Genomic DNA, 115,343 nt, shown 5'->3' with positions numbered 1-115,343 from the left:
GACGACCGTGCCGATGATGCGGTCGATGCGCGTCCGGTTGGCGTGCGCGCGGGCGGGAGCGACCTCAGCGGCCGACATCGCCGTCGTCCGGATCGATGCCGGGCAGGATCCCGTCCTCCACGGCGCGGCGCAGGAGGTCGACCTTGGTGGGCGCCGGCCGGCTGATCTCGACGTACTTGTCGCGGATCCGGTCGAGGTACTCCTTGGCCGTCGACACCGAGATCTGCAGCCGGTCGGCGACGAGCTTCAACGGCAGACCGGAGGCGTACAGGTGCAGGACATCGCGTTCGCGGCGACCCAGCACGGCCCGGGCGAAGTCGTCGTCGGCGTCGATCGCCGACGCCCACTCGAGGTTGTTCAGCACCTCGCCCCGGGCGACCGTCCGGATCGCGGCGACGACCGTCGACATCGGGGAAGACTTCGGGATCACGCCGGCGGCACCGGCGGCGAGCGCCTCCCGCACCGCGACGACCCGGTCGGCGATGCTGTGCACGAGGACGGCGGATCCGCGGACCTGGCCCCACTTCACGTTGGCGGTGATGCTCGATCCGTCGTTCAGCGAGAGGTCCAGGACCAGGACCTCGATCTCGGCTCCGCCGACCACCTGCTCGAGCGCTCGGACCGTCTCTGCGGCGGCGACCACGTGCATCCCCGCGGCATCGATCGCGGCGGCGACCCCGAGGCGCACCGACTCGTGGTCGTCGACGATGGCCACGCGCACGCGCGGATCCTCGGCGGGCTCAGCGTTCATCCGTCCACTCCATCGGGGATCATCGTAGCGAGGGCGGGGTCAGCCGGAGCGGCGCGAGAGGCGGGCGACGGCCTCGACGTGCGAGGTGTTCGGGAAGAGGTCGAAGCCGTCCAGCCGCTCCAGCTCGTACCCGCCGGCGGTGAGCGCTCCGACGTCGCGCGCGAGGGCGACCGGGTCGCAGGCGACGTAGACCAGCTGCGCCGGCGCGAGCTCGACCAGCGCATCGGTGACCGCGCGGCCCGCACCGGAGCGCGGCGGATCGAGGACGACGGTCGCCGAGCGCCAGCGCTCCGCTCGCGGGCGTCCGCCTGGGCGATCGCGTCGCGGAGGTAGCGGTCGACCCGCGCGGTGACGGCGCGGGCGCCGACCTGGTCGGACAGGTTCTCGAGCGCGTGCTCGGTGGCCCGGGAGTCGCTCTCGACGCTCGTCACGCGGACGCCGGCGCCGAGACGGTCGGCGAGCGCGGCCGCGAGCAGGCCGACTCCGCCGTAGGGGTCGTGGTTCGCGGCCCGCGGATCGCTCAGCTCGACGTCGAGGGCCGACTGCACGGCGTCGAACAGCGCCGTGGCGGCGCCGCGGTGCACCTGCCAGAAGCCGGCGCGGTCGACGCGGAAGGTGCGGTCGGCGACGAACTCGGTGACGACGGTCCGATCGCGGCGCGCACGCTTGTCGGAGGGGTCGTGCACGAGGACGGCCGCGCCGTCGGAACCCGCCGCATCGACGAGGTCGACCACGGAGCCGGGTGCGAGCCGATCGGCGAGGGCGCGGCCGCGGAGGAAGCCGCGGTCGCGAGCGGCAGGCTCTCCACCGTGACGACGTGGTGGCTGCGCGAGGCGTAGGGGCCGACCCTGCCCTCGTCGTCCACGTGCAGGCGGTTCCTCGTGCGCCAGCCCAGACCCCGCGTGCCGTCGTCACCGGCGATCGTCGACACCTCGACGCTCACCTCGCGGCGGGCGAAGCGGGAGAAGGCGTCCTCGAGGACCGCCCGCTTGAGGGTGCGCTGGTGCTCCAGCGCCGCGTGCCCGAACTCGGCTCCGCCGACGCGCTCCTCCGGTCCGGCGCTCGATGGCGGCCTCGGCCAGAGCGTGGGGCACCCGGTGCGGCGAGGCCTCGAGCACCTCGAGGGCGTCGGCGCGCCAGAAGCTGTCGTGACGGACCTCGCTGATGCGGGCGCGCACCCGCTCCCCGGGGGAGCACGTCGGGGACGAAGACGACGCGGCCCTCGTGGCGGGCGACGAACACGCCGCCGTGGGCCACGTTGCTAATCTCGAGCTCGACCTGCGTCCCGAGTGCGCCGTCGTCCTCGGAGGGACGGGAGGGTGTGCAGGACGCGGACTTCGACATCCATCGAGCATCCCACAGCGGGGGCCCGGCCGCAGGGAGCACGCATGCGCCTCTACCTCGCCTCCACCTCCCCCGCGCGCCTGGCGCTGCTGCCGGGCCTCGGGCATCGAGCCGGTGGTCGTGCCCTCGGAGGTCGACGAGCCCGCGGCCGTCGCCCGCGCCGAGGAGGAGGCGGGTGCGCCGCTCGACGCCGACGGGACCGTCGCCCTGCTCGCACGGGCGAAGGCCCGTGCCGTCCTCGGACCGCGGATCGACGGGCTGGTGCTGGGCGGCGACTCCGCCTTCGTGCTCGACGGCGTGGTGCACGGCAAGCCGCACGAGCCGGAGCGGGCGCGGGAGCGCTGGCGGGCCCAGCGCGGCAGGGAGGGGCGCCTCCACTCGGGTCACTGGCTGATCGACCACCGCGGCGGGCGGGTCCGCGCCGAGACCGGGGCGGTCACCTCCGCGGCCGTCCACTTCGCCGCCGACATCGAGGACGACGAGATCGACGCCTACATCGCCACGGGAGAGCCGCTCGAGGTGGCCGGAGCGTTCACCATCGACGGACGCGGAGCCGGGTTCATCTCCCGGATCGAGGGCGACCCCTCGACCGTCGTCGGCATGTCCGTGCCGACCCTCCGCTCGCTGGTGCGCGAGCTCGGCGTGCCCTGGACGGCGCTCTGGAACCGCTGAGTCCGCGGGGGTTGTGAGGAACCGACGAAGCCCCCGCTCTTCTTTGTGGTGAGCCGCCACAGGCATCGCCGAGCGGGCCCCTAGGGTGGGGAACCATGTCGCGTATTACGAAGGTGCTCATCGCCAACCGAGGCGAGATCGCCGTCCGAGTCATCCGAGCCGCCCGCGACAGCGGTATCGCGTCGGTCGCCGTCTACGCCGACCAGGACCGCGACGCGGTGCACAGCCGCCTCGCCGACGAGTCGTACGCCCTCGGCGGCACCACCAGCGCCGAGACCTACCTCGTCATCGAGAAGCTCCTCTCGGTCGCCCGCCGCTCCGGCGCCGACGCGGTCCACCCCGGCTACGGCTTCCTCGCAGAGAACGCCGACTTCGCCCGCGCGGTCATCGACGCCGGGCTCGTCTGGATCGGCCCGAGCCCCGACGCCATCGAGCGCCTCGGCGACAAGGTCTCGGCGCGCCACGTGGCCGAGAAGGTCGGCGCGCCGCTGGCCCCCGGAACCCTGAACCCCGTCTCGGGCGCGGCCGAGGTGCTCGAGTTCGTCGATCAGCACGGTCTGCCCGTCGCCATCAAGGCGGCGTTCGGAGGCGGCGGTCGCGGCCTCAAGGTCGCCCGCGAGCGCGACGAGGTCGAGGAGATGTTCGCCTCCGCCACCCGCCGAGGCGGTCGCCGCCTTCGGCCGCGGCGAGTGCTTCGTCGAGAAGTACCTCGACCAGCCCCGGCACGTCGAGACGCAGTGCCTGGCGGACGCCCACGGCAACGTCGTCGTCGTCTCCACCCGCGACTGCTCGCTGCAGCGTCGTCACCAGAAGCTCGTCGAGGAGGCGCCCGCGCCGTTCCTCGCGGACGAGCAGAACGCCGAGCTCTACCGCGCGTCCAAGGCGATCCTCCGCGAGGTCGGCTACCAGGGCGCCGGCACCTGCGAGTTCCTCGTGGGCAAGGACGGCACCGTCTCGTTCCTCGAGGTCAACACCCGGCTCCAGGTCGAGCACCCGGTCTCGGAGGAGATCACGGGCATCGACCTCGTCCGCGAGCAGTTCCGCCTCGCCGAGGGCGGTGTCCTCGACTACGACGACCCGGCTCCCCGCGGCCACTCCTTCGAGTTCCGCATCAACGGCGAGGACGCGGGACGCGGCTTCCTGCCCGCCCCCGGCCCCGTGCACGTCTTCAAGGCGCCGGGCGGACCCGGCGTGCGCGTCGACTCCGGCGTCGTCCTCGGGCGACGTGATCTCGGGCTCGTTCGACTCGCTGCTCGCCAAGCTGATCGTGACCGGCAGCACCCGCGCGGAGGCGCTGGAGCGCTCGCGCCGCGCCCTCGAGGAGTTCGAGGTCACCGGTCTGCCGACCGTCCTCCCCTTCCACCGCGCGATCGTGCGCGACCCCGCCTTCGCGCCGGAGGGCGACGCCCCGTTCTCGATCTGCACGCGCTGGATCGAGACCGAGTTCGACAACACGATCGAGCCGTGGAGCGGTGAGCCGGGAGCGGCCCCGGAGGCCGCAGCACGTCAGAGCGTGGTCGTGGAGGTCGACGGGCGCCGCGTCGAGGTGTCGCTGCCGGGCGACCTGATGCGCTCCTCCGGCCCGGTGCGCTCGGCCTCGGCCGCGAGCGCCCCCAAGCGCCGCGGCTCGGGCTCGGTCAGCACCGTGACGGGCGACTCGGTCACCTCGCCGATGCAGGCGACGATCGTGAAGGTGGCCGTCGCCGAGGGCGACAGCGTCGTGGCGGGCGACCTCGTCGTGGTGCTCGAGGCGATGAAGATGGAGCAGCCGCTCACCGCCCACAAGGACGGCGTCGTGACGGGCCTGGCCGCCGAGGCGGGCACGACGGTCTCCGCGGGCCACGTCCTGCTCTCGATCGTCTGACGCGCATCCGCCGCGCGCGGGGCGGGTGACCGCTCCCCGCGCGTCCGTCGTCGGTGGATCTCGATACGCCCGCTCCGCGGGCTACTCGATCAGCGAGGGGAAGGCGCCGTCCCCGGTCAGCGACGGCGGCGGCCCGGGGTGAGAGCCTCGGGCGAAGCCCGGGCGTGAATGCGGTCCGTCCGCGGGAGTCCTGCTCATCGAGCATCGAATCGGTCGGATGCAGAACCTCAGCCGACAGCGCCCGTCAGCCACGATGGCGTCCGGGCCCCCCTCCTGACTGTCGTTCTGCACAGCTAGCCTGACTTCTCGAAAGACCGGACGCCGCGATCCGCGCTCTCGACCTTCGATCCGGGATCAGCAGAGGCGAGCCTCCGTAGTGCTGACCCCGCACGAGCGCGAGTGTGAGAATCGCGTGTCAGCGATTCGAAGCAGCGCGACGCGACCCGCTCTGCAGAACGCCCCACCCGCTCAGCCGACCGCGCTGAGCCGCACGAGGGGCGGCTCAGAAAAGGCAGCAGATCGCGTGCCAGCGATTCGAGACAGCGCGACGCGACCCGCTCTGCGAAACGCACCACCTACGCAGCCGGACCGCGCCGAGCCGCGCAGGGAGCGGCTCGGAAAGAGGACCGCACATCGTGAGCTAGCGCTCATCGTGAGCGAGCTCGCGATGAGCGCTAGCTCACGATGTGCATGGCACGCGCCGCATCCGAGATCGAGCCGGTGAGGCTCGGGTACACGGTGAAGGCGCGGGCGACCTGGTCGACGGTCAGCCGGTGCTCGACGGCGAGCGCGAGGGGGAAGATCAGCTCGCTCGCCTTCGGGGCGACGATGACGCCTCCGATGACGGTGCCGGAGCCGGTGCGGGCGAAGAGCTTCACGAAGCCGTCGCGGATGCCCATCATCTTCGCTCGCGGGTTCGCGGCGAGCGGGAGCTTGTAGATCTCGCCCTGCGCGATGCCCTCCTCGATCTCGCGCTGCAGCTCCAGCCGACCGTCGCGATCTCGGGCTGGGTGAAGATGTTCGCGGCGACGTTGCGCACCTCGGTGGGGTTCACGGCGTCGCCCATGGCGTGGAACACGCCCGTGCGTCCCTGCATGGCCGCGACGGAGGCGAGCGGGAGGAAGGTCGTGCAGTCGCCTGCCGCGTAGATCGACGGGACGCTGGTGCGCGCGACGCGGTTCACGCGGATGTGGCCGGACTCCGTCGGCTGGACGCCCGCCTCCTCGAGGCCGATGCCGGCCGTGTTCGGCACGGAGCCGACGGCCATCCAGGCAGTGCGAGCCCTCCACGACGCGGCCGTCGGAGAGCACGGCGCGGACGCCCTTCTCGGTCCGCTCGACTCGGTCGGCGCGGGACTTGGAGAGCACGGTCATGCCGTTGCGCTTGAAGACGTTCTCGATGACGGCGGCCGCGTCGGCGTCCTCCCCCGGCAGCACCTGGTCGCGGGACGAGATCAGGGTGACCTTCGCGCCCAGGGCGCGGTACGCGGAGGCGAACTCGGCGCCGGTCACCCCGGAGCCGACGACGATCAGGTGCTCGGGAACGGTCTTGAGGTTGTAGAGCTGCGTCCAGCTCACTGATCCGCTCGCCGTCGGGGGCAGCGGTGGGCAGGACGCGCGGGCTCGCCCCGACCGAGACGACGATGGTGTCGGCCTCGATGCGGTCGAAGTCCATGCCCTCCTCGCCGGGCGCGGTCGAGACGATGAGGGCGTTCGAGCCGTCCAGTCGGCCGTCGCCCGAGACGATGCGCACGCCGTGGTGCACGAGGTTCGCGCGCATGTCCTCGGACTGCTGGCGCGCGAGACCGAGCAGGCGCTTGTTGACGGTGGCGAGGTTCACCGCCACCTCGGGGCGGACCGGCTTGTTCGTCTGCTCGGAGCGGGTGAAGAACTGCACGCCGAGATCGGCGGCCTCGCCGATCGCGTTGGTCGCCTCGGCGGTCGCGATCAGCGACTTCGACGGGACGACGTCGGTGATGACGGCCGAGCCGCCCACTCCGACGCGCTCGACGAGCGTGACCTCTGCGCCCAGCTGCGCGCCGGCGATGGCGGCTTCGTAGCCTCCGGGTCCCCCTCCGAGTACGGCGATCCTCTGCGTGCGCTCGAACTCGTAAGCCATGGCTCCCATTGTCCTCCGTCGCTGGGAGTTCACCCAATCGGCGTGGCGCCCGGCCCGGCGCCTTCCGCGCTCGGACCTTCCCGCGGGCCGTGGATAGGGTGGGGGAATGGCCGACCAGACCCCGAATCCGCTCGATTCCGCCGACGCCGATCCTTTCGCGATCGCCCGCGACGCCGCCGCTCAGATCGCCGAGGCGACGGGCGTCGAGAAGCGCGACATAGCCCTCACCCTCGGCAGCGGATGGGGCAAGGCCGCCGATCTCATCGGCGAGACGACCGCCACCGTCGACGCGACCGAGATCGTCGGCTTCTCGAAGCCGGCGGTGCACGGCCACGGCGGCACGCTCCGCTCCGTCCTGCTGCCCACCGGCAAGCGCGCGCTCATCATCGGCGCCCGCACGCACTACTACGAGGGCTACGGCGTGCGCCGGGTCGCCCACAGCGTGCGGACCGCGGCCGCGACCGGCGCCTCGGTGATGATCCTCACCAACGGCGCGGGCGGCATCAAGGAGCACTGGACGCCGGGGACCCCGGTGCTCATCAGCGACCACATCAACCTCACCGCCGATTCGCCCCTGGAGGGCGCGACCTTCGTCGACCTCACCGACCTCTACTCCTCCCGGCTGCGCGCTCTCGCCCGGGGGACGCGCGCCGAGCTCGACGAAGGCGTCTACGTCCAGTTCCGCGGTCCGCACTACGAGACGCCCGCCGAGGTGCAGATGGCACGGATCATGGGCGGCCACATCGTCGGCATGTCGACGGCTCTCGAGGCCATCGCCGCACGCGAGGCGGGCATGGAGGTGCTCGGCATGTCGCTGATCACCAGCCTCGCCGCCGGCATCCAGAAGACGGCTCTGAGCCACGAGGAGGTCCTCGAGGCCGGTCGGAACGCCGAGGACGATCTCGCCGGGCTGCTCGCGGGCATCACGGAGACCCTGTGAGCGCCGGGATCCGCTCCCTCGCCGAGGACTGGCTCGCCCAGGACCCCGACGCCGAGACCCGCGAGGAGCTCGTGCGCCTGCTGGTCGCCGACGAGGCCGGCGACGCCGAGGCGTCGGCCGAGCTCGAGGACCGCTTCGGCTCGCGCCTCGCGTTCGGCACCGCGGGCCTGCGGGGTGCGATCGCCGCCGGCTCCAACCGGATGAACCGCGTGCTGGTCTCGCAGGCCGCCGTCGGCCTCGCCGAGTACCTCCTGGAGCGCGGCACCGTGCGCCCCGTCGTCGTCATCGGCTACGACGGGGCGGAAGAACTCCGGATCTTCGCCGAGGACTCCGCTGCACTGATGGCCGGAGCGGGCGTCGACGCGGTGCTCCTGCCGCGCCTGCTGCCCACGCCGGTGCTCGCCTTCGCTGTGCGCCACCTGCGGGCGGACGCCGGCGTGATGGTCACCGCGAGCCACAACCCGCCTCGAGGACAACGGCTACAAGGTGTACCTCGGGGGCGCGGACGACGGCTCGCAGATCGTGCCGCCGGTCGACGGCGAGATCGCCGAGAGGATCCTCGACGTGGCGCGGACCCGGCGTGTGACGGACCTGCCGCGCGGCGAGTACCGGACGGCCGACGAGAGCGTCGTGACCGCCTACATCGACGCCACGGCCGGCGTCGGGCGCCAGGAGCACGCCCTGCGCGTCGTCTACACGGCGATGCACGGGGTCGGCTGGGAGACCGCGCACCGCGTGCTGTCCGCGGCCGACTTCGACGAGCCGCTGGTCGTCGTGGAGCAGATCGATCCCGACCCCGCGTTCCCCACGGTCGCGTTCCCGAACCCGGAGGAGGACGGGGCTCTGGATCTCGCCTTCGCCACTGCCCGCACCGGACGAGCCGATCTGATCGTGGCGAACGACCCCGACGCCGACCGGTTCGCCGCCGCGATCCCGGACGAGAGCGCTCCGGAGGGCTTCCGCCGCCTGACCGGCAACGAGGTCGGCTCGCTGCTCGGCTGGCGGGCAGCGGAGCGCGCCCGCGCCGAGGGCCGGGTGGGAGGGGCGCTCGCCTGCTCGATCGTCTCCTCCCCGCGCTGGGCGCGGTGGCGGCCGACTACGGGCTCGCGTTCGTCGAGACCCTGACCGGCTTCAAGTGGATCTCGCGCGTGCCGGACCTCGTGTTCGGCTACGAGGAGGCGCTCGGCTATCTCGGTGAATCCGGCGACCGTCCGGGACAAGGACGGCATCTCGGCGGCGCTCGCGTTCCTCGATCTGGCCAGCTCCCTCGCCACCGAAGGGCGGACGATCGCCGACGAGCTCGAGTCGTTCGCCGAGCGCTTCGGGCTCTTCGGCTCGGAGCAGATTTCGCTGCGGGTCACCGACCTGTCCGAGATCGGTCGGATCATGGCGGCGGTGCGCGCGACTCCGCCGACCTCGATCGGCGGGCTCCCGGTGCAGCGGGTCGAGGACCTGCTGGAGGTCGAGGACGGTGCGCCGCCGACGGACGCGCTGCGCTTCACCCTCGACGGCGCGCGCCTCATCGCCCGCCCGAGCGGCACCGAGCCCAAGGTCAAGCTGTACCTCGACGCGTGGTCCTCGGACCCCGACCCCTCGGTGCGCCGCTCCGAGGTCTCCAGCCGCCTGTCCGCCCTCCGCACCGGCGCCGAGTCCCTCCTCCACTGACCCTGCCGCGCCTCCCGCGAGCTGCCACTTCGGTACGCTCCTCGGCGCGCCCCGCACCGAAGTGGCATCTCGCAGCGCACGAACGTCGGCGCCGCCCTCGAGCAACTCGAGCGCTTCCCGACCCGACAGGGGCGCCGGAGCACCACTAGACGTCTGGATGACCGGATCGCCGCCCCGCCGGAGCGCGCGATCCGGAATCGCGTGCCAGCGATTCAGGACAGCGCGACGCGACCCGCTCCACGGAACGCACCACCTCGCGAAGCCGACCGCGCTGAGCCGCACAAGGGGCGGCTCAGGAACAAGCACGAGCCCGACCGCGCTGAGCCGCACAGGGGGCGGCTCAGGGAATCAGCACGGCGGATCAGCCGAGAGCGCGCTCGATCTTCGCCGTGATCTCGGCCTGGTCGAGGTAGTTGTCGATCACGACGACCTCGGCGAAGGTCCGTCCGATGCGGTCGACGAGCTCGCCGGAGGTCAGGATGACCTGCGCGTCGGCAGCGAGGGCGTCGACCGAGGCGATGTCGGAGGCGACGACCTCGGCCTCGAGGTCGAGCGCTTCGAGGGCGCGCTCGGCGCCCAGCTTGAGGATGGCGGAGGTGCCGATTCCGGCGCCGCAGAGGGTGACGATCTTCATGAGCTTCTTCCGTGGTGCGGGGTGTCGTCCGTGAGGACGGCGTTGACGCCGCCGACCGTGCGCGCGGCGGCGAGTGCGCCGATCGCGTCGGGGCGGCTGAGGACGTCGGCGAGGCCGGCGACGAACCCGACGTGGCCGTGCGCCTGAGTGGCGGCGATGCCGATGACGACGGAGACCGGGTCGTTGGTGCTGTGCCCGAAGGCGACGGGCTCGGCGAGCGTGACGACGGAGAGTCCGTCGCTGTGCACGTCGTTGCCGGGGCGGGCGTGCGCGAGCGCGAGTCCCGGGGCGATGACGATGTAGGGGCCGAGGACGTCGATCTGCTCGACCATGCGGCGCGAGTAGGCCGGATCGACGGCGCCGCTGCGCTCGAGCGCGCGACCGGCCTCGAGGACCGCCTCCCGCCAGCTGGCGGCGGGGTGCCGGAGTGCGATCGCGTCGTCGGCGAGGGCGTCGAGGGGCACGGTCAGGCCGCTTCGAAGCCGGCGGTGATCGTCTCGATCAGCTCGCGGCGCTCGTCCAGCGGGAGGAAGCTCGCCTCCGCGGCGTTGATCTGGAACACCTCGAAGTCGTCGAGGTCGTAGCCGAAGGCGTCCGACAGCAGGGCGAGCTCACGGCTGAGGGTCGTCCCGCTCATCAGGCGGTTGTCGGTGTTGACGGTCACCCGGAAGCCCAGCTGGTAGAGCAGGTCGAACGGGTGGTCGACGAGCTCGGTGCCCCAGGCCGCGACGGCGCCGGTCTGGAGGTTCGAGGACGGGCTGAGCTCGAGGGCGATCCTGCGGTCCTTCACCCACTCGGACAGCTCGCCGAGGGTCACGTAGCTCGCGTCGTCGTCCTGGCGCTCGATCGCGATGTCCTCGGCGAGCCGCACTCCGTGGCCGAGGCGGAGGGCCCGGCCGTCGAGGAGGGCGGAGCGGATGCCGTCGAGACCATCGGCCTCGCCCGCATGGACCGTCGTCGGGAAGTGCGCGGCCGCGAGGAGCTCGAAGGCCGGGCGGTGGCGGGAGGCGGGGAAGCCCGCCTCGGCGCCGGCGATGTCGAAGCCAAGGGCTCCGCGCTCGCGGTGCCGGAGGGCGAGCTCGGCGATCTCGAGCGAGCGGTCGGTGTGGCGCATCGCCGTGATCAGCTGGCCCACCCGCAGGCGCGAGCCCCGGGCAGCGGCCTCCTGGACGCCCTGCTGCAGTCCCTCCTGCACGGCCTCGACCGCCGCGTCGAGTGTGAGCCCCGAACGCAGGTGCTGCTCGGGCGCCCAGCGGACCTCGCCGTGCACGACCCCGTCGGCGGCGAGATCGAGCACGAACTCGCGCGCGACGCGCTCGAGGGCGGGCGCGGTCTGCATCACCGAGACCGTCGTCTCGAACGTCGCGATGTAGTCGGTCAGCGATCCGGAGTCGGCGGTGGTCGTGATCCAGCGGCGCAGCGCTTCGGGCTCGTCGGCCGGCACGGCGACGCCGGCGGACGCGGCGAGCTCGAGGATCGTCTCGGGGCGGAGCCCCCGTCGAGGTGATCGTGCAGCGAGACCTTCGGCAGCTCGTCGATGAGGATGCCCTCGCCCGGGAGGAGGTACTCCTCGATGGTGTCGGTCACGGTGCTCCTCGGTGTCGGGCGACGGTTCGCGGACCACCCTACTGCCGAGTGCCGACGCCGTGACGGGAGCACCCGCACCCCGTGGAGACGGCACGGATCCGCGGCTGGGGGAGGAGCCGCGTAGGGTGCGGGTACGAGCGGACGACGGATCATCCTGGACTGCGACCCCGGCCACGACGACGCGCTGGCGATCCTCCTCGCCCACGGCAGCCCCGCGATCGAGCTGGTCGCGATCACCACGGTGGCGGGCAACCAGACGCTGGAGAAGGTGACCGCCAACGCTCGCGCGGTCGCCGCGATCGCCGGACTGACGGGCGTCCCGATCGCCGCCGGGATGCACCGCCCCCTCGTGCGCGACGCCGAGCCCGCGCCGGACATCCACGGCGAGAGCGGCATGGACGGTCCGGCTCTCCCGGAGCGGCGCCCGGCCCTCGATCCCCGCCACGCCGTCGACCTGATCATCGAGGAGGTCCTCGCAGCACCCCCTGGCTCGATCACACTGGTGCCGACCGGACCGCTCACCAACATCGCGATGGCGGTCCGGCGCGAGCCGCGACTCGCGGAGCTCGTCCGCGAGGTCGTCCTCATGGGCGGAGGGGTGCAGGGCGGCAACTGGACGGCGACCGCGGAGTTCAACATCCTCGCCGACCCGGAGGCGGCCCACATCGTCTTCGGCGCCGGCTGGGACGTCACCATGGTCGGCCTCGACGTCACGCACCGGGCACTCGCGACGGAGGACGTCGTCGCCCGGTTCCGCGGCGTCGACTCCGAGGTCGGCCGCTTCTGCGTCGGGCTCCTCGACTTCTTCGCGGCGAGCTACCGCGACGCGCAGGGCTTCGACGCGCCCCCGGTGCACGATCCGGTCGCGGTGGCGTACGTCATCGACCCGTCGGTCCTGGAGGTGCGCCGTGCCCGCTCACGGTGGAGCTGCGCGGCGAGCACACCGTCGGCATGACGGTCGCCGATCTGCGCACCACCGCTCCGGTCGGCTGCCGGACCTCCGTGGCGACGGCGATCGACTCCGACCGCTTCTGGGATCTGGTGATCGGGACGGTCGCCCGCCTCTGACGCCTCAGGCGATGCGCTCCGCCACGAGCGGTCCGCCGTCGAGGACGGCCTCGCCCTCGTCGCCGATGCGGTAGGCGCCCTCGAGCGCGGCGAGAGCACGCTCGAACCGCGCGGGCTCATCGGCCGAGAGGGTGAGCAGCGGGTCGCCCCTGCGCACCCCGTCGCCCGGCTTGGCGTGCAGGTCGATGCCCGCGGCGTGCTGCACGGCGTCCTGCTGGCGCGCCCGACCCGCTCCCAGGCGCCAGGCAGCGATGCCGAACGGCAGCGCCCGCTGCTCCACCAGCACTCCGTCGCGCTCCGCAAGGACGACGTGCGTCTCGCGGGCGACGGGGAGGGCCGCCGTCGGATCGCCGCCCTGGGCGCGGATCACCGCGTTCCAGGTGTCCATCGCCGCGCCGCCGTCGAGCGCCCGCTCGACATCGGCGTCCGGGAGGCCCGCCAGCGCGAGCATCTCGCGGGCGAGGGCGAGCGTGAGCTCCCGTACATCGGCGGGGCCGCCGCCGGCGAGGACCTCGACCGACTCCCGGACCTCGTTGGCGTTGCCGATGGCGAGCCCGAGCGGCACGTTCATGTTCGTGAGCAGGGCCGTGGTGCGCACCCCGCGTCGTTCCCGAGGTCGACCATGGCGCGCGCCAGCTCGCGCGAGCGCTCGATGTCGACCATGAAGGCGCCGGAGCCGAACTTGACGTCGAGCACCAGCGCATCGGTCCCCTCCGCGATCTTCTTCGACATGATCGAGGAGGCGATCAGCGGGATCGCCTCCACCGTCCCCGTGATGTCGCGCAGGGCGTAGAGCTTCTCGTCGGCCGGCGCGAGTCCCGGAGCCGGCGGCGCAGACCACTCCGCCGACAGTGCGCAGCTGCTCGAACATCTCGTCGTTGCCCAGCTCGGCGCGCCAGCCGGGGATCGACTCCAGCTTGTCGAGGGTCCCGCCGGTGTGGCCGAGTCCCCGACCGGACAGCTGCGGCACCGCGACGCCGAACGACGCGACGAGCGGCATCAGAGGCAGCGTGATCTTGTCGCCGACTCCCCCGGTCGAGTGCTTGTCGACCGTCCTCTTGCCGAGCCCGTCGAAGTGCATCCGCTCGCCGCTCGCGATCATCGCCAGCGTCAGGTCGCGGATCTCGTCACGCCCCATCCCGTTCAGCAGGACGGCCATCGCGAAGGCGGCCATCTGCTCGTCGGCGACGTAGCCGCGGGTGTACGCGTCGATCAGCCAGTCGATCTGCGCGGTCGACAGGGAGCCCCTGTCGCGCTTGGTGCGGATGATGTCGACGGCGTCGAAGGCCTCGACGGGAGTGGAGCCGGTCATGGCGGTGCTCGATTCGTGTGCGGGGCGGGCGGGGGCGGGGGCGGCGGCGCCGCTACTCCCCGCGTAGGCCTGGAGGGTGCGGGGCCGAACGCGTCGGGGATGACCTCGTCGATGCTCCGCAGTCCCGAGACGGTCCGAGGACCATCCCCTCCGCGGAGTGCTCGAACAGGAGCTGACGGCAGCGGCCGCAGGGCATGAGCGTCGCACCGTTGCCGTCGACGCACGTGAAGGCGACGAGCTTGCCGCCGCCGGTCATGTGCAGGGACGAGACCAGCGCGCACTCGGCGCAGAGGCCGATGCCGTACGAGGCGTTCTCGACGTTGCAGCCGGAGACGATCCGGCCGTCGTCGACGAGGGCCGCCGCTCCGACCGGGAAGTTCGAGTACGGGGCGTAGGCGCGGCCCATGGCGTCGTTCGCGGCGGCGCGCAGCGCCTCCCAGTCGATGTCGGTCACGGGACCCTCTCAGGACTTCAGGTACGGCTTGCCGGCGGCCGCCGGTCCGCGGGACTGGCCGACGAGACCCGCCACGGCGAAGATCGTGACCAGGTACGGGAGCATCAGCATGAACTCGCTCGGGACGGGCGAGCCGATCACGCCGAGCACGTTCTGCAGGTTCGTCGCGAAGCCGAACAGGAGGGACGCGAGCGTCGCCTTGATCGGGTCCCACCGGCCGAAGATCACCGCGGCCAGGGCGATGAAGCCCGCACCCGCCGTCATCTCCTTGCCGAAGGCCCCGACGGCGTCGAGCGTGTAGTACGCGCCGCCGATGCCGGCGATGCTCTCCGCGAGGGACACGTTCCAGAAGCGGGTGCGCGCCACGTCGATGCCGACCGTGTCGGCCGCCTGCGGGTGCTCGCCGACCGCGCGCAGGCGCAGTCCCCACTCGTCTTGAAGAGCCCCCGACCAGACGGCGGCGATGGCGACGTACATCAGGTAGACGATCACGGACTGCTTGAAGAGCACCGCGCCGATCACCGGGATCTGGCTGAGCACCGGGATCGGCAGGGTCTCGAATTGCACCGGCGAGTTGAAGGTCTCGGCGTCGGAGGTGAGGACCTGCGAGTAGAGGAAGCTCGTCAGACCCGTCACGAGGACGTTCAGGACCACTCCCACGATGACCTGGTCGACGACGTACTTGATCGCGAAGGCCGCGAGCACGAACGAGACGAGCACGCTCGCCAGCATCGCCGCGACCAGGCCCAGGATCGGCTGACGCGTGATCGACGCGACGACCGCGGCCGTGAACGCGCCCGCGAGGAGCTGCCCCTCGATCGCGACGTTGACGACGCCGACGCGCTCCGAGATGACGCCGCCGAGGGATCCGAAGATCAGCGGAGTGGCGAGGCCGACGGTGCCGAGCAGCAGTCCCGAGGCGGGCAGGGTCGCTCCGGCCGAGGCCCAGACGAGGAAGCCGAGCAGGAAGACGAGCGCGAACACCGTCGAGAACCACAGCGGGATGCGCCGCGCCGCACGGGCCGTCATCGCGGCGAGCACGGTGAGCGCGACAGTGGCGACGGCCACGACGACGCCGGTCGGCCGGGTCGGGGAAGGGGAGGTCGGGCAGGGCGAAGAAGTCGCCGCCCGCTGCGAGGCGGAACGAGGCTCGTGCCGTCGCGCCCCGCGACGACGAAGAGGACGATCGCGAGGAGGGAGAAGACCCCGAACGCGATCGGCGCCTTCCAGCTGCGCACGGGCACGCGCGAGGCGTCGACGTGGGCTGTGGTGGCGAGGCCGGTCATGCGGGCGACCTCCGAGGCTCGGCGCGTGCGGCGTCTCGGGGCGGCCCCGGGAGTGGGCAGGCGGAAGATCGCGCGCACCAGCGGCGGCGCGGCGATGAAGAGGACGATCAGCGACTGGACTGACGAGGACCACGTCGATCGGGACCCCCTGCGCCGCCTGCATCGAGTAGCCGCCGGCCTTGAAGGCGCCGAACAGGATGCCGGCGAAGAAGACGCCCCACGGCCGCGGAGCGCCCGAGGAGCGCCACCGTGATCGCGTCGAACCCGATGCCGGCGTCGATCCCGAGGTGAACCCGGTGGTGACCGTGCCCATCACCTGGGCACTGCCCGCGAGGCCGAGCAGGCCGCCGGAGAAGAGCATCGCGTACACGTAGCTGTTCTTGACGTCGATGCCCGCCACCCGAGCCGCGTGCGGGTTCTCGCCCACCGCCCGGAACTTGAAGCCGATGCTCGAGCGGTTGAGCAGCCACCACACGAAGACGGTCGCGAGGATCGCGAACACGAACCCGAGGGTCAGGGAGTAGCTCGGCCCGAGCAGCGGCGGGAACACCGCCGTCTCCTTCATCGCAGGGGTCTTGGGGCTGTTCGGAGCCCGGAGCCCTGAGGGCGCCCGGGGTGCGCAGCAGGTACGAGATCAGGTAGAACGCGACGTAGTTGAGCATGATCGTGAGGATCACCTCGTGGGCGCCGGTGCGGGCCTTCAGCAGGCCCACGAGTCCGCCCCAGAGAGCGCCTCCGAGGATGCCCGCTGCGAGCGCGACGACGAGGTGCACGCCCCACGGCAGGTCGAACGAGAAGCCGACCCAGCCCGCGCACGCCGCGGCGATCAGCATCTGCCCGCGGCCTGCCGATGTTGAAGAGGCCGACGCGGAAGGCGAGGGCGACCCCGAGGCCGCCCGCGATGAGCGGAGTCGCGAAGGCGAGCGTGTCGGTCAGCGGCTTGATGCCGTTGGCGAAGCCCTCGCGCCGGAAGTTGTAGACGGAACCCTGGAAGAGGGAGGAGTACGCCCCGGCGACCGACTGCCAGATCGCCTGCAGGGTGTCGACCGGACGGGCGAAGAAGTAGCCGGACGCCTCCTGGACGTCGGGGTCCGTCGCCGCGATCAGCACGCCGCCCGCGATCAGCGAGAGCAGCACGGCGAGCACCGACATGAGAGCGGTGCCCGAGAGGATCTCGCGGAGCACGCGGGACGCGCCGCTCTCGACAGCGCCGGGGCGCGCCTCCTGACCCGGCTTCTGGCCGGGCTCGAGGCCGGTGGACTTCTCGGTCTCCGCGTCGGGGTCGACCGCGGGCAGTTGCGCGTCGCTCACGCCGCCGCCTTCTCGGCGGGCGACTGCCCGGCCATCATGAGTCCCAGCACGTCGCGGGGGTGTCGGCGGGCACGATCCCGATGATGCCGCCCTTGTACATGACCGCGATGCGGTCGGCCAGCGCGGCCACTTCATCGAGCTCGGTGGAGACGACGATCACGGGCACCCCGGTGTCTCGGGTCTCGACGATGCGCTTGTGGACGAACTCGATCGAGCCGACGTCGATTCCGCGAGTGGGCTGCGCGGCGATGAACAGCCGCAGTTCGCGGCTGAGCTCGCGGGCGAGGACGACCTTCTGCTGGTTGCCGCCCGAGAGCCGGCCGACGTGGGTTCCGATCCCCTGTGCCCGGACGTCGAACTCGCGCACCCGCTCCTCCGCGAACCGGTCGAGCTCCTTGAGCCGGAGGTTCAGGCCCTTCACGAAGGGGCCCCCGTCGCTGCGGTCGAGCATCAGGTTCTCGGCGATCGTGAACTCGGCCACCAGGCCGTCCTCGGTCCGGTCCTCGGGCACGAAGCCGACACCGGAGTCGAGGACGCGGCGCACGGAGAGTCCGTCGAGCCGCTTGCCGTCGAGGGTCACGGCGCCCTCGACCCGCTCCTGCAGCCCCATGATCGCCTCGGTGAGCTCGGTCTGGCCGTTGCCCTGCACGCCGGCGATCGCCAGGATCTCGCCGCGGCGGACCTCGAACGAGACGTCGTCGACGACGGCCTGCCCGTTCGCGTCGCGGACCGTGAGGCCGCTGACGACCAGCGCCTCGTCGCCGGCGCGGGCCGGCTCCTTCTGCACGGTCAGCTCGACGGCGCGGCCCACCATCAGCGAGGCCAGCTCGGCGTTGCTCGCGGTGGGCGAGGCCTCGCCGACGACCTTGCCGAGGCGGATGACCGTGATGCGGTCGCCGACCTCGCGCACCTCGCGCAGCTTGTGGGTGATGAAGACGATGGCGGTACCGGCGGCGCGCAGCTGGCGCATGATCGCGATCAGCTCGTCGGTCTCCTGCGGGGTGAGCACCGCGGTCGGCTCGTCGAACACGAGGACCCGGGCATCGCGCGAGAGCGCCTTGATGATCTCGACGCGCTGCTGGACGCCGACGGGCAGATCCTCGACGATCGCATCGGGATCGACGTCGAAGCCGAAGCGGTCCGAGATCTCGCGGACCCGCGTGCGGGCCGCGGCCAGATCGAGGCGGCCGCCGGACTTCGTCTGCTCGTGCCCGAGCATCACGTTCTCGGCGACGGAGAAGACCGGCACCAGCATGAAGTGCTGGTGCACCATGCCGATGCCCGCCTTCTGGCGTCGCCCGGCCCCGAGAAGTGCTGGACGACGTCGTCGAGCAGGATCTCGCCCTCCTCGGCCTGATAGAGGCCGTAGAGCACGTTCATCAGCGTCGACTTGCCGGCGCCGTTCTCGCCCAGGAGGCAGTGGATCTCACCGGGTTCGACGGTGAGATCGATGTGGTCGTTGGCCACGAGGGCGCCGAAGCGCTTCGTGATGCCCACGCAGTTCGAGGCTTCATGGAACCAATCTAACTTTCAGCGAGGCTCCCGACGTCGGCGGGGCTCGAGGACGATCAGCGACAGGGAGGACGCGTGCCGCGCCGGCGGTGCCCGCGGGGGATCACCCAGCGGCAGAGAAAGGGCCGGCCGGCTCCGGGAGGACTCCCGGGGCCGGCCGGCCTCTTCCCGTCGACTAGGAGGCGGCGGGCGCCGACGGCGACTCGACGGTGATCGACCCGTCGATGATGCCCTCGGTGATCGCGTCCAGCTCGCCCTGCAGGTCCGGCGAGACCTTCGACTCGAAGTCGTGGAACGGGGCGATGCCCACTCCGTCGTTCTCCAGCGTGCCGACGTACGGCGTGGCGTCGAACTCGCCGGCGCCGGCCGAGGCGGTCACGTCGGACGTGCCCTCCTTGATGCCCTTGAGGATCGACGTCAGGTAGAGGTCGCCGCCGTCCCGGGTACGTCTCGTACAGGTCGGCGTCGACACCGACCATCGCGATCTCCTTGCCGGAGTCGCGGATGGCCTCGATCGCGGACTGGAAGATCGGACCGCCGACGGGGAGGATGACGTCCGCGTTCTGGTCGATCAGCGACTGAGCGGCCGACCTGGCCTCGACGCCCGGCGCGAAGCCGCCGGTGAAGGAGCCGTTCTGCGACGCGACATCCCAGCCGACGACCTTGACGTCGGCGCCCTTGCCTGCTCGTTGTAGTACGCGACGCCGTCGGCGTAGCCGTCCATGAAGATCGTGACGGTCGGGTACGGCTGTCCGCCGTACGTGCCGACGACACCGGTCTTCGAGTACGACGCGGCAGCGTAGCCCGCGAGGAACGCGGACTGCGACGTGTCGAACGTGATCGGCTTGACGTTCTCGAGATCGATCGAGGCGTCGTCGATGATCGCGAAGTCGATGTCGGTGTTCGCCTCGGCCGCGGCCTTGGTCGCATCCGCGAGAGCGAAGCCGACGGTGATGATCAGGTTGCAGCCCTGGTCGACGAGGCTCGTCAGGTTCCGGGGCGTAGTCCGTCTCGGACTCCGAGGTCACGTCGATGGGATCGACGCCCAGCTCGTCCGCGGCCTCGACGAGACCCGTGTAGCCGAGCTCGTTGAAGGACTTGTCGTCGAAGCCCTCCGGCATCGGAGACCATGCAGGGCAGGAAGTCGCTGCCCGCGGCGGCGCCCGAGTCGCCCTCCTCGGGAGCGGAGGCGCAGCCGGCGAGAAGCGCGGTGACGCCCAGTGCGGCCAGACCGCCGAACGCGGCCTTACGCGTGGTGATAGTCAAGAGATTCGTCCTCCAGGATTCGGCCCGAGCGTCGTGCGCAGCAGGGCGTCGATCCGCTCACGTTACCCAATGTGACGATTCACTCACGGCTCCCGGGGACAGCGTTCGGAAGTCGTTACACAGTGTTGATTTTGTGGAGGAGGCGCTGAGCGCCTCGCTCCACCGCGGACGGCTCTCAGAGGTGGCGCGTTTCCGAGAGCAAGGTGCTTCGGGCTGGCGGACATCGCTGGCACGCGATCTACGCTCACGGCCCTCCACCGTGCGCTCGAGGCTCCGAGCTGCTCGGCCCCGCGCGCTGCGCGCGGACGGGTGCGGACAGAGGGAGGGTCGCGCTGCCGAGGCCCGGGGTGGGAACGACGAAGCGCGGCGCTCCGGAGGGAGGCCGCGCTTCGGGGGCTAGAGGACGTCGGTGCGGCCCGAGGAGGCGGAGGGCGTCGACGACGCCCGCCGGCCTTCTGGGCGTTCTCGGTGGTGGTGACGAGGAGGGCGTCGGGGGTGTCCACGACGACGATGTCCTTCACTCCGATCAGGGCGATCGTGCGGTTGCCGCCGCTGACGACGATGCCGGTCGCGGAGTCCGCCAGGACGCGGGCGTCCTCGCCGAGGATCGCGAGGTCCGAGCGCAGACCGCTCGCGTGCAGCTTGGCGATGGAGGCGAAGTCCCCGACGTCGTCCCAGGAAGTGCCCGGGGATCACGGCGAGCTTGCCCGCCGCGGCGGCCGGCTCGGCGACGGAGTAGTCGATGGCGATCTTCTCCAGACCCGGCCAGATGCGGTCGACGACGGCGCCGCGCTCCGGGGTGTCCCACGCCTCGGCGAGCTCGAGCAGCCCGGCGAGCAGCTTCGGCTTGGAGCGGCCCAGCTCCTCGAGGAGCCGATCGGCGCGCGCGATGAACATGCCCGCGTTCGAAGGTACTGCCCGCTGCCGACGTAGCGGCGGGCCGTCTCGGCATCGGGCTTCTCGACGACGAGTCGACGGCGAGCGTGTGCGCGGCGCCGTCGATCCCGAGGTGAGCACCCGTCTTGATGTAGCCGAAGCCCACCGCCGGCTCGGTCGGCGTGATGCCGATCGTCGCGATGTAACCGGCGTCGGCGGTGGACCGCCTCCGCGACGGCGTCGTGGAAGAGGTGCTGCCCGCTGATGGCGTGATCGGCGGCGAACGAGCCGATGATCACTCCGGGCTCGCGGCGCTCGAGGATCGCGGCGGCCAGGCCGATCGCCGCGGAGGAGTCGCGCGGCTCGCTCTCGAGGACGACGTTGAGGTCCTCGAGGCGCTCCAGCTGGCGCTCGACGGCGGCGCGTGCGCGCCTGTGACCACCATGATCCGGTCGGCGCCCGAGATCGGCGCGAGCCGGTCCCAGGTGTCGCGCAGCAGGGTCTGGCCGGAGCCGGTCAGGTCGTGCAGGAACTTCGGGGCGTCCGCCCGGGAGAGCGGCCGCCAGCCTCGGGCCGATCCCGCCTGCGGGGATCACGCTGTAGAAGCGGTCGAGCGGGGCGCGGCCATCGGTCTCAGGTGATGTCATGTCCGCAGGATACAAGGGCGCCCGGCCGCGACCGTCCGTTCACCGGGCGGCGCTCCCCTTCGCGGGAGCCGTAGCGTCCGGGTTGTGAGAGTCGCGGTCGTCACCGAGAGCTTCCTGCCGTCGTTGAACGGCGTGACCACGAGGCGTCCCTGCGGGTGCTCGGACGAGTTCGCGGCCGCGGGATCGAGGCCCTGGTCGTCTGCCCGCCGCGGGCGCGCCGCCGCTGCGCCGGTCACCGGGTGGTGGAGCATCCCGCCATCGCCTACCGCGAGTTCCCCGTCGGGATCCCGACGCTCGCCCTGACCCGCGAGCTGGCCGACTTCGCGCCGGACGTCGTCCACGTCGCCTCGCCGTTCCTCCTGGGGGCGCGGGCCATCGCCTCCGCCGGCCGACTCGGAGTGCCGAGCGTGGCCGTCTACCAGACCGACGTCGCCCGCTTCGCGGCGCGCTACGGAGTCCGCGGAGCGCGGGCGCTCGCTTGGAAGGTGATCCGCCAGATCCACGCCGGGGCCGATCTCACTGCTCGCACCGTCGAGCAGCGCCCTCGACGACCTGGCCGCGGCGGGCATCGAGCGGACGGCGCTCTGGGGACGGGGAGTGCAGAGCGATCGCTTCCACCCGCGGATGCGCTCCTCCTCCTATGCGCACGACGTGCGCGCCGGGCTCGGCGCCGGGGACTCCCTCGTCGGCTACATCGGCCGGCTCTCTCCGAGAAGAGGGTGGAGCGACTGGCCGCCCTCACCTCGCTCCCGAGGACCGATCTGGTCGTCGGCGGGTACGGTCCCTCCTCCGCCCGGGTCGCCTCGGCTCTGGGATCGCGCGCGCATGCTCGGCCGCCTCGACGAGGAGCGGCTGCCGGCGGTCTACGCCGCCCTCGACGTGTTCGTGCACACCGGCACCGAGGAGACCTTCGGCCAGACGGTGCAGGAGGCGCAGGCGTCCGGCACCGCGGTGGTCGCCCCGCACGCGGGCGGGCCGACGGACCTGATCGAGCACGGGGTGGACGGTCTGCTCTACGCGCCCGAGAGCGACTCCGATCTGCGCCGTCAGGTCGAGCGCCTCACCCGCGACCCCGCGCTGCGCGCCAGGCTCGGCGAAGCGGGTCGCCGTCGCGTGCTGCACCGCACCTGGGCGCGCTCACCGACGAGCTGCTCGCGCACTACGCCGCCGTCGGAGTGCCGGCGGTTGTGGAGCACCGCAGCTAAGGCTCGCGCTTAGCCGCGCTTGATCCGATCGCCGTTTAGAATCCGGAGGGCGATATTCTCGTCGCTCCCCCGCCCCGTCCACGTCCACGAGACGCGGAGCAGGTCAGGCCGTCGGAGTGCACAACCAGGGAGGGTTGTCCGTGTCAGTTCAAGCTGCTCCAGACCCTCGCACCCCGGAAGCAGGGGAAGATCCGGCGTCCGGCCGGAACCCTCTACCGCGGTCGCGAAGGCATGTGGTCGTGGGTGCTCCACCGGATCACCGGTGTCGCCATCTTCTTCTTCCTCCTCGTCCACGTCCTCGACTCGGCTCTCATCGCGGTGAGCCCCGAGGCGTGCCGACGCGGTCATCGGGACCTACAAGAACCCGGTCATGGGCCTCGGCGAGACGGGTCTGGTGGGCGCGATCGCCTTCCACGCCCTCAACGGCCTGCGCATCATCCTGGTCGACTTCTGGAGCTGGGCGACCCGCAACCAGCGCCTGCTGTTCTGGGTCGTCATCGGCCTGTGGGTCGTGCTGATGCTCGGCTTCGCCCCGCGCCACCTCACTGTTCGTCTTCAGCGAGGGAGGAGGGAATGAGCACCGTCGCCGCCCCCTGCACGCCGCACACCCCGACCCGCTCCTCCGGGACGAACTGGGAGAAGTGGGGCTGGATCTACATGCGCGCCTCCGGCGTCGTGCTGATCGTCCTGATCTTCGGCCACCTGATCTACAACCTCCTCCTGGGCGACGGCATCAAGGCCATCGACTTCGGCTTCGTCGGCGGCAAGCTGGCGAACCCGTTCTGGCAGTGGTGGGACGTCCTGATGCTGTGGCTCGCCCTCATCCACGGCGGCAACGGCATGCGCACGCTGGTCAACGACTACGCGACCTCCCCGCTGCTCGCCCGCGCGTTCAAGGGCGGCATCCTCGTGGCCGTCGTCTCCCTGATCGTCCTCGGAACCTGGGTCGTCTTCGCGTTCGATCCGTGCCCGCCGAACACGGCGGCCGAGCTGCTGCCGTCCTTCTGCGGCGCGTGACGCACCGCTGACACCCAGGGAGGAGGCGCTGCGGATCACCGCGGCGCCTCCTCCCGGGTCCGGCACCCCCTCCCGTCCTCCTCACCCGCACAACGGAGCACCCACCCGGTGAGCACAGCAGGCCACGTACACACCGGCGGCGACCAGAGCGCCTTCACGCAGACCGTCGGACCCGACGGCGTCCACTACCACCAGTTCGACGTGGTCATCGTCGGCGCCGGTGGCGCGGGGATGCGGGCGGCCATCGAGGCCGGACCCAAGGCGAAGACCGCCGTGATCTCGAAGCTCTACCCGACGCGCTCCCACACCGGGGCGGCGCAGGGCGGCATGGCCGCCGCGCTCGCGAACGTCGAGGAGGACAGCTGGGAGTGGCACACCTTCGACACGGTCAAGGGCGGCGACTACCTCGTCGACCAGGACGCGGCCGAGATCCTCGCGAAGGAGGCCATCGACGCGGTCATCGACCTCGAGAACATGGGCCTGCCCTTCAACCGCACCGAGGACGGCAAGATCGACCAGCGCCGCTTCGGCCGGTCACACCCGCGACCACGGCAAGGCGCCCGTGCGCCGGGCCTGCTATGCGGCCGACCGCACCGGCCACATGATCCTGCAGACGCTGTTCCAGAACTGCGTCCGCCTGGGCATCAACTTCTACAACGAGTTCTACGTCCTCGACCTCGTGATGACGAAGGTCGACGGCGTCGGCAAGCCGTCCGGAGTCGTGGCCTACGAGCTCGCGACCGGCGAGCTGCACGTGTTCCAGGCGAAGGCGATCATCTTCGCGACTGGCGGCTTCGGCAAGATCTACAAGACCACCTCGAACGCGCACACGCTCACCGGCGACGGAGTCGGCATCATCTGGCGCAAGGGCCTGCCCCTCGAGGACATGGAGTTCTTCCAGTTCCACCCGACCGGCCTCGCCGGTCTCGGCATCCTCCTCACCGAGGGAGCGCGAGGAGAGGGCGCGATCCTGCGCAACGCCTCGGGTGAGCGCTTCATGGAGCGCTACGCCCCGACCATCAAGGACCTCGCACCCCGCGACATCGTCGCCCGCTGCATGGTCCAGGAGGTCGCGGAGGGCCGGGGCGCCGGACCGCACAAGGACTACGTGCTACTGGACTGCACGCACCTGGGCGCGGAGGTCCTCGAGACCAAGCTCCCGGACATCACCGAGTTCGCCCGCACCTACCTTGGTGTCGACCCGGTCGTCGAGCCGGTTCCGGTCATGCCGACCGCGCACTACGCGATGGGCGGCATCCCCACGAACGTGAAGGCCGAGGTCCTCTCGGACAACACCACGGTCGTCCCGGCCTCTACGCCGCCGGCGAGTGCGCCTGCGTGTCGGTCCACGGGTCGAACCGCCTCGGCACCAACTCCCTCCTCGACATCAACGTCGTTCGGCAAGCGCAGCGGACAACAACGCCGCCGACTACGCCAAGACCGTCGACTTCACTCCCCTGCCCGCCGACCCGGCCGGAGCGATCCGCGACATGCTCGCCTCGCTCCGCGACGCCACCGGCACCGAGCGGATCGCCTCGATCCGCAAGGAGCTGCAGGACGAGATGGACAAGAACGCCCAGGTGTTCCGCACCGACGAGTCGCTCCGAGCAGGTCACCGGCACCATCCAGCGCCTGCGCGACCGGTTCCGCAACATCTCGGTCCAGGACAAGGGCAAGCGCTTCAACACCGATCTCCTGGAGGCCGTCGAGCTCGGCTTCCTCCTGGACCTCGCCGAGGTCGTCGTCTTCTCGGCGCGCAACCGCAAGGAGAGCCGGGGCGGTCACATGCGCGACGACTTCCCCAAGCGCGACGACGACAACTACATGCAGCACACGATGGCGTACCTCTCCGGTGACGCCCACTCCTCCGATGCCGGTGACCACATCCGGCTCGACTGGAAGCCCGTCGTGATCACCCGGTACCAGCCGATGGAGAGGAAGTACTAGCCATGTCGACCGCTACCCTCGAGCAGCCCCCCGCGGCCCCCGCCGCCCCGGAGGCGTTCACCGTCACGTTCATCATCCGCCGCTTCGACCCCGAGGTGGACGCCGAGCCGCGCTGGCAGGACTTCGACGTCGAGATGTACTCGACCGACCGCGTCCTGATGCGCTGCACCGCATCAAGTGGGACCAGGACGGGTCGCTGACCTTCCGCCGCTCCTGCGCGCACGGCATCTGCGGCTCGGACGCGATGCGCATCAACGGGCGCAACCGCCTGGCCTGCAAGACGCTGATCAAGGATCTCGACATTTCGCAGCCGATCTACATCGAGGCGATCAAGGGCCTGCCCCTCGAGAAGGACCTCGTCGTCGACATGGAGCCGTTCTTCGCGTCGTTCCGCGAGGTGCAGCCGTTCCTGATCGCCAACACCCCCGGCGCCCAAGGGCAAGGAGCGCGTGCAGTCGGTCGCCGACCGCGCCCGCTTCGACGACACCACCAAGTGCATCCTCTGCGCCGCGTGCACCTCGTCCTGCCCCGTGTTCTGGACCGACGGCCAGTACTTCGGCCCGGCTGCGATCGTGAACGCGCACCGCTTCATCTTCGACTCGCGCGACGACGCGGGTGGAGCGCGCCTCGACATCCTCAACGACAAGGAGGCGTGTGGCGCTGCCGCACGACCTTCAACTGCACCGAGGCGTGCCCGCGCGGCATCCAGATCACCCAGGCGATCGCCGAGGTCAAGCAGGCGGTCATCCGCGGCCGCGCCTGATCGCACCCTCGAACGGCCCCTCGGATCCCTGATCCGGCGGGCCGTTCGTCGTTCCCGGGCTCCCTCCCGCTCGGGTGACAGCCGACACGGACGGCGGCCCTACCCTGGAGGCATGACGGAGGCGGCAGACACCCCGCGCGGCATCCCGGCGCTGATCGAGCGGGTCCTGCGCGGCCCCTGCGGGTCCTCCTGCACTACTCCGAGACCGGCGGGCCGCTCTTCGCCTCGGGGCTGGCGTTCCAGGCGCTGTTCGCCGTCTTCGGCGCGCTGTTCGTGTTCTTCGCCGTCTTCGGATTCTGGGTCCGTGGGGACACCGTCCTGCGCGACTCCTCATCGGCATCGTGCAGCGCTCGATCCCCGGGCTGATCGGCGGCAAAGGCTCCCTCGTCTCCGTCGACACGCTGCTGGACCAGTCGATCCTCGGCTGGACCGGAGTCACCGCCGCCGCGGTCCTGCTCTGGACGGCGCTGAACTTCCTCGGCAGCTCGCGCCAGGCGGTCCGCATCCTCTTCGCCCTCCCCGGTCCGACGACGCTGTTCGTCCTCCTGAAGCTCAAGGACGCCGGCCTCGCGCTCGTCTTCGGAGCGGTGCTGCTCGTCTCCGCTGCCCTCTCGGTGTTCTCGACCACGTTCGTCGACGTCGCCCTCGACTTCCTCGGCGTCGGCAGCGACTCGGAGCTCGGGCGCATCACCGGTGGTGCGGTCGGACTCCTGATCATGCTCGCGCTCGACACCGCGACGCTCGCGGGGTCGTTCCGGATCCTGTCGGGCATCCCCATCCCCTGGAAGAACCTCTGGGTCGGCGCACTGATGGGCGGCATCGCTCTCGGCGCGCTGAAGGTCCTCGGGACCCAGCTGCTCGGAGGCGCGTCGCGGAACCCGCTGCTCGCCTCCTTCGCGGTGCTCATCGGTCTGCTGATCTGGTTCAACCTCGTCTGCCAGGTGATCCTGATCGTCGCCTCGTGGATCTCGATCGGCATGAGCGACGCCGGCATCTCGGCGCGGAAGCTCACGCCCGAGGAGCGCGAGAAGGAGCAGGAGGAGCAGCCGCGCCGCGCGCCGCACGCTCGCCGAGGTGGAGCGGCAGCGCCTCACGGCCGCCCTCGCCGACGCCTCCCTGCTCAAGCGGCGTCGGATCGAGAAGAGCCTGGCGCGCCTCGACGAGGAGCTCGCCGACCTCTCGGCCTGATCCGGCCCCTCGACCGGGGACGGGGGCAGGTCCTCCTCGTCGCCGCGTGCCGGCCCACGCAGGATGCCGCGTGTTGCGCCACGCTTGTCGGACATGTCCGTTTCTGTTGACACCACAGACAAACGGGTCTAAAAAGATATAAACGCAGATCCGCCCCGCGGAACGCGAGCACCACTGGATAGAGACGACGGAGTCGACATGCACGCACCGGAGCGCCACCAGGCGATCCTCGACCGTGCCCGCACCGAGGGTCGCGTCGAGGTCCGCGATCTCGCCCTCTCCCTCGCGGTCACCCCCGAGACCATCCGCCGCGACCTCACGAGCCCCGAGCGCCGTGGACTGCTGCGCCGGGCGCACGGCGGCGCGATCCCGGTCGAGCGGCTGGGTATCGAGCCCGAGGTCGCGGCCCGTGAAGGCCACCTCGCGGGTGAGAAGGACCGCATCGCCACGGCCGCCCTCGCCGAGGTGCCCGACGGCGGATCCCTCGCCATCGACGCCGGGACCACCACCGTCCGGCTCGCGGAGCTGCTCCCCCTGGACCGCCGGCTGACGGTCGTCACCCACTCCCTCCCCGTCGCGATGGCGCTCGTCGGCCGGCCCAACATCGACCTGCACCTGCTCGGCGGCCACCTGCGCGGAGTGACGCAGGCGGCCGTCGGACCGTGGGTCGCCCAGGCGATCGCCTCGGTCTCGGTCGACGTCGCCTTCATCGGCACGAACGGCATCAGCCGCGAGCGGGGCCTGACCACGCCGGACCTCGACGAGGCGGTCGTCAAGTCGGCCCTCATCGCCTCGGCCCGCCGCGTCGTCGTCCTGGCCGACCACTCCAAGTTCGGCCGCCAGGACTTCGGCCACGTCAGCGCCGCTGTCCGCGGTCGACACCGTCATCACGGACAGCGGGATCGACGACGAGCTCGCCGACGACGTCGAGTCCGCAGGCCCCGAGGTGGTCCGCGCATGATCGTCACCGTCACCGCCAATCCGAGCATCGACGTCACCCTCTCGACCTGCGGCTTCGCCGTCGGCGAGGTCAACCGGGCGCACGGCGTTCGGCGCGACCCGGCCGGCAAGGGCGTCAACGTCGCCCGCGCCCTGGCCCGCAACGGAGTCGAGGCCACCGCCGTCTACCTCGCCGACGCCTCGACCGGACTCGATCTCTCGTCGATGCTCGAGGCGGCGGGGGTCCGCTCGGCCAGCTCCCCATCGCGCAGCCGATCCGCACCAACATCACCGTCGTCGACGACGCGACCGGGCGCACCACCAAGATCAACGAGCCCGGCCCGGCGATCAGCCCCGAGGAGGCGAAGGCCCTCTCGGAGCTCATCTGCGACCACGTCGTCGCCGCGCCGCGCTGGCTCGTCGCGTGCGGGAGCGTCCCTCCGGGACTCGGCGCGGACTTCTACGCGTCGCTCGGTCGACTCGCCCTGCACTTCGGCGTCCCGCTCGCCGTCGACACCTCCGGAGCGCCCCTCACCGCGATCATCGCGGCCGGGACCGCGACACTGGTGAAGCCCAGACCTCGAGGAGCTCGAGGAGCTCCTCGGCCGCTCCCTGCCGACGGTCGGAGACGTCGTCGACGGAGCACGCGAACTCCTCCGCCTCCCGGACGGCGCGAGCGCTCGCGAGCCTCGGAGAGCACGGCGCCCTCCTCGTCACGGCCGACGCGTCGCGGTGGGCGGGCACCCGCCGTCGTGCCTCTCAGCACCGTCGGGGCAGGGGACAGCACCCTCGCGGGCTACCTCTCGGCCACCGACGCCACGGAGGCGGAGCGCCTCGCGACAGCAGTCGCGTGGGGCACTGCCGCCGTCCGGCTCCCGGGCAGCGAAGCCCCGGGGCCCGACTCCCTCCGGCTCGACGACGTCATCGTCGTCGAGTCCCCCGACCCCCACCTCCCGATTGGAGAACTGAGCGCATGACTGCACTCACCGAGGCCTCGACCGTCATCGTCGACCTGACCGCCGCCACCAAGGACGAGGCCACCGCGCAGCTCGCGAAGACGCTGGCCGACGCCGGCCGCGTCACCGACCTCGACGGGTTCCTCGCCGACGTCCGCGACCGCGAGGCCCAGATGGCCACCGGCATGCCCGGCGGCATCGGGATCCCCCACGCCCGCTCCTCGCACGTCGTCGCCCCCAGCGTCGCCGTCGGCATCGCGAAGCAGGGCGTCGACTTCGGCGCCCCCGACGGACCGGCCGACCTGATCTTCCTGATCGCCGCGCCCGATGGAGCCGACCAGGCCCACCTCAAGATCCTCGCCCAGCTCGCCCGCAAGCTGATCCACGAGTCCTTCACCGGGTCCTCCGCGCCGCGTCCAGCGGCCAGGAGGTCGCCGACATCATCGCCCGAGAGGTCGTCGTCTCATGAGGATCGTCGCCGTCACCAGCTGCATCGCCGGCATCGCGCACACCTACATGGCCGCGGAGGCCCTGGAGCAGGCCGCGAAGAAGAAGGGGTACGAGATCCAGGTCGAGACCCAGGGAGCCGCGGGCTCCGACCCGATGATCGGACCAGACGATCGCCGACGCCGACGTCGTCATCCTCGCCGCCGACCTCGAAGTCCGCGGCAAGGAGCGCTTCGCCGGGAAGCCGACCCTCGAGGTCGGCACCTCGGAGGCGCTCGCGAAGGCCGCCGAGGTCATCGACCGCGCCGTCGCCACCGCGCAGGCCGCACCGCCCGCCGCTGCTGCGACCTCCTCCGACGCCCCCCGCTTCGTGGCCGTCACGAGCTGCATCGCAGGCATCGCGCACACCTACATGGCCGCCGAGGCGCTTCCGAGCAGGCCGCGAAGAAGCGCGGGTACCCGATCCACGTCGAGACGCAGGGAGCCGCCGGCTCCGAGGAGATGACCGCGGGCGACATCGCCGACGCGGACGTCGTCATCCTCGCCGCCGACCTCGAGGTCCGCGGCAAGGACCGCTTCGCCGGCAAGCCGATCCTCCAGGTCGGAGTCGCCGAGGCGCTCGCCAAGCCGGACGAGGTGCTCGATCGGGCGCTGGCCCTGCGCAGCGCGAGGCCCGCCGACGCGCCTGCCCGCGCGCAGGCCGCCGCCGCTCCCGCCGCCGCCCCCAAGAAGGTCGGCGTCGGCACGCGCATCCGCCAGAACCTGATGACCGGCGTCTCGTACATGATCCCGTTCGTCGCGGCCGGCGGTCTGCTGATCGCCCTGTCGTTCCTGTTCGGCGGGTACCAGATCGTCAGCTTCACTCCGCAGCAGATCATCGACAACGGCTTCAACCCGGTGAACATCACCGACTGGGCCGGAGTCATGTTCCTGATCGGAGGAGCGACCTTCGCGTTCCTCGTGCCGGTGCTGTCGGGCTTCATCGCCTTCGGCATCGCCGACCGCCCGGGCATCGCCCCCGGATTCCTCGGCGGCGCTGTCGCGGTGACCGTCGGAGCCGGCTTCCTCGGCGGACTCGCCTCGGGCTTCATCGCCGGCTACGCGGCGCTCTACATCTCGCGGATCAAGCTGCCCGCGGCCTTCAAGTCGCTGATGCCCGTCGTGATCATCCTCTGGATCGCGACCTTCATCACCGGCTTCCTGATGTTCGTCGTCCTCGGGGCGCCGCTCCGCGCCCTGAGCGAGGGACTCTCGTCCTGGCTCTCCGGCCTCACCGGCGGCAACCTCATCGTGCTCGGGATCATCCTGGGCCTGATGATGGCGTTCGACATGGGCGGCCCGGTCAACAAGGTGGCCTACGCCTTCGCGACCACCGGACTCGCCTCGGTCCCCGCCGACGGCGACCCGAACTCGGTGCAGTTCAAGGTGATGGCGATCGTGATGGCCGCCGGCATGACGCCGCCGCTGGGTCTCGCCCTGGCCACGACGCTCCGCAAGCGCCTCTTCACCGACGCCGAGCGCCAGAACGGCAAGGCCGCCTACCTGCTCGGCGCGTCGTTCATCTCGGAGGGGGCCATCCCGTTCGCCGCGGTCGACCCGCTGCGCGTGATCCCGTCCGCGATGATCGGCTCGGCCGTCACCGGCGCGCTCGTCGCCCTGTTCGGCTCGACGCTGCGCGCCCCGCACGGCGGAGTCTGGGTCACCGGCCTCGTCGGGCAGCCGATCCTCTACCTGGTCGCGATCCTCGTCGGAATGGTCGTCACCGCGATCGCCGTCATCATCGCCAAGAGCATCAAGCGCGCCCCCGTGGTCGCCGAGGTGCCCGAGCCCGTCACGGCTCGCCCCGTCGCCGCGGTCCGAACCGCCGCGACCCCCGAACGACCGTCCTGAGCGGTCCCACTGACGGCCCCCGCCTGCGCCGCCTTCTTCTTCTCCGAGGGAAGGTGGTGCAGGACGGGGCTGTTCCTTTTTCCGCGGCGGTCCCCGCCCGCCGCGGCGCGGTCGGTTTTCTGAGGGGTGCGTTCTCGAGAGCGGGGCGCGGACGGCTACGACGAATCGCTGGCACGCGATTCGCCGGTTCGCTCTCGACGATGGGCGGCGGTCCCGCCCGCCGCGGCGCGGGTGGCTTCGCGACGGGCGCGTTCCCAGAAGCGGGTTGCGAGCGGCTACGACGAATCGCTGGCACGCGATTCGCCGGTTCGGCTGTGCTCATCTCCGCGGCGGTCCCCGCCCGCCGCGGCGCGGGTGGCTTCGCGACGGGGATGCGTTTCCGAGAGCGGGTCGCGGACGGCTACGACGAATCGCTGGCACGCGATTCGCCGGTTCGCCTCGAACACGAGCGGCGGCGGTAGCGCCACGCGCAACCTCAGCTCCGACAGGGGTGACTCGGCTGTCAGGGTTTCACCCACGTCACAGCTGAGGTTGTGATGCCGAGGCCGGCGCGGAAGCGAGGACACCCGGTGCGCCGCGGAGGGCCCAGCCATCGGGGGTCGGGGGCAGAATTTGAGCTGAGACGCGTGCTCAGTCGCCATCGCGGATGAGCGGCGGTCCTCGCTGACGTTCTGCGCAGCGGGAAGAGACGCGGTTGCCGGGAGGGGCGTGTCGGCGGCCGAGAATAGACTGCTGCGGTGACCAAGAAGCTCCTCCGCATCGCCTCCGTCAACGTCAACGGAGTGCGCGCCGCGTTCCGCAAGGGCATGGGCGACTGGCTCGCCGCGCGCGACGTCGACATCCTCGCCCTCCAGGAGGTGCGCGCGTCCACCGACGACCTCACCGGGCTGCTCGGCGACGAGTGGGACGTGCTGCACGACGAGGCGACCGCCAAGGGCCGCGCCGGAGTGGCGCTCGCATCCCGCGATCGCGCGACGATCCACCGGGTAGCGCTCGGAGCGGACGACTTCGACCTCGCCGGGCGCTGGCTCGAGGCCGACTACGAGGTCGGCGACCGCACGGTCACCGTCGTCTCGACCTACGTGCACTCGGGTGGAGTCGGCACCCCGAAGCAGGACGAGAAGGTGAAGTTCCTCGACGCGATGACCGAGCGGCTCCCCCAGCTGGAGGCACACAACCCGCTCGCCGTCGTGATGGGCGACCTGAACGTCGGCCACCGGACCCTCGACATCAAGAACTGGAAGGGCAACGTCAAGAAGGCCGGCTTCCTCCCCGAGGAGCGCGCCTACTTCGACCGCTTCCTCGGCGCCGAGGGCGAAGAGGGCTACAACGCCGGAGCCGGCCTCGGCTGGATCGACCTGGGCCGCCGCTTCGCCGGCGAGGTGCCCGGCCCCTACACCTGGTGGTCGCAGCGCGGCCAGGCCTTCGACACCGACACGGGGTGGCGCATCGACTACCAGCTCGCCACCCCCGAGCTCGCCGCGCTCGCGCGCAGCTACGAGATCGATCGCGCCGACAGCTGGGACACCCGCTGGTCCGACCACGCCCCCGTCGTCGTCGACTACGAGCTCTGACCCCTCCACCACTCCCCTGCGCGATCACCGCGCCACCGTCTGCAACCGAGGCCTCACCATGACTCCCACCGCTCCGGGCGCCAAGCCCGTCATCTTCTCGGGCATGCAGCCCTCCTCCGGATCGCTGCACCTCGGCAACTACATCGGCGCGCTCACGCAGTGGGTCGCTATGCAGGAGGACTTCGACGCGTACTTCTGCGTCGTCGACCTCCACGCGATCACCGTGCCGCAGGACCCGGCCGAGCTGCGCGAGCGCACCCGCGCGACGGCGGCCCAGTACATCGCGGCCGGCATCGATCCCGAGCGCTCGACCCTGTTCATCCAGCTCGCACGTGCCCGCGCACGCGGAGCTGGCGTGGATCCTCAACACGGTGACCGGCTTCGGCGAGGCGAGCCGCATGACGCAGTTCAAGGACAAGTCGGCGAAGCAGGGCGCGGAGGCGGCCTCGGTCGGCCTCTTCACCTACCCGATCCTGATGGCCGCCGACATCCTGCTCTACCAGACCGACGCCGTGCCGGTCGGCGAGGACCAGCGCCAGCACCTCGAGCTCACCCGCGACCTCGCTGGGCGCGCTTCAACACGCGCTTCGGCGAGACGTTCGCGGTCCCGGAGCCGCACATCGCCCGTGAGACCGCGAAGATCTACGACCTGCAGAACCCCGGCGCCAAGATGTCCAAGTCGGCGGAGTCGGACGCTGGTCTGCTGAGTGTCCTCGACGAGCCGAAGGGCGACCGCGAAGAAGATCATGCGCGCCGTCACCGACACGGAATCGGAGGTCCGGTTCGACCGTGCCGCCAAGCCCGGGGTCTCGAACCTGCTCACCATCTACTCCGTCCTGGCCGACCGGACCGTCGAGTCGCTGGAGCAGGAGTACGCGGGTCGCGGCTACGGCGACCTGAAGAAGGGCCTCGTCGAGGTCGTCGCCGCGACGTTCGGCCCCATCCGCGCGCGGACGGCCGAGCTGCTGGCGGATCCGGCCGAGCTCGACCGTGTGCTGTCCCGCGCCGCCGACCGCGCCTCCGAGACCGCCGAGAAGACCCTCGCGACCGTGTACGACCGCATCGGCTTCCTCCGCCGCACCCGCTGACCCGTGCTGGACGCTCGCGCTCTTCGACCTCGACGACACCCTCTTCCGGCACGCCCGGGCGGTGCAGGAGGGCATCGTCGCGCACGCCGCGGCGCTCGGGAGCGCGTACGCGGGTGAGCCGGCCGATCTCCAGCGGCGCTGGTACGAGCTCGAGGAGGAGCACTACCACCGCTACCTGGCGGGCGAGCTCGACTACGAGGGTCAGCGGCGCGCCCGCGCGATCGCCTTCGCGGCGGACGCGGGCATCGAGCTGACGCCCGAGGAGGCGAGCGAGTGGTTCGCCTCCTACCTCGAGCAGTACGTCGCGGCCTGGACGCTGCACGAGGACGCGCTGCGGGTACTCGACCGGCTCGAGGCGGCGGGCGTGCGGATCGGAGTGATCACGAACGGCGACCTCGACTTCCAGACGCGCAAGATGGACGCGATCGCCCTCTCGGAGCGCGTCGAGCACCTGATCGCGTCGGGCGAGGTCGGAGTGACGAAGCCGGATCCGCGGATCTTCCACGTCGCCTGCGAGCGCTTCGAGTGGCTCCGTCCGGACGCGCTGTACGTCGGTGACCGCCTCGGGACCGACGCGATAGGCGCCGCCCGGGGCGGGCCTCCGCGGTGTCTGGCTCGACCGGGTGGGCGGACCGGAGCACGGACGCGAGCTCCCGGAGGACGCCCGGGAACTGGGTGTGCGGCGGATCGGGTCCCTCGACGAGCCGCCGGAGCTGCTCGGGCTCTGAGCGGGACGGCTTGCGGGGCGATCTCGGCGAGGCGGGGTCTCGACATGCCGCTGCGCGGCTACTCGACCAGCGAGGGCGGGCGCCGTCGGGGGAACGAGAAGCGCCTCGGCACGACCCGAAGGCCGCGCCGAGGCGCTTCACCGATCCGGAGATCACGGCGTTCCTGTTCGCCGCGCTCCGCGAGGCGAACCGGCGGAACTGCGTGCGAGCGTTCCGTCGTAGCCGGACGCGAGACGCTCTCCGCATCGCGACCGTCTGCGAGAGCCGACAGCGCCGCAGCGGGCGAGGACCGCTGCGGAAGGGGTTACGACACGTCTTCGTCGACCCAGTCGAAGGTCTTCGTGACGGCCTTCTTCCAGAGGCGGTACTGGCGGGCGGCCTCGTCCTGGTCCATCGAGGGGGTCCAGCGCGAGTCCTCCTGCCAGTTCTGACGCAGGTCGTCGAGGTTCTCCCAGAAGCCGACCGCAAGGCCCGCGGCGTACGCGGCTCCGAGCGCGGTGGTCTCGGCGACGACCGGTCGGACGACCGGGACGCCGAGGATGTCGGCCTGGAACTGCATCAGCAGGTTGTTGGCGATCATGCCGCCGTCGACCTTGAGCTCCTGCAGGGGCACACCGGAGTCGGCGTTGACGGCGTCCAGGACCTCGCGGGTCTGGAACGCGGGTCGCCTCGAGCGCTGCGCGGGCGATGTGGCCCTTGTTCACGTAGCGGGTGAGCCCGACGAGCGCGCCGCGCGCATCCGATCGCCAGTACGGCGCGAAGAGACCCGAGAACGCCGGCACGAAGTACGCGCCGCCGTTGTCCTCGACGGTCGCGGCGAGCGCCTCGACCTCGGGAGCCGAGCCGATGAGGCCCAGGTTGTCGCGCAGCCACTGGATGAGCGAGCCGGAGACCGCGATCGAGCCCTCGAGCGCGTAGTGCACCTCGCCGTCGCCCAGCTTGTAGCCGATGGTGGTGAGGAGGCCGTTCTTGGAGTGGACGATCTCGGTGCCGGTGTTGAAGATCAGGAAGTTGCCGGTGCCGTAGGTGTTCTTCGCCTCGCCCGGGTCGAACGCCGCCTGGCCGAAGGTGGCGGCCTGCTGGTCGCCCAGGATGCCCGCGATCGGGACCTCGCGCAGCAGCGACGAGGACTCGACGTGGCCGTACACCTCGGAGGAGGAGCAGACCTCGGGGAGCATCGACTTCGGGACGCCGAACGCCTCGAGGATGTCGTCTCGCCACTTCGAGGGTCTCGAGGTCGAGGAAGAGCGTGCGCGACGCGTTGGTGACGTCGGTCTTGTGGACGCCGCCGTCGATGCCGCCGGTCAGGTTCCACAGGACCCAGGTGTCGGTCGTGCCGAAGATCAGGTCGCCCGCCTCGGCCTTCTCGCGCGCACCCTCGACGTTCTCGAGGATCCACACGATCTTGGTGCCCGAGAAGTAGGTCGCGAGCGGGAGGCCCACGATCGACTTGAAGCGGTCCGCACCCTCGTCGCCGGCGAGGCGGTCGACGATCGACTGCGTGCGGGTGTCCTGCCAGACGATCGCGTTGTAGACCGGCTTGCCGGTCGTCCTGTCCCAGACCACCGCGGTCTCGCGCTGGTTGGTGATGCCGACGGAGGCGATGTCGTGGCGGGTCAGGTCGGCACGCGAGAGCGCCTGGCCGATGACCTCGCGGACGTTGTTCCAGATCTCGATCGGGTCGCGCTCGACCCAGCCCGCGCGCGGGAAGATCTGCTCGTGCTCCTTCTGGCCGGTGGAGACGATCGATCCCTTCTTGTCGAAGATGATCGCGCGGGACGACGTCGTCCCCTGGTCGATAGCAATGACGTAGTCAGCCATCAAGTGATTACTCCTTCGTAACGGGGATGAGTGGAGCGCGGATCAGAGGATGGGGAGCAGGACCAGCGAGGACCAGCCGGCGAGCAGTCCGCCGACGATCGGGCCGGCGATCGGCACCCAGGAGTAGGACCAGTCGCTCGAGCCCTTGCCCTTGATCGGCAGGAGGGCGTGCGCGATGCGGGGGCCGAGGTCACGGGCGGGGTTGATCGCGTAGCCGGTCGGGCCACCGAGGGAGGCGCCGATCGCGATCACGAGGATCGCGACGGGCAGCGCACCGAGCGCGGCGAGTCCGCCGTCGCCCTGGCGTCCGCCGCCGAAGCCGATGACGACGAAGACGAGGACGAAGGTGCCGATGACCTCGGTGACGAAGTTCCAGCCGTAGGAGCGGATGGCCGGGCCGGTCGAGAAGACGCCGAGCTTGTTGCCGGGTCGGGCTCCTCGTCGAAGTGCTGCTTGTAGGCGAGCCAGCAGAAGACGGCGCCGAGGATCGCACCGAGCAGCTGCGCCGCGATGTAGGTCAGGATCGACACGATGTCGACCGGCACGCCGGAGCCGAACTCCTCAGCGCCGCTCGCGACCAGGCCGAGCGTGACGGCCGGGTTGAGGTGCGCGCCCGAGTTGTACGAGACGATCACACCGGAGAAGACCGCGAAGCCCCATCCGATGTTCACCATCAGGAATCCGCCGTTGAAACCCTTGTTCTTCACCAGCGCCACGTTGGCGACGACGCCGCAGCCCAGGAGGACGAGCAGCGCCGTCCCCACCAGTTCCGCTAGGAACACCACTCCGAGATTGTCCACGATGACCTTTTCCTCCGATTCGAGCGGACGCACGCAGGCGTCCGGCGCGGGCATCGATGCCCGACGTGTGTGAAGTTATCCGCGCCCCGACACCCCGACAAGGAGCGACGCGTGCACGTTCGTGCGTATCGGCGACGGAAGTCCCGGGGCGAGGACGATCGCGCCGGGACTTCCGTCTTCTTCCGCCTGTCTCCGCTTACGACGCGGGGACGGCGGTCGGCGTCTGGACGGGAGGTGCCTCCGACGTCCACGCCGTTGTACTGCTTGAGGTGCGAGATGGTCGCGTCGACCTCGTCGGCGCGCGTCGCCTCGTCCCAGCCCAGGACCGACCCGGTGTGCTCGGCCAGCTCTTCGAGGAGCTCGCGGCTGAGTCCGCCGGTGAAGGCGTGGTTCGTGCGGCGCATGACCAGGTCGATCAGGTGCACCACGCTCTCGTGGCGGGCCAGGTAGCGGATCTCACCGGTGGTGAAGTCCTTGTCGAAGTCGAGGGCCTCGTCGTGTCCGTCGGCGAGGGCCTCGATGACCTCCTGCGCGCGGGTGCCGTAGCGCTCGAGCAGCTGGCCCGTGCGGGCGGAGGACAGGCCGGAGCGGTGCTGGCTGATCCACTGCGCGCGGGACGCGTCGGTGCGGGGGTAGCCCTTGCCGCCTCCGATGGCCGTCTTCACGGTCGAGACGCGGCGCGTCACTCCGATCTTCGCGAAGACCTCGTTCGAGAGGTGCTCGGAGAGGGCGCGGAAGGTCGTCCACTTGCCGCCGACCAGGCTCAGGACGGGGTCTTCCCGTCGGGCAGCGTCGAGGGCTCGATGCGGTAGTCGCGGGAGACGAAGCCGGGGGTCTCGTCGTCGTGACGGGGCAGGGGGCGGATGCCGGAGAACTTGAAGACGATCTGGTCGCGGTTCACCGGGATGGAGGGGAACACGTGGCTGACGAGCTCGAAGAAGTAGTCGATCTCCTCCTCCGTGCACGGCCGGCTCGTTGGGGTCGGCCTCGATGTCGGTCGTGCCGACCATGACCCGGCCCTTGAGCGGGTAGATGAGGACGATGCGACCGTCGCTGTGCTCGAAGAACATCTCGCGTCCCTCGCAGGCCTCGACCAGCTCGGGGTTGTCGAGCACGATGTGCGAGCCCTTGGTGCCGCCCATGAACTTCGTCGTGGTGCCCAGCGCCGTGTTCGTGAAGTCGGTCCAGGGTCCGGAGACGTTGACGACGACGTCGGCCTGGAAGGCGAACTCCTCGCCGGTCTCGCGGTCGCGCAGGAGCACGCCGCCCTCGGAGGTCTCCGACGGCCTCGACGTAGTTCGCCGCGCGCGCCTTCGTTCCGCCGACGAGTCCGTCGCGCAGGACGTCGAGCGCCAGGCGCTCGGGCTCGTGCACCGACGCGTCGAAGTAGGTGGCGGTGTACTTGATCTTCGGGTCGAGCTTGGGCAGTTCGTTCAGCGAGCGCTTGCGGCCGTGGAACTGGTGGCGCGGCACGACTCCGCCGTCGCGGGAGAAGAAGTCGTACAGGGTGAGGCCGACCTTGATCAGCAGAGCGCCCCGCTCCTGCGGCTTGCCCGACTTGTGCGTCAGGAACCGCATCGGCGCCGCGAGGATGCCCGAGAACGTCGAGTAGATCGGGATCGTGGTCTGCAGCGGCTTCACGTAATGGGAGCGATCTTCAGCAGGCCGTTGCGCTCGTGCACCCCCTCGTTGACGAGGCGGAACTCGCCGTTCTCGAGGTAGCGGATGCCGCCGTGGATCAGTGGGCTCGAGGCGCTGGACGCTCCCGAGACGTAATCGCCGCGCTCGACCAGCGCGACGTCGACGCCGTTCAGCGCGAGCTCGCGGAAGGTTCCGATGCCGTTGATGCCACCGCCGATGACGAGGACGGTCGCTCGGGGGTGTCCCGCAGGGCGGCGATCGCTCTCGCGGATCGCGGGGGTTCCGGGAGTTCCGACAGACTGTGCCACTTCGTACTCGCCTTCGTGTCGTGTGTGTATTCGTCGAGGCCTTCGCGGCAGTATCGGCACCTGGGGGGCGACGATTGATTTCGCGGAGGAATACAGCCATCCTTGACCCGGGAACACATCCGGTCAATACGGGTGGAAATACGTGCAAGGAGCATCTGTGACCCCTGTCCGACCGGTCGTCGAACTCGACGAGACGACGCACGCGACCCATCCCGACAAGACCCGCGACGCGCTCCGCGCGGCTCAGCTCTACTACATGCAGGACCTGACGATGGACGCCATCGCGCACGAGCTGCACACGTCGCGCTCCTCCGTGTCGCGGCTCCTGTCGCACGCCCGCGCGACGGGCCTCGTGGACATCCAGATCCGCTCCCCGCTCGATCGCGCGAGCGCGCTCGGCGGAGGTGCGCGCGCACTTCGACATCACGGCGCACATCGTCCCGGTTCCGGATCACACCAGCGAGATCGACCGGCTGGAGCGCGTCGCCCTCTCGGCTGCGCGGATCCTCGGCCAGTTCATCGACTCCAACATGATCGTCGGCATCGCGTGGGGCTCGACGATGAGCGCGATCAGCCGGCACCTCATCGCCAAGGAGACGCACAACACCCAGATCGTGCAGCTGAACGGCGCGGGCAACACCGAGACCACGGGCATCAACTACTCCAGCGAGATCCTCCGCCGCTTCGGCGACGCCTATGCGGCGAAGGTGCAGCAGTTCCCGGTGCAGGCGTTCTTCGACGATCCGCTCACCAAGCAGGCGGTGTGGCGCGAGCGCTCGACCAAGCGCGTGCTCGAGCTGCAGCAGCGGATGGACGTGGCCCTGTTCGGCCTCGGCTCGCCGTTCGCGGCGGTGCCGTCGAAGGTCTACATCGGCGGCTACCTGGAGCCGGACGACTTCACCTCGCTGAGCGAGTCCGGGGTCGTCGGCGACGTGGCGACGGTGTTCTACCGGGCCGACGGGACCTGGGACGACATCCCCATGAACGAACGTGCAAGCGGCCCGGACCTCTCCACGGTGCGGCGGGCGGCGCGGCGGATCTGCGTGGTCTCGGGGGCGTCGAAGCTGCCGGGGCTCCGCGGGGCGCTGAACGCCGGGCTCATCACGGACGTCATCCTCGACGAGGGCACCGCTCGGGCGCTGATCTCGGACTGACGCCCTCGCGGGATGCCGGTCCGGTCACGCCACGCGGGGCGTACCGGAGTGGCGTCTCGCGGAAGGGACGTCAGGACTCGCGGGCGTGCGCGTCGAGGAACTCGTAGACCTCGGCGTCGTCGATGCCGGGGAAGGTCCCGGAGGGCAGGGGCGCGAGCACGTGCGCGTGCAGACGGGCGCTGGGCCAGGCGTTGCCGTCCCAGCGCGCCGCGAGCTCGGCGGGGGCGCGGCGGCAGCACGACTCGTCCGGGCAGCGGGACAGCTCGCGGCGGTCGGTGTCGCGTCCACGGAAGAAGCGCGCCTCGGCGAAGGGGACCCCGACCGTGATCGAGAACTCCTCCGTGGCGGTCGTGCCGGTCTGCGACGCCGACCAGAAGGTGCCGGCAGGAGTGTCGACGTACTGGTAGTACTCCGTCGTGCGGTTCGTGCGGCTGAAGGCCGAGCGCGCCGACCAGTAGCGGCAGACCACCTGGCCCTCGACGGCTCCCGTCACGTCCGTCGGCAGCGGGAGGTCGTCGTTCTCGTAGGCCTTCTGGATCGATCCGTCGCCCAGCACCCGCAGGAAGTGCATCCGGATGTCGAGGTGCGAGGTGAGGAGGTTCGTGAAGCGCAGCGCGGCGGCCTCGTGAGTGACGCCGAAGCCGTCCCGGAAGTCCTCGACCGAGATGTCGCGGCCGCGCTTCGCCTCCTGCAGGAACGCGACCGCCGGCTCCCGCGGCATGAGGCACGCGGCGGCGAAGTAGTTGATCTCCGAGGCGCTGACGGAGGAAGTCGGCGTACGTCACGGGGCGCTCGTGCCCGAGCAGGCGGTGCGCCATGGCCTGCAGGGCGAGCGCCCGCAGGCCGTGGCCCCCGGGGATCGACGCGGAGGGAGGTAGATCCGCCCGTTGGCCAGGTCGATCACCGAGCGGGCGGAGTGGGGGAGGTCGCCCACGTGGATGATCTCGAAGCCGAGGTGCCTCGCCATCCGCGAGACCGAGTTGTGCGTGAGGGCACCGCCGCGGTGCCCGACCGTCCGGAGCATCTCCCCCGCCACGCTCTCGATCTCGGGCAGGTACGCAGTTGCTCTCGCGCAGCTGGAGTCGCTGCGCGGTGTTCGCGCGCCGCGCCTCCTCGGGGGTGGCGCTGGCCTCGTTCCTGCGCCGCGCGAGTTCGCGGTACACACCGAGGAACGCCTCCAGGACCGGTGTCGCGAGGCCCTTGTTGGCCTTGAACTCCGGCAGGCCGAGAGAGCGGTAGAGCGAGCCCTTCTGCACCCGGGCCAGCTCGATCTCGAGTGCGGCGCGCTCGCTCGGCGGCTCGTCCGAGAGCAGCGCCGCGAGCTCGACTCCGAGCGCTGAGGCCAGCGCCTGCATCAGCGAGAGGCGCGGTTCGCGGCGCCCCGTCTCGATGAGCGACAGCTGGCTCCCGGAGACGCCGACCCGCTCGGCGAGCTGTCCGAGGGTGAGCCCGCGGCGGGTCCGGAAGTGCCGGATCCGCTGCCCGAGCAAGGCGGCGTCGGTGCCGGGCGGGGTGGCGCTGGATGCGGTCACGACGAGCTCCTGCGATCGGTTGTGACAAATGCGGGAAAAGAGCCTTCTTGACAGTCCGGAGACCGTCAAGAGACCCCGATCCTCCTCCATTCTGGCTGCAGGCGCCACACGGACGCCCCTCGACGCACTGATCGAGGCCGACTCCCCACCCGTCGACGACGACATCCCAGAAAGCGGAGCGACCAGTGAGCATCTTCACCAACACCGTGCGGCTCGAGCCGGGCACCCTGACCGCCCCCACCCCGACTCCCGCGGTCGCTGTCCCGCCCGCGCCGCTCGCGCTGCGACGCTGGGTCCGAGAGACGGCGGCGATCCTCCAGCCCGACGCGATCGAGTGGAGCGACGGCTCCCCCGCCGAGTGGTACCGCCTCACCGCGCGCATGGTCGAGGAGGGCAAGCTCCTCCCCTCAACCCGGAGTGGCGCCTCGGCTCGTTCCTCGCCCGCACCGATCCCGACGACGTCGCCCGAGTGGAGGACCGCACCTTCATCTGCACCACGGACGAGGCCGACGCCGGCCCCACCAACAACTGGCGCGAGGCGTCGGCGATGAAGGCGGAGATCGCCCCGTACTTCGAGGGCGCGATGCGCGGGCGCACGATGTATGTCGTGCCGTTCTCGATGGGCCCCATCGGCGGCCCGCTCCGCAGCTCGGCGTGCAGCTCACCGACTCCGCCTACGCCGTGCTCAACATGCGGATCATGGCGCGCGTGGGCGCCGCTCCGCTGGCCGCCTTCACCGAGGAGACCGCGTTCGTGCGGGGCGTGCACTCGGTCGGCTTCCCGCTGCGCGACGCCGACGGCGTCACCCGCGACGACGTCTCCTGGCCGTGCAACGAGACGAAGTACATCACCCAGTTCCCCGAGACCCGCGAGATCTGGTCGTTCGGCTCCGGCTACGCAGCGGCAACGCCCTGCTCGCCAAGAAGTGCTTCGCCCTGCGGATCGCCTCGGCGATGGGCCGCGAGGAGGGCTGGCTCGCCGAGCACATGCTCCTCATCCGCGTCGTCTCGCCGGAGGGGCGGCGGTACCACGTGGCCGCGGCGTTCCCGAGTGCGTGCGGCAAGACGAACCTCGCGATGATGCAGCCGGCCCTGCCGGGCTGGCGCGTCGAGACCCTCGGGGACGACATCACCTGGATGAAGAAGGGCGAGGACGGGCGGCTCTGGGCGATGAACCCGGAGACGGGCTTCTTCGGCGTGGCGCCCGGCACGGGGCGGACCTCGAACCCCAACGCCGTGCACACGCTGTGGGGCAACACGATCTTCACCAACGTGGCGCTGCGCGAGGACGGCGACGTGGTGGGAGGGCCTGACGGACGACGTCCCCGAGCGCCTCACCGACTGGCGCGGGAAGCCGTGGACGCCGGCGTCGGGCACGCCTGCCGCGCATCCGAACGCCCGCTTCACGGCGCCCGCGCTGCAGTGCCCCTCGCTCTCGGACGACTGGGACGCCTTCGAGGGCGTGCCGCTGGACGCCATCGTCTTCGGCGGGCGTCGGGCGACCAACGTGCCGCTCGTGACGCAGGCGACCTCGTGGCAGCACGGAGTGTTCCTGGGCGCGACGATCGCCTCCGAGAAGACCGCCGCAGCGGAGGGCACGGTCGGCGAGCTCCGCCGCGACCCGTTCGCGATGCTCCCCTTCTGCGGCTACAACATGGCCGACTACTTCGCGCACTGGCTCGCGATCGGGGAGGACCTCGGCGAGAAGGCTCCCGCGGTCTTCCAGGTGAACTGGTTCCGCAAGGGCGCCGACGGCTCCTTCCTCTGGCCCGGCTTCGGCGAGAACGCCCGGGTGATCCAGTGGCTGGTGCGCCGACTCGAGGGCACGGCCGACGCGCGCCGCAGCCCGCTCGGGGATCTCCCCGTGGCGATCGACACCCACGGGTTGAACCTCTCGGACGCCGTGAAGGCCGAGCTGTTCTCCGTGCCCGTGGACGCGTGGCTGGACGAGTGCGCGCTGACCGAGGAGTTCTTCGCCCGCTTCGGCGAGCGCCTCCCGGCCGAGCTCACCGCCGAGCTCGCGGCGCTCCGCTTCCGGCTCCTCGCCCAGGAGCTCGCGGTGCCGCACGCGGCCTGACCCGACTCGCAGGCCCCGCGCCTGCGCTCCCTGTGGCCCGCGGGAGGATCATCCCCCTTTCCTCGCACCTCCCGCGGGTCCACTCCCTCGCCTCCCGCACCCGGAACACTGGACGACATGACCGACCGCATCACCCTCCGCTTCCTCGCGGCTCCCCAGGACGCCACCGCCGACGGCCGCAGCGCCCAGGCGGGGCGCGTGCTCGAGTGGATCGACAAGGCGGGCTACGCCTGCGCCGTCGGCTGGAGCGGCGGCTACTGCGTCACGGCCTACGTCGGCAACGTGCACTTCACCCGGCCCATCGTCGTCGGCAACCTGATCGAGGCGAGCGCCCAGGTGATCCACACCGGGCGCAGCAGCATGCACGTGCTCGTCCGGGTCGGCTTGGCGGATCCGCGCACGGGGGTCTACGAGGCCGCCACCCACCGCCTCCTGATCTTCGTGGCGGTCGACGCGGAGAAGCGGCCGCGCGCGGTGCCGGAGTGGCTGCCTCGCTCGCTCGAGGACTCGGCGCTCGCCGAGGGCGCCGCCGCCCGCATCGCCGGGCGCCGGGCGCTGCACGAGGTGATGCGCGAGCAGCGGTACACCGACGAGGGCACCGGGCCGCGCATCGTCTTCCGCTTCCTCGCGGCTCCGGGCGACGTCAACTGGGGCGGCAACGCGCACGGCGGCATCGTGATGCGCTGGATCGACGAGGCGGCCGACACGGTCGCCCAGCGCTGGAGCGGACGCGACGCGGTCGCGGTCTACTCCGGAGGGATCCACTTCTACCGCCCCGTCCGCATCGGTCACCTGGTCGAGGTGGAGGCGCGCCTGATCCACACCGGCGGCCGGAGCATGCACCTCGCGATCCACGTGCGCTCGGGGGACCCGCGCACCGGCGAACTCGGAGCTGACGACCCAGTGCATGAGCGTCTTCGTGGTGCCCGGCGCCGACGGCACCGCAGAGCCGGTGCCCGCGCTCGAGCCGCGGAGCGACGAGGACCGCCGGCTCGACGCGCACGCGCTCGAGCTGATCCGCCTGCGAGCGGCCCTGCCGCCGCTGCCGCTGGATCTCGCGGTGCTCGCTCCGGTGGAGTGAGGACCGCCGCCGCTAGGGTCGGAGGATGCTCCCGATCCTCGTCGTCAACGGACCGAACCTGAACCTGCTCGGCACGCGCGAGCCCGAGGTGTACGGCTCGGACACGCTGGCCGACGTCGAGTCGCTGGCGACCGACCGCGCGCGGAGCCTCGGCCCCGAGGTCGAGTTCTTCCAGAGCAGCTCGGAGGGCGCGATCATCGACCGCCTGCACGCGGCGCGCGGCACCTGCTCCGGAGTCATTCTGAACGCGGGCGCCTACACCCACACGTCGATCGCGATCCGCGACGCCGTGCTGGCGACGGAGCTCCCGATGGTCGAGGTGCACATCAGCAACGTGCACCGGCGCGAGGAGTTCCGCCACCGCTCGTACCTCTCGGACGTCGCGGTCGCGGTGATCGTCGGGGCGGGCATCGCGGGCTACGGCTACGCGATCGACGTGCTGCACCGCACGAGCGCATCGTAGCCTCGGGGGCATGACGCACCAGGACCCCGCCCGCTCCTTCGGAACCGCCGTCGACGCCTACGAGCGGGGGCGACCGGGGTACCCGGACGACGCGGTGGACTGGGTCCTGTCGCACGCGCCGGATCGCGCGCCGGCCGCTCACGTGCCGCAACGCGCGCGGGCCGCGGGAGCGGACGCCTCCGATCGATTGCGGGTCCTGGATCTGGGCGCCGGGACCGGAAGCTCACCGCCTCCCTCGTCGCCCGCGGGCTCGACGTCACCGCGGTGGAGCCGGACGAGGCGATGCGGGGGCGGCTCGTCGAGCTGCTGCCCTCGGTGCGGGCCCTGCCGGGCACTGCGGAGGAGATCCGGCTTCCGGACTCGTCCGTCGAGCTCGTGACGATGGCGCAGGCCTGGCACTGGGTCGATCCGGAGCGGGCGAGCGCCGAGGTGGCGCGGGTGCTCGTCCCGGGCGGGGTCGTCGCCCTCGTGTGGAACATCCGCGACGAGAGCGTGCCGTGGGTGCGGCGCCTCGGGGAGGTCGCGGGCTCCTCCCCCGCTGAGCGCTTCGAGACGCTGCGGCCGCCGCTGGGCGCCGCGCTCGAGCGCCGGGCCTTCGCGGCCTTCGACTGGATGCACGAGATGACGCGGGAGGCGCTGCAGGACGCCCTCGCGTCGCGGAGCTATGTCATCGCCCTGCCGGAGCCGGAGCGGGCCGCGGTGCTCGCAGCGGTCTCGGGAGTCGTGGACGGCCTGCCGGGCGAGCGCATCGGGATGCCCTACGCGACCCGGGTGACGATCGCGGGGCGCGCGGGCTGACAGACCCCTTGGCTCGGGGATCTCGATACCGCCCTGCGGGGCTACTCGATCAGCAGGAGGACGCGAGACCCGCCCGGACTACGCGACCTCGTTCGGGTCGCCGCCGACGCGGCCCGCGCGCTCCAGCGCGGTGATCGCGTCGCGCTCGTCGTCGCCCAGCTCGAAGCCGAAGACGTCGAGGTTCTCGGCGATGCGCGCCTTGGTGGACGACTTCGGGAACACGATGTGCCCGCGGTCGAGGTGCCAGCGCAGCACGACCTGCGCCGGCGTCACTCCGTGCGCCTCGGCGGCCCCGGTGATCACCGGCAGCTCGAGGAGGGGGTACTTGCCCTGACCGAGCGGCCCCCACGCCTCGGTCGCGATGCCGTGCTGAGCACCGAACGCGGTCACGGTCGGCTGCTGGTGGTAGGGGTGCAGCTCGATCTGGTTGACGGCCGGAACCACGTCGGTCGCGTCGAGCAGGCGCTCGAGGTGCGGCACGAGGAAGTTCGAGACGCCGATGGAGCGGGTGCGGCCGGCCGCCCGCAGCTCCTGCATCGCCTCCCAGCTCTCGACGTAGCGGTCCTGGGCGGGGCTGGGCCAGTGGATGAGGTAGAGGTCGACGGAGTCGAGCCCGAGCTTCTCGAGGCTCGCGTCGAGAGCGCCGGGTGCGGTGCCGCGGCCCTGGTCGCCGTTCCAGAGCTTGGTCGTCACGTAGAGGTCGTCGCGGGCCAGGCCGGAGGGAGGCGATCGCCCGGCCGACGCCCTCCTCGTTGCCGTAGATCGCCGCGGTGTCGATGTGCCGGTAGCCGATCTCGAGCGCTTCGGAGACGATGCGCTCGGTCTCGTCGGGGTCGACCTTGAACACGCCGAAGCCGAGCTGCGGGATCGAGGTGCCGTCGTTGAGCGTGAGGGTGGGGATGCTGGTCATCCGTCCACTGTGGCGGCGACGACCGACATCCGGCACCCGCTTGCGCTCCGCCCCGATCCCGCCACCGGCCGGGCAGGCGCCGTCGGGCGACTACCTCGAAAGGCGCCCGCGCGGGTGCGCCGACCGCACGAGGAGCAGTACGTGAGCATCATCGCCGCCGCAGACGGATCCGCCCTGGGCAATCCCGGCCCCGCGGGCTGGGCCTGGTACGTCGACGACGAGCGCTGGGCCGCCGGCGGCTGGTCCCACGGCACCAACAACATCGGCGAGCTGACCGCGGTGCTCGAGCTCCTGCGCGCCACCGCCCACGAGGAGGAGCCGCTGCACATCCTCTGCGACAGCCAGTACGCCATCAAGGCCTGCACCGAGTGGCTGCCGGGCTGGAAGCGGAAGGGCTGGCGCAAGGCCGACGGCAAGCCGGTGATGAACGTCGAGATCATCAAGGCGCTCGACGAGGCCCTGCAGGGGCGCGCGGTGACCTTCGAGTGGGTGAAGGGGCACGCGAACCACCGGATGAACGAGGCGGCCGACGTCCGCGCCCGCGCCGCCGCGACCGCCTACCAGCGCCGGCAGCCGGTCGACGCCGGACCGGGCTGGCCCGACGCCGCGGCGTCGACTCCCCGGATCCCGCCGTCGAGGACGCCCCCGCGACGCTCTTCTGACGCGTCGGGATCGGCAGCAGCGCGTCACGGCAGGACGAGCATCCCCGTCGAGACGAGATCGCGCACTCCCGGCAGCACCGAGGCGCTCACCGCCTCCTCCTCCACGTGCAGGAGCGACGCCACGGCCGCGATGATGGCGGCGAGCGAGAGCTCACCGTCGCACGCGCCGACGACCGCGGCGAGCGCCGTGTCGACGTCCTCCGTGCGCGAGAAGCCGCCGCCCTGGCGCAGCCGCAGCACGGTCGGGTCGTCGTTGCCCGGCCAGTAGTGCCGCTCCTCCGTCACGTCGCGCGCCACGACGAGCGACAGGCCCGCGAGGGTGCGGTCGTCGAGGTCGGCGAGCCGCTCGGCGGCGTCCAGGCAGTGCGCCAGGTGACCGCCGAGCCCCGCCGTCGAGAGTGCTCCGTCGATCCGCTCGAGGCGCTCGAAGGGGGGCCTGGGGCGCGCGGGCAGTCGGAGGGTCACGTAGCCGAACCCGACAGCCGTCACTCCGCGGCGCTCGAAGTCCTCGAGCCATGCGTCGACCAGGGTGTCGAACTCCGCTCCGCGGGTCGTGCCGCCGTCGCGGATCCAGGTCTCGGCGTAGACGGCCGGATCCTGCTGCTCGCGCTCGACGATCCACACGTCCAGCGGCGACCGGGCGCCGTCGATCCAGGCGTCCAGCCCCGCGCGCCCTGGCTCCAGCGCCTGCTCGAGCGCACCGCGGGTGTCGGCCAGCCAGCCGCGGACCCGGTCGAAGGCGTCGGCCGACTCGCGGTACTCCCAGTTGCCGAGCAGCTGCGCGACGCCGCCGGGGGTCAGGTGCTCCGCTGCGCCGACCACCACTCGGCGCACGATCTCGTCGCCCTCGAGTCCGCCGTCGCGGTACTCGTAGGAGGGCACCCCGGGCGAGCGCGGGGTGATGACGAACGGCGGATTGGTGACGATGTGGTCGAACCGCTCCCCCGCCACCGGCTCGTAGAGGCTGCCGTGCCGGAACTCGATCGAGTCGATCCCGTTGAGCTCGGCGTTCAGGGCGGCGATCGCGAGGGCCCGGTGCGAGATGTCGGTCGCCACGACGCGGTCGGCGTGCCGGGAGGCGTGCAGGGCCTGGATCCCGCAGCCGGTGCCGAGGTCGAGGACGCTGCCGACCGGGCGCTGGATCATCAGCCCGGTCAGGGTCAGGCTCGCTCCGCCGACGCCGAGGACGTGGTCCTCGGACAGTGCGCGGCCCAGGGCCAGCTCGCCGAGGTCGGAGGCGATCCACCAGGAGGCGGCACCGCGCGAGTCGACGAGGTCGTAGGGCCGCAGATCCAGCGCGGCGACGACGACCGCTCCGGCCTCGGCGCGCACGAGCTCCAGCTCGACCGCGCCGTCGAGCCCGAGGGCGGGGAGCGCCTCCTCCGCCTCCGCAGCCGTGACGGGATCGGCCAGGAGGAACAGCCGCGCGAGCACGGCGCGGGCCCGCTCCTCAACGGATCCCGCCGCGGAGCGGGCGAGCGCACGCCGTGCCGGCACGCGGTCGCCGCGGTGCAGGGCCACGGCGGCCGCCTCCCCACAGCTCGCGGACGGCGTCCACGCCGTACCGGGCGCGGAGGAGGTCGTCGCGGAGTCGCGCGATCAGCGCGCGGTCGATCTGGTCGGGAGCCTGCACCGCTCCATCCTCGTGCACGGCTCGAATCCTCGGCGCACCCGTGGCTACGATCGGAGCATGCCTCTCACCGGAGAATACGAACCGAGCACGTCCGCCTGGGCCCGCGAGCAGGCGGAGCTCTACGAGTCGACCGGGGTGCCGAGGGCAACCTCCTGCGCGGCAAGCCCATCATCGTCCTCACCACCGTCGGCTCGCGCAGCGGCAAGCTGCGCAAGACCGCGCTCATGCGGGTCGAGCACGACGGCGAGTACGTGGTCGTCGCCTCCAAGGGCGGCGCCCTCGAGCACCCCGTCTGGTACGGCAACATGCTCAAGGAGCCGCACGTCGAGCTCCAGGACGGCCCGGTCAAGAAGGACTACACGGCGCGCGTCCTCGAGGGCGACGAGCGCGCGGTGTGGTGGGAGCGCTCCGTCGAGGCCTGGCCCGACTACGCCGAGTACCAGACGAAGACTGAGCGCGAGATCCTCGTGCTGCTCACGCCCTGGAGCTGACCTGAGGATCGTCCGAGCGCGCCTCGGCGCCCCGACCCCGTCACTCCGGATCGACGCGCGACGCGATCAGGTCGAGCACCTTCGGGTGCGACAGCAGCGCGAAGTGCCCGATGACCGAGACCGCGATGTTCTCGCGCGCGCCCACGAGTCGGCTGCCGCCGGGGATGTACTGGTCGCGCATGCCGTAGATCGACGTGATGCGCGAGTCGGCGTCGCGCTCGGCGAGCAGGGTCCGGATGACCGGGCGGTGCGGATGGAACTCGCGCAGTGCGCGAGCAGGCGCGATCCTCGCGAGCGGCGAGCCGGTGAAGGGCGTCGACACCGCGATCATCCGGTCGATGCGCCGCTCGTGGAGGTCGTCGACGACCATCATGTGCTTGCCGATCAGCCCGCCCTTGCTGTGCGCGACGACGATCACGTCGCGCAGGTCGTGCTCGCGCAGGTACTCCTGCCCGAGAGACCGCCGACGCGACGATGGGCCGGGTGTTGTGCCCGAGCGCCGGCAGCACGTGGATCGGATGGCCGGCTCCGTTCAGGCGGTCGGCGACCGGTCGGAGGAACTGCCACGTCTCGTAGACGCCCGGGATGAGCAGCACCGGTGCACGGTCGCCGTCGGCGTAGTGCGAGACGTCCCAGCCGTCGCGCAGATGAGCGAAGCGCGATCCGTAGGCGTAGCGGTAGTCGCGGAGGTAGGCCCGCCGGAGTGACACGGAGCGGCGCGCCTTCCCGGATCTACGCGCCGGCATAGGCCTCTTCGAGCGCCCGGATGTCGAGCCGGTCCATCGTGAGCATCGCCCGCATGGCGCGGGTCGCGCCCTCGGGATCCGGCCCGCCGAGCAGATCGGCGAGCACCGACGGCACCACCTGCCACCACAGCCCCCAGCGGTCGCGCACCCAGCCGCAGCGTCCCTCGGCGCCGCCCTCGGACGCGAGCGCGTCCCAGAGCCGGTCGAGCTCCTCCTGCGTCTGCACGGTGAGCACGATCGACACGGCCTCGGTGAACGGGAACCGCGGACCGGCGTTGATCGCCTGGAACAGCTGCCCGTCGAGCTCGAACGAGACCGAGAGCAGGGTTCCCGGAGCCGGCGAGCCCTCGGGCAGCACCCGGCTGTCGAGGATGCGCGAATTCGGCACGAGCGCCGTGTAGAACTCCGCCGCCTCGCCCGCGGCGTCGTCGAACCACAGGAACGTGCTGACCGCGCCCATGCGCGCCTCCTCGTGCTCGTGCCGGGGACCTCGGGTCAGAGCGGGTTCACCTCGAACGCGGTCGCCAGCTTGTCGATCTTCTTCGCGCGCCCCAGTCGGGGCAGGTCGCTGCCGTCGCGGATCACGCGACCGCGCGCCTCGAACTCGTCGAGGAAGTCGCGCGCCCACGCCACGTCGGACGGAGTGGGGCTGATGACCTCGTTGATGACGGCGAGCTGCTCCCGATCGAGGCAGAGCTTGCCGGTGAGGCCGAGCGAGACGGTGAGCGCGGACTGCTCCCGGAGGACCGGGTGGCTGTTCGACACGGTCGGGCCGTCGATCGGGCCGGGCAGGTCGCCGATGCGGCTGGCCACGACGAGGCGCGAGCGCGGGTACGCCATGGCCAGGTCGTCGGAACTCGTGCCGGTGTCGCGGCGGTAGTCGCCGCTGCCGAACGCGAGCCGGAAGCAGCCGCGGGCGCGGGCGATCGAGACCGCCTCCTCGATCCCGAGGGCGGACTCGACGAGCGCGAGCACGGGGGTCGAGCCGCCGAGGCGGTCGAAAGTCTCGGTGACGTGCTCCGCCGCCTCCGTCTTGGCCAGCATGACGCCCGCGAGCCCCGGGAGGCCCTTCAGCGCGTCGACGTCGTCCGACCAGAACGGGGTGGAGTGGTCGTTGATGCGGACCCAGGCCTTCTTGTCGCCCTTCAGCCACTCGACGACGTCCGCGCGGGCGTCCGGCTTGGCCTTCGGGTCGACCGCGTCCTCGATGTCGAGGACGATCTGGTCGGCCCGCGACGGTGCGCGGCGTCGAAGGTCTCGGTCCGGGTCGCGTTGACGAGGAGCCACGAGCGGGCGATCTCGGCCGGGACGTCGCGACCCTTGCGGATCAGGGGGGCGGCGGGGTGGTGGGCAACGGCACGTGGTGTCCTCTCGGCGGCGCGGTCCTCGCTCCGCGGACACCGCCGCCGGGCGACGGTGCCGCGTCCAGGGTAGCGGCATCGCCGGCGGGCCTCGCGCTCAGGAGCGCTCCGCGAGCCCCTTCGCGAAGGCCGCCTGGCCCACGTGCTGGGCGTCGTCGTCGACGACCGAGACCAGGCGGACGCCGAGGGTCACCGGCGGGTCCCACTGGCGGTCGACGACCTCGGCGAGGTCCTCGTCCGACAGCGTGTCGAGGTAGGCGAGCGTCGCCTCGTGCACGGCGTCGTGGTACTCGGCGAGCAGGTGCGCCGGCACGGCGGCGAGCGCCGCCACCTCGGACGGCTCCTGGCCGTAGCCGCTCGCGCCGGGCTCGAACGGCAGCGCCGAGCGACCGTGGAAGTCGTCGGCGGTCCACACCTGCTCGTGACCGGCGAGTGGAGCGAGGTGGTCGTCCTGCACCCGGGTCGGGTGCCAGATCAGCCAGGCGGGCGAGTTCGCCTGTGCATCGGCGCGGAAGCCGAGCTGCTCGGGGGTCGAGTCGTCGAGCACCGCGTGCACGTTCTCGTGCACCCGGGCGAAGGCGTCGCGGAGGAGATCGATGGCTGCGCTCATCCGTCCAGTCTGCGCGCGCTCCGGCGCCCGCGTCACCCCCGCGGCGAGCCTCGGAGCAACCGCGGAGGCTGATGCCCGATAGTTGCTCCGTGACCCCGGATCCCCGTACCTGGCGACGAAGCCGTGGCTGTCCTCCTATGCGGGAGGGCGTCCCCACCGAGATCGACCCGCCCACCCAGACCCTCGTCGACCTCCTCGAGGACTCGGTGGCCCGCTACCGGCGGCACCGCTCTCGAGTTCTTCGGCGCGGGCACGACCTACGTCGAGCTCGGCGAGAGGGTGTCCCGCGTCGCGGAGGGGCTGCGCCGGCTCGGCGTCCGCCCGGGCGACCGCGTCGCGCTGGTGCTGCCGAACTGCCCCGAGCACGTGATCGCGTTCTACGCAGCGCTGCGGTTGGGTGCGATCGTCGTCGAGCACAACCCGCTCTACACGCCGAGGGAGCTGCGCCGGCAGTTCGAGGACCACGGCGCCCGGGTCGCGGTGGTCTGGGACAAGGTCGCCGACGTCGTGGCGACGATGCCCCCCGACCTCGGCATCGAGCGCGTGGTCTCGGTCGATCTGACGGAGTCGTTCCCGCTCGCCAAGCGCCTCGCGCTGCGCCTGCCGCTGCCGAAGGTCCGCGCCGCCCGCGCGAAGCTGACGGGTCGGCCGCGCACCCGCTCGGTCATCCCCTTCTCGCGCCTCGTCGGCAACCGCCGCCTCTCGCGCGCGCACCCCCGACCCGCGCTCGGCGACACCGCGCTGCTGCAGTACACGAGCGGTACGACCGGCACCCCGAAGGGGGCGATCCTCTCGCACGCGAACCTGCGCGCGAACGCGATGCAGGGTCAGGCCTGGGTGCCCGGGCTCCGCGAGGGCGATGAGACCTTCTACGCGGTCCTCCCCCTCTTCCACGCCTACGGGCTCACACTGTGCCTGACCTTCGCGATCAGCATCGGAGCGAAGGTCGTGCTGTTCCCGACGTTCGACGTGGGTCTCGTGGAAGGCCGCGGCCAAGTCGTCGCCGCCCACGTTCCTCCCCGCCGTGCCGCCCGTGTACGACGCGCTCGCGCGCGCCTCCGAGCGCGGCGAGCTCGATCTGCGCGGCATCCGCTTCGCCATCTCGGGAGCGATGGGACTGCCCGTCGCGACCGTCGACCGCTGGGAGCGCGCGAGCCGCGGTCTCCTCGTCGAGGGCTACGGCATGACCGAGAGCTCGCCTGTCGCGGTGGGGAACCCGGTCGGACCGACACGCCGCCCCGGCACCGTCGGCGTGCCGTTCCCGAGCACCGAGATCCGCCTCGTCGACCCCGACGACCCCTCCGTCGACCGCGGGCCGGGCGAATCGGGCGAGCTGCTCCTGCGCGGACCGCAGGTGTTCCAGGGCTACTGGAAGCGCCCCGACGAGACCGGCGCGACGCTGCTGGCCGACGGGTGGCTCCGCACGGGCGACATCGCCACCGTCTCGGCCGACGGCTTCGTCACGATCGTCGACCGGGCGAAGGAGCTGATCATCACGGGCGGCTTCAACGTCTCGCCGTCGGAGGTCGAGGGCGTGCTCGAGTCCCACCCCGACGTGTCGCGGGCCGCCGTGGTGGGGCTGCCCCGCCCGGACGGCGGCGAGAGCGTCGCCGCAGCGGTCGTCCTGCGCGCCGGTGCGGCCGTCGACCCCGAGGCGCTGCGCGACTTCTGCCGTCTGCACCTCACCCCCTACAAGGTGCCCAAGCGCGTGGTGCCCGTCGACGAGCTGCCCACCTCGCTCATCGGCAAGGTGCTGCGCCGCGAGGTGCGCGACAGGCTTCTGGGCTGAAGGGAGGAGGACGACGTGGCCAGGATCGTGCAGTACCGCCGGATCGGCGGACCCGAGGTGCTCGAGGTGGTCGACGCCCCCGAACCCGAGGCGCGCCTGCGGGCGGTCTCGTGGTCGCGGTCCGCGCCGCGGGCGTCAATCCGATCGAGTGGAAGGTCCGGTCGGGTGTGCGGCCGAGCCCGCCGCTGACGGAGCCGCGACGGCTCGGCTCGGACGGCGCGGGCGTCGTGACCGCGATCGGCTCGGGAGTCGAGGGCTGGAGCGTCGGCGACGAGGTGATCGTGCAGGGCGCGACAGGCACCTACGCCTCGGCGGTCGTCGTGCGCCCGGAGAGCCTCGACGCCAAGCCCGCCGATGTGTCCTTCGAGCACGCGGCGGCACTCGGCATCCCGATCGGCACGGCCTACCAGGCCGTCGCCTCGCTCGGGGTCGAGGAGGGGTCGACCTTCCTCGTGCACGCGGGCGCCGGAGCCGTCGGGCAGGCCGCGATCCAGTTCGCCCGTGATCGCGGCGCCCGGGTGATCGCCACGGCGAAGCCCCGCGAACCACCAGCTCCTCCGCGAGCTCGGGGCGGAGCCCGTCGCGTACGGACCGGGGCTGCTGGCACGACTGCGCGAGGCCGCTCCGGACGGTGTCGACCGCGTGCTCGACGCCGCGGGCACCGACGAGGCGATCGAGGCCTCCCTCGCCCTCGTCACCGACCCGCAGCACGTCGGCACCGTCGTCGTGGGCGCTCGCGCCGCCTCGCTCGGCATCCGGGCCTGGTCGGGCGGCAACCCCGTGCCGATGACCCCGGAGGAGCTGCACCTGCGCCGCGAGGCGGTACGCCGCTCGCCGCGCGGCTGCTCGCGGAGGGCCGCTTCCGCGTCGAGCTCGGGCCCCGCTTCGCGCTCGAGGACGTCGTCGAAGCCCATCGCGCGAGCGAGGACGGCCACGTCCGGGGCAAGATCCTCCTGGTGCCCTGACCGGCGCCTCCGCCCGCTCTCACCGTCGAGAAGGAGTCCCGCCATGACCGCAGAGGACCTCGTCCCCGTGATCCTCGGGGGTGCGCGCACCCTTTCGCCCGCTTCGGCGGCAGCTTCGCCACCCTGTCCGCGACCGAGCTCGGTGCACACGCGGTCCGCGCGGCCCTCGTGCGCTCCGGAGTGGGGGCGGCCGACGTCGACGCGGTGATCCTCGGCCAGGTGATCCAGGCCGGTGCCGGGCAGGGTCCCGCGCGCCAGACCGCGATCCTCGCGGGGCTGGGCTGGGACGTGCCGGCGGTGACGATCAACAAGCTCTGCCTCTCGGGGCTCACGGCGGTGATCGACGCGGCACGGCTCATCCGGACCGGCGAGGCGTCGGTCGTCGTGGCCGGCGGTCAGGAGTCGATGACTCGGACCCCGCACCTGCTCCTCGGCGCACGCGACGGCGTCGGAGTCGGCGCGAGGCCGCTCGAGGACGCCCTGCTGCACGACGGCCTGCTCGATCCCTTCGACCAGCGCATCATGGGCAGGGTGACCGACGACGGCAACGCGGAGCGCGGGATCCGGCGCGAGCGCCAGGACGCCTACGCGGCGCTCTCGCACCGGCGCGCGGCCGCCGCTCGGGAGTCGGGGATCCTCGCCGAGGAGATCGTGCCCGTGGCCGTTCCCCAGCGCCGCGGAGCCGACGTGCTCGTGTCCGAGGACGACGGCATCCGGCCGGACACGACCGTCGAGGTCCTCGCGGGCCTGACGCCCGCCTTCACTCCGGAGGGGACCATCACGGCCGGCAGCTCCTCTCCCTCACCGACGGTGCCGCGGCACTCGTCGTGGCGAGCCGCGGATGGGCTCGCGCCCGCGGGCTCTCCTGGATCGCCGAGATCGCCGAGCACGGGCAGGTCGCCGGGCCCGACAACTCGCTGCACTCGCAGCCGTCGGCCGCGGTCCTCCGTGCGCTCGCCCGCCGGGGGTCGGCCATCGCCGATCTCGATCTGATCGAGATCAACGAGGCCTTCGCCTCGGTGGTCCTGCAGTCGGCCGACGACCTGGGTCTGGCCCCCGAGTCGGTCAACCTCGACGGCGGAGCGATCGCGCTCGGCCATCCGGTCGGCGCGTCGGGGTGCGCGTCTGGCCCTGCACCTCGCGCTCGCCCTGCGGCGGCGCGGGGGCGGCCTCGAGTCGCCGCCCTCTGCGGCGGCGGCGGGCAGGGCGAGGCACTGCTCCTGCAGGTCTGACGCCCTCCACGAGATGCCACTCCGGCACGCCCGGCGCGGCGTGTCGCGTACCGGAGTGGCCTCTCGCGACCGGTCGCGACCGCGCCCGCCTCGGCGTCCCGTCAGACCCTCCGGCTACGCTCGCGGCATGAGCATCCTCAGCCCCGACGGCCTCGAGTTCGTGACCGAGCGGCACCTGGCCACCCTCTCCACTCCGGGCCGCGGCGGACGTCTGCACGTCGTCGCCGTGGGCTTCACCTACGAGGACGGCGTCGTGCGCGTCATCACCTCGCGCGAGAGCCAGAAGGTGCTCAACGTGCGCCGCGGCACCGCGACCGTCGGCCAGGTCGACGGCGTCCGCTGGTTGAGCCTGGGCGGTCCCGCCTCGATCGAGGAGGAACCCGAGGCCGTCGCGCACGCCGTCGATCTCTACTCGCGCCGCTACCGCGTGCCCCGCGACAACCCGCTCCGGGTGGCGATCCGCATCGACGTCGACTTCGCCCTCGGCTCGGCGGGTCTGCGCGCGGAGTAGCCGGCGTGCGCGCGACCGACGCCCTGCGCGCCGACGGCTCCGTCTCGTCGCTGCGCACCCACCGCTACGTGCGGGTGTCGCTGTGCGCTGCGGTGCTGCTGCTCGCCGCAGGAGTCGGCCGGCACCTGGTCGCGGTCGGCCCGCTCCGCTCGATCAGCGCCGCCTATTACACGCCCGGGCGCTCGGTCCTGGTTGGTGCGCTGTTCGCGGTGTCCGTCGCGCTGGTCGTGCTCGCCGGGAGGAGTCTGCGCCGCTACCTCCTGCTGCTCGGCGGGATGACGGCGCCGCTCATCGCGCTCGTCCCCGTGCCGCTGCGCTCGGACGAGCTCGCGATGCTGACGGGCACCGGCTGCCCCGCCGGCGTCGCGCGCTGCCTTCCGGCGAGCGCGACTGAGGAGCTCGCGGTCGGGATGCTCGCCTACCTCCTCGTCGCTGCGGCGGTCCTCGTCGCCTCCGTCGCACTGCTGGCCCTCGATCGCCGGCTGGACAGGATCGCTCTGGTGCGGATCGCCGTCGCGGCGGTGCTGCTCGTCGCCCTCGCCGCCGCGTCCGCGACTCCGGCCTTCGCGGTGACCGGCCACTACGCGGCCGCCGCCGTCTTCTTCTTCCTGATGGCCGCGGTCGCGGGCGTGCACGCGCACGCGGTGCGATCGGAGGGGGTGCGCGGCCCCGGCTCGCCGCGCGGCTACTCGATCGCGTACGCCGTGCTGGCGGTGCTGCTCGCCGCGACCGACCTCGCGCTGGTCGCGCTGGTGCTGACCGGCCGCGGGGAGGCGCTGCTCGGGGAGCAGTGGCTGCTGCTGGTCGAGGCGCTGGCGCTCGCCCTCTTCACCGTCTTCTGGGTGCTGCAGACCGTCGAGAACTGGGCGGATCCGGACCCGTCGCTGCGCTGACGCCCGGCCGGCGCCGGCTGCGCCCCTTCCGGCGGCGACAGGGGCCGCCCGGGGACGGGCCTCGCCCGGCCGGCAGGGGCCACTCGGCGTTCACTCGCGATCGAGCGCCTTTCCGAATCGCCCCGAAGAGGGCCCGGAGCCTCCCCCGAGACCCTCTCCGCGCCGACCCGGAGCGGAGCGCAGGAGACCGTTCCCCGGTTGACCCCGGCAAGCGGACCCGACCCCATGAGCCCCGAGGACACGCTCCCTGAGCAGGCCCGGCCCCCACGAACCCAGAAGGCTCACCCGCGAGCGGGACCTTCATGAACACAGAAGGCCCGCCTCTCGAGCGGGCCTGACCCTGGAAAACACAGAAGGCCCGCTCTCTCGAGCGGGCCTTCTTGATCGTGCGGTGGATCCGAGGGGATTCGAACCCCTGACCTCTTCATTGCGAACGAAGCGCGCTACCAACTGCGCCACGGACCCGTGCCTTCCGAGCCGTCTCCGGCCCGAACAACTCGTCCACACTAGCACGCCGGGGGGCGGGCTCCGAATCGACGAGTGGAGGCGTCAGAGCCCCGCGGCGGCGCTGCAGCGCCTGGTCGAGGTCGATCGCGTCGACGCCCTCGACGACGCCCATCGAGGCGAAGCGCGAGGACGGACGGGGAGCCTCGGGGACCGGCACGGGAGCCGTGGCGCGGGGGTGCGGATCGGCGCGACCTCGGGGGCCGACGCGGCCGCGCGCTGCGCGAGCTCCGCCTCCGCCGCCGCAGCGCGCAGGCGCTCGACGGCGTCGATGGAGGCCATGGCGCTGGCGGCCACGGTTCCGCGCGAGAGGTAGAGCGGCTTCGGGAGCGGCTTCGGCGTCCAGCTCACGGCCTCCGCGGCGGGGGCCTCCGCCTCCGCGGGCGCGTCCTCGGCCAGCTCGGCCTCGAAGACCTCGGCCGGGCGGCGCGACGCCGCGACGGTCGTCGCGGACATCGACGCGGGAGCGGCCGCGCGGCGCCGACCCGGGCGAGCACCAGCAGCGTGCCGAGTCCGGCCGCGACCAGCAACCCGCCGACGGTCGGCACCACGCCGTTGCCGCCGAACGGCAGCATCACGAGCCCGACCAGGGCCGCGACGAGGCCGACCAGCACCGCGAAGGCGGCGGTCTGCCGCCAGCGCAGGACGCCGGGCTCCGTGCGAGTGCTCTGCTTCGTGGTCGCGGCCGCCCGTCGCAGCGCTTCGCGCGCCGCCTTCTCCGCCTGTGCCAGCTCCATCGCCTGTGCCTTCTCTTCGGCTCGTCGTCGTGTCTCGGTCGCCCGGAGGGTGCGCTGCTGGAGCGCGACCTCGCGGGCCGTCGCCTCCGCACGCACGTGCTCGGGTACTTCCGCGGTCTCGGCGAGGATCCGCAGCGTCTGCTGCAGCCTCACCGCGTTGCGCTCGGTCGCGTTGTACGACCGGCGGCGCATCCACGTGGGGATGAGGTAGGCGACCCACAGAACGGCGGCGAGCGCCCAGACGACGCCCCCACCCAGCCAGTCGCTACTCATGCGACCCACGCTAGAGTCGGAGGTGCTCCCGTCCGTCATTACGGGTAGGTGTGTCCGCGCGGATCGCCGATGAGGTCGGCTCCCCGTCCGGGGGATGCCCGCCCCGTCCGGCGGCCCCGAGAGCCCGGAACGGTGCGATGCGCGCTGGTCGGCCTCGCTGGGTGTGCCGACGTCGTGCGGCACCTGGCCGTCGAGATAGCGGCGCAGGACACCGCGCGGCACCTCCTCCGCCACCAGGGCGAAGCAGAAGTGGTCGCGCCAGTCGCCGTTGATGTGGATGAACCGGCGGCGCAGTCCCTCGTAGCGGTAGCCGAGCTTCTCGACCACCCGCAGGCTCGGCCGGTTCTCGGGACGGATGCAGATCTCCATACGGTGCAGCCCCAGATCGAGGAAGGCGTGATCGGTGGCGAGTGCGACGGCGATCGGAGTGATGCTGCGGCCGGCGAACCGCTCGGCCACCCAGTAGCCGATCGACGCCGACGAGAGCGAGCCGTAGCCGATGTTCGAGATGTTCAGCTGCCCGGCGAGTTCGCCGTCCCACTCGATGAGGAACGGCACCCCTCCCCGGCCCGCGCGTTCTGCTGCAGGGAGCGGATGCTCGCGCGGACGTCGAAGGCGGCACCGCCGCGGGGGTCCGACGCCTCCCACTGCCGCAGCCACGCCCGATTGGCGATCAGCTCGCGCTCGAGCGGGCGGGCGTCGCGCACCCGGATGGGGCGGATGGTGACTCGACCCTCGGAGAGCGTCGGGATCGGCAGCGGCATGTCCCGACTGTACTGCGCGCACGAGGTCGCCGAAGGGGTGGACCGGGCGGCCGGCATCGGAGACGGATGCGCCGTGGCGCTCGGTCCCCTCACGCACGAGATCCCCCGCGGCGGCGGGGATCTCGACGATCGGGAGGACCCCGGGGAGGCTCCGGGTCAGAGGGTCTCGACGAAGTCCTTGAGCCAGGGCTTGAGGTCCTTACCGAGGTCGTCGCGGTCGGAGGCGAGCTGCACGATCGCCTTGATGTAGTCGAGCTTGTCGCCGGTGTCGTAGCGGCGGCCGCGGAAGACGACGCCGTAGACGCCGCCGAACTCGGCCGGGTCCTGAGCCATGCGCTCGAGCGCGTCGGTCAGCTGGATCTCGCCGCCCTTGCCGGGCTGCGTCTCCTCGAGCACGCCGAACACGTCGGGCTTGAGGACGTAGCGGCCGATGATGGCGAGGTTCGACGGAGCGTCCTCCTTCGACGGCTTCTCGACGAGGCCCGTGATCCGGACGACGTCGTCCTCGTCGGTGGTCTCGACCGCGGCGCAGCCGTAGAGGTGGATCTGGTCGGGGTCGACCTCGAGCAGGGCGACCACGGTGGTGTCGCGCTTCTCGGCGACGTCGATCATGCGCGTGAGGAGCGGGTCGCGCGCATCGATGAGGTCGTCGCCGAGCAGGACCGCGAAGGGCTCGTCGCCCACGTGGCGCTGCGCGCGGGACACCGCGTGACCCAGGCCCTTGGGCTCTCCCTGGCGGACGAAGTGCACGTCGGCGAGGTCGCTGGCGTACTTGACGTGCGCGAGCTTCGCGTCGTCGGCCTTCTTGCTCAGGTTGAGCTCGAGCTCGGGCACGGAGTCGAAGTGGTTGGCGAGGGCGTTCTTGTTGCGCCCGATGATGACGAGGACGTCCTGCAGACCCGCGTCCGCCGCCTCCTCGACCACGTACTGGATGGCCGGCTTGTCGACGACCGGGAGCATCTCCTTCGGGATCGCCTTGGTCGCCGGCAGGAAGCGGGTGCCGAGCCCTGCGGCGGGGATGACGGCTTTGCGGATTCGAGTGCCCATGGGGCGTCACTATATCGGCGGCGGTGGTCGGGGATGTTTCCGAGGAGGGTGCCGGAGCGGCCCCTCTTGTGGGACGGGTGGCAGTGAGCGCGCCTCAGCCGAGCGAGGGCCGCGCCGATCCCGCACGCGGGCCCCGATCTAGACTGAGCGCATGCCAGCCGACATCACTCACGAGAAGCGGGCGCTGCGCGCCGAGCTGCGCGAGCGCCGACGCACGCAGACGACCACGGCCCGCGAGCAGGCCACGGCCCGCATCACCGAGCACCTCGTCGACCTGGTCACCCGCTACGGGGCCAGGTCGATCGCGTGCTACCTGTCGGCACCCGACGAGCCGAGCACCCGCCCGTTCCTCGGCTGGGCCGAGAGCCACGGCATCCGCGTGCTCTTCCCCATCTCGCGGCAGGACGGCCTGCTCGACTGGGCGGTCGGCGACGGCCACACCGAGACGCAGGGCCTGTTCGGCATGCCCGAGCCCGTCGGAGCTCTGCTGGGGCCCATCGCGATCAACGACGTCGACCTCATCATCGTTCCCGCTGCCACCGTCGACCGGACCGGCATGCGGATGGGCTGGGGCCGCGGCTACTTCGACAAGACCCTCGGCTCGATGGAGAAGTGCCCGCCCGTCTACGCGGTCGTCTTCGACAGCGAGCTCGTCGACCACGTGCCGAGCGAGGTGCACGACCAGCCGGTCGACGGCGTCGTGACCCCCTCCGGCGTCCTCGACGTGCAGCGCTGAGCCCTCCTCTCCCTCTCCCACTCCCCTCTTCTCAGGAGCACCCGTGCCCACCTACTCCTACCGCTGCACGCAGTGCGGCAACGCCTTCGACATCCAGCAGAAGTTCACCGACGACACCCTCACGGAGTGCCTGAGCTGCCAGGGCGCGCTGCGCAAGGTCTTCAGCGCGGTCGGAGTCACGTTCAACGGCTCCGGGTTCTACCGGACCGACTCGCGCGCGTCCGGCTCCAAGAGCTCGTCGTCGGGGTCGGGCTCGGGCGACTCGTCGTCGGGGAGCTCGTCGGCGGCGCCCGCCTCGACCGGCGGTTCCGGCGGCTCTTCCTCGAGCGGCGGATCGTCGTCGGGCGGATCGTCCTCCGGCGGATCCTCGTCGTCCTCGTCAGGATCCTCTTCCTCTTCCTCCTCTTCCTCCTCCTCCGGGTCCTCGTCCTCCGGGAGCTGACCCGGTCCACCGCCCGCCGGCAGAAACGGAACAGACCATGATCAACGGCTTCAAGGAGTTCATCCTCCGCGGCAACGTCATCGACCTGGCTGTCGCCGTGGTCATCGGCGCGGCCTTCACGACGATCGTCAACGCGATCGTCACCGGGATCTTCAACCCGCTCATCGGGGGGATCTTCGATGCGTCGTCGCTGGAGAACCTCGGCTGGACCCTGCGCGCGGCGCAGAACGGCGAGCCCGCGACGGTCCTTGCCTGGGGAGCCGTCCTCTCGGCCCTCATCCAGTTCGTGATCGTCGCGTTCGTGCTCTACTTCGCGTTCGTGCTGCCGATCAACCACCTCAAGAACGCGGCGTTCAAGAAGAAGATGGACGACGCTCCCGCCGCCGAGGACAAGGCGCCGACCGAGCTCGAGCTGCTCGCCGACATCCGCGACCTGCTGGCCAACGGCGGCACCGCCACGACGGCCAACTCGGGCAAGCACGTCGACTGATCCGTCCTGTTCTTCCTCGCCGAGGCGAGGAAGAACCGCGGTCGGCTCTCCGAGGTGGGCGCGTTCCCGAGAGCGTTGTGCGAACGGCGCGTGCGAAACGCTGGCACGCGTTTCGCACGACGCCTGCACCCTCGGGAGGTCGCCCCTCTGATCGTCCATCCGTCATCCGAGCTCGTCGAGCGCGGATGACGGGTCCTGTGGACAGGGATCTCGATACGTCCGCTGCGCGGGCTACTCGATCAGCAGGAAGGCTCGCCGCAGGAGAGAGTCGCGCACACCCTGCTGGGCGAGGAGGCGTCGCAGGCGTCGGCTCGAGACCCGCCGGGTGCGGAGTCGGGGATCTCGATCCGCCCCCTGCGCGACCTGCAGAGGGGGCCGCCGACGCACGACCGCCGCGCTCCACCAGCAGGACGTTGCGCCGATCCGTCAGTAGTGGGGTGGGACGTCCTGGCGGAGACGGGAGTCGTTCGGCCCGGTGTCCGGGCGGGGCGACGGAGTCTCCGGGTCCGCGACGGGCGGGTCGTGGGGCGACGGGTCGGTGCCGGGCTTCGCCGGCAGGGACGCCCGACGGCCGCCGCGCGAGCGCCGGAGCGGCCGATCCGCTCCGGCGGGCGCGGCGGTCGGCAGGTCGTCGCTCACTCGTCGGGCGACTGGATCTCGATCGGCTGGGTCTCGCTGGAGACGGGGGCCTGCGCCGCCCTCGCCACGACCACCGGGGCCGCCGCCTCGGACGGAGCGCTGGGCGCCTCGTCAGCCGGAGCGCCGATGAGTCCGGCGACCCGCGCGGCCACGGCCTCGGGGTCGGCGAACAGCTCGAAGTTGTGCACGCGGAGGTAGTGCCAGCCGAGACGCCGCAGCAGCTCCGGGCGCAGTCGCAGCGACACCCGGAGGCTCTGCGTGCTGACGTCGCGATCCGTCTCGACGACGACGGCACGGGTGCCGTGCGCCGCGACGAGGGCGAGCTTGCCCTTGTGCCCGATGTTGACCCGGAGCCCGCGGCGCTCGAGACGCGCGGCCAGGTCGACCAGCATCGGCTCGGAGTAGTCGTCGCGGTCGCTGGGCTGGACGCGGTCCTCGGCCTCCTGCAGCACCTGCGCGAGTGCGACCATGCCGTGGCGCATGCGCGACTCGTCGATGTCGCCCGGTCGGAAGCACGACACGATGTCCATCGACCGGCGGGCGCGGGTCATCCCGACCGCGAGCAGCCGCTCGCCGCCGGCCTCGGCCAGCGCACCGAAGTTCGACAGCAGGCGCCCGTGGGGCGTGCGGCCGTAGCCGATCGAGAAGATCACCCGGTCGCGGCTCTGCGCGACGGACTGCTCGAGGTGTGACGACCGCGAACGGCTCCGGGCGGTCGCCCAGGATGAAGTCGTTGAGGTCGGCGCGCTTGGCGAACGCGGTGAGCACGGCCTGCTGCACGCGCACGGCGTGACGGGGGCTCGCGGTGATGACCATGAGCGACTCGCGCGGGCGGATGACCGCGTGCTCGAGCACGAGCTCGACGACCTTCGCGACCTCGGCGTCGACGGACTCGACCGCTCCGGAGTCGTTCTCGGGCATGCCGTGGCCGCTCGCGATGTAGTGGAAGCGGAGCGAGTCGTGGCCGAGGAACGAGCCCGCCCACGGGAGCGAGTCGATCCGGCCGCCGTAGAAGCGGCGGTTGACGAGCTCGGCGAGGTCCTCGCCGCCCGCGCGGTAGCTGCGCGTGAGCGTGACGGTGTTGAGCAGCTCGCCCAGGCGCGCCAGGGCGGACTGCGCGTGCAGGGCCTCGACGTCGGTCCGCGTGGCGGAGCTGCCGAACTCGACGCTCTCGTCGACCCGCAGGCCGAACGGGGTGGGCGTCTGCGTGACCGGGTCGCCGAACGCGACGACCTGCTTGGCGCGGCGGATCGCTCCGACGTTCTCGGCGAGCGTCGTGGCGCCGGCGTCGACCAGGAAGACGGCGTCGAACGTGGTCTCGGTGCCGATCCGGTGCACCTCGTAGGGCGAGGCGAGCCACGCCGGAGCGAGGACGCGCGACAGGTGCGGGGCGGCCTTCTGCAGCTCCTGCGGCGTGGTCGCCGCCTCGGTGCGCAGCAGGGCCCGCAGCGCGTCGCGCTCCTGCGGCCAGTCCACGAGCCCGATCTTCCAGGTCTCGGAGAGCTTCCAGGCCAGGAGCTCCGCACTCGAGGCGGCGTGCGCCTCGTCGACCAGCTTGAAGTCGGCCTCGAGCCGGTCGAGCACGCTCGTGTTGCCGCCGAGCAGCGCGCGCTCGTCGGTCAGCATGATCTCGAGCGCCGAGCGCCACCAGGCGAGGTCGAGCTCGATGGCGACCACCTCGGCCGGCACGTGGCGGCGCGAGAGGTCGGTGAGCAGCGGGTCCAGGCCCCACTCGCGCAGCGGTCGAGAGCAGCGTCGTGCGCTCCTGCAGGTTCGCGAGCACCTCGCTGTCCTCGGCGAGCCCGGAGACCATCGAGGTCAGCTCGGCCAGCGGGAGCGAGGCGAGCTGCGTGGTCGAGCCCAGGCGGCCCAGCGGCTCGTCGAGGCGGCCGAGGTCGTCGGCGACCTGCTGGTACGCGACCTGCACGTCGGCGACGCCGACCGGCACCTCCGGCACCGTGCCGGCCACCGCGTAGCGCTGCCACAGCGTCCGCTGCTGCTGCACGCGGCGCAGCGACGCGTTGAGGTCGGTGACGTGCGCGCCGGGGCGCATGTACTCGCGGGCGAGCTTCTTCAGGCGGCGGCGGTTGGTCGAGGACATCTCGGCGGCGTCGCGGCGCGGCGACGTCGCGACGATGAGGTCCTGGATCGAGCGGTCGAAGACGGCGGGCTGGAACTTGTCGAGCGTCTCGCGGACGTCCTGGAGCAGGCGCAGGTAGATGCCGAGCTCGGCGACCGACTCGAACGGGCGCATCCGGGTCTGGCCGATGACGTCCTGCGCGCGGTCGAGCAGGCGCGGGAGGTCGCGCAGGTGCAGGCGCTTGGCCAGCTCGTGCGCCGCCTCGGCCTCGCTGGTCGACTGGAAGTGCGCGCCGTACCAGGGCGAGTCGCCCGGGCCGTAGCGGAACTCGCCCAGGCGGGCCGACTCGATCAGCATCTGCGTCGCCTGCGGCCGGCTGTGCGCCAGAGCGGTGACGGCGCGGCGGTCGAGCCTCGCGGTCGTCGACGAGGGCGTGCGCAGCTGCGAGAGGCGCGCGAGCTCCTCGAGGGCCTGCAGGGCCGAGACCCCGAAGCTGTCGTCGCGGCGTGAGAGGGCCCCGCGGTAGTCGAGGAGCACCTTGCGCAGGCGCAGCAGGGCGTCGTCGATCTCGCTGACGGAGGGCCGCGCGGCCTTCTCGTTGCGGCCGATCGACTGGATCAGGTCGCGGCGCAGGGTCCGCGGGCCGACGGCGATGCCGCCGAGTCCCGCCGAGACGAGGCGCTGGTGGATGCTGTCGAGGCTCGAGCGGCGCGCGCCGACCACGAGGACGCGCTTGTGCTGGGCGGCGAGCGCCCCGATCGCGTTCACGATGGTCTGCGTCCCGCCGGTGCCCGGCAGGGTCTTCACGACGAGGGAGTTGCCCGCCGCGATGTTCGCGATGACCTGCTCCTGCTCGGCGTCGGCGTCGAGCAGGAGGTTGTCGGTCGCCGGCGGACGCTCGTCCTGCGGGATGATCGACGCCACCTTCTGCGACTGCTGGAGCGAGCGCTTCGCGGCCGGGTTGCCCGCCACCGCGTCGAGCACGGGGTGCTCGAGCATGCGCGCGTCGCGGAGCATGTCGCCCGCCACGTCGGCGAAGCTCGACACCACGAGCCGCGGGTGCACGGCGAACCACGGCAGGTGGGAGGTCAGGCCGCGGAGCTGGTCGATGACCGGCTGCGGCTTGAAGACACCGCTCTGCACCGCGAGCTCGACGAACTGCTCGGGGTCGATGGTGATCCCGAACTGCTGCTTCAGGGCGCGCGCGAGCTGCGGGTTGAAGTACGGCTGGCCCTTGAGCTTGAGCTCGAAGTCGCGGCCGTAGCGGCGGATGGCGAGCGGGCGCAGCAGGACGGGAGCGGTGAACTCCGTCTCGCCGGCGCGCCACTGCGCCAGCCCGATCGCGAGGTGGACACCCTCGATGCCGCGGACCGAGCGCAGCTCGATCCCCTTGTCGGTGATCGCCGCGGCCGCGTTCTTGGCGGTGCGCAGGGCGAGCTCGTCGCGGATGAGCGAGGAGAGCAGGGTGGTCTTGCCCGAGATGAAGGGGGAAGGCCGCCGGGATGGGTGGTCGACAGCTCGATCCGCGTACGGGGCGAGTCGACGAAGTGCAGGAGCGGCGAAGGGCCGCCCACCTTCGCGAGCTCGTCACGCCACGACTGCCACACCGGATCCGCGACGTTGCCGCTGCGGTAGCCCGCCTCCCCGCTGGTCACCTGTCCGGGCGAAGCGGTGGCGGAGGGGAGCCGGAGAGCGGACGCCTCCCGGGGGTCACCGGATTCGGGTGAGGTCGCCACCGGTCCGGCTCCTGGGAAATCGTCGACACGTTGCACACGGACACCCTAAACCGGGTACATGCGAAAGCCCGTAGCGACGCGGACGACGCTCTGACGGGGCGACCGTGACGTCGCGGGGTCCGGATCAGGAGGTCCAGGAGCCCAGCGGCGGGGCGGTCTCGACTCGGCGCTCGTCGTCGGTGACGCGGATGCGGCTGCCGATGCGGTCGTGCCCGCCGGCGCAGGCGACCGCGGTCATCACGAGTGCCGCGTGATCGCGGGTGAGGTATCCCAGTGCGGCGCGGAGATCGATCGGCAGCCCGGTGGCCAGCGAGAGCGCGACGCGCGCGACGGCCTCCTCGGACAGGTCGAGCCGGTGCACGTGGCGCTGGAGCGCGCCGAAGTCGATGGACGGGTGCTCGCCGGCTCGCGTGCGCAGCACCCAGGGGGCGCGCGGAGCCGGCGCAGCCCGCTCGCGCGAGCAGCTCCTCCGCGAGGCGCACGGACGGACCGGCGGGCAGGCGGCTCACGCCGACGCCTCCGGGGTGCGACGGCGGATCGCGCGCGCCACGACGGGGACGATCGAGACGAGCAGGCAGAGGGCGCCCGCGACCGCCGGAGCGAGCCAGCCGAGCACGCTGACCTCTCCGACGTCGGGGCCGAGGTACTGCCACTCCGCGATGGCGTGGACGAAGAGGGAGAAGAAGCCGAGGGCGACTCCCGTGAGGCCGGCGACGAGGTCGGCGGGGCGCACGATGCCGCGACGAGGCAGGGCCGCGTCGGGATCGTCCGGAGCGGCGTCGCTCGTGATCGTGCTGACGAGTCCGGTGAGGGTGGGGTCGGGCATGGGATCGATCAGACCAGGGATGCGGGCACCGCGTCATCGTCCCGAAGCATGATGTCGCGATCCGTGGGACTGGTCCTCAGCGCTCGGACGGACGCGATCCGAGCGAGGACTGGAAGCGGAGGAGGTAGCCGTCGGGATCGGTGACCAGGACCTGCCTGACCCCCGATTCGCGCACGCCCGTGCGGTACCAGCACGTCTCGGGCTCCCCGAAGAGCACGACGCCTGCTCGGCGCAGCGCCTCGGCGACCGCGTCGGCGTCGTCGACGCGGATCTGCAGGTTCGCGCCGCGGCCGAGCGGCCGCTCGAGCGGCGCGGTGATCCAGTCGCGGCCGAGGCCGACGGTGTCGAGCATCACGTGCGCGCCGCCGCGCACGAGGTACGCGAAGCCCTCCTCCGGACGGGAGTAGCGGAGGACGAAGCCGCAGGGACCGCACCAGAACGCGAGGCTGCGCTCGAGATCCTCGACGAGCAGCTCGGGCACCAGGTCGGGGTCTTCCGCACTCACGCTCTCATCGTGGCATGGGCGCGCGGAGCAGTTCACGACCGCTGGGTAGGGTGCCGGGATGGACGCTCACGACCGCGACTCCCGGGATCCCGCGCCCGAGGAGCAGGACCTGTGGCCGCTGCGGCAGGCGCCGCCCGCGTTCCCCCTCTCGGCGATGCTGCTCGTCCCGGTCGGCATGGCGGTCCTCGGCGGCATCGGGGTGCTCGCGCTCGTGCAGCTCGACTTCCTGCCGATCCGGATCCTGATCGTCGCGGGACTTCCCTACGCGGTCGTGGCGCTCCTGGTCGCGACGGTCCTCCGGCTCCGCGTGCTCCGCCGCCCGATCGACGAGCAGGCCGACGACCTGTACGCCTCGGGGAGGAGTCCCGCACAGCGCATCAGCTTCGCGGTGGCCGTGTGGCTGCTCGTCCTCTGGGTCGTGATCGCCGCGTGCTGGATCACGGCCGCCGGCTCGCCGATCGTACTGCTCGGCGGCCCGCTGGCCGCCGGAGCGCTGATCTCGATCGCGGCGAACGCGCGGCTGCTCTACTCTCCCCGGGTCGCCCTCGCCGAGGTCGAGGCGGTGCGCGCACATGCTCCCGGCCGTGGGCCGATCCTCGCGAACTGGGTGCTGGCTCCGCTGTCGTGGTTCGCCTTCGCGATCCCCGCGGCGGTGCTCTCGGGAGACCGCCTGCTCGGATTCTGACCACCAGGCCGGGCACGCGCGACGCTCGCGGGCGTCGTCGACGTGCCGCTGCTCGAGAGTCGGAGGACGCGGCTGCGGTAGTCGAGGCCGGGAGCGGTCAGCTCGCCTGCTCGGGCGCCTTCGTGCGTCCCGGGAGCAGCAGCAGACCCGAGACGCCGACCACGATCAGCAGGATCGCGACGACCGTCACGAAGGAGGCCAGCGCGAGCACGGGCATGATGATCGTCAGGATGCCGGCGATGACGGAGGCGATACCCGCTGCGATCGGCAGCCAGGCCGGCCCCGAGACGGTTCGACCGCTCGTGATGCTCGAGACGCCGTCGAGGATCCAGCCCAGGCCGATCACCAGTCCGAGGACGGTGAGCGACTCGAACGGGTTCGAGAGGCAGAGGATGCCGGCGACCAGGATGAGCGCGCCGAGCAGACCCGCCAGCCAGCGCACCCGCGCCTCGAGACGGGACGCGGTGAAGGCGAGCAGCAGGCGGAACACACCCGCCGCGATCAGGTGGATGCCGAAGACGATCGCGACGGTCAGGAGCGTCGGGCCCGGGATCAGCACGGCGATCACCCCGAGGGCGATCGCTATCAGCGAGACGCCGATGATCCAGCTCCGCTCGACGGCGGTGCGGGACAGGGCGGGAGCGGCGTTCTCGGACATGGCGTTCCTTCGCGTCGGGGGCTGACCCTCGAACGCTAGGGCACCCGGGGCGCGGCGCACACGGCCTTGCGCCCGCGCCCCGGGACTGTCAGAGGCGGATCCGGCGCAGCAGCTGCGCGTTCGCCGCGACGACCACGGTGCTAGAACTCATCAGCAGAGCACCGACCTCCATCGGCAGGACGAACCCGAGCGGAGCGAGCACGCCCGCCGCGAGCGGGACGGCGACCACGTTGTAGCCGGCGCCCCACGCGAGGTTCTGGCGCATCTTCGCGGCCGAGGCCTTCGAGAGGGCGAGGACGCGCGCCACCGCCCGCGGGTCGTCGGAGGCGAGCACCAGCCCGGCCGAGGCGATCGCCACATCGGTGCCGGCGCCGATCGCGATGCCGACGTCGGCTCCGGCGAGCGCCGGGGCGTCGTTCACTCCGTCGCCGACCATCGCGACGCGACGGCCCTCGGCCCTGAGCCGCGCGACGACGTCGCTCTTGCCTCCGGGGAGGACTCCGGCGATCACCTCGTCGATCCCGAGCTCCCGGGCGACGCGGCGGGCGACCGGCTCGGCGTCGCCGGTGACCAGCGCCACCCGGACGCCCTCGCGCTGCAGTGCGGCGATCGCCTCCGCCGACTCCGGGCGCACGGCGTCCTCGAGCACGAGGGCGCCGAGGATCGCGTCGTCGCGGAGCACGTGCAGGACGGTCGCGCCGCGCTCGGACGCCTCGGCGCTCTCGGGGAGCGGCTCGAGGCCGAGCTCGGCGAGCAGCGCCGGGCCGCCCACGGCCACGCGGTCGCCGCGGACGATCGCCGCGACCTCCGATGCCGCCCCGGGTCTCGAAGGCCTCGGCGCGCAGCTCCGACTCCCCGCAGCCCGGACGATCGCGACGGCGAGCGGGTGCTCGCTCTCGCGCTCGACGGCGGCGGCCAGGGCGAGCGTCTCGGATCTCGCCGAGGACCTCGACCACCTCGGGACGGCCGAGCGTCAGCGTGCCGGTCTTGTCGAAGAGCACGGTGTCGACGGAGCGCATCGCCTCGAGAGCGGCGCGATCGGTGACGAGGATGCCGGCGCGGGCCGCCTTCTCGGTCGCGATCGACACCACGAGCGGGATCGCGAGGCCGAGGGCGTGCGGGCAGGCGATGACGAGCACGCTGATGACGCGGACGAGGGCCGTGTCGGGCCGGCCGAGCGCCAGCCAGACGATCGCGGTGACGACCGCGGCGCCGAGCGCGAACCAGAACAGCAGCCCCGCGAACCGGTCGGCGAGGATCTGCGCGCGCGACGAGGACGACTGCGCCTCGGCGACCAGCCGGCGGATGCCCGCCAGCGCCGTGTCGTCGCCGACGGCGTCCACGCGGACCCGGAGCCGGGCGTCCGTGGCGACGCTGCCGGCGACGAGCCGGTCGCCCACCGTGCGCACGACGGTCCGCGACTCCCCCGTCAGGACCGACTCGTCGACCTCGGCGGCGCCCTCGACGATCTCGCCGTCCGCCGGGACGCGCGATCCGGGGCGCACCAGCACCACATCGCCCACCGTCAGCTCGTCCGGACGGACGCGCTCGACGCCTCGCGCCGTCTCGCGCTCGGCCGCATCGGGCAGCAGCGCTGCGAGCGAGTCGAGGGCGCTGGACGCCTGGGCGAGCGAGCGCATCTCGATCCAGTGCCCGAGGAGCATGATCACGACGAGCAGCGCGAGCTCCCACCAGAAGTCGAGCTCGTGCGGCAGCAGGCCGGTGCTCGCGCCGAGCGCAGGACAGGAAGGCGACCGAGATCGCGAGGGCGATCAGCAACATCATGCCGGGGGCGCGCGAGCGGATCTCGTCGACCGCCCCCGACAGGAACGGGCGTCCGCCGACCACGAAGAGCACGGTGCCGAGGAGCGGCGGGACCCAGGCGACCCAGGCGACGTCCGGGAGTCCGTAGCCGACGAGGTCGGCGAACATCGGGCTCAGGAGGACCGTCGGCACCGCGAGGACCAGCATCGACCAGAACAGCCGACGGAACATCGCGACGTGCGCGGAGTGGTGGCCGGCGTGACCGCCTCCGTGGCCGTGGTGACCGGAGTGGTCGTGCGCGGCGTGATCGTGCGCGGCGTGGCCGTGCGCCGCATGGTCGTCGTGCCCGTGCGCGGCGTGATCGTCGCCGCGCGTCCCGCGGCCGTGCCCTGTCCGTCCGGACGTGGTGTCGTGCGTCATGCGCATCTCCTTCCAATACCCCCGGGGGGTATCAACAGAAGATGTCGCCGACTATTCCCGCCCGCCCCGCGGACAGCCGCCGGGACGGACGGTGCCGCCCCCGATCAGTGCCGTCGACCCGTGCCCCGCGCGGCGCGGTGCCGGCGGATGCTCCGCACGATCAGGAGCAGCACGATCACTCCGACGGCTCCGTAGATGATCGCGTCGAGCACGCCCGCGTACCGGTCGACGAGCTCGTACTGCGTGCCGAGCGCGGCGCCGAGGCCGATCAGCAGGCCGTTCCAGACGCCGGAGCCCAGGATCGTGAGTCCCGAGAACAGCAGGAGGTTCATCCGCTCGGCGCCGGCCGGGAGCGAGATGAGGCTCCGGACGCCGGGGATCAGGCGGCCGAACAGCACAGCCCACGTGCCGTGACGGCGGAACCAGCCGACCGCCTTCTCGAAGTCCTCGCGATCGACGAGCGGCAGCTTCGACAGCAGGCGGATGGAGCGCTCGGTGCCGATGCGGTAGCCGAGCCAGTAGAGGACGAGACCGCCGAGGTACGCGCCCAGAGTCGCGGTGATCACGACGAGCACCAGGTTCATCCGGCCCTGCTGGGCGAGGAAGCCCGCCAGCGGCAGAACGAGCTCGCTGGGGATCGGCGGGAACACCGTCTCGATCAGCGTCAGCAGGCCCACCCCCGCTTCGCCGAGCGCGGCGATCACCCGCGCAGCGACGCCGACCAGTCCGGAGAGCTGGTCGATGCTGTCGGAGGAGGAGGCGGAGGCCACGGAGGCAGGGGCGAGGGCGAGGGTCGCGATCGTCATGACTGAGAAGCTACTCAGTGCCGGAGCCGTTCACCTGGGAATCCGACGGCGCGGCCGGACGCCCGCTCAGGGAGCGCCGGTCAGCACGACGGCGTCGGAGTCCTGCAGGCGCACCTCGACCGACGCGATGTCCGCGAGCGGGACGCCCGTCGCGAGCGTCGGGTGCATCGAGCTCCCAGGGGTGCTCGTCCAGGACCCGATCGGCTCGGCGCTCCCGGAGCGGTCGATCACGTACATGACGTAGCCGACGGAGCGGGCGGTCGGCGAGGACCCCTCGGCGCTCTCTCCCCAGCTGCAGTCCATGTCGATCCGGGTGCCCCAGTCCTCGGCGACGAACTGGACGGTCGCCTCGACCGGGACGCCGGGCTCGCTCGCGAGCGACACGGTGTAGCCGGTGGTCTCGACCGGGGGCAGCGCGTCGCCGACGATCACGGGCAGGGCGATCGCCGCGGCGGCCGACACCCCGGCGGCCGCCAGCACGAGGCCGGCGATCCGCAGCCGGGTGCGGCGGCGGACGGAGTCGGTGGCCGCCGCCAGGCGCGACAGGAGCGCGGGCGGCGCCGGGGCCGGGGCCTGCTCCGGGGACTCGAGCAGGCGCAGCGCCTCCTCGGCGCCGAGGTGCGAGAGGAGCCCCGGCAGCGGCACGAACTCGCCGAGCGCCTCCCGGCAGCCCGGGCAGCCGCGCAGGTGCAGCTCGTAGGCGCGGCGGTCGGCGCTCGACAGCGACCCGAGGAGGTAGGCGGCGTCCCAGTCGCGGAAGGCGTCGCCCTCGGCCCGGTCGTCGTGCGGTGCGGTGCTCACAGCTCCGTCACTCCCCTCTCCTGCAGAGCGAGCTTCCAGAGCTCGCATGCCGTAGTGCATCCGCGACTTCACGGTGCCGGGCGCGATGCCCAGCAGGTCGGCGATCTCGGCCACGGACCGACCGCCGTAGTAGGCGTGCACGATCACGGCTCGGTGGTCGTGGCTGATGCCGCTCAGCGCGTCCGAGAGCAGCCAGGCGTCGAGCACCTGGTCGGTGCGGTCGGCGGAGGGGCGCTCCGGCACCTCGTCGGTGCCGATCTCGCGGGCGTACCGGGCGCTGCGGCGGTCGTCGATGACGAGGTTGCGGGCCACGGTGTAAAGCCAGGAGCGGGCGGCGCCCTCGCCCTGGGCGAGGATCTCGGGGTGCTTCCACGCGCGCAGCAGCGCCTCCTGCACCACGTCCTCCGCCATCTGGCGGTCTCCCGTGAGCCGGAGGACGAACCTCCACAGCGCCGCCGAGTGCTCGTCGTGCAGCGCACGCAGCAGCTCGGCCTGTTCCTCGGACATGCACCACCTCTGCTCACTCCAACGTAAGCACCCCCGGTCCGGTTCACCACCGGCGCGGGTTCGCATCGCCGCCCGCACTCTGGTACTCCGGGTACGGTGACCTTCCCCGACGCCGCCGACGCGGCCCGCGTGCGCGTGTTCCTGCGCGAGAACCGCGAGCAGATCCTCGCCGACGTCCGCCACCTCGTGATGATCGAGAGCCCGAGCGACTCGCTCGAGGCGCTCGGCGAACTGCACGCCTACCTCGTGCACTGGGTCGGCGAGCGCCTCGGGCACGCCGCCGAGATCGAGCACCGGCGCGAGCAGGACGCCCCGGGCGCCTCGAGCTGGACCTTCGCGGGCAGCGCGCCCGGGCGGGGCCCCGCGGCTCGCGCCCCTTCGTGGCCCTGCTCGGCCACTACGACACCGTCTGGCCGCTGGGCACGACGCGCTCCTGGCCGTTCTCGCTCGACGGCGACCGGCTGAGCGGGCCGGGCACCTACGACATGAAGGTCGGGCTGGTGCAGATGGTGTGGGTCGTCGCGGCGCTGCGCCACGCGCGGCTCGCGCACCCGGCCGTCCGCCTCGTGATGAACGGCGACGAGGAGGTCGGCAGCCTCACCTCCCGCTCGTTCCTCGAGCACCAGGGCCGGGGGGCGGAGGCGGCGCTCGTCTTCGAGGGCGCGATCGGCGACGCGGTCAAGACGGCCCGCAAGGGCATCGGCAACTTCGTCGTCGACGTCGTCGGCGTCGAGGCGCACGCGGGGGTGGAGCCCGAGAAGGGGGCGAGCGCGATCCACGAGCTCGGCGTGCTGATCCCCCGGATCCTCGGCATCGCCCGGCCCGAGGCGGGGACCACCGTGAACATCGGCCTGGTCGGCGGCGGCAGCCGGGTCAACGTGACCACCGCTCGCGTGCGGCTGGAGCTCGAGGCGCGCATCCGGAACTCCGCGGAGGCGGCCCGGGTCGAGGCCGAGATGAACGCGCTGCAGGCCTCGGACGAGCGGATCCGGATCGAGGTCCGCGGGTCGTGGCAGCGCCCGGTCTTCGAGCGGACCCCGGCGGTCGGCGCCCTCTACCGGCGTGCGGAGCGCGTCGCCCGCACCATGGACCTGCCGCTCACCGAGACCGCCGTGGGCGGCGCGAGCGACGGCAACCTGATCGCGGCCCTCGGCATCCCGGTGCTCGACGGCCTCGGCGCTCCCGGAGCGGGAGCGCACGCACGCGGGGAGTCGGTGAGCGTCGAGGGGATCCTCGACCGCACCACCCTCGCCGCACTGCTCGTGGCGAGCTTCGCCGCGGAAGGGGACTGACCGTGCTGCACGAATCACTGACCGGTGGGGATCGTCATCGACGCACCCGCCGAGGAGGTCTACTCGTTCATCGTCGACCCGTCGAACCTGCCGCTCTGGGCCGCCGGGCTCGCCGAGTCGCGCGTGGAGGAGGTGGACGGGCACTGGTTCGCCGACTCCCCGATGGGACGGGTCGAGGTGGTCCTCGCTCCGAGGAACCCCTTCCTCGTCGCCGACCACCGGGTGATCACGGCCGAGGGGCGTGTCTTCGACAACCCCTCCGGGTGCTCGCGAACGGCGACGGCGCCGAGGTGGCCTTCACCGTCCGCCGGCAGGAGGGGATGACGCTGGATCAGTGGGACGACGACTGCGGACGCGTCGCCGCCGACCTCGAGACCCTGCGCGGGCCTGCTGGAGCGCCCGGAGGACTGAGCGGCCGCCAGATTCGTTGCAGCCCGGCGAGCGCCGGTCGCCCGCGCGAGAACGAGGGACGCCATGACCTCTCCCGACCAGACCCCCGTCCGCCCCGTCGGCGGCATCGAGCTCAACGGGCTCGACACGATCCAGGAGTCGGAGCGGCACGGCCGCCCGCGCGACCTGTTCTGGCCGTGGTTCGCGGCGAACGTCTCGGTGCTGGGACTGAGCTACGGCTCGTTCCTGCTCGGCTTCGGCCTCTCCTTCGCGCAGGCGACGGCGGTGGCGGTCATCGGCATCGTCGTGTCGTTCCTCTTCTGCGGCTTCGTCGCCGTGGCGGGCAAGCGCGGATCGGCGCCGACGATGGTGCTGAGCCGAGCGGCCTTCGGCGTGAACGGCAACCGCCTCGTCTCGGTCATCTCCTGGCTGCTCACCGTGGGCTGGGAGACGGTTCTCGCCTCCCTCGCCGTGCTCGCCACCGCGACCGTCTTCGAGGAGTTCGGCTGGGACGGCGGTGTGCTGACGAAGGTCGTGGCGCTCATCGTCGTGGCGGCGCTGATCGTGATCGCCGGCGTCGTCGGCTTCCGGCTGATCATGCGCCTGCAGCTCGCGATCACGATCGCCACCGGAGTGCTCACGGTGGTCTACGTCGCGCTCGTGCTCGACGACCATCGACCTGGGAGCCGTCGCGAGCCTCCCCTCCGGATCGGCGGGGGCCGTGATCGGCGGTCTGGTCTTCATGATGACCGGCTTCGGGCTGGGCTGGGTGAACGCCGCGGCCGACTACTCCCGGTACCTCCCCCGGACGGCGGGCACCGGAGGCGTGATCGCCTGGACGACGATCGGCGGAGCGGTGGCGCCGGTCGTCCTGGTGGTCGTCGGGCTCCTGCTCGCCGGATCGTCGCAGGAGCTGTCGGACGCCATCGCGGCCGACCCGATCGGCGCGCTCGCGTCGATCCTGCCGACCTGGTTCCTCCTGCCGTTCATCGTCGTGGCTCTGCTCGGGCTCATCGGCGGCGCGGTGATGGACATCTACTCCTCGGGGCTGGCTCTGCTGAGCACGGGCCTCAAGGTCTCGCGGCCGGTCGCCGCGGGCATCGACGGCGTGCTGATGGTGCTCGGGGCGATCTACGTCGTGTTCCTCGCGGGCGACTTCCTCGGCCCGTTCCAGGCGTTCCTGATCACGCTCGGCGTGCCGATCGCGGCATGGCTCGGCGTGTTCCTGGCCGACCTGCTCCTGCGCCGCCGCGACCTGACGACCAGGAGGCCCTCTACGACCGCGCGCGGACGCTACGGCAGCGTGTCGATCGCGCCGGTGGTGCTCGTCGTCGTCGGGTCGGTGATCGGCTGGGGCCTCGTGGTGAACACCACGCCCGGCTTCGGCTGGGAGGGCTACCTGCTCGCACCGATCGGCGGTCGCGAGGGCGAGTGGGCCTACGCGAACCTGGGCGTCCTCGCCGCGCTCCTGATCGGGTTCGTCGGCGCCCTCGTCACGTCCTCGGCGAGCGTGCGCCGCCAGGAGTCGCGCGCGTGAGCCTGCTCGTCGCGATCGATCTGCAGCACGTCTTCGCCGACGCCGATTCGCCCTGGGGCTCGGCGGAGTTCGAGCGGGCGGCCGCCGGCACCGCGCGGCTGATCCCGGCGTTCGGCCGGCAAGTGGTGACCACGCGCTTCGTGGCACCCGCCGAGCCTCAGGGCGCCTGGGTGCCGTACTACCGCGAGTGGCCTTCGCCCTCGTGCCGGACGAGGACCCGCTCTACGCCCTGATGCCCGGCTTCGAGGGGCACCGCGTGCTCACCGCGACGACGTTCGGCAAGTGGGGCCCGAGCTCGAAGCGCTGCTCGACGAGTCGCGCGAGATCGTGCTGACCGGGGTGTCGACCGACTGCTGCGTACTGTCGACCGCGCTGGCGGCGGCCGATGCGGGAGTGCGGGTGCGGGTCGTGCAGGACGCCTGCGCGGGCGCCTCGAGGCCGATCACCGGCGGGCGCTGGACGCGATGGCGCTCTACGCGCCGCTGATCGAGCTGACGAGCGTGGACGAGGTGCTCGCGCAGGACCGCTGACGGGTCCGGGCCGTGCGGCCGTGGGCGACGACCGGCATGATGGTCTGATGCCCAGCACGGACGGCCGCGAGACGGCAGCACCCCGGATCCTCGTCGTCGGCGAAGCGCTGATCGACATCGTCGAGCGCGACGGAGCGAGCAGCGAGCACGTCGGCGGCTCCCCCGCCAACGTCGCGCTCACCCTCGCCCGCCTCGGACGCGAGGCGACCCTCGTCACCGACATCGCCGCTGACGAGCGCGGTCGTCGCATCGCCGAGCACCTCGGCGCCTCGGGAGTGGAGGTCGTGCACGGCGACGCCGCGCGCACCCTCGACGGCGAGGCGCGCATCCAGCCCGACGGCTCGGCCGAGTACGACTTCGACCTGTCGTGGAGCCCGCCGGCGGCGGACCCGACCGCGTTCGGCCACGTGCACCACCGGCTCCATCGCCGTCTACCTCGAGCCCGGCGGCTCCGCGGTGCTCGAGCTGCTCGAGGCGCTTCCGGCCGGCACGACCGCGAGCGTCGACGCGAACATCCGACCGGCGCTCGTGGGAGGGCACGCCCAGGCGCTCGCGCGTTTCGAGCGCGTCGCGGCGGCGTGCGAGATCGTCAAGCTCAGCGACGAGGACGCGGAGTGGCTCTACCCCACCGTCCAGCTCGACGAGGTGCTCACCCGGATCCTCGGGCTCGGCGCGCAGCTCGCCGTGATCACCCGCGGCGGCGAGGGCCTGCTGCTCGCGTCGGCCGTGGCGCGGGCGACGGTGCCCGCCGCGCGGATCGTCGTGGCCGACACCATCGGAGCGGGCGACTCGGCGATGGGCGCGATCCTCGACGAGGCGCTCCGCCAGGCGCTCGGCGCGCCGAACGGGATGCTGCTCGACGAGCCGTCGCTGCGGGCGATCGGACGCTGGGCCGCCCGGGTCGCGGGCATCGACCTCGCGCGCGGGTGCGAACCCGCCGACGCGCGCCGAGGCATCGCTCCCGGAGTAGGCGCTCCCGGCAGCAGGCGCTCCCGGTGAGGGCTGCCGGTGATCGTCACGGGCTCGTCACACGCGGGGACTTCCGCTCGGCCTCCCGGTCGTCCGAGACTCGAGCATGGGAACAGCACCGAGCTCCACCGCCACGGTCGTCCTGCTCGTCGGTCCGGGGACCGACGGCCTGCTGCGCGACCTCGACGCACTGCCCAACGTGGACGCCCGACCGGGCACCGGTCCGGGCACGCATCCGTCAGCCTCCACCTACCTGCTGCACGACGCGGATCCGCTCGAGCACGTGGCGAACGCCTGGATCGAGTTCTTCGAGGACCGGGCGACGCACGGCGCGCTCGACGTCGAGATCGAGACCGCGCTCGGCGTCTTCCGCCGCGGCGAGGCGTCCCTGCCCGACTACTACGTCGTGCTGGAGCCGGAGTCGGCGCCGGTGAACTGGAAGCACTGGTGGCTGGGGGTGCTCCTGCACGCGGCGCCCGCGCGGGTGCTGCCGAGCGCCTCCGACGCCGGGGCCGTGCGCAGGCTCCTGTCCCGCCTGCCGCAGGGGCGGCCGTTCCCCGATCCCGCGTCGTGGCTCCCCGACGTGCGCTTCAGCGTCCCGGACCGCATCGGGCTGGTGTGAGCAGGCCGTTGCCCGCGCCCGCCTCCGGGTCGATACTGATCGCGATCGCAGTCCCCCGTGAGGAAGAAGGCCCGCCGTGCCCACGAGTCTCAGCCCCTACATCGGCTTCGCCGGCAACGCCCGCGAGGCGATGGAGTTCTACCGTTCAGTGTTCGGGGGCGAGCTCCAGGCGAGCACGTACGCCGACTTCCAGGCGAGCGAGGACCCCGCCGATCAGGACCGCCTCATGCACTCGCAGCTGACGCTGCCGAACGGCTGCTGCTGATGGGGTCCGACAGCCCGAGCGCGATGCCGGCGTCCGAGGGCGCCCGGATCCAGATCGCGCTCTTCGGCGACGACGACGCCGAGCTCAGCGGCTGGTTCGCGGCGCTCGCCGAGGGCGGGGAGACCCCGATGCCGCTCACCGAGTCGCCCTGGGGCGACCGCTTCGGCATGCTCGTCGACCGGTACGGCGTCGAGTGGATGGTCAACATCTCGCCCGCATCCGACTGATCGTCCCGATCGGCCTCCACGCAGGCGCAGAATGGAGGGACCGCGCGGCGTCGGTCGCGAGCGGTCACCCTCCCTACTGACGAAGGCTGCAGATGACGATCACGCTCGGGTACAAGGCGTCGGCGGAGCAGTTCGGTGCACGGGAGCTCGTCGAGCTCGCCGTCGCAGCCGAGCGGCACGGATTCGAGAGCGCGGTGGTCTCGGACCACTTCCAGCCCTGGCGCCACACCGGCGGCCACGCCCCGTTCTCGCTCGCGTGGCTCGCCGCAGCCGGCGAGCGCACCTCGACCATCCGGCTCGGCACCTCCGTCATGACGCCGCACTACCGCTACAACCCCGCCGTGATCGCGCAGGCGTTCGGCACCCTCGGCGTCCTCTACCCGGACCGCATCATGCTCGGCGTCGGCACGGGCGAGGCGCTCAACGAGATCGCGACCGGCTACCAGGGCGCGGGCGAGCAGACCTGGCCCGACTTCAAGGAGCGCTTCGCGCGCCTCCGCGAGGCCGTGCGCCTGATGCGCGCGCTCTGGGCGGGCGACCGCGTCTCGTTCGACGGCGAGTACTACTCCACCCACGAGGCGTCGATCTACGACAAGCCCGAGAGCGGCGTGCCCGTCTACATCGCCGCGGGCGGTCCGGTCGTGGCGAAGTACGCCGGTCGCGCCGGCGACGGCTTCATCTGCACCTCGGGCAAAGGCATGGAGCTCTACACCGAGAAGCTGCTCCCCGCGGTCGAGGAGGGTGCCGCGGCCGGCGGGCGCGACTCTTCGACGCTGGACCGGATGATCGAGATCAAGCTCTCGTACGACCCCGACCCGGCGCTCGCACTCGAGAACACGCGCTTCTGGGCGCCGCTGTCGCTCACTCCCGAGCAGAAGCACTCGCTGACCGATCCGGTCGACATGGAGCGGGCCGCCGACGAGCTGCCGATCGAGCAGGTCGCCAAGCGCTGGATCGTGGGCTCCGACCCCGACGAGACGGTGGCGCAGATCACGCCCTACGTCGACGCGGGCTTCACCCACCTGGTCTTCCACGCGCCCGGCGACGACCAGCAGCGGTTCTTCGACGCGTTCGAGCGCGACCTCGCGCCGCGACTGCGCGCGCTCTGAGCACCGCCCCGCCCGCCGGCCCCGCGCCGACCGATCCCTCCGGAAGAGCCGCCACCCGCATGGACCTCCCCCACGGCCACCGTCCTCGACCGCCTCGCGCACGGGGAGCCGATCACCCGGAGCGAGCGCCGAGCTCCTGCTCGGAGCGCGCGGCGACGACCTCGAGCTGCTGCTCGCCGCGGCGGGCGCCTTGCGCGACGAGGGCCTCGCCCGCTGCGGTCGGCCGGACGTGATCACCTACTCGCGCAAGGTCTTCGTGCCGCTGACCAAGCTCTGCCGGGACCGCTGCCACTACTGCGTCTTCGTCGAGACGCCCGGGGAGCTCCTCGCCAAGCGCGAGTCGACGTTCATGGAGCCGGAGGAGATCCTCGAGGTCGCCCGCGCAGGGGCCGCGCTGGGCTGCAAGGAGGCCCTGTTCACCCTCGGCGACCGCCCGGAGGACCGCTGGCCCGTCGCCCGCGCCTGGCTCGCCGAGCACGGCTACTCCTCGACCCTCGAGTACGTGCGGGCGATGGCGGTGCTCGTGATGAGCGAGACCTGGCATGGTCACGCACCTCAATCCCGGAGTGATGTCGTGGGCGGAGCTGCAGCGGCTGCGGCCGGTCGCGCCGTCGATGGGCATGATGCTCGAGACGACGGCCACGCGGCTGTGGTCCGAGAAGGGCGGCGTGCACTACGGCTCGCCCGACAAGGATCCGGCGCTGCGCCTGCGCGTGCTCGACGACGCGGGCCGCAGCCGCGTGCCGTTCACGACCGGCGTGCTCCTGGGCATCGGCGAGAACGACGCGGAGCGGGCGGACGCGCTGTTCGCCATCCGCGAGTCGCACGAGCGCTGGGGCCACGTGCAGGAGTGCATCGTGCAGAACTTCCGCGCGAAGCCGCGGACGGCGATGCAGAACGAGGTCGACCTCGAGCTGCAGGAGTACGTGGCGAACGTGGCCGTCGCGCGACTGGTCATGGGGGCCGACGTCACGATCCAGGCTCCGCCGAACCTCACCGACGAGCAGGAGCTCGGGCTGCTGATCCGCGCGGGGATCGACGACTGGGGCGGCGTGAGCCCGCTGACCGCCGACCACGTGAATCCGGAGCGGCCCTGGCCGAACATCGACGATCTCGCGCGGCTGACGGCGGCGGCCGGGTACCGGCTCCGCGAGCGCCTCACCGCGCACCCGCAGTACCTGCGCGACGCGGCGACGTGGATCGATCCGCGGGTCGCGCCCTACGTCCGGGCGCTCGCCGATCCGGAGTCGTGGCTCGCCGACGAGGCGGCCCCGGTGCTCCCCCGGGCGTACCGCGAGGAGCTCGGGGCGCCCGCCCGCCCGGTGCCGTCCTCTGCTCTCGCGCCCAGTGCTCGAGCGGGCCGCGGCGGATCCGGCCGGTCTCGGCGACTCCGATTACGAGGCGCTGCTCGCGGCGGACGGCGACGACCTCGAGGCGCTCGCCGCCCTCGCCGACGACGTCCGCCGCTCCGCGGTCGGCGACACCGTCTCGGTCGTCGCGAACATGAACGTCGACACCTCGCTCTGGCGTTCGGGGCTCGACGAGGACGCGCTGCGCGAGCTCGCCGACGAGGCCGTCGCGTTCGGCGCGACCGAGCTGTGCCTGCAGGGAGCGCTCGCGCCGGGACTCCCCGGCGACGACCTCCTGCTCATCGCGCGGACCCTGCACGAGCGGCAGCCCTCGCTGCACCTGCACGCGTTCCGGCCGGCCGAGATCCGCGACGCCGCCGCGCGGTCGGGGCGCACCGTGCCGCAGATGCTCGACGCGCTGCAGGAGGCGGGCGTGTCGAGCGTGCCGGGGACGGCCGCTCGGATCCTCGACGATCGCGTCCGCGCGATCCTGAGCCGGGGCACCGACCCGAGCACCGCCGAGTGGACCGAGTCCGTCACCACCGCGCACCGCCACGGCCTGCGCTCCACCGCCACCATGGTCTACGGGCACGTCGAGACCCCGGAGCAGCAGATCGCGCACCTGCGCGCGCTCGCCGCGATCCAGGACGAGACGGGCGGGTTCTACCGAGTTCATCGCCATGCCGTTCGTGCCGGCGGAGGCGCCCGCCGAGGTCGTGGCCCTCACCCGCGGCGGACCGACCCTGCGCGAGACGCGGGCGGTGCACGCCGTCGCCCGCCCTCCTGCACGGCCGGATCCACCACGTGCAGACGGCGTGGACGAAGCTCGGGCTGCACGCCTCCCAGGTGCTCCTGCGCGGCGGCGCGGACGATCTGGGCGGGCTGCTGCTCGACAGCGCTCTGCGACCGGAGTCGGGCGCCGAGGCGCACCGCTCGCTCGACATCGCGACGGTCGACCGGCTGATGCGCGAGATCGGGCGCGACTGGCGGCAGCGGACGACCGACTACGGCGTCGTCGATCCGTCCCGCGCCGTGCCGCGGACCGCCCCTGCGGCGACGGGCCCCGTGCGGGTGCGGCTCCCGCTGGCGCGACGCGCGTCATGACCCGCCGCGAGGCGTTCCTCGATCGGCAGGCCTCGCTCGTGACGGAGTCGCGGGTGCTGCTGGACGATCGCCCGGTGCGCCTGTGGACGGCCGGCGACGGGCCGGTCGTCGTGCTGCTGACGGGTCCGGGACGCGGAGCGAGAGCGGACGGGGTGCTCCTGCTGCCGATGCTCGCGCGCCGGCGGAGGGTCGCGGCTCTGGAGCTCCTGGACCTCGGAGGACCCGTGGCGGGACGGGCCGCGCGCCGTCTCGGCCGTGCTCGATCTGCTCGGTGCCGAGGAGGCCGTCGTGGTCGGCCACTCCCTCGGCGCCGCGGTCGCGATCGCGGCGGGCGCGGATCCGCGGGTTCGGGCCCTCGCGCTGATCGCCGGCTGGGCGCGGCCGACGGAGCGGCTCATCGCCACCGCGCGGCTGTGGGAGTCGCTCGACGCGGCCGCGCGCTCGGACTTCTCGAGCCTGGTCGCCGTGCGCTCGCTCGCCGAGCTGGGCCCGGAGCGGACCCCGCCGTTCGGACCGGAGGCGGGAGTGCTGCTGGCGGCGGCCGCTCGGGCCGATGCCGCAGACGCGGCCGCGCGGCTGCGCGATCCCGGCCCTCGTCGTCGGCTGCACCGCCGACTCCGTCGTCGGGATCGAGGGCGCGCAGGCGCTGCTCGGGACGATCGACGACGCCCGCTGGGCCGAGATCGAGGCGGGCCACGCGGTGCTCGCCGAGCGCCCGGCGGAGCTGCTGGCCCTGCTCGAGCACTTCCTCGCCGATCCCTCGCGGGACGCGGCGGGCAGCGTGCTGCCCCGGATGAGCGTCTGATGGCCGTCGAGGTCGACGTCCTCGTCGTCGGAGCGGGCTTCGCCGGCATCGGAGCCGCGGCGCTGCTCGCCCGCCGCGGCGGCGCCTCCTTCGCGGTGCTCGAGCGCGCCGACCGGGTCGGGGGCACCTGGCGCGACAACCACTACCCGAACGTCTCGTGCGACATCCCCTCGCACCTCTACTCCTACTCGTTCGCGCCGGAGCCGGACTGGTCGGCGTTCTACGCCCCGGGTGCCGAGATCCAGGCCTACCTGGAGGGCGTGGTCGTGCGCGAGCGCCTCGAGCCGCACCTGCACCTGGGCACGGACGTGCTCGGGATGGAGTTCGACGAGGAGTCGGAGCGGTGGGACGTGCGGACGTCGCGCGGCGACTGGTCGGCCGCGGTCCTCGTGATCTGCGCCGGGCGGCTGTCGGAGCCTCGTCTGCCGAGTGTCCCGGGCCTCTCCTCTTTCACGGGGTCCGCGTTCCACTCCGCGCGCTGGCGGCACGACGTCGACCTCGACGGAGCGCGCGTGGGCGTCGTCGGGTCGGGAGCGTCCGCGGTGCAGATCGTGCCGCACCTCGCGGAGCGGGCGGCCGAGGTGGTGCTCTTCCAGCGGTCGGCGCCGTACGTCGTGCCGCGGCGGAACCGCGAGTACGCTCCCGCCGAGCGGCGCTCGCTGGCCCGGGTGCCCGGCGCGGTGCAGCGGCTCCGGGAGGAGCTGTTCTGGCGCGCGGAGCTCGGCTTCGCCGGCCGGGTCGGGGTGCCGGCCGCGATCGACAGGCTCCGCGACGAGGCTCTCGGGCACCTCGCGGCGCAGGTCGCGGATCCGTCGCTCCGCGCCGTGCTGACACCCGACTACGAGATCGGCTGCAAGCGGGTGCTGCTCTCGGACGACTACTACCCGGCGCTGACGCAGGAGCACGTGCGCGTCGTGCCGGGTCCCCTGCGCCGCGTGGAGGGCTCGGCGGCGATCGGCGACGACGCTCGCCCGCACGAGGTCGACGTCCTCGTCTTCGCGACCGGGTTCCACTCGACGCGGCCGCCCTTCGCGCGCCGGGTCCGGGGCCGCGGCGGCCGGCTGCTCGCCGAGCACTGGGCCGACGGGATGCGGGCCCACGCGTCGACGGCGGTGCACGGCTTCCCGAGCCTGTTCGTGATCAACGGCCCCAACGCGAGTCTCGGCCACAACTCCGCCGTGCACATGATCGAGTCGCAGCTCGCCTACGTGCTCGCCGCCCTGGACCACCGCGACCGCCTCGGGCGCCGGGGCGCTCGAGGTGACCGCGGAGGCCGAGGCCGCCTCCGTCTCCCGGATCGACGAGCTCAGCGCCGACACCGTCTGGACGAACGGCGGCTGCGAGAGCTGGTACGTCGACGCCGGTTCGAAGCGGCTGACGCTGCTGTGGCCGGACTTCGCGTTCGCGTTCCGCGAGGAGCTCGGGCGCTTCGACCCGGCGGCGGCGTACGCGGGCTGACCGGGCCGTTCGGCGGGCGGAACCCCTGCTGAGAGCGGTCGTCGCGCACGATCGTCGCCGAGGTCGCCTCCCGGTGGAGGTTCCGAAGGACCCACCCTCGTGCGTCGACCCTTCCGCGCTCGACGCAGGAGCCGGAGGGAGGATCATGGACGCACCCGAGCCCTCCGCACGACAGGACCACGCCATGCCGGTCGAACCCGCCTCCTCCGTCGCCCCGCCGCCTCCGCCCGCGCTGGATCACGACCGCGCTCGCGACCTGCTCCGGGAGCGGTACGGGATCGAGGGGATGCTGCACGAGCTGGGGAGCAATCAGGGACCGCAACGTGCTCGTCGAGGCCGACGGGCGACGACTGCTGCTCAAGGTGGCCAACCCGGCGACTCCGAGCGGAGTGGTCGCGGCGCAGACCCGGGCGGTCGCGAGACTCGCCGACGAACTGCCGGGGCTCCGCCTCCCGCGCGCGATCGCGGATCGGGAGGGCCGGGTGCTGCAGGAGCTCCGGCTCGGCGACGCGGACTGCACCGCGCGCGTGCTCGACTTCGTGCCGGGGTCGCACGCTGTCCGGCTCCGGGTACCTCTCCCGCGGTCGTCCGCGCGATGGGCGGGCTCGCGGCCCGCCTCGACACTGCGCTCGCCGCGCATCCGCTCGACGGCCTCGAGGAGCCCGGGCAGTGGGATCTTCGGCGCGGCGGAGAGGTGGTGGCAGCGTTGATCGAGCGGGTGCCCCGCCGGGCCGCTCGACGCCTCCGCACGGCGGCCGAGGAGGCGCTCGCGGTCGTCGCTCCACTCGCCGCGGCGCTGCCCGTGCAGCTCGTGCACGGCGATCTCACGGACGACAACGTGGTGGTCGATGCGGGCGCGGTGCCGGACGGCGTCATCGACTTCGGCGACCTGGGCGCGGGATGGGCCGTCGGCGAGCTGGCGGTCACGCTCTCGTCGCTCCTGCACCACGCCGACGCCGACGCCGCCTCGGTGCTGCGGGCGGCGGTCGCCTACGACGCCGTGCGTCCGCTGTCGGATGCCGAGGCGGAGGCGCTCTGGCCGCTCGTCGTGCTGCGGGCGGCCGTGCTGGTGGTGAGCGCCCACGACGTCCTCGCGGGCGACCCGGGCAACGAGTACGCGCGCGAGAACCTCGAGCACGAGCAGCTGATCCTGGAGCGGGCGACCACGGCTCCCCTGCCGGTGCTGCAGGCGCTGGTGCGCCGCGCGCTGGGCCGCAGCTCCGCTCCGTCGCCCGTCACGACGACGGTGCCCGCGCTCGACGTCGAGGCCGCTGTGATCGACCTCTCGCCCGAGAGCCCCGCGCTCGACGAGGGTCGCTGGCTCGACCCGGGGATCGAGGAGGCGCTCGTCGCCGAGGCGCTGGAGCACGCGCCGGCCGCGGTGCTCCGCCACGGCGAGCGCCGCCTCACCCGCGCGCGGCCGCACTCGGCGCACGAGCCCGAGGCCGTCGCCCTGCACGTCGCGCTGCACCTCGCCGAGCCCGCCGAGCTGGTCGCGCCCGTCGACGCGGAGGTGGTCGAGGGTGCCCCCGGGACGCTGGTCCTGCGCGGGGAGTCGGTGCTGCTCCGTCTCGAGGGAGTCGAGGACGCGCCGGCGGTCGGCGCCGGCCTCACGGCGGGCGAGCGCATCGGACGCGTCGCCTCGGCCGTCCGCGCGCAGGCCCTCCCCCGCGCGTTCGAGGAGGTCGAACCGCCGCTCTTCGCCGGAGGGTCGTGGGCCGACGCCTGGCTCGACGTCGTGCTCGACGCCACTCCCCTGCTCCTGGGCCACTCCCTGCCCGCGCCTCTTCCCGACGCCACCGTCCTCCCCCGTCGGCTGGCGCACCTGGCCGACGTGCAGGAGCACTACTTCGAGGAGCCGCCCACGATGCTGCGCGGCTGGCGGGAGCACCTCGTGGACGACTCCGGACGCGTGCACCTCGACGTGCTCAACAACGTCACGTCGATCGGCCACGGGCACCCGCTGCTGGCCGAGCGCGTCGCCCGGCAGTGGCGTCTGCTCAACACGAACTCGCGCTTCTCGTACCCGGCGATCGGCGACTTCGCCGAGCGGCTGGCGGGACTGCTCCCGGAGGAGCTCGACACCGTGCTGCTCGTGAACAGCGGACTCGGAGGCGGCCGATCTCGCCCTGCGCATCGGGCGCGCGTGGTCCGGACGCGACGACGTCCTCGCCATGCGCGAGGCGTACCACGGCTGGACGGCGCTCTCGGACGCCGTCTCGACCTCCGTCGCCGACAACCCCGACGCCCTCGAGACGCGCGCCCGCCCTGGGTGCACGCGCTCGACGCCCCCAACAGCTACCGGGGCCTCCACCGCGGTGACGATGCGTCCCGCTACGCCGAAGAGGCCGTGGCGCGGATCGAGGCGCTCGCGGCCGCGGGCACCCCGCCCGGCGCGTTCATCGCCGAGGCCTACTACGGCAACGCGGGCGGCATCCCGCTGCCCGACGGGTATCTGGTGGCGGTCTACGCGGCGGTCCGCGCGCACGGCGGCCTCTGCATCGCCGACGAGGTGCAGGTCGGCTACGGCCGCCTCGGCGACTGGTTCTGGGGTTTCGAGCAGCAGGGCGTCGTGCCCGACGTCGTGGCCGTGGCCAAGGCGATGGGCGACGGGCACCCGCTCGGAGCCGTGATCACGACCCGCGAGATCGCCGAGCGCTACCGCTCGCAGGGCTACTTCTTCTCCTCCGCCGGCGGCAGCCCCGTCAGCTCCGGTCATCGGTCTGACCGTGCTCGACGTGATCGAGGGCGAGGGACTGCAGCAGAACGCGCGCACCGTCGGCGCCCACCTCCGCAGCCGCCTCGAGGAGCTGGGCGAGCGGCATCCCCTGATCGGCGCCGTGCACGGCCACGGCCTCTACCTGGGCCTCGAGGCTCGTGCGCGATCGGGAGACGCTCGAGCCGGCGACGGAGGAGACCCGCGCGATCTGCGAGCGCCTCCGCGAGCGCGGCGTGATCGTGCAGCCCACCTCCGACCGCCAGTGCGTGCTGAAGATCAAGCCGCCGCTGTGCTTCACGATCCAGAGCGCCGACTTCTTCGCGGACCAGCTCGACGAGGTGCTGGACGAGCGGATGGTGACCGGGGCCGAGGTCGAGCGCGCGCGGGTGCAGCGGCGCACCCTGATCGTCATCGTGCTCAGCCAGGTGCTCGGCGGAGCGGGGCTGGCCGCCGGAGCGACGGTCGGCGCGCTGCTCGCGCAGGAGCTGCTCGGCTCGGAGGATTCGTCGGCATCCCGACGGCGCTCTTCACCCTCGGGTCGGCTCTCGCCGCGTTCCTCATGGGGCGTCTCACCCAGCGCTCCGGTCGGCGGCTCGGTCTCGGTCTGGGCTTCGCCGCGGGCGGCGTCGGGGCGATCGGAGTCGTCGTCGCGGCCGCGACGGACGGGATCGCGCTGCTCTGGGTGTCGCTCCTGGTCTACGGGGCCGGGAGCGCCGCGAACCTGCAGGCCCGCTACGCCGGCACCGACCTCGCCCTGCCCGAGCGTCGCGGCACCGCGATCAGCATCGCCCTCGTCTCGACCACGGCCGGCGCCGTCGCCGGGCCGAATCTGGTCGAGCCCCTCGGCGGGCTCGCCCTCTCGCTCGGACTCCCCGCCCTCGCGGGTCCCTCCCTGCTCGCCGCGGCCGCCTACCTCGCGGCCGGAGCAGGCACTGCTGGTGCTGCTCCGACCCGACCCCTTCCTCCTCGCGCGCCGGCTGGACGCGGCCTCCGCCGCTCCCTCCGCCCCCGCCTCAACCGGACGCCTGCGCCTCTCGCCGACGGCGCTCGCGGGCGCGGTCGTGATGGTGCTGACGCAGATCGTGATGGTCGCGATCATGACCACCACTCCCGTGCACATGAGCGCGCACCGGCACGACCTCGGCGACGTCGGCCTCGTGATCGGCCTGCACATCGGAGCGATGTACCTCCCGTCGCTCGTCACGGGAGCGCTCGTCGACCGCGTCGGTCGGGCACCCGTGGCGGCGGCGTCCGGAGCGCTGCTGCTGCTCGCAGGTCTCGTCGCGGCCCTCGCCCCCGGCGAGTCCCTCGTCGGCACGATCGCCGCCCTCGTCCTCCTGGGCCTCGGCTGGAATCTCGGGCTGATCTCGGGCACGGCCCTCGTCGTCGCCGGAACCGTGATGCAGGACCGCGCCCGCACGCAGGGCACGCTCGACGTGCTGATAGCCCTGGCAGGAGTCGGCGCCGGGGTGCTCTCGGGCGTCGTCGTCGCCGGGCCGAGGCTACGCCGCGCTCTCGCTCGGCGGCGGGTGTGCTGGCGCTGCTGCTGCTGCCGGTGCTGGTGCGGCTGCGCCGATCGGAGGCGTGAGACGAGCAGGCACCGGCCGTCGCGCGACTCCCGCCCGCGACTTCCGTCGGACCAGCGCCTTCCGCATCCGGTGGTTCACGAGGGCCACTCCCCCGCGCACCGGATGCTGCCGCCCCACGACGGTGAAGCCGTGCCGCTCGAAGACGGGCCGGGCCGTCAGGCTCGCGTCGGTCCCGAGCTCGACCGCGCCCTGAGCGCGGGCGAGCGCCTCGACATGCGCCAGGAGCGCTGACGCGACGCCCCGTCGACCGTGGTCCGGCGCGACGAACAGCATGTCGATCCAGCCCTCCGCGTCGACGTCCGAGAAGCCGACGACCTCGGCGCCGTCGAGGGCGACCACGGTCGGCCGAGCCAGGCGCGCGGTACCCCACCGGTCGTCGCGGTCGTCGCGGCGCGCCCACGCCTCGATCTGCTCCGACGAGTAGTCGGCGGAGGCGGTCCGGGTGACGGCGTCCAGGAACACCCGCAGCGTCGCGGCGGCGTCGGCCGAGCGGTAGGGGCGGATCGGCACCGGCATCCCCCCAGTATCGCGACGTCCGTCCCACGCTCACCCGCGCCGGGGTCAAGCCCATCGATTCCCGGGTGGCGCCTTCCTACCCTCGGAGCCATGAAGCACATCAGCTACGCCGACAAATCCTCCTCGCGGGCGACGACGTCGTCGATCTGCTGCTGCACTACGCGGCCCGTTCCCGCCGCTGCCGGGTCCGCGGACGACGTGGACGTGCACGTCTTCAGCTCCGGACGGCGACGAGACGATCGCCATTCGTGCTCGGCCCCGGCATGGGGATCATGGCCGAGGTCGCGCACTCGAGCATGGAGGCCCCGGACAACTCCGAGGCGATCGCCTACCTGCGCGAGAAGCTCGAGCTGCTCGACTCGCCGCCGCACGGCGGGCCGATGGATCCGGACGACACGGCGCTCGACTCCTTCTACTCGGAGCAGTCCTGCGCCCGACCCGCGCGACACTCACCGGGACTGACCGGTCAGGGCAGGATCGCCTCGACCTGCCTCCGCACGCTCGATCAGGATCTCGTCGATGCTCGCGCCCGCATTCGCGGTCAGGGACATCGAGAGCAGCAGGATCGCGCTGAGCATCGGGCCAGGATCGCCGCGCGCTCCGCGTCGACCCGCCCCTCGCGCTGCAGGAGCGCGGCGACGGCCTCCTCGGTGCCCGCCACGATGCCGAGGGCCTCCGCGTGGCAGGCTCCTCAGGGTCGCCGTAGACCATCTCGCGGAGGTAGGTGCGGCCGTTCTCGACCTGCGCCCGGTTGCACTCGACGATCGGCCTCGCGAGCGCCATCAGCGCGTCGACGGGATCCTCGATCTCCTCGGCCGCGGCGCGGCCCCTGCTCCAGCGCCCCGACATAGTTCGCGTTCTGCACCAGGAGCAGCAGCTCGCCCTTGGTCTTCGCGTAGAGGAACAGGGTGCCGGTGCCGATGTCGGCGCGATCGGCGATCTGCTGGGTCGTGACCTCGTCGACGCCGTGCTCGGCGAACAGCTCGCTCGCGGCAGCGGTGATGCGCTCGAGCTTCTCGAGCTTGTTGCGCTCGCGGCGGCCGACGGGAGCGGGATGCACAAGGGCTCCTGGGGAGAACGGACGACGGGAAGATCATCCTCCCACGCCGCGCCGCCCGAGGGGCCTCGCAGCCGGATCCCGGCGGGCGGGGTCGCCGATCCCGTGCCGCGGCAGGGGATAATCGAGTGCGATGCGTGAAGACGACGATGTCGACCTGGTGATCGACGCCCGGGCCGAGGCCCTGCCCGACCTCGACTTCGCGCCCCTCGACGTCGTCTCGCGGCTGCGGCGCCTCAGCCCGCGCGTGCAGGAGTTCCGCCGGCAGGCCTTCGCCGTCAGCGATCTGGCCCCGTGGGAGTTCGAGCTGCTCTCGATGCTCCGCCAGAACGGCGCGTCCGGGCTCACCCTCGGCATCGACCGCCCGCCTCGGCATCCCGAGCGGCAACCTCGCCAACCGGCTCGACCGACTCGCCGCCCGCGGGGCTCAGCGCTGCGCGAGCAGAACGCCGCCGACTCCCGGAGCAAGATCGTCTCGCTGACCCTGCGGGGCACGAAGCGGGTCGACGAGGCGATGCGCCACCTCGTGCACGCCGAGGGCGAGGTGCTCGCCGACCTCGACGCGAAGCAGATGGCGGTCCTCATCCAGTGCCTGCGCACGATCAGCGAGACGCTCGACCGGCTGGAGTGACGCCGCCCCTCGTCGGCCCCCGGCGAGTTGTGATACTCGACGGATGCGGATTCTGGTTGTCGACGACGAGGTGTGGTTCGCCGACGGCGTCCGCCGCGGGCTCGAGGCCGAGGGTTTCTCCGTCGATGTGGCGCACACCGGCGTCGACGGTCTCTGGCGCGCACGCGAGACCGGGTACGACGCGATCGTCCTCGATCTCTATGATGCCGGGGATGAGCGGATCCGCCCTTGCCGGACCCTCCGCGACGAGGGCGACTGGACTCCTGTCCTCCTGCTGACGGCGAAGGACGGCGACGGGGATCAGATCGCCGGTCTCGACGCGGGCGCGGACGACTACGTCGTGAAGCCGTTGGACCACCTCGTCCTCGTCGCCCGGCTGCGGGCGCTCGCGCGGCGCGGCCGTCCGGAGCGACCGGTGGCGCACCGGTTCGGGGACCTCGTGATCGATCCCGCGTCTCGGAGGTGCGCCGCGCCGACGTCGCGATCCGCCCGACCGCCCGGGAGTTCGCCGTCCTCGACTTCCTGGCGCGCCGCAGCGACCGGGTCGTCTCGAAGCAGGCGATCCTCGTAGGCGTGTGGGACGACGCGTTCGACGGCGACATCAGCATCGTGGAGGTCTACGTCGCGCGGCTGCGGGCCAAGATCGACCGGCCGTTCGGCACGGAGTCGATCACGACGCTCCGAGGAGCCGGTTACCGGCTGCGGGAGGCGCAGGCGTCCGGATGGCTGAGCGTCCTGCCGCCTGGAGCATCCGCGTCCGGCTCACCGTGCTCGTCTCCGCGGCGATCCTCGTGGTCCTCGTCGCCGGTGCGGTGGCGTTCACGGCGCTCCTGGAGCGCCCGCTCGTCGACGCCGAGGCCTTCACCGCCGGTCAGCAGGCCCGGCAGATCGCGGGTGACACCGAGAACGCCGGCCGGCTGCCGGCCTTCACCGCCGACGAGGTGGTCATCCAGTTGCAGCGGCAGGGCGCGGTCGTCGCCGTCGCCGACCCCGAGTCCGTGTCCCCGGTGCCGCTCCCGGTCCGCGAGGAGCCGACCGTCGTCACGATCACCGGCACTCGGTTCGTGGTCTCATCGGCTGATCTGCAGCTCGGCGGGGATCCGCGCGAGACCGTCGTCGTCGCACGGACCCTCGCGGGCGCGGAGGACGCCGTCGACTCCGCCGCCGGGCTGCTGGCCGTCGCGGTGCCCGCCGTCACGCTCGTCGTAGGGGCGGCGGTGCGCTTCGTCGTGGGCCGCTCGCTCCGGCCGGTCGAGCGGATCCGATCCGACGTCGAGGCGATCGAGGCGGCCGACCCGAGCGTCGAGTGCAGGAGCCGCGAGGGCGGGACGATCGCCCGCCTCGCGCACACCATGAACGGCCTCCTCGCGCGGCTCGAGCGCTCGCAGGCGGCTCAGCGCGCGTTCGTCTCGAACGCATCGCACGAGCTCCGCTCCCCGTCGCCGCGATCCGCCAGCACGCGCAAGGTCGCGCTGCGGCACCCCGAGTCGATGCGCCTGGCCGAGCTGGCGCGCGTCGTCGACGACGAAGCCGAACGGATGCAGTCCCTCGTGTCGGGGCTGCTCCTGCTGGCCCGTATCGACGAGCGCGCCCCGAGAACGCTCGACGACGTCGACCTCGACGACATCGTCCCTGCTCGAGGCGCAGCGCCTCCGCGCGCTGGGGGCCACGGTCGGCAGCGCGGGGATCGGCCCTGCCCGGGTGCGGGGAGACGAGATCCTCCTCCGCAGCGCCGTGCGGAACGCCGCCGACAACGCCCTCCGCCACGCTCGCTCCGTCGTGGTCTTCAGCGTGCTGCGCGAGGGGGACGAGGCGGTCGTCCTGGTCGACGACGACGGACCCGGAGTGCCGGAGGCCGACCGGGAGCGGGTGTTCCGCCGCTTCGAGCGCCGCGACGACGCCTGAGCGCGCGACACCGGAGGATCGGGGCTGGGTCTCGCGATCATCGCCGAGGCGGCGCGGGTGTCCGGGGGACGGCACGGCTCTCGAGTCGCCGCAGGGTGGCGCGCGCCCGAGATCCGGATCCCCGCGCAGGGCGTGAAGGCTGGCGAAAGGGTCCGCCGGTCACCCTGGTCGGGTGGAGATCCCCGCCTACCTCAGAGTCCTCTGGCACTACCGCCTCGCGGTCGTCGCCGCCGCCCTGCTCGCCGCCCTCGTCGCGACGGCCGTGCACTTCACCATCCGCGACGGCGCCTTCGAGATCCGCGCCGAGCGCGAGTACAGCGCCGCGACGACCGTGCTGCTCGGAGGCGGCCCGCGCAGCCCGTTCCTGTCGGAGTCCCCCGCGCTGGAGCGCGTGCCCGGCATGAGCGCGGCGCAGGAGGAGGACCTCAGCAGCACCGCGGTGGTCTACGCGTATCTCGTCAGCGGTGAGACGGTCCGGTCCGAGGTCGTCGCGCGGCAGGGTCCCCTCGGTGAGCGGGAGGGCGTCGGCGGAGTCCGCCGCACCACCCAGCCGTCCGGCTCCGAGCGCAACCCCGGACGTGCGTCACTGCCGATCCTCTCGATCATCGGCACCTCGCCCGATCCGGCCCGCGCCGCCGAGCTCTCCCGAGCGGCGACGTCCGTGTTCCTCGAGCAGGCCCTCGCCCGGCAGAACGCCGACGGGATACCCCAGGAGCGGCGCGTGACCTTCACCGTGACCGACGAGGGCGCTCCCGAGCCAGGCCCGCTCGGCACCGTCGCCCTCCCCATCGCGGCCACAGGAGTCGCGGTCTTCCTGCTCGGGCTCCTGGCGATCCTCGCGGTGCACGGCTCCGGCTGCGCCGAGCGGCCGCGTCTCCCGCTCCCTCGGGAGCAGCGGGACGAGGACGACGCAGCGATCGAGCCCCGGCGCGAGCGGACCTCGGCGCGGTGACGACGTCGCTACTCCCGCCCGAACGAGAGGTCAAGCCCGTGGATGCGGGTCCCGTCCGACGTAGCGTGACGTGAGCGCGATGAGGTGAGAACCGACGCGCTACGACACGCGAAAGCGGAGAGCACCATGACACAGACACCCATCATCCAACCCGCGCGATGGAGCCGGAACGGAATCCGGATCGTCGTCGTCCCCGGGGCGGAGCTGCCCCAGTTCCGACTCGAGACCGACCGCCGACTCCTCGGCGACCCCTTCATCCCGACCGGCCCCTTCTCGACCGTCGAGGAGGCGGAGCGCGCCGCCGAGATCGTCGCGTCGGCCCTGAACGCCAAGATCCCGGCCTGAGCGGAGACCCGGGGCAGAGTTCCGCCGGGAGCGTCGAGACGTCGCTCCTCGTCGCGGGCATCGGAGAGGACCCCGTGCGCACCCTGCTCCTGACCGGCGAGGGCCGCTACAGCGATCCCTGGCATCCGTTCGCCGGGACGAGCGCCGCCGTGGCCGGCCTGCTGTCGGATCGCGGGCACCGCGTCGAGGTGCGGGGCGATGTCGACGACGCGCTGTCGCGACTCGACGACCTCCCCGACCTCGTCGTCGTGAACGTCGGCCTCCCGCGGACGGAGCCGCGTCGCCGGCCCCGACGGCGCGAGCCGGTCTCGCGCGGCTCCTCCGCTCACCCGTGCCCCTGCTCGGGCTCCACGTCTCGTCCACGAGCTTCGTGGACGCCGACGAGTGGCCGCGGCTCCTCGGAGGCCGCTGGGTGCACGACGTGTCGATGCACCCCGACTTCGGTCCGGCGCGCATCCGCATCACCGGCGCGGGGCACCCGGTCACCGCGGGGGCCGCCGACTTCGAGCTCGAGGACGAGCGCTACTCCTGGCTCGAGGTCTCGCCGTCGGCCGAGGTCCTGGCGGTCCACGAGCACGAGGGGATCGACCACCCCTGATCTGGGCGCTCGAGCGTCCGAGCGGGGGCCGCACCGTCTACGACGCGCTCGGCCACACGGCCGCCTCGTACGACTCCCCCGCGCACCGGGCCCTGCTCACGGGCGCGCTCGACTGGCTGGGCGTCTAGACCAGCTCGGCGTCTAGACCAGCTCGGCGAGCGGCCCGGTCGGCAGCGCGATCCAGCCCTCCGCACGGGCGGCCTCGCGGTGCTCCTCCGGGATCGGCAGCGTCGCGCCGAGCGCGTGGGCACGGGCGTTCAGCGCCGCGATCACCGCGTCGAGCGCGTCGTTCGAGCGCGCCATCAGCGCGAACGCCTCCGCGGGTCCCTCGAGCCACGGAGCGGCGCGGCGCAGGGCGTCGACCGCACGCGGCACCGCCTCGGGCCGGGTCTTGTAGCCCGCGGTGTCGATCTCGCCAGTGCCGGAGCGCCGCTGACGGATACACCTCCACCAGACGACCGGCCCCGGACCGGTCCACGACCTCGCCCTCCTCCTCGAACGCCTCGAGCAGCTCGGCGCAGCGCATCGCGGTCATGCCGAGCCGATCGGTCGAGACGCTGAGCGGCCAGCGGCCGGTCGCCTCGCGGGCCGCGCGGTCCGTCTCCCGGTACGCCAGGCGCCGGCGCCAGTCGCGCCCTGCGAGGCTGCGCGGAGCGACCTCCCGACGCGTGTGGGCGTGCACGAAGGCGGCGAACTCCAGCGGCCAGCCGAACGCGCAGTCGATGCCGACCGTCGTCGCGCCGCGCGACAGGGTCACGATGGCGGCGTCGGAGGAGTCGAGGGCGACCTCGCGGATCCTCACCCGCCCCGCGCTCCACTCCACGGCGGCCCGGGCCGTTCGGGCCGGCTCCGCAGCGAGGTCGACACCGATCGTGAGCACCTGGTCAGGCTAGCGCCGCGGACTCGCCGGTACTCTCGGCAGAGCAGTGACGCCGTCACCCGAAGGAGCGCTATGAGAACCGCAGTCGCCCTCGTCCGGATCGTCGTCGCCCTGACCGTGCTCGCGGCCGTCGTGGCCACGGCCCTGGACACCGCCTCGCGCACCCCGCTCATCCCGTGGAACTTCTTCGGCTTCTTCACCATCCAGGGCAACATCCTGCTCGCGGCGATCCTGCTCGTCACCGGGGGCCTCTCGCTCGCCCGGCGTCCGCAGAGCGGCGGGCTCGTGCTCGCGCGCGGTGCCGCGACCGGGTACATCGCGATCGTCGGAGTCGTCTACAACCTGCTGCTCGCGGGTCTCGCGGGCGAGGTCACGCTGCCGTGGGCGAACACGGTAATGCACGTGCTGTTCCCCCTCTACGGCGTGCTCGACTGGCTGCTCGTGGGCGATCGCCCTCCCCTCCCGTGGCGGCGCCTCTGGGTCGTCGTGCTGTACCCCGTCGTCTGGCTGGTCGTCGTCCTGGTGCGCGGTGCGACCGACGGCTGGGTGCCCTACCCGTTCCTGGACCCGGCGAACGGGTACGGCTCGGTGGCCGTCTACGTCGCGGCGATCGCCGTCGCGTTCGTGCTGGCAGGCGCGCTCGGCTTGGCGATCAGCCGACTGCGGATCCTCCGCCCGGCCCCCTGACGAACGGCAACCGCATTCCGGCCGTTCTGGGGCCAGAGCCGCAGGAGCGCCCGACGCCCCTGGGACCTAGCGTCGACCTCGGCGGCCCCCGTCGCCGATGACCGAGAGCGATCCCCCATGCCGAGTCACGTCCTCCCCGCCCGCGCCGATCCGCCGGGAGGAGCCGCCTCGCCGCTCTGGCCGCCGGCGCCGTCCTCGCCCTGACCACCGCCCTGGTGCCCGCCGGTGCCGCGTCCGCCGCCACGCCCACGCTGTCCGTGCTCGCCCTCGGCGACTCCGTCACCCAGGGCTACGGCACCTGCGGCTCGTTCGCCGACTGCCCGCGCAACAACTGGTCGACCGGCACGAACACCACCGTCAACTCCTTCACCCAGCGCCTGCGCGCGGCGAACCCCGGCACCACGGTCACCGCCGTGAACTACTCGGTCTCGGGCGACCTCATCGCCGCCGTCCCCTCGCGCGTCGACACCGCCGTCGCCGCGGGAGTCAAACCCGACGTGGTGACCCTGCTGATCGGCGGCAACGACCTGTGCTCGGCGAAGAACCCGGTCGCCGCCGACGGCTACACGATGACGCCCGCCTCGACCTTCAGCGCATCGGCGACGACCGCGATCACCAAGATCCGCAGCACCTGGCCCGCGGCCAAGATCGTGCTGGCCTCCATGCCCAACGTCGCGGGCGAGTGGGCCGTCGTCCGGAGCGGCTTCGGAGCCGTCATCTGGTCCTCGGGCAACATCTGCCGCACCACCCGGGGCGTCTCCGCCACCGGCGCGAAGCTGAGCACCACGGCCGCCAGCGCCTCCGCCGCCGCGGCCAAGACGCGGACCGCCCAGTACAACACCGCTCTGCAGAACGCCTGCGCCGCCGCCGGCACGCTCTGCGACTACGACGGCGGAGCGCTGACCGCCACTCCGGTCACCAGCAGCCTCATCGGCAAGGTCGACTACTTCCACCCCAGCATCGCCGGCCAGGCCAAGATCGCCTCTGTGCAGTGGAGCGCGTCGAACTTCGCGACCACGGGCTGAGCCGGAGTCGCCGGCGCGGGTCCGTCCGCGCCGACGGCGGCATCAGGCGTCCTGCGGTCGCTCGCCCTCGAGCCGGCGACGCCGCTTCTGCGAGGCGGGCGTAGTGCGCCTCCTCGCGTTCGAGGTCGGCGAGCTGCTCCTCCGTGGACTTCTGCGCGGGCCGCACGACGATCGTCTGCGGCGCCGCCGGGCGCCGGCGCTGCCGGGGCGTGCGCCCGCCGGGGATGAAGGAGCCGCCCTCGCCCCGCTTCCACTCGTGCCCGAGCAGGAACCAGATCGTCACTCCGATGAGCGGGATGAACACGATCAGCAGGATCCAGACGATCTTGGGCAGGTTGCGGACGACGTTGTCCGGCTGGCGCACGACGTCCACGAGCGCCAGGACCATCAGCACGACGGTCAGCAGCGAGAAGAGAGTCCCCATGCACCGAGGGTACGTGCCCCCGGTCGCGGGGACCATCCGGGCGGAGGGCTCCCCTCAGTCGACCGTGGCACGATCGGAGGATGAGCGAGCCGACCCCCGACCGCCCGCGCACCCGTACGCGCGTCACGCCCCGACGACTCGCAGCCCTCACCTCGGGCGTCGTGGCGCTCGCAGGGATCGCGCTCCTGGCGCTCGTTCCGCTGCAGTACGCCGCGCTCGCCCGTCGAGGGTTCGACGCCGCGTGCCTGGCGAGCGTCGCGCGAGTGCCCGCCGAGGAGGGCGAGCTGCTGCGCGGCGGGGTGGTCGTGGTGGCCGCTCGGCGCGTCCTGCGACTGGACGCTCCTCGACGGCACGGTGGTGCGGATCCTGCCGGACTGGTCGACGACCGCGGTCGCGATCACCGGGGCGCGCTGCTGCTCGTCGGGATCGTCGGCGCGGCGCTCGCACTGCTCGTGCGGCGCCGCGCCCGTCCGGGGCCCGGGGACGATCCGACGCCTAGCGGGTCCGACGGCCGGGCGGACCAGCGGACCAGCAGCCCAGCGGACTGGCGGTCCAGCGGCCTGGCGGTCCAGCGGTCCAGCGGTCTAGCGGTCGAAGAACGACCCGAGGTCGCCGAGGTCCGGCATCTGGAAGTCCGACACCTGCTCGCCGAGCCCCGACACGTGCTCGCCCGCACCCGAGACGAAGTCGCCCGCCGAGCCGGTGATGTCGCCGAACTCCCCGAGGTCGCCGAAGCCGCTCAGGCCCTCCGAGATCGACTCCCTGCAGGAGGGAGCCGCCGACGCTGCTGAGCACCGCGCCGCCGGCGACTGCTGCGAGCAGACCGCCCGCGGCACCGAGGCCGACCCCCGCGACGGCGCCGACTCCGGCGCCTGCGAGGGCTCCAGGTGCCGGGCTTCGAGAACATCTTCTTGAGGAAGCCGGGGTTCTGCGCCTCGCCGCGCGTGGCCGCACGGGCGAGGTCGTCGGGCGCCGAGGAGCGCGGCTGCTCGTTCGCGGGCAGCTCGTCGCGCAGGCGCGCCTCGACCACGCGAGCGCTGCGCCGGCGTCAGCTTCGCGAACGCGTCGCGGTGCACCTGCTCGAGCTGCTCGGGGTCGGCGGTGCGGAGGAGGTAGTCGTAGCGCGCGATCGCCGCGCGATCCTCCGCGGACACGACCGGCTGCCCGGGGCGGGCGTCCTGCGGTCGAGAGGAATCGCGGGGCGCGGGGGCGCCGTACTGGGGAGCGGGGCGCGAGCCGCCCGTCACCTTGTCGGCGGCGGTGCGGACCAGATCGCGCCAGTCCGTCCCTCCGCTCGAGGAGGCGGGGCGCGCGGCGGAGCTCGTCGAGCTCTTCGAGTCGAGCGCCTTCGACGCCATGCTGAGGATGCGCTTGAGAGTGCTCACAGAAGACCTTCCGTCGGGTATCAGCGTCGATCATCCCGGTCCCGCCTGAGCGAAGGCCGTCCGAACACCCTCCGAGCGCCCTGAATCACCGCACCGGCTCCGCGGGCGCGGGCGGGACTCAGGCGCGGAGGCCGCGCCGCAGGGCGCTCGCCGTCCCGCGGTCGTCCGGTCGGATCCCCCGGCCGTCCGGTCGGGCGGCGGCGTCACCGCACCGCCAGACTCGAGCACATGCCCTCGGCGCGTCCCTCCCCGTCGTCCGCCCCGAGACGACAGCGAGGCGGTTCCCCTACGTGCCCCTCGTCGTCCTGATGCTCCTGAGCTTCCTGGCTGGTGACCGCCGAGTTCCTGCCCAACGGCGTCCTCACCGAGATGGCGGCCGGACTCGACGTCACGCCCGGCCAGGCCGGCCAGACCGTCACGGTGACCGCGTTCGTCGGCCTCCTCGTGGCTCCGACGATCGGCCTGATGGTCCCCCGGCTCGACCGCCGCAGCCTGCTCGCTCTGGACGGCCGTCGCCGCCGGCGTCTCCGGGATCCTCGCCGGTCTCGCGCCCACCCTCCCGCTCGTGCTGCTCTCGCGACTCCTGCTGGGAGCCGCCATCAGCGCCTTCTGGTCCATGTCGATCACCGTCGCGGCCCGGGTCGCCGGCCAGGACCGCGTGGGGCGCGCGACCATGTTCACCAGCGCCGGGCTCTCCCTCGCGACCGTGGCAGGCGTCCCTCTCGGCGTGATCCTCAGCGAGCTCGTCGACCGGCGCGCGGCGTTCGTCCTGATCGGCGTCCTCACCGCGCTCCTCGCCGTCCCGCTGCGCCTCGTCCTCCCGAGCGTCCCCGCCGCTCCGGCCGCCGGGCTCGGGATCCTGCTCGACACGGTGCGCCGCCGCGGCGTGCGCCAGGGCTTCGCCGGGCACGTCCTGATCGTCCTCGGCCACTTCCTCGCCTACACGTACATCCGGCTCGCCCTGGAGCGCACGGACGGCGTCGACGCCGCGACAGTGGTCGGTCTGCTGGCGCTCTTCGGCGCCGGCGGCCTGATCGGCAACATCGTCATCGGATCGGTGATCGACCGCTCCTTCGCCTTCTTCGGCGTCGTCGCGCCGGTGGCCATCGCGATCGCCGTGGGAGCCGTCCTCCTGCTCCCCGGTCTGATCGCCGCCGTCGCCGTCGCCGTGTTCGTCTGGGGCTTCTTCTTCGCCTCGTGGCTCATCATCGTCAACGCCTGGGTCGGCCACCGCATGACCGACCGCCTCGAGGCGGGCGGCAGCCTCGTGGTCGTCGGCTTCCAGGCCGCGATCGTGGTGGCCGCCGGCGTCGGCGGCGTGCTCGTCGACCAGGTCGGCGTCGAGGCCGACTATGCGATCGGCGCGGTCCTGCTCCTCCTCGGCGCGGCACTCTTCGGCTCGTCGAACCGGCGGTCCGCCGTCTGAGCGCTCACGCCGCGCGTCGTGCCGTCCGCCACTGCGACGGCACGACGCCGACGTGCCGCCGGAACGCGCGGCGGAAGCCGTCGTCGGAGGAGTAGCCGAGCGCCCGCGACGCCTCCGACACGCTGCGCCCCGCCTCGAGCAGGTCCTTCGCCCGCCGCATCCGCACCTCGGTGACGTAGCCCGCGGGGGTGCGTCCGAAGGCCGCGCGGAACCGCTCCGTGAGCACCGTCCGCGACATCGCCCCGATGCTCGCGAGGCGGTCCACCGTCCACTCGAGGCCCGGCTCGCTGTCCACCGCCGCGACCACCCGGTCGAGGTAGGCGTCGCCGGTCGTCGGCAGCGCAGCGGCGGTGTCGCCGACGGCCCACGCCCGCACCACCGACAGCAGCACGGTGCGCACCATCAGCAGGCAGATGACGGGGTCACCCGACCGCACCGTCCCGTCGACGGCCGTGCCGAGCTGCGCCGCCAGCGCCGCCGCGGCCGGCTCGAGCCGCGCGAACCCGCCGGCGATCACCAGCTCCGGCAGCGGCAGGAGGCATGCCGAGGCCTCGAGCTGCACCTCGACGACGGTCAGCCGCGCCCCGACCGGGAGGCGATCTCCACGGGCTGCCCGCCGAACGTCAGTAGAGCGTCACCCGCCCGCAGCGCCCGCGGCGGGCGGACGGCCGTCGCCTCGCCGGCGGGGAGGTCGAGCTCGCAGGCGGTCGCGCACGGAGCGAGCGCGGTGATCGCGCCCTCGACGACGTACAGGAGCACGACGGCGCCCGGTGCGAGTCCGAGGCGCTCCCCGGGCGGCACCGTCACGCGCCGGGTCGCCCCGAGCGTCACCTCGAGCGAAGCCAGCACGTCCTCGAGCACCACGGGTTCGATCGTCACCCTCGGGGCAACGCCCGCTCCTCGTGCACCATTCCGGTGGCGCGAACGCCGTCGGCTCCGGACGGGGTGACCTCGCCTCCCGTATGACCCGGTGTGACGCCGTCCCTCGATCAGTCCGGCTTCCGTCTGCCTACGGTGTCCGCATGACCCTCACCGACACCGCCATCACCCTGGACTCCTCCCCCGCGCTCCGCTCCGAGCGCCTCGACGCCGCGTCCACCGCGTGGGGCGAGCGGATCGACGCCGACCGCTCGTCCGCCCACCTCACCTACCGGGTCGGAGGGGGCGGCGAGGGCGCCGTGGCCAGCCGCATCACCGCCGGCCGGCACTCGTTCCTCGTCGACGAGCTCCGCGGCTCTGGCGGGCGACGACGTCGCCGCGAGCCCTGTGGAGGTCGCCCTCGGCGCGCTGATCTCCTGCCAGGTCGTGGTCTTCCGCCTCTACTCCCACGCTCTGGGGATCCCCTTCGACTCCATCGACGTGCAGGCCGAGGGCGACCTCGACGCGGCCCGGCTCTTCGGCAAGGACGAGGCGGTGCGTGCCGGGTTCACCGCTGTCCGCCTCTCCGTCACCCTCACCGGCCCCGAGAAGGAGGAGCGATACGAGGAGCTGCGCAGCGCGGTCGACGCGCACTGCCCGGTCCTCGATCTGTTCGCTCACGAGACGCCGATCAGCACCTCGGTCCAGAAGGGCGCGTGATCGCGCGCACCCTCGCTGCCGCCAAGGGTGCACGCCTCGTCACCGGGCGCCGAAGCGGGACCGGTACCCGGACGGCGTGCTGCCGAACGCCCGCGCGAAGTTCTGCCGCAGCGTGACGGGGTTCCCGAATCCGCAGTCCGCCGCGATGCGGTCGACGGTCAGATCGGTCGTCTCGAGCAGCCGACGCGCATGATCGAGTCTGCGCGAGCGCACCCAGGAGGCCGGAGTGGTCCCCGTCGCCGCACGGAACGCCCTCACGAACGAGCGACGGCTCATCAGCGCCACCGCCGCAAGGCGCTCGACGCTCAGCTCCTCCTCGAGGTGCGCCAGGGCCCAGGCGGAGGCGCGCGCGATGCGGTCGTCCTCCGGCTCCTGGGGCAGCGGCCGCTCGATGTACTGCGCCTGCCCGCCCTCGCGGTGCGGCGCGACGACGAGGCTGCGCGCGACCCGGTTCGCCGCCTCCGCTCCGAGTGCGCTGCGGACCACGTGCAGGCAGGCGTCCAGACCGGACGCGGTGCCCGCGGAGGTCAGGACGTCGCCCAGGTCCAGGTAGAGGGCGGTGGCGTCCACCGCGATCGACGGGTGGCGCGCCGCCATCCCCGCCGCCGCCTGCCAGTGGGTCACCGCCGCACGGCCGTCGAGCAGGCCGACGTCGGCCAGGACGAGCGCGCCGAGGCAGAGACCCGCGACCCACGCGCCGCGAGCGTGCGCGTCCAGGAGCACGCGGGTGAGGTCCGCGCCGGGCGCGCGTCCGTCGTCGATCCAGGAGGGGATCACCACGAGATCGGCGGTTCCGGCCGCCTCCGGACCCTCGACACCGTCGATCCGGTAGCCCTCGGCCGTGCGGATCGAGCCGGGCCGGTCGGCGAAGAGCACCGTCTCCCACTCCGCGATCCCGAGTCGCCGGACCTCGTCGAAGACCGTCTGCGGCACCGAGAGGTGGAACATCGTGACGCCGTCGACGGCGTGGATCGCGATCCGCACGGGCACCTCCTCCGCTTGGCCCGGATCCATCGTAGGGGGTGCCGGTGTGCCACTGGTCGCGCCGAGCATCCGCCGTCAGGATCGGAGCACCGCCCCGCACACCCAGGAGACGACACCATGACCGCACCCCGCCGCGCCCTGATCCTCGTCGACGTCCAGCAGGAGTACTTCGCCGGACCTCTCGAGATCCGCTTCCCGCCACACGCCTCCTCGCTCCCCCGGATCGCCGCCGCGATCGACGCCGCAACCACCGCCGGCATCCCCATCGCCGCCTTCCAGCACAGCGCGGGTGAGGGCGCTCCGGTCTTCGCCCCCGGCACAGAGGGCTTCGCGCTGCACCCCGAGATCGAGCGCCGCCGCACGACCGAGTGGACGTCGATCACCAAGCGCTTCGGCACGGTCTTCGCCGGCACCGATCTGCTCTCCTGGCTGCGCGGGCACGATGTCGACACCATCACCCTGGTCGGCTACATGACCAACAACTGCATCCTCGCCTCGGCCGCCGAAGCCGAGACGCACGGACTCGCGGCCGAGGTCCTGTCGGACGCGACCGGCGCCATCGCGATCTCGAACGCGGCCGGCTCCGTCGACGCAGAGACCGTGCACACCACGCTGCTCGCCCTGCTGAACTCGAACTTCGCGGCCGTCGGCACCACCGGCGCCTGGACCGACGCCGTTTCGACGGGCACTGCCCTCCCGAAGAGTGACCTCGGCTCCTCAGCCGTCGCCGGCACCGAGCTCGCCATTCACTGATCCGAAGCGGCTAGCCGTGATGCTCTGGGTGGGATGGGCGAGAGCCCTGAGCGGACGACATCCTCGACAGTGTGCTCGGGCGTCGTCCACTCGACATCCTGGCAACACGGAAACAGGTTCTCAGCCTCGACCACGAGGGGACTGGTCCCACCCGGCCGGGCGGGCGCCGCCGTCCTGCCGGGTCCTCGTCTGCAGCGCAGACGACACGGCGATCCGTCTGCCTTGTTACCGTGAACAATTAACGATACGGTCCGATCACCACACCGCGCGGAACCCTCTCGTCGATCTCGATCACCAGCAGGCAGACCGCAGCGGCGCGGATTCGAAGACGAACCCGAAGGGACTCTTGTCGATGAGGACGAGACGACGACACTCGAGCACACGCTCCCTGACCATCGCCGCCCTGGCCGCCGCCGCGCTCGTCGCGAGCAGCACCGTGCCCGTGGCGGCCGCCGAGGACCGGGGCCGCGGCCGCGGTTCCGACCCCGAGCAGAGCCTGCTCGGCTCGTTCACGTTCGACGCGGCGCCCAGCGGCGGTGCGTTCACGGACCCGCTCGGCCCGCGCGAGCTGCAGGGCACCGCAGCCCTCATCGCAGGGCAGGAGGGGCAGGGACAGGCCGTGCGCCTCTCCCCGTCGTTCTGGCTCGACGTGAAGGCCGCCGACGGCACTCCCCTGCTGAAGGGGCGCGACAGCATCACGCTCTCGTACGACAGCAGGCCCGACTCGACCACCAACACCGGCTGGTCGGTCTTCGCCGCCCGCTCCGCCGTGCGCCAGGAGTTCGCGCAGGAGCACTACCTCGGGATCCTCGATCGCACGACGGGGATCACCGTCGAGCGCTACGACAACGCCGGCAGCCGCGACACCTCGGGCAACCTGACCGCGCCGAGCGCGACCACGGCGTGGAAGCACGTCGACCTCGTGATCTCGGGCTCCTCGGCCCGCGTCTACGTCGACAGGAAGCCGGTGGCGGTGAATGCGTCCGGCAAGACCTGACGCAGATCCTCGGGGCGGCCGGGGGCGTGCTGCAGGTCGGCAAGGCGAACTGGGGCGGCGGCGAGTACTTCACCGGACTCCTGGACAACCTGCGCGTCTACGATCGAGCGCTCACGAGCGCCGAGCTGGGCGCCGAGAGCACGACGGTCGCGACCGATGTCGGAGCGGCGCTCGCCGTGCCGTCGACGCCCTCCGGACCTGCCCTCGCAGGTGCTCGGACGCACGATCACCTGGAGCGCGACCGGCGCGGGCGCCGCCCGCATCGCCGCGAACGGAGCGGTCGACACGACCGGGCTCACCCCGGCACCGGTCGCCGTCCGCGTGCAGGCCGCGGTCGACGGCGTCGCCCAGACCTTCGCCTGGGACGCGCGCCTCGTCGCTCCCGGCGGCCGCATCGCGACCTACGTCAAGACGGTCACCACGACGAACGGCGTCAAGGACGATCCGATCGCCTACAACGACGATCGCCGCGCTGACGCGCTCTACGCCGCGGCGCTGCCCACCGGCGCGAGCACGTGGGAGCCGCTGAACCGATCGCAGGCGATCCTCTCCGTGGCGAACGACGGCAACCAGGCCGATCGTCCGAACGCGCAGGTCGGCTCGCCCAGCCTGTTCCGCACGGCGGACGGGTCCCTCGGCGCGGTCGCCGGCCAGAACAACGCCACGGACTCCGTCTACCTCTGGACCTCGCCCGACGGGCGCTCGCTCACCCAGCAGCGCGCGATCCGCCTCGCACCGGGCTCCGTCGTCACCGATCCGCGCATCGTCCATGACGCCGCGGCGCAGAAGTACAAGGTCTTCTGGACCGACCTGCTCACCGGCGAGGGCCGCGTCACGCTGCTGAACGACCTCGCCGCGGGCACGACCCCGGGCGCCACGACCCGAGCCGACGCCCGGACTCTCGGCGTGCAGGGCGCGGGTCTCCCGTCGTTCACCACTCAGAACCAGGCGAGCGAGTTCCAGCCTCACGACCACCGAGTTCGACCTCTTCTACAAGAACTACGTCGATCTGCAGAACACCGGCGTGAAGCCGGTCGGAGCGAGCGTGCCGCAGGGCGCGACCGCCGCTGCCGTCGACACCGCACTCCCGGACCAGGTCGTGCTCGACTACAACGACGGCTCCACCAAGAACCTCCCGGTCGACTGGGCGGAGGAGTCGCTCGACACGACCCGGCCCGGCACCTACGAGGTCACCGGCACCGTGCAGCAGCACCGTGAGGAGATGGTCAGCGACGCCCGCGCCGATCCGCACGTGTTCTTCAACGAGGACGACGGCTACTACTACCTCACCGGCTCGCACTACGCCCAGTCCTCGCTCGAGCCCGTGAACGAGAGCCAGAGCTACCGCAAGATCGGCCTGAAGCGCGCGACGACGATCGAGGGTCTCAAGGACGCTCCGGAGCAGATCGTCCTCGACCCCGACGCCGGCACTCCCGGACGCGAGGGCGAGTTCCCCAACACGCACTACGGCTGGGGCGGCTTCATCTGGGCGCAGGAGTTCCACAAGATCAACGGCACCTGGTGGATCGTCGCCGGCATGAACAAGGGCTACGCGCCCGTCGGCGGCTGGTGCGACAACACCGTCCTGATCCCCTACACCGGCACCGACGCGTCGATCGCGGCCGGCGGATTCCTCGAGCGCGGCAACTGGGGCGAGCCGGTGATCCTCGAGGGCGCCGCCTTCGACGTCAGCTACTTCGAGCGCATGGAGGCCGGGGCGAAGCAGGGCTACCGGGTCATGCCGATCGACAAGCAGATCCGGATCTCGAAGGTGAAGCAGGGACCCAAGGGCACCGTCCCCTGGTCGACGGAACGCTCAGCCGCGTCTACGGCGAGAGCCAGCCGGGAGATCGGCAAGCAGTCGCCCACTCCGTCCGACACCACCGAGGGCCGCGACCAGGGCATCGTCGAGGCGCCGTTCATGGTGCAGCAGGGTGACAAGATCCACATCCCACCTACTCCGGCGGGACCGTCGACAAGTTCTACACCCTCGGCATGCTGAGTGCAGACGCCACCGCGGACCTGCAGAACCCCGCCAGCTGGACGCAGACGCCGTTCCCCGTGCTCACCACCAACGACACCTCCGCCGGGCGGATCGGAGCGGACGAGGACGACTACTACACGAAGGACCACGCGGGCGGCGGGCAGCAACTCCTTCCTCCACGACACCTCCGGGAACCTCCTCCTCGCCTACCACGCGCGGCCCTACCCGAGCCGCACCAGGCCAGCGACCCGAACGGCGCAGGCGGCCTCTTCGACGCCGACCGCAACACCTGGTTCAAGGCCGTGAACGTGCGCGCCAACGGCGCACTCGATCTGTCGCTGACGAAGGCGCAGGAGGTCGCGCCGGGCAACCGGACCGTCCGCGCCACCGTCATCGTCGAGGCCTCGACCGCCCCGGTCACCGCCACGGCCGTCTCGCGGTGCGTCGCCGGCAAGGTCGTCGTCACCCTCACCGCCAAGAACACGGGCGCCAGCGCCGCCGAGATCCGCTGGAGCACCCCCTGGGGCGCGAAGGTGCAGCAGGTGGGCGCGATGAAGACCTCGTCCCTCGCGATCTTCGACTCGCGCCACGTCGGTGGCCGCGGGGACCCTCACGGGGACCGCGACCGCGAGCGGCGTGCAGACGCCGGTGACCGCGACGTACACGGCCGCGCGCTGCAGCTGACGGCACCACTCCGGGCGGGAGGGCGCTCAGCGTCCTCCCGCCCGGCTTCCGGCCGCGCTCGTGCGTCCACCTCGATCCACCACGCGCCGAGCGGCGCCGCAGATACGAAGGAGTATCGATGACCTCCGTCCGTCTTTGGAGGACCGCCCTCACCGGGGTCCTCGCCTCGATCGTCGTCGCAGCGGGGGTGACCCTCCCCGCTCTACCCGCAGCCGCGGCGGAAGACCTCCTCGTGCAGTACGACTTCTCCCAGCTGACCGGCACGACCGTCCCCGACTCCTCGGGCGGCGGCCGCGACGCCGTCCTCCGGGGCACCGGAGCGAGCGTCGTCGGTGACGAGCTGCGCCTCCCCGGCGGCGCGAGCGGCAGCTCGGCCGCGTACGTGGAGATGCCCCGCGGCCTCGTCGACGGCCGCGACACCCTCACCATCCAGTCCTGGCTGCGCAACGACACCGGCGCGGGCAACTACGCGGCGGCCTTCTTCGGCACGACCGAGAACCTGCCGTCGCAGTACTGGCTGCTCAACCCGCGCGACCCCTCCGGCCGCTTCAAGTCCGTCATCACGGCGAGCAGCAACCCCTCCGCCCCGTGGACCACCGAGGCCGGGATCTCGGGCTCGAGCACTCCGGCCGGGCCTGACCACCGACGCGCAGTGGGGCCTCTACACGACCGTGCTCGAGCCCGGGAAGCTCACCGGCTACTACAACGGTCGGCTCATCTCGCAGGTCACGACGAACCGCTCCGTGTCCGCCCTCGGTACGAATCTCGTGGGGTACATCGGCCGTTCCTCCTACCCCGATCCCTTCTACCGCGGTGGGTGCGCGACTTCGAGATCCGCACCTCCGCGCTGACCGCCCAGCAGGTCTCGGACGCCTACTGGACCGGGGTGGACCCCGCCGTCCGCACGGCGGCACTCGCCTCGGACGCCGCGGCGATCGACCTCGACCCGGCAGAGTGACCGCGGACCTCCGCCTCCCGACCACGGGTGCGCAGGGCCTCGATCACGCGGACGAGCTCCGACCCGGCCCGCATCAGCAGCACCGGAGTCGTCACCCGGCCCAGTAGCGGATCGGACGTGCCCGTCACGCTGACCGCGTCGCTCGCGCTCGGCGGAGCGACCACCGAGCCGCTCCTTCGAGCTCACGGTCGCCACGCAGAACCCTCAGGCCGATCTCGACGCGCTCGCGCAGGGAGTCGTCCTGCGTCCGACCGTCGCCGACGGCGAGGTCCTGCCCTGCCGCCCCGACCGGCTCGACGATCACCTGGACGACGAGCACCGCCGGTCTCGGCGTGGTCGACGGCGCACTCCGCGTCACCGGCTCGGCCGCGGTCTCGGGAGTCGTCACCGCCCAGCTGCGCCTCCGGCACCGCGACGAGCGCCAAGGCGTTCGACGTCCGGGTCCTCCCGACGGCGCAGGCGCGCTACCTGCTCTCGTACGAGCGCACGCCCCTCGCCACTCAGGTCTACGGCCCGAAGCTCGCGTACAGCATGCACCTCGGCCTCGGCGCGACCCGCACTGGCACCACCGCCCTGAACGAGAACTACGGCGTGCTCTTCGCCGACGCGCAGCTGACCGGCACACTCGACCTCGTCGAGACCCGGACGCTCCGCGACCCGTACGTGTTCTCGCTCGCCGACGGCGGCTACGGCGTGCTCGCCACCCGCACGCTCGCGAACGGCGACGTCCGACCCCGCGCACCGCGGCACTCCCCTGCTGTTCACCTCCACCGACCTCGTGGCGTACGAGCCGGCCGGATTCCTCGACCTCGGAGTGTCCGCGGCCGTCGATCCCCGCGCCGTCCGGGACTCGGCCGCCGGCGTCTACCGCGTCACCTGGAAGGACGCCCAGGGAGCCGAGTACTCGCGCTCGTTCGGCGATCTCGCCGACCCCGCCACCCGCGGCGACCTCCGCGCCGGCGGGCTGACCCTGTCGGACCCCGCCGCCACGACGACGATCGAGGGCGCGGTGCCCTCGAACGTCCTGGTGCTCCCCGCCCCGGCCGCGACCGGCCTCGAGAACCGCCTGGGCCGCCTCCGCAACACCACCGTCCAGGTCGCCGGTACCACGGTCGCCCAGGGCGCCGCGGTGCCGACGCCCGGGACGGCGACGCCTCGTACACCGACGGATCGACGAAGCAGCTGCCCGTGGACTGGTCGGCCGCCGACCTCGCCGCGGTCGACACCTCGAAGCCCGGCACCTACCAGGTCTCGGGGACCGTGCGGCAGCGCGACTACGCCGCCCTGTTCCTCCGGGCCGAGGCCGACCCGAACATCCTGAAGTGGAAGGACCGCTACCTCTTCATCTCGACCGACGACCGCGGCGACGACCAGCCCGGCATGTTCCTCCGCAGCGCCCTGACAATCGAGGGCCTGCGGACCGCGCCCGACAGCGTCATCGTGCAGAAGGGCACCGCCGGCATCGCCGGCTGCTACTGGGCACCGGAGCTGCACGAGCTCGGCGGCGAGCTCTACGCCTTCTTCTCGCCGTGCATCGGCGCCGTGGACTGGCAGCGGGTGACCGCCTACGCGCAGAAGCTCCGCACCGGCGGCGACCGGACCGTTCTCGCCGACTGGGAGGCGCCCCGACCGGTCCTGAAGCAGGACGGCTCCGCTCTGCAGCGCGACGCGCAGCACCCGGGCATCAGCCTCGACATGACCGCGTTCCAGGACGGCGGACGCACCTACGTCGCGTGGTCGCAGCGCTACATCACCGGCGGAGTCGTCGGCGACGCCGAGCTCTGGATCGCGACGATCGATCCGGCGAACCCGTGGCGGCTCACGAGCGAGCCGCGCAAGCTCATCACCGCGTCGCTGGGCTGGGAGACGAACACCAGCAACGTCGCGGAGGGCGCCACGGCGATCTTCTGGGACGGGAAGGTGTTCCTGACCTACCCCGGCCTCCAACGTCGACCGCACCTACGCGATCGGGCTCATGGTCGCACCCTCGGGCGCCGATCTGACCGATCGGTCGGTGGACGAAGTCGGACGCGCCGGTGGTGAAGAGCGACCCCGTCGCGAACCTCTGGGGCCCGGGGCACAACAGCTTCACGGTCGACGAGGACGGCAACGAGGTGCTCGTGTTCCACGCGCGCGCCGACGGCAGCATCGAACCGCGACGCCTACCTCCGCCGCATCCACTGGGCGGCCGACGGCCTCCCCGTGCTCGACATGACCCGTGCGGAGGAGGTCGCGACGGCCAACCGGACCGTCCGCACGACCGTCGTGGTCGAGGATTCCGCGGCGAAGGTCACCTCCAGCGCCACCGCGCGATGCATCTCGGGGAAGGTCGTCCTGACGATCGCGTCCAGGAACACCGGCACCGACAGTGCGTCGATCCGCTGGAGCACCCCCTGGGGCGAGAAGACGCAGCTGGTCGGCGCAGGGAAGACCGGCACGATCGCCATCTCGACCCGTGCTGCGTCGGTCACCGCCGGCTCACCGTCGGGAACGGCGACGGTCGGTGCGGCCACCGCACCGATCAGCGCGGCGTACCCGGGCGCTGCGCTGCGGCTGACCGCTCCCCCACGCGCGAAGACCAGCGCGCCTCACCGCAGCACTCGCGCGGTGACGCACCAGAGAGGCCGCCGATCGCTCCTCGAGAGCGGTCGGCGGTCTCCAGGGTCACGAGCCTCCCGTCGTCCGTCGGGCCACGGGATTCCAGGGAAAGGGAACACGCATGACCAGGACAACGACGTCCCCGCGCAGAGCACGGTGCTCGGCGCCCTCGCCGCCGCGATCTTCGTCGGCCTCACGACACTCGGAGTGAGCACGCCCTCTGCCGCCGCCACCCCCGTCGCGACCGGCACCGATCAGGAGATCCGCAACGAGCACAGCGGACTCTGTCTCGACGACTACCGGTTCGACACCACGCCCGGCGCCGAAGTGCGCCAGTGGAACTGCCCCGAGGGCGCCAACCAGCCGTGGAGATCCGCGACCTCGGCACCGGCTTCGCCGAGATCAAGAACCGCCACTCCGGCCTCTGCCTCGACGACTACGACTGGAGCACCACCCCCGGCGCCGACGTGCGCCAGTGGACCCGCAACGGTTCTGCCCGTGCAGCAGTGGAGCATCACGGATGTCGGCGACGGCTACAGCAGCATCGCCAACCGCCACAGCAGCCTCTGCATCGAGAACAAGGACTCCGCCCAGGTCGACGGCGCCGTGATCCAGCAGCAGACCTGCACCACCAGCACCGCTCAGCGCTGGCGCATCACGAACGCCGCCGTCGACGGGGTGACCTACACCGTCTACCGCGAAGCGCAACCCCACCGCCGACCAGCTCGACGCCTACGCCCGCATCGACGCGGCCGTCGGAGCGCCGTCGACCGCTACAACGCCCGCACCGGCATCTCCAAGCACCTCCGCGTGTTCTACAACCCCGGCGTCCCGACGGCCGAGGCCAACCTCGACGGAGTGATGAGCTTCGAGGCCGACCTGCCCATGGTCGAGGGGACCGCCCTCCACGAGATGGGGCACACCCTGGGCATCGGCACCAGCGGCGGCTACTACGCGAAGTGCGTCGACGGAGCCTGGACCGGCCTACGCCGTCGCCCTCCTCCAGTCATGGGACGGCGCAGGAGCCCGGCTCAACTGCAGCAACCGCACATCTGGCCTACGGCCTGAACTACTCGAACGAGTTCTCCGAACTCGCCTTCGAGCGCAACGTCGACATCACCGAGGCGATGATCATCGACGGGATGTGACCTGACCGCGGAGCCGCCGTCGTCCTGGTCAGGGGCGGCGGCGGGGCTCGTAGTGCGGGCGTCTCGCGGGACGGAGCGCTCGCACCCCGGCCCCCACCACCCCTCGCACTCGACGCCCCTGACCGCATCGGAGGGGCCGAGAGGACACGACGAGAGGCGGGCCGGACGTCAGGCCCGCCGCGAGGCGTTCGATCAGCTGCAGGTCGTCAGGGCGTACGCCGCCTACATCCTCGTCCGACGCGTCGTGCCGCCGGACTGGGCTGAGAGGTCCACCGTCACCGGGCCCACGGCGACGGTCGCCTTGCGGGTCGAGGAACGCCTGCGTGACGGTCCGTCCGGCAGCGACCGAGACGGTCTTGGTGCCGAAGTCGGGTGAGGACCACCTCCACGGCCACCGCCCCGGCATTCCCCCTCGTCCAGGCCGATCGGCGTCGTTGTCGGTGGGAGTCTAGCAGCAGCTGAGTGCCCCCGTAGGGGCCGAGACGCTGGTGGACGCCCCTCCGGTCGTGGCGGTCACTGCTGCTGAACCGGCGGAGACGGACGTCGAGCGGGTGCTGAACGTGGTCGTCGCTCGAGCACCCGGCGCGAGGGCCGCGACCTGGTGCCCGCGGAGGTGACGACGCGCACTGCGGCTCCGTCCCGCGGTTGGTCGTCACCCGTCAGCACGACCTTGCCCGCGACGCAGCGCGGGACGGCCGAGGCGGTCACGTCCACTCCGCCGACCGCCGTGAGGTCGCGACCGCCCAGGTCGCCGCTCCGTTCGCGAGCGCCGCGCACCACGAGGGTCTCGCCGGCGCGATCGAGGACGGACGCGTCGAACGCCTCCCAGGCCACCGCGACCTGCTCGGTGCGCCCGCCGCTGAAGGTCGCCTGCACTGTCGCCGGGAGGGCGACGCTCATCGATTGACCTGCACGTC

General features: G+C 72.4%; 85 protein-coding genes, 1 tRNA gene and 43 pseudogenes (1 of these 129 running past the window's edge). 77 read left to right on the top strand and 52 right to left on the bottom strand.

Annotated features, from left to right (window positions below; all coding sequences use genetic code 11):
• The 4 genes in view from AC0CII_RS01455 to AC0CII_RS01440 are tightly spaced (at most 39 nt apart) and all read right to left on the bottom strand, a layout consistent with a single transcriptional unit that may run on beyond the window.
• Positions 1–78: the 5' portion of a sensor histidine kinase gene (locus tag AC0CII_RS01455; protein ID WP_465228470.1), read on the bottom strand. 1,149 nt of this gene lie to the left of the window's left edge; only the first 78 of its 1,227 coding nucleotides appear in the window; it begins with the start codon at positions 76–78; its stop codon lies off the left edge, out of view.
• Positions 65–751: a response regulator transcription factor gene (locus AC0CII_RS01450; RefSeq protein ID WP_465228469.1), complete on the bottom strand. Its 687-nt coding sequence runs from the start codon at positions 749–751 to the stop codon at positions 65–67. Before AC0CII_RS01450 ends, AC0CII_RS01455 begins: the two co-directional genes overlap by 14 nt.
• A 39-nt stretch (positions 752–790) precedes the next feature.
• Positions 791–1,666: a hypothetical protein gene (locus AC0CII_RS01445; RefSeq protein WP_465228468.1), complete on the bottom strand. Its 876-nt coding sequence runs from the start codon at positions 1,664–1,666 to the stop codon at positions 791–793.
• The gene (locus tag AC0CII_RS01440; RefSeq protein WP_465228467.1) at positions 1,663–1,929 is read right to left on the bottom strand and encodes a hypothetical protein; all 267 of its coding nucleotides are present in this window, start codon (positions 1,927–1,929) and stop codon (positions 1,663–1,665) included. The genes AC0CII_RS01445 and AC0CII_RS01440 overlap by 4 nt, the downstream gene beginning before the upstream one ends.
• A gap of 210 nt (positions 1,930–2,139) precedes the next feature.
• On the opposite strand from AC0CII_RS01440, the pseudogene AC0CII_RS01435 reads away from it, so the two are divergent.
• Together AC0CII_RS01435 and AC0CII_RS01430 are read left to right on the top strand one after the other, a co-directional pair.
• Positions 2,140–2,767 (top strand): annotated as a pseudogene (locus AC0CII_RS01435) (Maf family protein).
• A gap of 95 nt (positions 2,768–2,862) precedes the next feature.
• A pseudogene (locus tag AC0CII_RS01430) lies at positions 2,863–4,631 on the top strand (acetyl/propionyl/methylcrotonyl-CoA carboxylase subunit alpha).
• Between the two features lie 674 nt (positions 4,632–5,305).
• Here AC0CII_RS01430 and AC0CII_RS01425 read toward each other — a convergent pair.
• Positions 5,306–6,749, bottom strand: a pseudogene (locus AC0CII_RS01425) (NAD(P)H-quinone dehydrogenase).
• A gap of 106 nt (positions 6,750–6,855) precedes the next feature.
• Between AC0CII_RS01425 and AC0CII_RS01420 the strand changes: the two are divergent.
• Positions 6,856–7,689 (top strand): purine-nucleoside phosphorylase, encoded by an 834-nt coding sequence (locus AC0CII_RS01420; RefSeq protein WP_465228466.1) that lies wholly within the window; start codon positions 6,856–6,858, stop codon positions 7,687–7,689.
• Positions 7,686–9,354 (top strand): annotated as a pseudogene (locus AC0CII_RS01415) (phospho-sugar mutase). The gene AC0CII_RS01420 and the pseudogene AC0CII_RS01415 overlap by 4 nt, the downstream one beginning before the upstream one ends.
• Before the next feature lie 361 nt (positions 9,355–9,715).
• On the opposite strand, the gene AC0CII_RS01410 reads toward AC0CII_RS01415, so the two are convergent.
• The 3 genes and pseudogenes from AC0CII_RS01410 to AC0CII_RS01400 all read right to left on the bottom strand — a co-directional run bounded on the left by AC0CII_RS01410 (position 9,716) and on the right by AC0CII_RS01400 (position 11,575).
• The gene (locus AC0CII_RS01410; RefSeq protein ID WP_465225409.1) at positions 9,716–9,988 is read right to left on the bottom strand and encodes a PTS sugar transporter subunit IIB; all 273 of its coding nucleotides are present in this window, start codon (positions 9,986–9,988) and stop codon (positions 9,716–9,718) included.
• Positions 9,985–10,452 carry a PTS sugar transporter subunit IIA gene (locus tag AC0CII_RS01405; protein WP_465225408.1) on the bottom strand — a complete coding sequence of 156 codons (468 nt, stop codon included), beginning with the start codon at positions 10,450–10,452 and terminating at the stop codon, positions 9,985–9,987. Before AC0CII_RS01405 ends, AC0CII_RS01410 begins: the two co-directional genes overlap by 4 nt.
• Before the next feature lie 2 nt (positions 10,453–10,454).
• A pseudogene (locus AC0CII_RS01400) lies at positions 10,455–11,575 on the bottom strand (adenosine deaminase).
• A 148-nt stretch (positions 11,576–11,723) separates the two neighbouring features.
• On the opposite strand from AC0CII_RS01400, the pseudogene uriH reads away from it, so the two are divergent.
• Positions 11,724–12,643 (top strand): annotated as a pseudogene (gene uriH, locus AC0CII_RS01395) (uridine-preferring nucleoside hydrolase UriH).
• Between the two features lie 4 nt (positions 12,644–12,647).
• Here uriH and AC0CII_RS01390 read toward each other — a convergent pair.
• From AC0CII_RS01390 to AC0CII_RS01355, 8 pseudogenes are all read right to left on the bottom strand, one after another.
• Positions 12,648–13,955: pseudogene (locus tag AC0CII_RS01390) on the bottom strand (thymidine phosphorylase).
• Positions 13,952–14,361: pseudogene (locus AC0CII_RS01385) on the bottom strand (cytidine deaminase). Before AC0CII_RS01385 ends, AC0CII_RS01390 begins: the two co-directional pseudogenes overlap by 4 nt.
• A gap of 57 nt (positions 14,362–14,418) precedes the next feature.
• Positions 14,419–15,695: pseudogene (locus tag AC0CII_RS01380) on the bottom strand (ABC transporter permease).
• Between the two features lie 226 nt (positions 15,696–15,921).
• A pseudogene (locus tag AC0CII_RS01375) lies at positions 15,922–16,260 on the bottom strand (ABC transporter permease subunit); the annotation flags it as partial.
• Between the two features lie 106 nt (positions 16,261–16,366).
• Positions 16,367–16,528: pseudogene (locus AC0CII_RS01370) on the bottom strand (ABC transporter permease); the annotation flags it as partial.
• A 474-nt stretch (positions 16,529–17,002) separates the two neighbouring features.
• Positions 17,003–18,503: pseudogene (locus AC0CII_RS01365) on the bottom strand (ABC transporter ATP-binding protein).
• 190 nt (positions 18,504–18,693) lie between these two features.
• A pseudogene (locus tag AC0CII_RS01360) lies at positions 18,694–19,784 on the bottom strand (BMP family lipoprotein).
• A gap of 396 nt (positions 19,785–20,180) precedes the next feature.
• Positions 20,181–21,307 (bottom strand): annotated as a pseudogene (locus tag AC0CII_RS01355) (mannose-1-phosphate guanylyltransferase).
• A gap of 155 nt (positions 21,308–21,462) precedes the next feature.
• Here AC0CII_RS01355 and AC0CII_RS01350 point away from each other — a divergent pair.
• The 9 genes and pseudogenes from AC0CII_RS01350 to AC0CII_RS01310 all read left to right on the top strand — a co-directional run.
• Positions 21,463–21,765 (top strand): annotated as a pseudogene (locus AC0CII_RS01350) (glycosyltransferase); the annotation flags it as partial.
• Between the two features lie 166 nt (positions 21,766–21,931).
• Positions 21,932–22,525: a glycosyltransferase family 4 protein gene (locus AC0CII_RS01345; RefSeq protein ID WP_465228597.1), complete on the top strand. Its 594-nt coding sequence runs from the start codon at positions 21,932–21,934 to the stop codon at positions 22,523–22,525.
• A 218-nt stretch (positions 22,526–22,743) separates the two neighbouring features.
• Positions 22,744–23,081: pseudogene (sdhC, locus tag AC0CII_RS01340) on the top strand (succinate dehydrogenase, cytochrome b556 subunit); the annotation flags it as partial.
• Positions 23,082–23,085: 4 nt separating this feature from the next.
• Positions 23,086–23,529, top strand: coding sequence for a succinate dehydrogenase hydrophobic membrane anchor subunit (locus tag AC0CII_RS01335; RefSeq protein ID WP_465228465.1), 444 nt, complete (start codon positions 23,086–23,088; stop codon positions 23,527–23,529).
• Positions 23,530–23,760: 231 nt separating this feature from the next.
• Positions 23,761–24,849, top strand: a pseudogene (locus AC0CII_RS01330) (FAD-binding protein); the annotation flags it as partial.
• Between the two features lie 18 nt (positions 24,850–24,867).
• A complete protein-coding gene (locus tag AC0CII_RS01325) occupies positions 24,868–25,476 on the top strand; it encodes a hypothetical protein (RefSeq protein WP_465228596.1) in 609 nt (202 codons plus the stop codon).
• A gap of 2 nt (positions 25,477–25,478) precedes the next feature.
• Positions 25,479–26,239, top strand: a pseudogene (locus AC0CII_RS01320) (succinate dehydrogenase iron-sulfur subunit).
• Between the two features lie 341 nt (positions 26,240–26,580).
• Complete coding sequence (locus AC0CII_RS01315; protein ID WP_465228464.1) at positions 26,581–27,537, top strand: YihY/virulence factor BrkB family protein; 957 nt, start codon at positions 26,581–26,583, stop codon at positions 27,535–27,537.
• A gap of 88 nt (positions 27,538–27,625) precedes the next feature.
• Complete coding sequence (locus tag AC0CII_RS01310) at positions 27,626–28,936, top strand: DeoR/GlpR family DNA-binding transcription regulator (protein WP_465228463.1); 1,311 nt, start codon at positions 27,626–27,628, stop codon at positions 28,934–28,936.
• Here AC0CII_RS01310 and AC0CII_RS01305 read toward each other — a convergent pair.
• Entirely contained in the window at positions 28,907–29,110 is a 204-nt protein-coding gene (locus AC0CII_RS01305; protein ID WP_465228462.1) for a hypothetical protein, read from the bottom strand. The two genes, AC0CII_RS01310 and AC0CII_RS01305, sit on opposite strands and share 30 nt — an antisense overlap.
• A gap of 8 nt (positions 29,111–29,118) precedes the next feature.
• Between AC0CII_RS01305 and AC0CII_RS01300 the strand changes: the two genes are divergently transcribed.
• The 7 genes and pseudogenes from AC0CII_RS01300 to AC0CII_RS01270 all read left to right on the top strand — a co-directional run.
• Positions 29,119–29,343: a hypothetical protein gene (locus AC0CII_RS01300; protein ID WP_465228461.1), complete on the top strand. Its 225-nt coding sequence runs from the start codon at positions 29,119–29,121 to the stop codon at positions 29,341–29,343.
• Positions 29,340–29,660, top strand: a pseudogene (locus AC0CII_RS01295) (PTS sugar transporter subunit IIA); the annotation flags it as partial. The gene AC0CII_RS01300 and the pseudogene AC0CII_RS01295, both read left to right, overlap by 4 nt.
• Before the next feature lie 127 nt (positions 29,661–29,787).
• Positions 29,788–31,659: a fructose-specific PTS transporter subunit EIIC gene (locus AC0CII_RS01290; RefSeq protein WP_465228460.1), complete on the top strand. Its 1,872-nt coding sequence runs from the start codon at positions 29,788–29,790 to the stop codon at positions 31,657–31,659.
• Between the two features lie 737 nt (positions 31,660–32,396).
• Positions 32,397–33,233: an exodeoxyribonuclease III gene (locus AC0CII_RS01285; RefSeq protein WP_465228459.1), complete on the top strand. Its 837-nt coding sequence runs from the start codon at positions 32,397–32,399 to the stop codon at positions 33,231–33,233.
• Positions 33,234–33,291: 58 nt separating this feature from the next.
• Positions 33,292–33,501, top strand: a pseudogene (locus AC0CII_RS01280) (tryptophan--tRNA ligase); the annotation flags it as partial.
• Positions 33,502–33,565: 64 nt separating this feature from the next.
• Positions 33,566–34,321, top strand: a pseudogene (locus tag AC0CII_RS01275) (tryptophan--tRNA ligase).
• Positions 34,224–34,922: pseudogene (locus AC0CII_RS01270) on the top strand (HAD family hydrolase); the annotation flags it as partial. The pseudogenes AC0CII_RS01275 and AC0CII_RS01270, both read left to right, overlap by 98 nt.
• A gap of 431 nt (positions 34,923–35,353) precedes the next feature.
• Here AC0CII_RS01270 and glpK read toward each other — a convergent pair.
• The 3 pseudogenes from glpK to AC0CII_RS01255 all read right to left on the bottom strand — a co-directional run.
• Positions 35,354–36,870 (bottom strand): annotated as a pseudogene (gene glpK, locus AC0CII_RS01265) (glycerol kinase GlpK).
• A 42-nt stretch (positions 36,871–36,912) separates the two neighbouring features.
• Positions 36,913–37,724, bottom strand: a pseudogene (locus AC0CII_RS01260) (MIP/aquaporin family protein).
• 188 nt (positions 37,725–37,912) lie between these two features.
• Positions 37,913–39,583: pseudogene (locus tag AC0CII_RS01255) on the bottom strand (glycerol-3-phosphate dehydrogenase/oxidase); the annotation flags it as partial.
• Between the two features lie 292 nt (positions 39,584–39,875).
• Here AC0CII_RS01255 and AC0CII_RS01250 point away from each other — a divergent pair.
• Positions 39,876–40,773: pseudogene (locus tag AC0CII_RS01250) on the top strand (sugar-binding transcriptional regulator).
• 70 nt (positions 40,774–40,843) lie between these two features.
• On the opposite strand, the pseudogene AC0CII_RS01245 reads toward AC0CII_RS01250, so the two are convergent.
• Positions 40,844–42,305 (bottom strand): annotated as a pseudogene (locus AC0CII_RS01245) (helix-turn-helix domain-containing protein).
• A gap of 227 nt (positions 42,306–42,532) precedes the next feature.
• Here AC0CII_RS01245 and AC0CII_RS01240 point away from each other — a divergent pair.
• The 4 genes and pseudogenes from AC0CII_RS01240 (at position 42,533) to AC0CII_RS01225 (ending at position 46,723) form a co-directional block, all read left to right on the top strand.
• A pseudogene (locus AC0CII_RS01240) lies at positions 42,533–44,381 on the top strand (phosphoenolpyruvate carboxykinase (GTP)).
• A 117-nt stretch (positions 44,382–44,498) separates the two neighbouring features.
• Positions 44,499–45,524, top strand: coding sequence for an acyl-CoA thioesterase (locus tag AC0CII_RS01235; protein WP_465228458.1), 1,026 nt, complete (start codon positions 44,499–44,501; stop codon positions 45,522–45,524).
• A complete protein-coding gene (gene aroQ / locus AC0CII_RS01230; protein WP_465228457.1) occupies positions 45,488–45,925 on the top strand; it encodes a type II 3-dehydroquinate dehydratase in 438 nt (145 codons plus the stop codon). The genes AC0CII_RS01235 and aroQ overlap by 37 nt, the downstream gene beginning before the upstream one ends.
• A 99-nt stretch (positions 45,926–46,024) precedes the next feature.
• Positions 46,025–46,723, top strand: a complete 699-nt coding sequence (locus tag AC0CII_RS01225; protein ID WP_465228595.1) for a class I SAM-dependent methyltransferase — start codon at positions 46,025–46,027, stop codon at positions 46,721–46,723.
• Between the two features lie 78 nt (positions 46,724–46,801).
• Here AC0CII_RS01225 and AC0CII_RS01220 read toward each other — a convergent pair.
• Positions 46,802–47,633: pseudogene (locus AC0CII_RS01220) on the bottom strand (aldo/keto reductase).
• A 141-nt stretch (positions 47,634–47,774) separates the two neighbouring features.
• Here AC0CII_RS01220 and AC0CII_RS01215 point away from each other — a divergent pair.
• Positions 47,775–48,311: pseudogene (locus AC0CII_RS01215) on the top strand (ribonuclease H family protein); the annotation flags it as partial.
• Between the two features lie 8 nt (positions 48,312–48,319).
• Here the strand turns inward: AC0CII_RS01215 and AC0CII_RS01210 are convergent.
• On the bottom strand, positions 48,320–49,816 hold the full coding sequence (locus tag AC0CII_RS01210) for a methyltransferase (RefSeq protein ID WP_465228456.1): 1,497 nt from the start codon (positions 49,814–49,816) through the stop codon (positions 48,320–48,322).
• On the bottom strand, positions 49,746–49,928 hold the full coding sequence (locus tag AC0CII_RS01205; protein WP_465228618.1) for a hypothetical protein: 183 nt from the start codon (positions 49,926–49,928) through the stop codon (positions 49,746–49,748). Before AC0CII_RS01205 ends, AC0CII_RS01210 begins: the two co-directional genes overlap by 71 nt.
• 74 nt (positions 49,929–50,002) lie before the next feature.
• Between AC0CII_RS01205 and AC0CII_RS01200 the strand changes: the two genes are divergently transcribed.
• Positions 50,003–50,419 (top strand): nitroreductase family deazaflavin-dependent oxidoreductase, encoded by a 417-nt coding sequence (locus tag AC0CII_RS01200; protein ID WP_465228594.1) that lies wholly within the window; start codon positions 50,003–50,005, stop codon positions 50,417–50,419.
• A gap of 40 nt (positions 50,420–50,459) precedes the next feature.
• Here AC0CII_RS01200 and AC0CII_RS01195 read toward each other — a convergent pair whose 3' ends face one another.
• The 4 genes and pseudogenes from AC0CII_RS01195 to AC0CII_RS01180 form a co-directional block, all read right to left on the bottom strand.
• A complete protein-coding gene (locus AC0CII_RS01195) occupies positions 50,460–50,846 on the bottom strand; it encodes a PGAP1-like alpha/beta domain-containing protein (RefSeq protein WP_465228593.1) in 387 nt (128 codons plus the stop codon).
• 305 nt (positions 50,847–51,151) lie between these two features.
• Complete coding sequence (locus AC0CII_RS01190; RefSeq protein WP_465225385.1) at positions 51,152–51,625, bottom strand: VOC family protein; 474 nt, start codon at positions 51,623–51,625, stop codon at positions 51,152–51,154.
• Between the two features lie 35 nt (positions 51,626–51,660).
• A pseudogene (locus tag AC0CII_RS01185) lies at positions 51,661–52,496 on the bottom strand (HpcH/HpaI aldolase/citrate lyase family protein).
• 127 nt (positions 52,497–52,623) lie between these two features.
• Positions 52,624–53,136 (bottom strand): mycothiol transferase, encoded by a 513-nt coding sequence (locus AC0CII_RS01180; RefSeq protein WP_465228455.1) that lies wholly within the window; start codon positions 53,134–53,136, stop codon positions 52,624–52,626.
• Positions 53,137–53,245: 109 nt separating this feature from the next.
• Here AC0CII_RS01180 and AC0CII_RS01175 point away from each other — a divergent pair.
• The 6 genes and pseudogenes from AC0CII_RS01175 to AC0CII_RS01150 all read left to right on the top strand — a co-directional run bounded on the left by AC0CII_RS01175 (position 53,246) and on the right by AC0CII_RS01150 (position 58,526).
• Positions 53,246–54,925, top strand: a pseudogene (locus tag AC0CII_RS01175) (long-chain-fatty-acid--CoA ligase).
• A 110-nt stretch (positions 54,926–55,035) separates the two neighbouring features.
• Positions 55,036–55,890 (top strand): alcohol dehydrogenase catalytic domain-containing protein, encoded by an 855-nt coding sequence (locus tag AC0CII_RS01170; RefSeq protein WP_465228454.1) that lies wholly within the window; start codon positions 55,036–55,038, stop codon positions 55,888–55,890.
• A 123-nt stretch (positions 55,891–56,013) separates the two neighbouring features.
• Positions 56,014–56,883: a thiolase family protein gene (locus AC0CII_RS01165; protein ID WP_465228592.1), complete on the top strand. Its 870-nt coding sequence runs from the start codon at positions 56,014–56,016 to the stop codon at positions 56,881–56,883.
• On the top strand, positions 56,769–57,122 hold the full coding sequence (locus tag AC0CII_RS01160; protein WP_465228591.1) for a hypothetical protein: 354 nt from the start codon (positions 56,769–56,771) through the stop codon (positions 57,120–57,122). Before AC0CII_RS01165 ends, AC0CII_RS01160 begins: the two co-directional genes overlap by 115 nt.
• A 127-nt stretch (positions 57,123–57,249) precedes the next feature.
• Positions 57,250–57,633, top strand: a complete 384-nt coding sequence (locus tag AC0CII_RS01155) for a pyridoxamine 5'-phosphate oxidase family protein (protein ID WP_465228453.1) — start codon at positions 57,250–57,252, stop codon at positions 57,631–57,633.
• A gap of 5 nt (positions 57,634–57,638) precedes the next feature.
• Complete coding sequence (locus AC0CII_RS01150; RefSeq protein ID WP_465225380.1) at positions 57,639–58,526, top strand: hypothetical protein; 888 nt, start codon at positions 57,639–57,641, stop codon at positions 58,524–58,526.
• A gap of 392 nt (positions 58,527–58,918) precedes the next feature.
• On the opposite strand, the gene AC0CII_RS01145 is transcribed toward AC0CII_RS01150, so the two are convergent.
• The 4 genes and pseudogenes from AC0CII_RS01145 to galU form a co-directional block, all read right to left on the bottom strand.
• Positions 58,919–58,991, bottom strand: a tRNA-Ala gene (locus AC0CII_RS01145).
• A gap of 84 nt (positions 58,992–59,075) precedes the next feature.
• Complete coding sequence (locus tag AC0CII_RS01140) at positions 59,076–59,381, bottom strand: hypothetical protein (RefSeq protein WP_465228452.1); 306 nt, start codon at positions 59,379–59,381, stop codon at positions 59,076–59,078.
• Positions 59,382–60,175: 794 nt separating this feature from the next.
• A pseudogene (locus tag AC0CII_RS01135) lies at positions 60,176–60,804 on the bottom strand (GNAT family N-acetyltransferase); the annotation flags it as partial.
• 156 nt (positions 60,805–60,960) lie between these two features.
• Positions 60,961–61,851 carry a UTP--glucose-1-phosphate uridylyltransferase GalU gene (gene galU / locus AC0CII_RS01130; protein ID WP_465225378.1) on the bottom strand — a complete coding sequence of 297 codons (891 nt, stop codon included), beginning with the start codon at positions 61,849–61,851 and terminating at the stop codon, positions 60,961–60,963.
• Positions 61,852–62,002: 151 nt separating this feature from the next.
• On the opposite strand from galU, the gene AC0CII_RS01125 reads away from it, so the two are divergent.
• Genes AC0CII_RS01125 through mscL form a run of 3 tightly spaced genes read left to right on the top strand, consistent with a single transcriptional unit; the run spans position 62,003 to position 63,519 of the window.
• On the top strand, positions 62,003–62,587 hold the full coding sequence (locus tag AC0CII_RS01125) for a 5-formyltetrahydrofolate cyclo-ligase (protein WP_207402834.1): 585 nt from the start codon (positions 62,003–62,005) through the stop codon (positions 62,585–62,587).
• A 43-nt stretch (positions 62,588–62,630) separates the two neighbouring features.
• On the top strand, positions 62,631–63,029 hold the full coding sequence (locus tag AC0CII_RS01120; RefSeq protein WP_465228451.1) for an FmdB family zinc ribbon protein: 399 nt from the start codon (positions 62,631–62,633) through the stop codon (positions 63,027–63,029).
• 37 nt (positions 63,030–63,066) lie between these two features.
• Positions 63,067–63,519 (top strand): large conductance mechanosensitive channel protein MscL, encoded by a 453-nt coding sequence (mscL, locus tag AC0CII_RS01115; RefSeq protein ID WP_465225376.1) that lies wholly within the window; start codon positions 63,067–63,069, stop codon positions 63,517–63,519.
• Between the two features lie 635 nt (positions 63,520–64,154).
• On the opposite strand, the pseudogene AC0CII_RS01110 reads toward mscL, so the two are convergent.
• The 4 genes and pseudogenes from AC0CII_RS01110 to AC0CII_RS01095 all read right to left on the bottom strand — a co-directional run bounded on the left by AC0CII_RS01110 (position 64,155) and on the right by AC0CII_RS01095 (position 69,305).
• Positions 64,155–67,893 (bottom strand): annotated as a pseudogene (locus AC0CII_RS01110) (DEAD/DEAH box helicase).
• Between the two features lie 205 nt (positions 67,894–68,098).
• Positions 68,099–68,395: a hypothetical protein gene (locus AC0CII_RS01105; RefSeq protein ID WP_465228450.1), complete on the bottom strand. Its 297-nt coding sequence runs from the start codon at positions 68,393–68,395 to the stop codon at positions 68,099–68,101.
• A gap of 84 nt (positions 68,396–68,479) precedes the next feature.
• Positions 68,480–68,800: a hypothetical protein gene (locus AC0CII_RS01100; protein WP_465225373.1), complete on the bottom strand. Its 321-nt coding sequence runs from the start codon at positions 68,798–68,800 to the stop codon at positions 68,480–68,482.
• Between the two features lie 76 nt (positions 68,801–68,876).
• Positions 68,877–69,305: a bleomycin resistance protein gene (locus AC0CII_RS01095; RefSeq protein ID WP_465228449.1), complete on the bottom strand. Its 429-nt coding sequence runs from the start codon at positions 69,303–69,305 to the stop codon at positions 68,877–68,879.
• A 58-nt stretch (positions 69,306–69,363) separates the two neighbouring features.
• Between AC0CII_RS01095 and AC0CII_RS01090 the strand changes: the two genes are divergently transcribed.
• Positions 69,364–69,990, top strand: a complete 627-nt coding sequence (locus tag AC0CII_RS01090; protein WP_465225371.1) for a hypothetical protein — start codon at positions 69,364–69,366, stop codon at positions 69,988–69,990.
• Between the two features lie 97 nt (positions 69,991–70,087).
• Here AC0CII_RS01090 and AC0CII_RS01085 read toward each other — a convergent pair whose 3' ends face one another.
• The 6 genes and pseudogenes from AC0CII_RS01085 to AC0CII_RS01060 form a co-directional block, all read right to left on the bottom strand.
• On the bottom strand, positions 70,088–70,648 hold the full coding sequence (locus AC0CII_RS01085; protein WP_465225370.1) for an HdeD family acid-resistance protein: 561 nt from the start codon (positions 70,646–70,648) through the stop codon (positions 70,088–70,090).
• Positions 70,649–70,736: 88 nt separating this feature from the next.
• Positions 70,737–72,619 (bottom strand): annotated as a pseudogene (locus AC0CII_RS01080) (copper-translocating P-type ATPase).
• On the bottom strand, positions 72,586–72,747 hold the full coding sequence (locus AC0CII_RS01075) for a hypothetical protein (RefSeq protein ID WP_465228617.1): 162 nt from the start codon (positions 72,745–72,747) through the stop codon (positions 72,586–72,588). The pseudogene AC0CII_RS01080 and the gene AC0CII_RS01075 overlap by 34 nt, the downstream one beginning before the upstream one ends.
• A 189-nt stretch (positions 72,748–72,936) precedes the next feature.
• Positions 72,937–73,638, bottom strand: coding sequence for a DedA family protein (locus AC0CII_RS01070; protein WP_465225369.1), 702 nt, complete (start codon positions 73,636–73,638; stop codon positions 72,937–72,939).
• A gap of 66 nt (positions 73,639–73,704) precedes the next feature.
• A complete protein-coding gene (locus tag AC0CII_RS01065) occupies positions 73,705–74,439 on the bottom strand; it encodes an anti-sigma factor family protein (RefSeq protein WP_465225368.1) in 735 nt (244 codons plus the stop codon).
• Positions 74,436–74,946, bottom strand: a pseudogene (locus tag AC0CII_RS01060) (sigma-70 family RNA polymerase sigma factor). Before AC0CII_RS01060 ends, AC0CII_RS01065 begins: the two are co-directional and overlap by 4 nt.
• Before the next feature lie 96 nt (positions 74,947–75,042).
• Between AC0CII_RS01060 and AC0CII_RS01055 the strand changes: the two are divergent.
• The 13 genes and pseudogenes from AC0CII_RS01055 to fgd all read left to right on the top strand — a co-directional run bounded on the left by AC0CII_RS01055 (position 75,043) and on the right by fgd (position 81,887).
• Positions 75,043–75,411 (top strand): hypothetical protein, encoded by a 369-nt coding sequence (locus AC0CII_RS01055; protein ID WP_465228448.1) that lies wholly within the window; start codon positions 75,043–75,045, stop codon positions 75,409–75,411.
• Positions 75,327–76,238, top strand: coding sequence for a M20/M25/M40 family metallo-hydrolase (locus AC0CII_RS01050; protein WP_465228447.1), 912 nt, complete (start codon positions 75,327–75,329; stop codon positions 76,236–76,238). The genes AC0CII_RS01055 and AC0CII_RS01050 overlap by 85 nt, the downstream gene beginning before the upstream one ends.
• A 24-nt stretch (positions 76,239–76,262) precedes the next feature.
• The gene (locus AC0CII_RS01045) at positions 76,263–76,562 is read left to right on the top strand and encodes an SRPBCC family protein (RefSeq protein ID WP_465228446.1); all 300 of its coding nucleotides are present in this window, start codon (positions 76,263–76,265) and stop codon (positions 76,560–76,562) included.
• 150 nt (positions 76,563–76,712) lie between these two features.
• A pseudogene (locus AC0CII_RS01040) lies at positions 76,713–77,219 on the top strand (cytosine permease); the annotation flags it as partial.
• Between the two features lie 130 nt (positions 77,220–77,349).
• The gene (locus AC0CII_RS01035; protein ID WP_465228590.1) at positions 77,350–78,165 is read left to right on the top strand and encodes a cytosine permease; all 816 of its coding nucleotides are present in this window, start codon (positions 77,350–77,352) and stop codon (positions 78,163–78,165) included.
• Positions 78,162–78,398, top strand: coding sequence for a hypothetical protein (locus AC0CII_RS01030; RefSeq protein ID WP_465228616.1), 237 nt, complete (start codon positions 78,162–78,164; stop codon positions 78,396–78,398). Before AC0CII_RS01035 ends, AC0CII_RS01030 begins: the two co-directional genes overlap by 4 nt.
• Before the next feature lie 49 nt (positions 78,399–78,447).
• Positions 78,448–78,651, top strand: coding sequence for a cysteine hydrolase family protein (locus AC0CII_RS01025; RefSeq protein WP_465228445.1), 204 nt, complete (start codon positions 78,448–78,450; stop codon positions 78,649–78,651).
• A 91-nt stretch (positions 78,652–78,742) separates the two neighbouring features.
• Positions 78,743–78,922, top strand: a pseudogene (locus AC0CII_RS01020) (carbohydrate kinase); the annotation flags it as partial.
• A gap of 229 nt (positions 78,923–79,151) precedes the next feature.
• Positions 79,152–79,694 carry a PfkB family carbohydrate kinase gene (locus tag AC0CII_RS01015; RefSeq protein WP_465228444.1) on the top strand — a complete coding sequence of 181 codons (543 nt, stop codon included), beginning with the start codon at positions 79,152–79,154 and terminating at the stop codon, positions 79,692–79,694.
• A 76-nt stretch (positions 79,695–79,770) separates the two neighbouring features.
• Positions 79,771–80,286, top strand: coding sequence for a hypothetical protein (locus AC0CII_RS01010; RefSeq protein WP_465228443.1), 516 nt, complete (start codon positions 79,771–79,773; stop codon positions 80,284–80,286).
• A 76-nt stretch (positions 80,287–80,362) separates the two neighbouring features.
• A complete protein-coding gene (locus AC0CII_RS01005; protein WP_465228442.1) occupies positions 80,363–80,551 on the top strand; it encodes a VOC family protein in 189 nt (62 codons plus the stop codon).
• Positions 80,551–80,778, top strand: coding sequence for a VOC family protein (locus AC0CII_RS01000; RefSeq protein WP_465228441.1), 228 nt, complete (start codon positions 80,551–80,553; stop codon positions 80,776–80,778). The genes AC0CII_RS01005 and AC0CII_RS01000 overlap by 1 nt, the downstream gene beginning before the upstream one ends.
• A gap of 92 nt (positions 80,779–80,870) precedes the next feature.
• Positions 80,871–81,887 carry a glucose-6-phosphate dehydrogenase (coenzyme-F420) gene (gene fgd / locus AC0CII_RS00995; RefSeq protein WP_207402815.1) on the top strand — a complete coding sequence of 339 codons (1,017 nt, stop codon included), beginning with the start codon at positions 80,871–80,873 and terminating at the stop codon, positions 81,885–81,887.
• 112 nt (positions 81,888–81,999) lie between these two features.
• Here the strand turns inward: fgd and AC0CII_RS00990 are convergent, their stop codons facing one another.
• On the bottom strand, positions 82,000–82,179 hold the full coding sequence (locus AC0CII_RS00990) for a hypothetical protein (protein WP_465228440.1): 180 nt from the start codon (positions 82,177–82,179) through the stop codon (positions 82,000–82,002).
• On the opposite strand from AC0CII_RS00990, the pseudogene AC0CII_RS00985 reads away from it, so the two are divergent.
• From AC0CII_RS00985 to AC0CII_RS00960, 6 genes and pseudogenes are all read left to right on the top strand, one after another.
• A pseudogene (locus tag AC0CII_RS00985) lies at positions 82,117–82,302 on the top strand (hypothetical protein); the annotation flags it as partial. The gene AC0CII_RS00990 and the pseudogene AC0CII_RS00985 overlap by 63 nt on opposite strands.
• Positions 82,303–82,429: 127 nt before the next feature.
• The gene (gene cofG, locus AC0CII_RS00980) at positions 82,430–84,340 is read left to right on the top strand and encodes a 7,8-didemethyl-8-hydroxy-5-deazariboflavin synthase CofG (protein ID WP_465228439.1); all 1,911 of its coding nucleotides are present in this window, start codon (positions 82,430–82,432) and stop codon (positions 84,338–84,340) included.
• A 255-nt stretch (positions 84,341–84,595) separates the two neighbouring features.
• A complete protein-coding gene (locus tag AC0CII_RS00975) occupies positions 84,596–86,635 on the top strand; it encodes a flavin-containing monooxygenase (protein ID WP_465228438.1) in 2,040 nt (679 codons plus the stop codon).
• 291 nt (positions 86,636–86,926) lie between these two features.
• Positions 86,927–87,313, top strand: a complete 387-nt coding sequence (locus AC0CII_RS00970) for a hypothetical protein (RefSeq protein ID WP_465228437.1) — start codon at positions 86,927–86,929, stop codon at positions 87,311–87,313.
• Positions 87,199–89,559 carry an aminotransferase class III-fold pyridoxal phosphate-dependent enzyme gene (locus AC0CII_RS00965; RefSeq protein WP_465228436.1) on the top strand — a complete coding sequence of 787 codons (2,361 nt, stop codon included), beginning with the start codon at positions 87,199–87,201 and terminating at the stop codon, positions 89,557–89,559. Before AC0CII_RS00970 ends, AC0CII_RS00965 begins: the two co-directional genes overlap by 115 nt.
• The gene (locus tag AC0CII_RS00960; RefSeq protein WP_465228434.1) at positions 89,481–91,142 is read left to right on the top strand and encodes an MFS transporter; all 1,662 of its coding nucleotides are present in this window, start codon (positions 89,481–89,483) and stop codon (positions 91,140–91,142) included. The genes AC0CII_RS00965 and AC0CII_RS00960 overlap by 79 nt, the downstream gene beginning before the upstream one ends.
• Here the strand turns inward: AC0CII_RS00960 and AC0CII_RS00955 are convergent.
• Both AC0CII_RS00955 and AC0CII_RS00950 read right to left on the bottom strand, forming a co-directional pair.
• Positions 91,035–91,427, bottom strand: a pseudogene (locus AC0CII_RS00955) (GNAT family N-acetyltransferase); the annotation flags it as partial. The gene AC0CII_RS00960 and the pseudogene AC0CII_RS00955 sit on opposite strands and share 108 nt — an antisense overlap.
• Before the next feature lie 691 nt (positions 91,428–92,118).
• Positions 92,119–92,487, bottom strand: coding sequence for a helix-turn-helix domain-containing protein (locus AC0CII_RS00950; protein ID WP_465228433.1), 369 nt, complete (start codon positions 92,485–92,487; stop codon positions 92,119–92,121).
• A gap of 130 nt (positions 92,488–92,617) precedes the next feature.
• Between AC0CII_RS00950 and AC0CII_RS00945 the strand changes: the two genes are divergently transcribed.
• The 7 genes and pseudogenes from AC0CII_RS00945 to AC0CII_RS00915 all read left to right on the top strand — a co-directional run bounded on the left by AC0CII_RS00945 (position 92,618) and on the right by AC0CII_RS00915 (position 96,915).
• Complete coding sequence (locus AC0CII_RS00945) at positions 92,618–93,115, top strand: MarR family winged helix-turn-helix transcriptional regulator (protein WP_465228432.1); 498 nt, start codon at positions 92,618–92,620, stop codon at positions 93,113–93,115.
• Positions 93,116–93,158: 43 nt separating this feature from the next.
• Positions 93,159–93,817 (top strand): annotated as a pseudogene (locus AC0CII_RS00940) (response regulator transcription factor); the annotation flags it as partial.
• A gap of 20 nt (positions 93,818–93,837) precedes the next feature.
• Positions 93,838–94,689: pseudogene (locus tag AC0CII_RS00935) on the top strand (sensor histidine kinase); the annotation flags it as partial.
• A gap of 127 nt (positions 94,690–94,816) precedes the next feature.
• On the top strand, positions 94,817–95,020 hold the full coding sequence (locus tag AC0CII_RS00930) for an ATP-binding protein (protein WP_465228431.1): 204 nt from the start codon (positions 94,817–94,819) through the stop codon (positions 95,018–95,020).
• Positions 95,021–95,192: 172 nt separating this feature from the next.
• Entirely contained in the window at positions 95,193–95,972 is a 780-nt protein-coding gene (locus tag AC0CII_RS00925; protein WP_465228430.1) for a hypothetical protein, read from the top strand.
• A 126-nt stretch (positions 95,973–96,098) separates the two neighbouring features.
• Positions 96,099–96,317, top strand: a complete 219-nt coding sequence (locus AC0CII_RS00920; protein WP_465225350.1) for a hypothetical protein — start codon at positions 96,099–96,101, stop codon at positions 96,315–96,317.
• A 331-nt stretch (positions 96,318–96,648) separates the two neighbouring features.
• Entirely contained in the window at positions 96,649–96,915 is a 267-nt protein-coding gene (locus AC0CII_RS00915) for a ThuA domain-containing protein (protein WP_465228429.1), read from the top strand.
• 124 nt (positions 96,916–97,039) lie between these two features.
• On the opposite strand, the gene AC0CII_RS00910 is transcribed toward AC0CII_RS00915, so the two are convergent.
• Positions 97,040–97,738, bottom strand: a complete 699-nt coding sequence (locus AC0CII_RS00910) for a DUF429 domain-containing protein (RefSeq protein WP_465228589.1) — start codon at positions 97,736–97,738, stop codon at positions 97,040–97,042.
• Positions 97,739–97,867: 129 nt separating this feature from the next.
• On the opposite strand from AC0CII_RS00910, the gene AC0CII_RS00905 reads away from it, so the two are divergent.
• Both AC0CII_RS00905 and AC0CII_RS00900 read left to right on the top strand, forming a co-directional pair.
• Positions 97,868–98,482 carry a Pr6Pr family membrane protein gene (locus AC0CII_RS00905; protein ID WP_465228428.1) on the top strand — a complete coding sequence of 205 codons (615 nt, stop codon included), beginning with the start codon at positions 97,868–97,870 and terminating at the stop codon, positions 98,480–98,482.
• A 215-nt stretch (positions 98,483–98,697) separates the two neighbouring features.
• Positions 98,698–99,507: an SGNH/GDSL hydrolase family protein gene (locus tag AC0CII_RS00900; RefSeq protein ID WP_465228427.1), complete on the top strand. Its 810-nt coding sequence runs from the start codon at positions 98,698–98,700 to the stop codon at positions 99,505–99,507.
• On the opposite strand, the gene AC0CII_RS00895 is transcribed toward AC0CII_RS00900, so the two are convergent.
• Positions 99,410–99,931 carry a PLDc N-terminal domain-containing protein gene (locus AC0CII_RS00895; protein WP_465228426.1) on the bottom strand — a complete coding sequence of 174 codons (522 nt, stop codon included), beginning with the start codon at positions 99,929–99,931 and terminating at the stop codon, positions 99,410–99,412. The genes AC0CII_RS00900 and AC0CII_RS00895 overlap by 98 nt on opposite strands.
• A gap of 584 nt (positions 99,932–100,515) precedes the next feature.
• Positions 100,516–101,316, bottom strand: a complete 801-nt coding sequence (locus AC0CII_RS00890; protein ID WP_465228425.1) for a hypothetical protein — start codon at positions 101,314–101,316, stop codon at positions 100,516–100,518.
• A 532-nt stretch (positions 101,317–101,848) separates the two neighbouring features.
• Between AC0CII_RS00890 and AC0CII_RS00885 the strand changes: the two genes are divergently transcribed.
• Entirely contained in the window at positions 101,849–102,742 is an 894-nt protein-coding gene (locus tag AC0CII_RS00885) for an MFS transporter (protein ID WP_465228588.1), read from the top strand.
• 4 nt (positions 102,743–102,746) lie between these two features.
• Here the strand turns inward: AC0CII_RS00885 and AC0CII_RS00880 are convergent, their stop codons facing one another.
• Positions 102,747–103,304 carry a helix-turn-helix transcriptional regulator gene (locus AC0CII_RS00880; RefSeq protein WP_465228424.1) on the bottom strand — a complete coding sequence of 186 codons (558 nt, stop codon included), beginning with the start codon at positions 103,302–103,304 and terminating at the stop codon, positions 102,747–102,749.
• Positions 103,305–103,315: 11 nt separating this feature from the next.
• Positions 103,316–103,606, bottom strand: coding sequence for a hypothetical protein (locus tag AC0CII_RS00875; protein WP_465228423.1), 291 nt, complete (start codon positions 103,604–103,606; stop codon positions 103,316–103,318).
• Between the two features lie 402 nt (positions 103,607–104,008).
• Between AC0CII_RS00875 and AC0CII_RS00870 the strand changes: the two genes are divergently transcribed.
• Positions 104,009–104,320 carry an OsmC family protein gene (locus AC0CII_RS00870; protein WP_465228422.1) on the top strand — a complete coding sequence of 104 codons (312 nt, stop codon included), beginning with the start codon at positions 104,009–104,011 and terminating at the stop codon, positions 104,318–104,320.
• Between the two features lie 39 nt (positions 104,321–104,359).
• On the opposite strand, the gene AC0CII_RS00865 is transcribed toward AC0CII_RS00870, so the two are convergent.
• The gene (locus tag AC0CII_RS00865) at positions 104,360–105,304 is read right to left on the bottom strand and encodes a GlxA family transcriptional regulator (protein ID WP_465225340.1); all 945 of its coding nucleotides are present in this window, start codon (positions 105,302–105,304) and stop codon (positions 104,360–104,362) included.
• Positions 105,305–105,421: 117 nt separating this feature from the next.
• Between AC0CII_RS00865 and AC0CII_RS00860 the strand changes: the two genes are divergently transcribed.
• The 9 genes and pseudogenes from AC0CII_RS00860 (at position 105,422) to AC0CII_RS00820 (ending at position 114,346) form a co-directional block, all read left to right on the top strand.
• Complete coding sequence (locus AC0CII_RS00860; RefSeq protein ID WP_465225339.1) at positions 105,422–106,057, top strand: isochorismatase family protein; 636 nt, start codon at positions 105,422–105,424, stop codon at positions 106,055–106,057.
• A gap of 346 nt (positions 106,058–106,403) precedes the next feature.
• Positions 106,404–107,054, top strand: coding sequence for a hypothetical protein (locus AC0CII_RS00855; protein ID WP_465228615.1), 651 nt, complete (start codon positions 106,404–106,406; stop codon positions 107,052–107,054).
• Positions 106,961–107,170: pseudogene (locus AC0CII_RS00850) on the top strand (LamG-like jellyroll fold domain-containing protein); the annotation flags it as partial. The gene AC0CII_RS00855 and the pseudogene AC0CII_RS00850, both read left to right, overlap by 94 nt.
• Before the next feature lie 40 nt (positions 107,171–107,210).
• Positions 107,211–108,272: a hypothetical protein gene (locus AC0CII_RS00845; protein ID WP_465228614.1), complete on the top strand. Its 1,062-nt coding sequence runs from the start codon at positions 107,211–107,213 to the stop codon at positions 108,270–108,272.
• On the top strand, positions 108,154–109,056 hold the full coding sequence (locus AC0CII_RS00840; RefSeq protein WP_465228421.1) for an Ig-like domain-containing protein: 903 nt from the start codon (positions 108,154–108,156) through the stop codon (positions 109,054–109,056). Before AC0CII_RS00845 ends, AC0CII_RS00840 begins: the two co-directional genes overlap by 119 nt.
• The gene (locus tag AC0CII_RS00835) at positions 109,050–109,844 is read left to right on the top strand and encodes a hypothetical protein (protein ID WP_465228420.1); all 795 of its coding nucleotides are present in this window, start codon (positions 109,050–109,052) and stop codon (positions 109,842–109,844) included. Before AC0CII_RS00840 ends, AC0CII_RS00835 begins: the two co-directional genes overlap by 7 nt.
• Positions 109,841–110,680, top strand: a complete 840-nt coding sequence (locus tag AC0CII_RS00830) for a hypothetical protein (RefSeq protein WP_465228419.1) — start codon at positions 109,841–109,843, stop codon at positions 110,678–110,680. Before AC0CII_RS00835 ends, AC0CII_RS00830 begins: the two co-directional genes overlap by 4 nt.
• Positions 110,681–110,707: 27 nt before the next feature.
• On the top strand, positions 110,708–112,723 hold the full coding sequence (locus AC0CII_RS00825) for a family 43 glycosylhydrolase (RefSeq protein WP_465228418.1): 2,016 nt from the start codon (positions 110,708–110,710) through the stop codon (positions 112,721–112,723).
• Positions 112,724–112,891: 168 nt separating this feature from the next.
• Positions 112,892–114,346, top strand: coding sequence for an RICIN domain-containing protein (locus AC0CII_RS00820; protein ID WP_465228587.1), 1,455 nt, complete (start codon positions 112,892–112,894; stop codon positions 114,344–114,346).
• Between the two features lie 593 nt (positions 114,347–114,939).
• On the opposite strand, the gene AC0CII_RS00815 is transcribed toward AC0CII_RS00820, so the two are convergent.
• Positions 114,940–115,343: Ig-like domain-containing protein (locus AC0CII_RS00815; RefSeq protein WP_465228417.1), on the bottom strand; the 404-nt coding region annotated here is incomplete at its 5' end.

It is taken from the genome of Rathayibacter sp. AC182, assembly GCF_979253875.1.
This window is presented reverse-complemented; position numbering and strand designations above follow the sequence as displayed.

What these genes read in the sequence shown, in the direction of transcription:
- AC0CII_RS01085 (WP_465225370.1), bottom strand. Translation starts at nt 70,648, where the DNA reads ATGTCCGAGAACGCCGCTCCCGCCCTGTCCCGCACCGCCGTCGAGCGG.
- AC0CII_RS01450 (WP_465228469.1), bottom strand. Translation starts at nt 751, where the DNA reads ATGAACGCTGAGCCCGCCGAGGATCCGCGCGTGCGCGTGGCCATCGTC.
- AC0CII_RS00860 (WP_465225339.1), top strand. Translation starts at nt 105,422, where the DNA reads ATGACCGCACCCCGCCGCGCCCTGATCCTCGTCGACGTCCAGCAGGAG.
- AC0CII_RS01235 (WP_465228458.1), top strand. Translation starts at nt 44,499, where the DNA reads ATGACCGACCGCATCACCCTCCGCTTCCTCGCGGCTCCCCAGGACGCC.
- AC0CII_RS01090 (WP_465225371.1), top strand. Translation starts at nt 69,364, where the DNA reads ATGGACGCTCACGACCGCGACTCCCGGGATCCCGCGCCCGAGGAGCAG.
- AC0CII_RS00920 (WP_465225350.1), top strand. Translation starts at nt 96,099, where the DNA reads ATGACACAGACACCCATCATCCAACCCGCGCGATGGAGCCGGAACGGA.
- AC0CII_RS00830 (WP_465228419.1), top strand. Translation starts at nt 109,841, where the DNA reads ATGACCTCCGTCCGTCTTTGGAGGACCGCCCTCACCGGGGTCCTCGCC.
- galU (WP_465225378.1), bottom strand. Translation starts at nt 61,851, where the DNA reads ATGGGCACTCGAATCCGCAAAGCCGTCATCCCCGCCGCAGGGCTCGGC.
- AC0CII_RS01335 (WP_465228465.1), top strand. Translation starts at nt 23,086, where the DNA reads ATGAGCACCGTCGCCGCCCCCTGCACGCCGCACACCCCGACCCGCTCC.
- AC0CII_RS00845 (WP_465228614.1), top strand. Translation starts at nt 107,211, where the DNA reads ATGTCGGAGCGGCGCTCGCCGTGCCGTCGACGCCCTCCGGACCTGCCC.
- AC0CII_RS00945 (WP_465228432.1), top strand. Translation starts at nt 92,618, where the DNA reads ATGCGTGAAGACGACGATGTCGACCTGGTGATCGACGCCCGGGCCGAG.
- AC0CII_RS00965 (WP_465228436.1), top strand. Translation starts at nt 87,199, where the DNA reads ATGGGCGGGCTCGCGGCCCGCCTCGACACTGCGCTCGCCGCGCATCCG.
- cofG (WP_465228439.1), top strand. Translation starts at nt 82,430, where the DNA reads ATGGTCACGCACCTCAATCCCGGAGTGATGTCGTGGGCGGAGCTGCAG.
- mscL (WP_465225376.1), top strand. Translation starts at nt 63,067, where the DNA reads ATGATCAACGGCTTCAAGGAGTTCATCCTCCGCGGCAACGTCATCGAC.
- aroQ (WP_465228457.1), top strand. Translation starts at nt 45,488, where the DNA reads ATGCTCCCGATCCTCGTCGTCAACGGACCGAACCTGAACCTGCTCGGC.
- AC0CII_RS01345 (WP_465228597.1), top strand. Translation starts at nt 21,932, where the DNA reads ATGCGCTCCTCCTCCTATGCGCACGACGTGCGCGCCGGGCTCGGCGCC.
- AC0CII_RS01420 (WP_465228466.1), top strand. Translation starts at nt 6,856, where the DNA reads ATGGCCGACCAGACCCCGAATCCGCTCGATTCCGCCGACGCCGATCCT.
- AC0CII_RS01125 (WP_207402834.1), top strand. Translation starts at nt 62,003, where the DNA reads ATGCCAGCCGACATCACTCACGAGAAGCGGGCGCTGCGCGCCGAGCTG.
- AC0CII_RS01100 (WP_465225373.1), bottom strand. Translation starts at nt 68,800, where the DNA reads ATGCCCGACCCCACCCTCACCGGACTCGTCAGCACGATCACGAGCGAC.
- AC0CII_RS01190 (WP_465225385.1), bottom strand. Translation starts at nt 51,625, where the DNA reads ATGGGCGCGGTCAGCACGTTCCTGTGGTTCGACGACGCCGCGGGCGAG.
- fgd (WP_207402815.1), top strand. Translation starts at nt 80,871, where the DNA reads ATGACGATCACGCTCGGGTACAAGGCGTCGGCGGAGCAGTTCGGTGCA.
- AC0CII_RS01010 (WP_465228443.1), top strand. Translation starts at nt 79,771, where the DNA reads ATGGGAACAGCACCGAGCTCCACCGCCACGGTCGTCCTGCTCGTCGGT.
- AC0CII_RS00905 (WP_465228428.1), top strand. Translation starts at nt 97,868, where the DNA reads ATGAGAACCGCAGTCGCCCTCGTCCGGATCGTCGTCGCCCTGACCGTG.
- AC0CII_RS01310 (WP_465228463.1), top strand. Translation starts at nt 27,626, where the DNA reads ATGCACGCACCGGAGCGCCACCAGGCGATCCTCGACCGTGCCCGCACC.
- AC0CII_RS00895 (WP_465228426.1), bottom strand. Translation starts at nt 99,931, where the DNA reads ATGGGGACTCTCTTCTCGCTGCTGACCGTCGTGCTGATGGTCCTGGCG.
- AC0CII_RS01290 (WP_465228460.1), top strand. Translation starts at nt 29,788, where the DNA reads ATGAGGATCGTCGCCGTCACCAGCTGCATCGCCGGCATCGCGCACACC.
- AC0CII_RS00835 (WP_465228420.1), top strand. Translation starts at nt 109,050, where the DNA reads ATGCTGAGTGCAGACGCCACCGCGGACCTGCAGAACCCCGCCAGCTGG.
- AC0CII_RS01180 (WP_465228455.1), bottom strand. Translation starts at nt 53,136, where the DNA reads ATGAGCGCAGCCATCGATCTCCTCCGCGACGCCTTCGCCCGGGTGCAC.
- AC0CII_RS00820 (WP_465228587.1), top strand. Translation starts at nt 112,892, where the DNA reads ATGACCCGTGCGGAGGAGGTCGCGACGGCCAACCGGACCGTCCGCACG.
- AC0CII_RS01070 (WP_465225369.1), bottom strand. Translation starts at nt 73,638, where the DNA reads ATGACGATCGCGACCCTCGCCCTCGCCCCTGCCTCCGTGGCCTCCGCC.
- AC0CII_RS01155 (WP_465228453.1), top strand. Translation starts at nt 57,250, where the DNA reads ATGAGCATCCTCAGCCCCGACGGCCTCGAGTTCGTGACCGAGCGGCAC.
- AC0CII_RS01410 (WP_465225409.1), bottom strand. Translation starts at nt 9,988, where the DNA reads ATGAAGATCGTCACCCTCTGCGGCGCCGGAATCGGCACCTCCGCCATC.
- AC0CII_RS01075 (WP_465228617.1), bottom strand. Translation starts at nt 72,747, where the DNA reads ATGCGGCGCACGGCCACGCCGCGCACGATCACGCCGCGCACGACCACT.
- AC0CII_RS01000 (WP_465228441.1), top strand. Translation starts at nt 80,551, where the DNA reads ATGGGGTCCGACAGCCCGAGCGCGATGCCGGCGTCCGAGGGCGCCCGG.